The following is a 115,343-nucleotide window of genomic DNA, read 5'->3' as shown; positions in this document are numbered from 1 at the left end:
TTCAGCAAAAAGTGTTGAAGCGGCGAGTCTTTTAATAAATGAGGTGTCTAAATTATCAGAAAAAGATTTGTTTGTATTCTTATTGTCTGGTGGAGCTTCGGCGATGATTGAAAAACCAATCGAGGGACTAACATTAGAAGATTTTACAAAAATATCTTCTTCTTTGTTGACTTCTGGAATAGACATCAAAGCCTTAAATACGGTGAGAAAATCAATTTCACAAATCAAAGGAGGAAAGTTGGCTAATCATATAAAAGCCAAAGGAGAAGTGTTGGTATTGAGTGATGTAATTGGAGATGATTTACATATTATTGGTTCTGCACCCATGAACAATGGAAAGTTTCCACATCATATTATAGGGAATAATAGCATCGCTTTACAAGAAGCAGCAGCTTATGTAAAACCCAAGGTTGAGTTTACAAAAATTGTGACCACTACTTTAGAAATGAGTTCAGAAGAGGCCACCCAATTCATTTCTGATGAAATCAAAAAATATGACGAGCAGTATGATAGCTTTTGTTTGTTGTTTGGGGGTGAAACCACTACGGTGGTCAAAGGAAATGGTTATGGAGGTAGAAATCAAGAATTGGCTTTAAGGTTGTTGATGACCGATTGTATCACCAAAAATATTTCTATACTAAGTGCAGGAAGTGATGGAATTGATGGAAGATCAGAAGCTACAGGTGCTTTTGTTGATAAAAATATAGATGAATTAATAACTAACAAGAATATAAATCCAAAAACCTATTTGGAAAACAGCGATAGCAATACGTTTTTTAAAGCCCTAGGTTATGATTTTGTCACAGGAATTTCTGGAACAAATGTGATGGATTTTATAATCGTATTAAAAAAATAAGAAGAGTATGGCAGATTTTTTTCAAAATGGAGTAATTACAACGTTGCAGAATTTAGGAGATAGGTCTTTGGAAGATTTAGAGACTGAATTAGAAGAGTTTAGTGAAAGAAGAGGAATGTTGTTGATGTTGCCCGCCCTTTATTCTGAGTTTGAAACCCCGGCAATGCATAACATTATAGAGGAATTGAAACATGTAAAATATTTATATAAAATTATTTTAGGTTTAGATCAGGCCACAGAAGAACAGTTTGAAGAAGTAAAAAAATTGATGTCTGTTTTACCTTGTAAAGTAGATGTGTTGTGGAATGATGGACCGAGAATTCAAGAATTGTATCACGAATTAACAGCAGAAGGTTTTCCTGGTTTAGAAACTCCTGGAAAAGGAAGAAATGTTTGGACGATGATTGGTTATGCTTTGGCAGACAAAGATGCTTATGCTTTTGCTTTACACGATTGTGATATTGTAAATTATACTAGAGAAATTCCTGCAAGGTTGTTTTATCCTATTGTGCATCCGGCTTTAGATTTTGAATTTAACAAAGGTTTCTATTCTAGAGTGACCGATAAATTACACGGTAGAGCTACAAGATTGTTATACACTCCGTTAGTGAATTCTTTGGCCAAAGTTTATGGAGAAAGTAAATATTTAGATTACATGGGTAGTTTTAGGTATTCTCTATCTGGAGAGTTTTCATTCATCAGATCTTTGGCAAGAGGTATAGGTATTTCTCCTACTTGGGGTTTAGAAGTATCTACTTTAAGTGAAGTTTATAAAAACACTTCGAACAAAAGAATTTGCCAAACCGAAATCATGGAAAGTTATGAGCACAAGCATCAAATGTTGGGCGATCAACTTTCGGGTTCCGGAATTTATAAAATGTCTAAAGACATTGCCAAAACATTGTTTAGAGTCTTGGCTCAAGAAGGTGTCGTGTTTTCAAGAGCTTCTTTTAAAACGTTACTCGCTACTTATTTTCAAGAATCAAGATTTGAGATTTCTAAATACAATGCTTTAAGTAAGTTAAATGCTTTAGAATATACTAGAGAAAAAGAAATAAAAGCGGTAGAGGCTTTTCAGAATGCCATTCAAGAAGCCTCAGAAGAATTTTACGAAGACCCAATGGGAACTCATTCTCTTTCTTCTTGGATTACGGTAAGGTCGGTGATGCCAGAATTTTCAGAAAAATTTGTTGAATACGTTAAACTAGATAATGAATAGCCATGAGACATATTTCAGATAAAAACCATACAATCAATAAAAGATTACATAAATTATATCCACCAGAAATAGCGGATAGAGCAGTAGATAGTATCATTGATTTAATTTTTAAATACAAATCAAGAATCAAATCAACTCCTTATCAACTAAGTGAAAAAGATGTGATTTTAATTACTTACGGAGATCAAGTAAATAAAGATTATGAACCTTCTTTGCAAACCTTAAAGGGGTTTATAGATAAGCATTTAAAGGGAATTGTTAATTCTGTTCATATTTTACCATTCTACCCATATTCTTCAGATGATGGATTTTCAGTGGTAAATTATGGTGCTGTTGATCCAAAAATGGGATCGTGGAGAGAAATAGAACAAATTAGTGGAGAATATAGGTTAATGGTAGATGGAGTGATCAATCATATTTCTCAATTTTCCGATTGGTTTAGGGCTTATTTATCTGGAGACCCTTATTTTCAAGATTTTTTTATTGAAGTAGATCCTTCTATAGATTTAAGTAAAGTAGTAAGGCCAAGAGCTTTGCCGTTATTGAGTGAATTTGTAGATGATGAAGGAAGAACAAGACATGTATGGACTACGTTTAGTAAAGATCAGGTAGATTTAAATTATAAAAGTCACCGAGTTTTAAGAAATGTGTTAGATGCACTATTTTATTATGTGGAAAAAGGAGCAACGCTGATAAGACTTGATGCCATTGCTTTTATTTGGAAAGAAATTGGGACAGAATGTGTGCATTTAGAACAAACTCATGAATTGATTCAGCTAATGAGAGAAGTGTTGCACGAAGTGGCTCCAGAAGTAATTATTATTACAGAAACCAATGTGCCACATCACGAAAATGTATCTTATTTTGGAAGTGGTGATGATGAAGCACAAATGGTTTACAATTTTGCTTTACCTCCGTTATTGGTGCATTCTATTTTAACAGGAAACACCAAAACTTTAACAGAATGGGGAAAAACATTGACTTTGCCGAGCGACAAAGTTTGTTTCTTTAATTTTACTGCAAGTCACGATGGAATTGGACTAAGACCTATCAAAGGAATTTTAACAGAAGAAGAAGTTCAGAGTTTAGGAAATACTGTAAAATCACACGGAGGATTGGTTTCTTATAAAACAGACCCTGATGGTAATCAAAGTCCGTATGAGTTAAATTGTAGTTATATTGATGCTTTAACACATCCTGATGAAAGAGATGATGTTAGATATAAAAGAATGATTTTAGCACAAGGAACAGTACTGGCGATGCCTGGAGTTCCGGGAATTTATTTCCATTCTTTAGTAGGATCAAGAAACTATAAAGATGGTGTAAAACACACAGGAATTAATAGAACCATTAACAGGGAGAAATACAATATAGATTGGTTAGAAAAAGAGCTTTCTATCCATGGATCATTGCCTAAAAAAATGTTGGCAAGTTATAAAAGATTGATTGCTATTAGAATTAATGAGCCTGCATTTAATCCTTTTGGAAAATTTGAGTTTTTAGAATTAGGAAATCAACTTTTTGCAGTAGATCAACATTGTGTCAATAATAGAGATAGAATTATAGCCATTCATAATTTTTCTGATGAAGAGGTTGATTGTCAATTGCCAGAAAACATATCGCTACCTTTAAGAGATTTGGTGGTTTCATCTACGGTTGTAGATTTGTTAAGTACTTCTATAACATTAAAACCTTATCAAATGATGTGGTTAAAAGGAAAATTATAAAAGTTTTTTTCTAAAAAGAATATTTAATAAAATTAATGGCTCAATCTAAAGTCTTTTATATCTTTAAATAAAATCATAAGATGACTTTATACCCCATAGAATCTGGAAATTTTAAGTTAGATGGAGGAGCCATGTTTGGGGTAGTGCCCAAAGCTATTTGGCAAAAAACCAATCCCGCAGATGCCACCAATAAAATTGATATTGGAATGCGTTGTTTGTTAATAGAAGATGGAGATCGATTGATATTAATTGATACCGGCTTAGGAAATAAACAAGATGATAAGTTTTTTAGCTATTTAAGTCCTTGGGGAAATTTTACTACAGATTTATCGCTAGCAAAACACGGATTTCACAGAGATGATATTACCGATGTTTTTTTAACACATCTACATTTTGATCATGTAGGAGGTGCGATTCAATGGAACAAAGACAAAACTTTTTTAGAACCCGCATTTAAGAATGCAACCTTTTGGTCTAATGCCAATCATTGGCAATGGGCCACAGAACCTAACGCAAGAGAAAAAGCATCTTTTTTAACCGAAAATATCCATCCTATTCAAGAAAGCGGACAGTTAAAATTTGTTCCAATTAACGGAATTGATAAAACACAGGTTTCAGACTTAGGTTTTGGCATCTTTTTTGCCGATGGTCACACCGAAAAACAAATGATTCCTATGATTCAGTACAAAGGAAAAACAGTTGTTTTTATGGCTGATTTGTTGCCAACAGTTGGGCACATTCCATTGCCTTATATAATGGGTTATGATACAAGACCATTGTTGACTTTATCAGAAAAAGAATTATTTTTGAACGAAGCTGCAAAAAACGATTACATTTTGTTTTTGCAACACGATGCCCATAACGAATTATGTACCGTTCAACAAACTGAAAAAGGAGTAAGATTAAAAGAAATATATACATTTAACCAGATATTTAATTCATGAAATTATCAAAAATTATAGTAGCAACCGCAATAGGAACTTTTTTAGTAAGTTGTAATTCAATAAAAAGAATAGCGGTGCCAGAGGGTACAGATACCTCTGTAATTATTCCAAGTAAAACGGTGTTTACCCAAGAAGATATACAAACTTGGTCTCACGCAGATTTGGCAACAGATTCTATTCCGGGAATTAGTTTGGATGAAGCTTATGCGTTTTTAAAAGATAGAAAAAGTGTGCCAGTTATTGTGGCAGTTACAGATTCAGGAAGCGATATTACTCATGAAGATTTAGCTTCTAAGGTATGGACCAATCCTAAAGAAATTGCTGGAAATGGAGTTGATGATGATAAAAATGGATTTATTGATGATATTCACGGATGGAATTTTCTTGGACAAACTTATGATGAGAATTTAGAGTTAACAAGAATGTATCGCATGCAAAAACCTTTGTATGAAGGTAAAACAGGGGCGGATTTTAAGAAGAAAGAAGACTTAAAAAAGTTTGAGGCCTTTAAAGCTTTAGAAGAAGATTTTAAAAGCAATTTAGAACGTGTTAAAAAAGGTCAGGCACAATACATGCAATATGAAGACATGTTAAAAGCAACTGATGCTGCCATGCAAAATTTAACAGGAAAAGAAGATTACACTTTAGAAGATTTAAAAGCAGCAACATCAACTTTTGATTTTGTTAATTCTCAAAAAGAGATGGCTATTAAAATTTTAAGTTCAGGAAGTTCTATTGAGGAGCAACTAGAGCAATTAGAGCCGGCGGTTGATTATTACACCTCTCAAGTAAACTCATATTACAATCTTGAATTTAATGGAAGAGCTAAATTAAATGATGATGGTTACTCTATGAAAACAAAGGTTTATGGAGACAATAACGTAAAAGATCAAGGTGATGATGAAATTCATGGAACTCATGTGTCAGGAATTATCTTGGCAGATAGAAATAATCATTTAGGAGTAAACGGAGTGGTTGACAACGCTTTGTTAATGGCTGTTCGCGTAGTTCCTAATGGAGATGAGTATGATAAAGATGTTGCTTTAGGAATTAGATATGCTGTAGATAATGGAGCAAAAGTAATCAATACTAGTTTTGGAAAAGGATATTCTCCAAATTCAGAGTGGGTGTATGATGCTATTAAATATGCGGCTAAAAAAGATGTGTTAATTGTAAATGCAGCAGGAAATGATGGAGAAAATATTGACGAAAAAGCAAGTTATCCAAAAGATATTGCAGAGGGAGATAAAGAGATTTCTGATAATTTCTTAACCGTGGGAGCAGCGACTCGTTTTTACGATGAAAATTTACCAGCTGACTTTACTAATTACGGAAAAAGTAATGTAGATGTATTTGCTCCTGGGCATGATATTTACAATACAGTTCCTGATAATAAATATAAAAGTTTAAGTGGAACGTCAATGGCATCACCAGCAACAGCAGGAGTTGCAGCATTAATTCGTTCTTACTTTCCTAAATTGTCTGCAAGCCAAGTAAAACATATCATTATGAATTCTGGTACTTTGGTAAACTTAGAAGTTTTACTACCAAACGGAGAGGGTAAATTAGTGCCTTTTACAGAGTTATCTAAGAGTGGTAGACTTGTAAACGCTTATAATGCAGTTAAGATGGCTGCTGAAATGGTGGATAAGAAAAAATAAATAAAAATATAATTAACATAGCCAGTTTGTAAAAATTACAAACTGGCTTTTTTTTGAGAAATATGAAAAAGGTCTTCGTTATTTTAGGGTTGATATCTCTAACAGCTAATGCCCAATATTGGCAACAAAAAACAGATTACACAATGGATATTGACATGGATGTAAAAACCCATCAATATACAGGGAAACAAGAAATTGAATACCGAAACAATTCGCCAGAAACACTTACTAAGGTTTATTATCACTTGTATAACAATGCTTTTCAGCCAGGAAGTGCTATGGATATGAGGGTGCAAAACATTCCAGATCCTAATGGAAGGTTAATTGTCAATACTGGAACTAAAGAATCTCCAGTAAATAAAAGTAAAATTTCATTATTAGCTCCAGAAGAGCAAGGGTATATTAAAGTAAAGTCTTTAACACAAGATGGAAAACCTTTAAAGTATGTGGTTGAAGGAACTATTTTAGAAGTAGAGTTGGCTAAACCTTTAAAGTCTGGTAAAAAGACGGAATTAACAATGGAGTTTGAAGGTCAAATTCCGTTACAAGTTCGAAGATCTGGGAGAGATAATGCAGAAGGAGTGGCTTTGTCTATGACTCAATGGTACCCTAAATTAGCTGCTTATGATGATGAAGGATGGCATGCAAACCCATATATTGGAGCAGAATTTTTTGCAGATTGGGGTGATTACGAAGTAAATATTACCATTGATAAAAATTATACAGTTGGAGGTACAGGATATTTGCAAAATGTGGATGAAGTTGGTCATGGATATGAAAATAAAGGAGATAAAGTAAATCAAAAAGTAGTAGATGGAAAATTAACATGGGAATTTAAAGCTCCTAATGTTCATGATTTTTCTTGGGCTGCAGATCCAGATTTTAAACATTTAAAACACAAAGTTACAAATGGGCCAGAGGTTCACTTTTTGTATAAAAATTCTTTAGCGGATGATAGAAAAGAGTCTTGGGAAAAATTACCAGGAATTATGGATCAATTGTTTGCTTTTTATCAAGAAAATGTTGGTGAATATCCATACAAACAATACAGTGTTATTCAAGGTGGTGATGGAGGAATGGAATATGCCATGTGTACTTTAATTACTGGAGATAGAGATTACAGAAGTTTGGTGGGAGTGGTTGCTCACGAATTAGCACATACTTGGTTTCAATTTTTATTAGCTAGTAACGAAACCAAACACGCTTGGCAAGATGAAGGTTTTACTACATATATTTCTACCTTGATAGAAAATAAGATTTTTGAAGATGAAAACGGGTTCGACAATGTTTATAAATCTTATGCAAGTTTGGTAGGTTACGGAATAGAACAGCCTTTAACTACTAATGGAGATGAGTTTGATTATAGTTATGGGTATGGAGTGTCAACTTATAATAAAGGGGCATTGTTTTTGTGCCAATTGAAATATATTATTGGAGAAGATGCTTTTAAAAACACGTTAAAAAATTACTATAAAGAATATGTTTTTAAACATCCTAAGCCTGAAGATTTTATTAGAATTGCAGAGAAAGCATCAAACATGGAATTAGATTGGTATTTGAATCATTGGACAGAAACCACTAAAACCATAGATTATGAAGTCTTTCCATCTATTACAAATCAGGTAAATCTTCATAATAAAGGAACCATGGAAATGCCTGTTGAAGTAACAGTAACATATGAAGATGATAGCCAAGAATTATTTTATATTCCTTTGGCTAGAATGAGAGGAGAAAAAAAAATAAATGCTACCTTATTAAAGGATTGGAATTGGACAAATCCAGTATATACTTTTCCTGTAACTAAGACCTTAAAAAAAGTTGAAATAGACATACAAAACCAAACAGCTGATATTGATAGAAAAAACAATGTTTGGGTAAAAATGGTAAAGTAAGAATAGAGTTTTACATTCTTTAGCATAATTAATACAAATACCCCCTAGTAGAGTTGAGAAATATAAGTCCCCAGATTTTAAATACAAAACCTCATTTTGAAATATTAGATGGATTACGAGGTTTGGCAGCCATAGTAGTAGTAGTTTTTCATTTTATGGAAATAGCTATTACGGATTATAGTAATAATTTTATTGCTCATGGTTATTTAGCGGTAGATTTCTTTTTTTGTTTGTCGGGTTTTGTAGTTTCATACGCTTATGATAATCGTATGGCAGAAATGAGCTTGATGACTTTTTTAAAAAAAAGACTAATTCGTTTACAGCCGTTGGTTATTGTAGGCTCTGTTTTAGGATTGCTTACATTTATGGTAGATCCCTTTAGTAATTTACCATCGGTATATGGGTTTAAAGATACTGTGTTAATTTTTATAACATCAATATTTATGATTCCTTATCCTGTAATGCCAGAGAGATATTTTAATTTATTTAGCTTAAACGCACCAAGTTGGTCTTTATTTTGGGAATATATAGCCAATTTATTATATGCTGTAGTATTTATTAAAGTTACTAAAAAGGTGTTGATTTTATTGGTTTTGTTAGCATCTATAGGTCTTTGTTATACAGGCTGGGTTTCTGGTAATTTAGCTGGAGGATGGGGTGGTTCAAATTTCTTTGATGGCTTTGCTCGTATTTCCTTTTCTTTTTTAATGGGGATGCTGGTGTATCGTTCTCATTGGATTATTAAAAATAATTTAGGTTTAATAAGCATGAGTGTTTTGTTAATGATTGCGTTTTTAATTCCTTATAATGATGCTTGGAATTGGTTCATAGAACCTATAGTAATAATTTTTTATTTTCCTTTGTTAGTCGCTTTAGGTGCTGGAGCAACTTTAGATGGTAGATATGAAAAAATAAATAAATTTTCAGGAAATATTTCTTATCCGTTATACATGACACATTATCCATTTGTTTGGGTGTTTTTAACGTATGTAATTGTAGAAAAACCAAGTTATGAGCAATTATGGTTAGTTATTCCTGTTTCTGTTATATTATTAATAGGTTTATCTTATCTAGTGTTTAGGTTTGTAGATTTTCCTGCAAGACGTTTTTTAACAGATAAAATAAATTTATATTAAACTTTAATAGTGATTTAAAAGTATATATTTAAGCTAATAAAAACCTTTTTATGCCACAATCTAAAAAACTACAAGAGTTACTAGGAATAGATTTACCGTTTTTGGTAGCTCCTATGTTTTTAGTTTCAAACACAGCCATGGTTGTTGCAGCCATGAAAAGAGGAGGAGCAGGTTGTATTCCAGCATTAAATTATAGAAAAATATCTGAACTAAAAGCAGCAATTAAAGAAATGAAAGCTGCAAAACCCCCAAATGGAGCGTTTGGAATTAATATTATTGTCAATCCATCAAACTTAAAATATAGAGAACAACTAAAAGCTTGTTGCGAAGAAGGAGTAGACTTTATTATTACTTCTTTAGGAAGTCCTAGAGAAGTGATTGTAAAAGCTCGTAGAGCGGGTATCAAAGTTTTTTGTGATGTAGTGAATTTAGATCACGCCCAAAAAGCAGAAAAATTAGGTTGTGATGCATTAATTGCAGTCAACAATAGAGCGGGTGGTCATAGAGGGACATATCCTCCAGATGTTTTGATTAAAGAATTGGTAGAAAATACAAATTTACCAGTGATTTCAGCAGGAGGAATTGGAACCAAAGAAGACTTAGATATGGTATTGTCTTATGGAGCTGCAGGAGCTTCAATCGGTAGTCCTTTTATTGCTTCAGAAGAATCATTGGTGTCAAAAGAATACAAACAAGCTTGTGTAGATTATGGAGCTGATGACATTGTAATGACTAAAAAAATATCAGGTACTCCCTGTACGGTTATCAATACTCCTTATGTAAAAAAAGTAGGTTTAGATGAAACTTGGCTAGAAAAAAAACTACACAAATACGCTTTTTTAAAAAAGTGGATTAAGCTGTTGAGGTATATAAAAGGAACACAGGATGTGGTGAATTCAGCACAAAAAGTAACCTATAAAAATGTTTGGGTGGCAGGCCCTAGTATTCAGTATACTTCTAAAATAGAGCCTATTTCTAAAATAATAGATAGATTTGTAGCTTAAGCACAATGCGATTAAACACAGAACGTTATATTTGTGTTTAGACGAGCAACTATTTATCTAATTATTTTTGTGAAATACTTCATTTTATTCATATCAACACTATTTTTAATTTCGTGTAGTACACGTAAGGATAAGTTCTTAAATAGAAAATTCCATGCCTTGGTAACCAAGTACAATGTTTTGTATAATGGTAAGAATGCTTTTGAAAAAGGATTAGAAAAAGTAGAAAGTACTTATAGTGATGATTTTACAAACGTATTGCCTATTGAGCCTTTTAGCTTTTATGCAGAAGAAAGAGTAGATGATGATGTAAAGCCCATTGGACAATCTGACTTTGAAGAAGCTGAGGAAAAAGCAGTAAAATCTATCCAAAAGCACTCCATGCTAATTGATGGAGAAGAAAAAAACCCACAAATTGATGAAGCGTATTTACTGTTAGGTAAATCTAGATACTATACCAAAAGATTCACACCTGCTTTAGAGTCGTTCGAATATATTATTAAAAACTATCCAAGCGCTAGCTTGATATACGAAACCGTAGTTTGGAGAGCCAAAAGTAATATTCATTCAGGAAATGTGAATTTTGGTAAAAAAGCCTTACTTAGATTGTTAACATCATCAAGATTAACCAATGAAGTGAGACAGCAAGCGGAGTTGGGAGTTGTCATGGCTTACGAGCAAACTCCAGATAGTATAGATCAGAGAATAGCGCATTTAGAAGCTTCTTTAGATGCTGTAGATAAGGGAGTAATGGCTTCAAGAGCAGCTTTTGTTCTAGGTCAATTGTATAGAAATAAAGGTGATATTGAGTCTTCTGACGAAGCTTTTGAAAAGGTTATTAACACTAAAAATGGATTGTATAAATATAAACTACAGTCAAAATTAGAAAAGATCAATAATCATATTGAAGATTATAGTACTCAGGAATTTTTAGAAGAAGTTGATCATTTAATTTTTGTGAGAAAAAACAGACCTTATGTAAATAAATTACTTTTTCAAAAAGGTTTGATTTATGAAAAGGCAGATTCTATTCAACTTGCCAAAAGTTATTATGTGCAATCCATACAAAAATCAGAACAAGACATACATCAGGAAATGATTGCTTATGAGCAGTTGGGGGATATTTCTTATGGTGAAAAGAATTATAAATTTGCAAAATCTTACTACGATAGTTTGATTGATGTTTCTAAAAATGAAAAATCACTTAGAGTGATTCGCATCAAAAGAAAATCTAATAGTTTAGAAAAAATAGTAACTACTATTGAAGCAGCAAATAAGAATGATAGTTTGTTAAAAGTAGCAAGTCTTAGTGAAAGTGAATTGAATACTTTCTTTCAAGCGTATATTGATGGAATAAAACAGGCTGAAAAAAATCAAAGAATTAAAGAGTTAAAAGCATTAGCGGCTCAAAACAGAGCCACAAATAAAGCTGGGGCAAATAGTTGGTATTTTTACAACAGCAAATTGAGAACTGAAGGGAGAGAAGAATTTCAAAAAATATGGAAACCTTCTAGAAAAGATGGTAATTGGTTTGCTTCTTCATTGTTTACTTCTATTGGAAGTGCTAAAACAGAGGAAAAAGGAAAAGACAGTTTACAGACGAATAGCACAACCAAATATGATGTTACTTATTATACTTCTCAAATAAATAGAGATCCTAAGTTTTTAGATAGTATTACAAAAAGCAGAAACTTAAATTATTACGAGTTAGGAAATGCCTATTACAATCAGTTAAAAGAAAAGGATTTAGCTGTTGAGAAATTAAAACAACTTATTGCATTTAATTCTTCTGATGATTTAAAAATGGGAGCATATTATAGGTTGTATAAAATTTATAAAGAAACAGGAGAAGAACAAAATTCTGACTATTACAAACAAAAATTACAAGAAGAGTTTCCTAAATCATCATTTACAAAATTAGCGAATAACGTTGAGGAGTTAGCTGTTGATGAAGAAGAAAATGAATACATAAAATGTTATGAAACTATATATGAGCTGTATTTGTTGAATTCATTTGAGGCGGCTTTAGAAGAAGTTAATCTTGCTAAAATTAAATATGCTGATACAGATTTAGCTCCAAAATATGCGTTACTACATGCATATATTGTGGCTAAAATAGAAGGCAAAGAAGCTTTTAAAAAGTTGTTAGAAGAAATAAAATTAAGGTATCCTAATACAGACGAAGCAAAAAAAGCATTGGAGTTCTTAAATAATAAGTAACTTTGAGAAATAACTATTTAAATACAACAGTCTATGTTTAATTCAGATAAAAAGAAAACATCAGGACAACAAGATGATTTGGCAATGGAGAGAAATAGAATTTCTAAAAAATCTACTTTTAAAGGAGAGATAGTTTCTCAAGGAGATTTTAGAATTGATGGTACTGTTGAAGGACATTTAACAACAACAGGGAAAGTGATTATTGGACCCGATGGAAGAGTTTTTGGGAAAGTTAAATGTGTAAATGCCGATATAGAAGGTTTTTTTGATGGGCATTTAGAAGTAAAAAACTCATTGTGTTTAAAGCCAAGTGCCAAGGTATCAGGTGAAGTTTATATGGAGAGTTTAACTGTTGAGCCAGGAGCTATTTTTAATGCAAATTGTAAAATGCTAAGCTCTATTAAAGAATTAAATACTAAAGCAGTTGAAACCACAAAAGAAACAAAACAAAACATTTCGGAAATTTCTTAGATTTTCTGGAATTGGAGTTCAGTTAGGAGTTATGATGTATTTGGCATCTTTAATTGGACATCATTTAGATGCAAAGTTTTCTTTAGAAAAACCTTGGTTTACATTATTGTTTATAGTAGTTGCACTAATTATTTTTGTGCTGGTGCTTATGAGACAACTAAACAAACTTAATAAAGAATAGATTTTTAATGGTTAAAACTAATATTAAAAACATTATCGTTTTGGTAGTGTTAAATATTGTAGCGTTTATAGTGCATCATCAGTTTATAAATACTTCAATTCAGGCGGAATTAGCACCAGTAGTAGATATAAAATTTTCTTATTTGACAAATGCAATAGCCTCCTTAAGTGTGTGTGTTGCTATCTTATTTTTAAAGAAAAAATACGAAGATCAAATAGGATTTGTGTTTTTAGGATTAAGTGTTGTTAAAATGATTTTGATATTTGTTTTACTAAATCCTACCAACGATATGGGGAATGTAGCGAAGATTGATGCCTTAGCCCTGTTCATCCCTTTTGGGTTGAATTTAGTGATGGAACAAATTTTTATAGTAAAGTTGTTAAAAATTAGTGATTTAGCTAAAGAGTTAAAGAAATCATAAAGTTTTTGAATTTTACATAATTCGCAGTTGAAAACTAATAGTTTTTTTAAATTATTGTTTACATTTGCACAAATTTTGAAAACAATCAATATTCACGAGAGAATGATAGGAAAATTGAACCTAAAAGTTTTGGTGGTCTTAATGCTAGCATTAGTACCGTCGTTTACAATGAATGCAAACGATGATCAGCATCAATCAGGTGCTTATCACGAAGAAGCAACACATCACGAGAATAATGAAAATGCTCATAAAGCACTTCCACATTCTGAAGAAGAAGGGTACAATGATGGGGTAAATACTAAAGATGAAGTTGCTGATTATATTCAACATCACTTAGGAGATTCTCATGATTTTGTGTTTTTTTCAGATGAAGCAGCAGGTCACCACTATGGTTTTCCTTTGCCAATTATTTTAGTAGATAATGGTTTAAAAGTATTTATGTCTTCAGAATTCCATCATGGAGATAAGGTAGTTACAAAAGGAGATGCTCACTACAGATTATATCACGGAAAAATATACAAAACAGATGCTGAAGGAACTATTGAGTATGACGAACATCATCATCCAACCAATGCAAAACCTTTAGATTTATCTATTACTAAAAATGTATTTTCAATTTTAGCAATTTCTATTTTAATGCTTTTATTGTTTAGATCATTGGCTAAAGGATATAAGAACGGACCAATTCCAACAGGATTTGCAAGAGTTTTAGAGCCATTAGTGATTTTTGTTAGAGACGAAATTGCAAGACCTAATATTGGAGAAAAGAAATACCGTAAATTTATGGGATTCTTATTAACTGTATTTTTCTTTATTTGGATTACAAACTTATTAGGATTAACGCCATTAGGAATTAACGTAACTGGAAACATTGCTGTAACCATTTGTTTAGCATTATTTACATTTATAATTGTTCAGTTTAGTGGTAACAAAGATTATTGGAAACACATTTTTTGGATGCCAGGAGTACCAGTTCCAATGAAAATTGTATTAGCTCCAATTGAGGTGTTAGGAATGTTTACAAAGCCTTTCTCATTATTAATTCGTTTATTTGCTAACATTACTGCTGGTCATACAGTTGTAATGGGGATTTTAGCAGTTATCTATATTGGTAAAGAAACGTTAGGTACCGGAGGGAGCATAGGAGTATCGTTGTTTTTAACTTTGTTTATCAACGTTATTGAATTATTAGTTGCGTTTTTACAAGCATACATCTTTACAATGTTATCTTCATTGTTTATTGGTATGGCAGTTGAGGAACACGACCATCATTAAGAATTTTTTTGTTTAATTATTTATAGATCATTATTATGACAACAATTCCAGGATTAGTAGGAGCAGGTTTAATCGTTATCGGTGCAGGTTTAGGTTTAGGTAAAATTGGTGGTTCAGCAATGGACGCTATCGCTAGACAACCAGAAGCTGCTAACAAAATTCAAACAGCAATGATTATCATCGGAGCCTTATTAGAAGGTTTGGCTTTTGGTGCATTAATCTTAGGGAAATAATTCCCTTCCAAAAAAAGCAAATACTATCTACAACGGTTGGTTGTAGATAGTATTTAAACATTAAACAGAATTAAAACAAACTATATATAAAACAAACATCAATGGATAAGTTAATTAACGATTTTTCATTTGGTCTATTTGTCTGGGTATCAATTATATTTGTGGTATTGATCATTTTGATGCGCAAATTTGCTTGGAAACCAATTTTAGAGGCATTAAACTCAAGAGAAGAGGGGATTTCAAATGCATTAAAAGCTGCTGAAAACGCAAAAAAAGAGTTAGAAGCATTAAACGCTGACAACGAAAGAATTTTAAAAGAAGCAAGAGCTGAAAGAGATGTAATGTTAAAAGAGGCTCGTGAAATAAAAGAAAAAATAGTTTCTGAGGCTAAAGGAGAGGCAAGTGCTGAAGCAGAGGCTATCATTACCAATGCAAAAGCAACTATTGAATTAGAAAAGCAAGCTGCATTAACTGAATTAAAAACTCAGGTAGCAGGAATTTCTATTGATATTGCAAAAAAAATAATCAAAAGTGAATTAGCTTCAGAAGAAAGTCAATTGGCTTTGGTAGAGAAATCTTTGAACGAAGTTATTTTAAACTAATAAGAGCATGAGTACAAGAGCAGCATTGCGATATGCAAAAGCGATCTTAAATCTTGCAGAAGACAATAAAAGCGAAGATGCAGTAAATGCAGATATGCAATTAATTGCCGCTACTATTGCTGAAAGTCAAGACTTAGAGGTGATGTTAAAAAGCCCGATTGTAAAAACATCTGAAAAAGTGAATGCTTTGGAGGCTATTTTTGGATCTCAAATTAACACTTACACTTTAGGATTAATTAAGCTTTTAGGAGAGAAAAGACGTTTGGATATTTTGGCATTGGTATCAAAAAGTTACCAAGCCATATATAATCACTTAAAATCAATTAAAGTAGCACAAGTAATTACTGCAGTTCCATTAACAAAAGCTTTAGAATCAAAAGTAATTGATAAAATAAAGGCGTTAACAGGAAGTGTAACAACTATTGAAAACATTATTAATCCTGAGATTATAGGAGGATTTGTGTTGCGTATTGGAGATATTCAGTATGATGCAAGTGTTTCAAGAAGTTTAACATTGTTAGAAAGAAGTTTTGACAACAGTCAATTCATATCAAAAAATTAAAAAATACATCAAATAATAAAAATAAGATGGCAGCAATAAACCCAGCTGAAGTATCAGCAATTTTAAAAGAGCAGCTAACTAGTTTTGAATCTAAAGGTTCTTTAAACGAAGTTGGTACTGTATTACAAATTGGAGATGGTATTGCACGTGTATACGGATTAGCGAATGTGCAGTATGGTGAATTAGTAGAGTTTGAATCAGGTTTACAAGGAATTGTATTGAACTTGGAAGAAGATAATGCAGGAGTTGTATTATTAGGACCTTCTTCAGAAGTATCTGAAGGTTCAACTGTAAAAAGAACTGAAAGAATTGCTTCTATCAATGTAGGTGAAGGAATTGTAGGACGTGTTGTTGATACTTTAGGAAATCCTATTGATGGTAAAGGACCAATTGCAGGAGAAACTTTTGAAATGCCGTTAGAGCGTAAAGCTCCTGGGGTTATTTTCCGTGAGCCAGTAACTGAACCATTACAAACTGGAATTAAATCTGTAGATGCCATGATACCTGTTGGACGTGGACAACGTGAGTTAATCATTGGAGACCGTCAGACTGGTAAATCTACTGTTGCTTTAGATACCATCTTAAATCAAAAAGAGTTTTACGATGCAGGAGAACCAGTTTACTGTATTTATGTTGCTATTGGACAAAAAGCGTCAACCGTTGCATTAATTGTAAACTTGTTAGAAGAAAAAGGTGCATTAGCTTATACTACTGTAGTAGCTGCTAACGCTTCTGAACCTGCTCCAATGCAAGTATATGCTCCGTTTGCAGGTGCTGCAATTGGAGAATATTTCCGTGATACAGGAAGACCAGCTTTAATTGTTTTTGATGATTTATCTAAACAAGCAGTTGCTTACCGTGAGGTTTCATTATTATTAAGAAGACCACCAGGACGTGAGGCTTATCCAGGGGATGTTTTCTTCTTACACTCAAGATTATTAGAACGTGCTGCAAAAGTTATTGGTGATAACAAAATTGCTTCTCAAATGAATGATGTACCACCTTCATTGGTAGGTAAGATAAAAGGAGGAGGATCTTTAACGGCATTGCCAATTATTGAAACTCAAGCAGGAGACGTTTCTGCATATATTCCTACAAACGTAATTTCTATTACCGATGGGCAAATCTTCTTAGATGGAGATTTATTTAACTCTGGAGTTCGTCCAGCTATTAATGTTGGTATTTCTGTATCACGTGTAGGGGGTAATGCTCAGATTAAATCTATGAAAAAAGTATCAGGTACTTTAAAATTAGATCAAGCACAGTTCCGTGAATTAGAAGCGTTTGCTAAGTTTGGATCTGATTTAGATTCTGCTACTTTGTCTGTAATTGAAAAAGGACAACGTAACGTAGAAATTTTGAAGCAATCTCAAAATGATCCTTACACTGTAGAAGATCAAATTGCAATTATTTATGCAGGATCCAAGAACTTATTAAAAGATGTTCCAGTAAATAAAGTTAAAGAGTTTGAGGCTGATTATATCCAGTTCTTAAACACAAAGCACAGAGATGTGTTAGATTCTTTAAAGTCTGGTAAATTAGAGCAATCTTCTTTAGACGTTTTAGAAGCTGTAGCTGCTGAAGTATCTGCAAAATATTAATGAATTAGAGACTAGCATTGAGTACTGAGATGTGAGGCGAACTCATTTTCTCAGTACTTTGTACTCATTACTCAATACTAAAAATAATGGCAAACTTAAAAGAAATTAGAAACAGAATTACCTCTATTGGCTCTACAATGAAAATTACGAGCGCAATGAAAATGGTATCTGCTGCAAAGTTAAAAAAGGCACAAGACGCTATTACTGCCATGCGTCCTTACGCTAATAAATTAACTGAGTTATTACAAAATTTAAGTGCTACTTTAGATGCAGAAGCTGGTGGAGTTTATGCTGAGCAAAGAGAGGTTTCTAAAGTTTTGTTAGTTGTTGTTTCTTCAAATAGAGGTTTGTGTGGAGGTTTTAACTCATCTATAGTTAAAAAAACAGAGCAAGTTATTAAAGAGAAATATCAAGGTAAAGAAGTTACTTTATATACTATTGGTAAAAAAGCAAATGATATTTTGTCTAAAAGGTATAAGGTAGTTGAAAACAATACTCATATATTTGATGATTTAACTTTTAACAACGTTACTGTTATCGCAGAGCAATTAATGCAAATGTATGCAGATAATAAATTTGATAAAATAGAGGTTGTTTATAATGTATTTAAAAATGCAGCAACTCAAATTGCTACTTTAGAGCAATTTTTACCAATTGAACCAGTAGAAATTGAAGGAAACACAACTTCTGATTATATCTTTGAGCCATCAAAAGAAGAAATAGTTGAAACTTTGATTCCAAAGTCTTTAAAAACACAATTGTATAAAGCAATTAGAGATTCTTATGCTGCTGAACATGGTGCTCGTATGACGGCTATGCACAAAGCAACAGACAATGCGAAAGATTTAAGAGATGACTTATTATTAACATATAACAAAGCTCGTCAGGCAGCAATTACAGGGGAAATTTTAGAAATAGTTGGAGGAGCAGAAGCCTTAAACAATTAATAAAAATAAAACTTGTATAAAAGCAAAAACCCATAACATTCGTTATGGGTTTTTGCTTTTAAAATACACTCATAATTTAGTAAAATATTGAGTGTATAAATCTAATAGAATCGTTTTATTTATGAGTTGGTTTTTGTAATTTCTCCTTCGATTTAAAATAAGGCTTTATTGCTGTTAATTTTATCGAACTGCTATGAAAATATTACCTATTATTTGTTTGTTGTTTTTTCAATTGTCATACACACAAAAGTTAGAACAACCAGCTGAAAAACAGTCTTTTTGGACTACTATTTGGGGAGAATCTCCAAAAAATGGATTTAAGTTTTTACCATTTGCTACACATTTTCAAAAATCAAAAAATCCAATAATTCATGGAGCTTTTTATACAGCTGTGAATTATAAATCATGGGAATTATCCGCTTTTAACAATTCTTATAATGATTTTTCGATGTCTCTGTTTTATTTGAGAAAGATTAAAATCACCGAAAAATTTTCTATAGATTATGGAGGTGGATTTTTATATGGTTACAAAGGAAGATTACAAAAAGTAGATGCCATTCCTTTTAACAATACTTTTTTATATTCGGGAAATTTAAATCCAACTTATGGAATAGGCTTAGAGTATAGCTTGTCTAAAAAAATTTCAATTTCTGCTATGACCAATCCAGCAGTTATTATTTACGGAATAAAATACTATTGGTAAAGAATTATTAGCGTATTTTTGAGCATAATTAACTAAGAATTTTGGATTTATCTATTAAATTTAGTTTACTGTTTTGCTTGTTATTTCAATCAATTTATCCTCAAGATAAGTTAATAATAGATCATGAATTTAAATCAAAAGTGTGTACTCATGATTTGTATTATGTCCTAGATACATCAAAAAAATTAGAATTAGAAGAGATTGTAAATGATGCAGAATTTGCAATTAACAAAGAATCCTTTTTCAGGCAAACAGATTTAAGATTATGGTATAAGCTTAAAGTAAAAAATGTTTCTAAAGAAACAAAAAATCTCGTGTTTTCAATCAATGCAGAGTGTTTTAATGATTTAGAAGTATATCAGTACACAAACCATCAAGCTCAACAAATTTATTCTTTAAAAGATATCAAGGAAAAGGATATACAGATATCTACTTCTATTACTAATAACGAATTAGTAGAGTATTATTTTAAAGTCGATTTTACAAAAAGTACATATTTTCCATTGGAAATTTTTGAGAAAGAGGAGTTTTTAAAACATAAAACACAAAATCAATTAGAACTGGGTTTGTTTTATGGAATTTCATTTATTATTCTACTTATTAACATCTTTTTTTATGTTAACACAAAAGATAAGTTTTACATATACTATAGTTTTTTGTTATTAAGTATAATACTAATACTAGCAGAGATTGATGGTTTTTTTGCTGATTTTTTCTTTGTAAGATATATTGATGTTTTTTTACAGCTTATGTTGGTCATTTTTTTGACTTTGTTTACTAATGAAGCTGTTGGAATTAAAAAATTCTATCCGAAGATAATAACTATCATTTTTTTGTTAATCAGCTTAAACACCTTTTTTTATATCGTATTTGCATTGAATGATAATACATTATGGTACTCAGTAGGAAAAGTTTTAAATACTACCATATTGGTAATTTACTTGTTTTTAGGTTTTTTGTTGTTCAACAAGCAGGTCTATGCAAGATTTTTAGTAATAGGTTACCTTATTCTTTTTATTTCCAATATTTTGTACATACTTCCTTTTGATTTTGGAGTATACTATTTTGATTTTTCAAATAGATATCTTAAGATGAGTAGTTTATTTGAAATGGTCGTTTTTTTATATGCAATTTCATATCGTAACGGAGTAATTAAAAATAATTTGATTGAAAATATTAAAAAAAGCGACACATCCAAAAAAAAATCAAATGAAGAAATTTTTGAAAGTTTTATAAAAAAACATAATCTAACGCTAAGGGAAACAGAAATTGTAAATTATATCCTTTTAGGAAAAACCAATAAAGAAATTTCGGAAAAACTCTTTGTTCAAGAAGTAACCGTTAAATATCACATATCAAATATTTTTAGAAAATTAGATATAAAAAAACGTACAGAACTAACACCGATGTTCTTAAAATTTAAATCTGATCAGGAAATATAATGGAACCTAGACCTTAGTATAGGTTCTTTTATACTGTAGTATAGGCAAGTTTTAAAATAGATGATAGAGCTTTGTAGTAAATTCTTTTTATCATGATATTACCTGTTTATAAACATTTGCTAGCTAAAGAAAATTATAATTTTATTTCTAGTTCAGGGAATAAACAATTGTTTAAAACCCCTGACATATCGAATTACGAGTTAGATAAAACTCAAATCATATTAGATAAAATCATCCAGCAATTTATTACTAATTATGATGTTTATTTAGATCTTATGGAAGTTGAAGTTAGTGATGAAACAAAAAAACTTTTAAAGAGCTTAAAGTCATCTCACTATGATGCAAATTTATATAGACTTTCCTTTGAAGAACTCGTGTTGGATTATGATCAACTATTTTACCTTGTGATAAATAATTTGTTCATACAAAAAATATGTTTGTCAAGTGATGAGATTAAATTTTTTAATGATATAAAAAACATTAAAAATGAGATCATCATTAAATAAATTATAGTTACAAAATTAAATTTAAACTAAAAATTTTCATAAAAACCGTTAGTTACCGCTATCGGTTTTTTTATGTTTTATACTTATATTTAAACTCACAAAATTAATTATGGGTAGAACATTAGTTATAGGAGATATACACGGTGGTTTAAAAGCATTAGATCAGGTTTTTGAGAGAGCAAACGTAACTACAGATGATTTGTTAATTTTTTTAGGAGATTATGTTGATGGCTGGAGCCAATCTTTTGAAGTGATAAACAAACTAATTTCACTTAAATCTTCACACGATTGTATTTTCTTAAGAGGCAATCACGATGAATTGTTTTATGATTGGTTAACAAAATCTAAAGACAATCCTAATTGGTTGTTTCATGGAGGACAGGCCACCATAAATTCGTATAAAGACAGACCGTATAATTTTATTAAAATTCATATTCATTTTCTAGAAAATTTAGAGAACTATTATTTAGACAATCAAAATAGGTTGTTTGTTCATGCTGGTTTTACTAATGTAAGAGGTGTAGAGGATGAACATTTTACCAAAATGTTTTATTGGGACAGATCATTATGGGAAACAGCTTTGGCAAGTAGAAACTTACCTTTAGAAGATGATTTTTATCCTGAAAGATTAAAGTTGTACAAAGAAATATTTATAGGTCATACGGCTTTGTCTAAAATCAACATCAATCAACCATACCAAGCTGCCAATGTTTGGAATGTTGATACAGGAGCAGCTTTTATTAATCCTTTAACCATTATGGATGTGGATACTAAAGCATTTTGGCAAAGTGATCCACTACCAAGTTTATATCCTAATGAGAAAGGAAGAAATTAATTGTATTTAGATCTCTTAAAAAACACTTTTTAAGCAATTAAGTAACAATAACTTTTATTACTTTTGCTTTGCACAAAAATATTATCATTATGATCGCATTAAATATCTTTCACGCCATAGACGATTTATTTACAAAAGGATTATTCTTACCATTCAAAGCATTACGTTTTAGTGGTTCTTGGTGGGGATCTAACGCTATTAACTTTGTTTTTGTAATAGTAGCTTTAGTATATTTTGCTTATTGGATGAAAGAATCTAAAAAGTTTAAAGATACAGATACTGAAGATTTACCAAAATAAGAAACTGTATTGGGAAGTAAAAATAAGTTAAAACGTTTTAATGAAAACAAAACGTTTGAAAACGTTATACAGCCAACTAGAGAAGAAGTAATATCTGGATTTAAGTATCAAGGTAAGTGGAATGAATTCTTTGGAAATAACAATCCTATAGTTTTAGAACTAGGTTGTGGTAAAGGAGAATATACTGTTGCTTTGGCACAAAGAAATCCAAATGTAAATTATATAGGTATCGACATTAAAGGAGCTCGTTTTTGGCGTGGTGCTAAAACAGCTACCGAAGAGAATATACCTAATGTAGCTTTTGTTCGTACTCAAATAGAATTGGTTGATTTTATTTTTGCCGAAAACGAAGTAAGTGAAATTTGGATTACTTTTCCAGATCCACAAATTAAATACAAAAGAACCAAGCACCGTATGACCGGTGATGCCTTTTTAAAGAGATACCATAAGGTGTTAAATTCAGAAGGAATCATGCATTTAAAAACAGATAGTGAGTTTATGCATGGGTATACGCTAGGTTTGTTACACGGTCAAGGCCACGATGTTATGTATGCAAATCATGATGTATATAGACAAGAAGGTGCTCCAGAAGAAGTAACAAAGGTGCAAACCTATTACGAAAGTCAATACCTTGAAGTAGGAAAAGCCATTACCTACATAAAGTTTAAACTAAAATATTAAAAAAAGCCTCTGTTATAACAGAGGCTTTTTTTATAGATATATTTTTCCTCCCAAACCGAACATTTTATAGTGTACATTTCCAATGTTATAAAAATTAAACCCCGCTTGTATTGCGTAGTTACGTATATGATAATTAAAATTCAGGTTTGTTTGATAAATTCCGTTCTCAGAAAAAGGAGTTCCTCTATGTTCTAAACTAATACTTAATGGAACATTCATAAAATAGCTAATGCCAGTATTGTAGGTAAAATAAGCTTTATTTACTCCTGAATGAGCATAACTAACACCCAATCCGTAATGTAAACTTAAATGATTGGTTCTTATTCGGTAATAATTAGCCGTTAAATCATGTATGAAAAATTGGCTAGTATATTTTTTTGACTCTAATAAATATAGCTGGTTGTACTCAACACTAGCTCGTTCTAAAAACCTAAATTTTACATTTAAATTATTTCCATAAGTGTTACTCTGGTCTGTTAGAAATTGATTTGAAATGTCAAATCTGGTAAAAGCAACTTCATTTGCTTCAAAGGCATAATCTCCTTTTAAATTATTTAGGTAGGGATAAGGAGTAAGTTCCATATGAGAATGTTTCCCTTCCATTCCTGATTCTACAAAAAGACCATAGGTTAGATAGCCAGCTATAAATACAATTGGTTTTACAATAAGGTCATAAGCTAAATCATTTTTAAATGATGTTTGTTCTTCTTCTTTTTCAGATCCGGCTTCACTATAAGAAACTTCGTATACTAAATCTTTTTTTAAGTTGGTTTTTGCTTTGTCCAATTTCTGGGCATTGAATATCATGGGTAATAATGATAGGCCTAATAGCAGTAAGTTCTTTTTCATTTTTTTAAATTTGAGTTATCACAAAACATACCAAAACAATCTATTGGAAACAGATAAGCAAGATTTTTTTAAAAGAGTGCATCAAGTTGCAAAGTTGATTCCAGAAGGGAGAGTGACTAACTATGGTGCCATTGCTAAATATTTGGGAGCAGCAAAATCCGCTAGAATTGTAGGGTATGCCATGAATGCTTCTCACGGAGATATTAGTATTCCTGCACATAGAGTTGTAAATAGAATTGGAATGTTAAGTGGTAAACATCATTTTGATGGAACCAACCTAATGCAACAACTTTTAGAGAGTGAAGGAGTGCATGTAAAAGACAATCAAGTCCAAAATTTTGATGAAATTTATTGGGATCCGACAAAAGAACTTTAAATAAAAATATTTTTTCAAAATAAAAAAACACTGATATACAGGTGTTTATATATGTTTTTTGTTTTTTATAAAAAAAAAAATTAATTTTTTTAAAACCGTATTGAACATTCTCTCGTAAATAATTGTGTAAACGTTTTATTAACTAAAAAAACACACAATTATGAAAACACGTAAGATTTTATTAGGGCTAGCATCAATAGCGCTTGTGTCTGGAGCTATCATAGCAGCAGACCATATTGATGCACCAGCAGTTAAGGGAGGTACCAGTGACATTACAGACTTTTATGCTTTTCAAGGAGCTAACACAAACAATTTAGTTTTTGTAGCAAATGTTCAAGGATTAATTACTCCAGCAAATTCTGCATCGGCAAAGTTTGACAAAAACGTAATGGTTGAGTTTAACATTGACACGGATGGTGATAATGTTGAAGATTATGTAATTCAGGCAATTCCTGGTACAGATGATAAAATGTATGTATACGGACCTGCCGTGCCAAATGAAACGGGTAAAAACAGTACTTTATTATCAGATAATTACAAAAGTAGTGTTGCAATTACTCCTTATAAAACAGATGCAATTACAGCTACAACAAATGCATCATCAGTAAGTGGTGTTAAAGCTTTTGCAGGATTAAGAGATGATCCTTTCTTTATGGATTTTGCTCAATATTCTGCTATTGTAGGAGGTACAGCACCAGAAGGATTTAACAATCCAGGAACAGATACGTTTGCAGGTACAAATGTATTATCAGTAGTAGTAGAAGTACCAAAAAGTATGATTGGTGGTACGGGAACTATCAATACTTGGGTAACTACAAAAAGAAAACAATAACCTTTAAAACTGAAAAAATTATGATACGCAAAATAACAACAATAGGAATGATGTTATCAGTAGCAGTTATTTCATTTAACTGTTCTAATAACGACGATGATAATGATATGAAAGAGCCAATAGCTATGTATGCTCAAGAAGATCAAATGGGTAGACCAGCAGTAAACACTGTATTTGTTGCTTCGGCAGATAAAGATATGTTTAACACTACTGTTCCATCTAAACAAGGAGCAGCATTTGCCAGTAAGTTTAAAACAAATTTAGAAGCATTAAGTCCTGCATTTAATGAGAGTACAGATACAAATGCATTAGGTCAAACATCAACAGCTTTTACTAATTTGTTAGCTACTGATGTATTAAATGTTTCGTTAGATGGTAAAACTACTTTTTATGATGGAACCAATGTATTAACCGGTAGAGCTTTAGCAGATGATGTAATTACTGTAGAGTTATTATTGATTTTTGGTGGGGAAGACTTTACTGAAAACCCGGCATTATCTGATGATCATGTAGATGTAAATGATAAAGAATTCTTAACAAGTTTTCCATATTTAGCCTCTCCTTGGTAATAGTCAAATAAGCTTATTAAATGCTGGCTAAGCCAGCATTTAATAATTTTTAATCTAAAATCTTCACACTATGAAAACTATAAATTATTTATTTAAAACAACAAGTTGTATCTTTTTGCTGATGTTACTTATTTCTTGTAATCAAGAAAAAAAACAAGTAGTACAACTACAAGATATTCAACAGTATTTAGAGTTGTCTGAAGATGCATCACTTAAAAAATTACAAATTAATTTAAAATTTTGGGAAGATAAGTTAGCAGCTACTCCAACTCAGTTTACATACAATGCAGAAATTGCAGGAATAGAAAATCAATTGTTTTCAAAAACAGGAAATATAGAATATTTAAAGAAAGCAGAAATGCTGCTAAAGAACGCCGTGGAACGTTCAGGTTCTAAACAATCGGGTTATTTAAGAGCATTGGCCAGAAATTATATTTCACAACACCAGTTTAAAAAAGCATTAGATTTATTAGAAACCGCAGAAGCAAATGGAGATAAAAAACAAGAAACCATTAAAATGTTGTTTGATGTTCATTTGGAATTAGGAAACAACGATACAGCGAAGAAATATTTATCAAACATAGAAAATAAAAGGTCTTTTGATTATTTAATTAGAATAGCAAAATGGCAAGATCATGAAGGAAATTTAGATGCTACTATTTCTTATATGGAAGAAGCTTTGCAAGGGGCTAAAGAAAAAGGTTATGAAGAATTGGTTTTGTGGTGCGAAACCAACTTGGCTGATTATTATGGACATCATGGTGATATTGAAAAATCATATCAATATTATTTAAAAGCTTTGGAAAAAAATCCGGCGGATGTTTACGCACTAAAAAAAATTGCTTGGATTGCTTTTTCTCATGATAAAAATATCGATCACGCAAAATATATCATCTCAAAAGTAAAGAAACGTTATGTGGGTGCAGATCTAGATTTATTGGCGTACCAAATCGCATTATATGATAACAACTACATCAAACAAAATTTTGAAAATTATTGGTCTGAAGTTACAAAAGCAGGATACGGGCAGATGTACAATAAATATAATTTTGATATTTTGGAAGCCAATAAAGAGTATAAGCAAGCTTATGAGTTGGCTTTGAAGGAAGTAGAAAATAGACCCACAGCACAGTCGTACTCATTATTAGCTTTAGCAGCAGCACATGTAGAAAATCCATTAAAAGGAATGGAAATTATTGAAAAAAATAAGGTGTTAAAATCTTATGAACCAGAAGTACTGTTAAGAGTGGCAAAAGTATATGCACTTAACAACAAACAAGAATTGGTGAAACCGTTGAAAGAAGAATTATTAGAGGCAGAATTTGAGTTAGGACCTGTAAAAGCTATTGAAATAGAAAAATTATAAAAGTATAGAAAAATGAAAAAATTTAGCTGGGTGTTATTTTTATTAATCTCTGTAACAGGATTTTCGCAAACATTGCAAGGTGTTGTTTCAGATGAAAAGAACAGACCTGTAGAGTTTATGTATGTGATTAATCAAAGAACACAAAATCATGCACATACCAATTTTAAAGGGGTCTTTGAAATGGAACGCTTAAAGGTTGGTGATACGCTTGTTTTTAATAAAATGGGATTTGAAACCAAACAAATTGTTTATAATAAAAACACGAAGTTAAATGTTACTGTTAAAGCAAAAACGATTGATTTAGATCAGATAATGTTATCTCCAGAAATTAATGAAGATAAAATTATTACAAGTATAGATGTTGAACGTAATCCTGTAAAATCATCTCAAGAACTATTAACGAAAGTACCAGGTTTAATTATTGGTCAACACGCTGGAGGTGGAAAAGCAGAGCAAATTTTTTATAGAGGATTTGATATAGATCACGGTACAGATTTACAAGTAAACGTTGATGGAATTCCTGTAAACATGGTTTCTCATGCACATGGACAAGGATATGCAGATTTACATTTTGTAATTCCAGAAACAGTTGATAAAATAGATTTTAAAGCAGGACCATATCATTTTAGTCAAGGAAACTTTGCAACAACTGGAACGGTAAATTTAAAAAGTAAAGAAAATTTAGATCATAACTTAATTAAGCTAGAAGGAGGACAGTTTAATACCAAGCGATTGCTGTTTATGAATACTTTTTTAGATAAAACGGATGAAAGTGCTTATGTGGCTATTGAAAATTTAAACTCTGACGGAGCGTTTGAAAGTCCACAGAATTTTAAAAGATTTAATATTAATAGTAAATATTTTAAAACTTTTAAGAATACAAAGTTAGAGTTCTCATTTTCTCATTTTGTAAGTAGCTGGAATGCCTCAGGTCAAATTCCACAAAGAGCTTTAGATAATGGAACCATTACTCGTTTTGGGGCTATTGATGATACCGAAGGTGGAGAAACATCAAGAACCAATGTTTCTTTAAGAATGATTCAGAAATATGACGATAATTCGCAAATGAAACATTTTGCATATTATTCTAAATACAAATTTGATTTGTATTCTAATTTCACATTTTTCTTAAACAATCCTGTTGATGGAGATCAAATTTACCAGTCTGAAGGAAGAGATGTTTTTGGATACAATTCAGATTATCAAAAAGAAATGATGTGGGGAAATACTGAAGTTGTAATTAACGGAGGAGTTGGTGTAAGAACTGATATGGTAGGAAATAATCAGTTGTCTGAAACTAAAAACAAATCAGAAATATTACAAAGACTTCGATACGGAGATGTAAACGAAACCAATTATTTTGGATATGCTAGCGCAGCTTTTCAATTGAATAAATGGTCGGTAAATCCATCATTAAGATTAGATTATGTGTCTTTTGGATATCAAGATTTTATAGAAAATAATAATACAACAGGTTTTAAATTAAAAGAACAATCAGCAGCCATTCTAAGTCCCAGATTAAGTGTTAGTTATACGCCAAACAATTCTTTTCAGTCTTATTTCAAGGTAGGTCAAGGTTTTCATACCAATGATAGTAGATTGATTATCACTTCTCAGGCAAATGCTATTCCAAAAGCTTATAGTACAGATGCAGGTTTTGTATGGAAAACAACGCCAAAATTATTATTAGGATTAGATTTATGGGCGATGTTATCAGAGCAAGAATTTGTATATGTTGGAGATGCTGGAATTGTAGAGCCTAACGGAGCATCCGTAAGACAAGGAGTTTCTTTTAATACAAGATATCAGCCTATAAAAGCTTTATTTGTAAACTTTGATGTAAATTATACGCATGCAAGATTTAGAGATGAACCAAGTGGGCAAGATTATGTGCCTTTAGCTCCAGATTTTACTTTAAAGGGAGGAGTTTCTTATAAAAAAGATTTAGGATTTTATGCAGGAATAAATGCTTTACATATAAAAGATAGACCAGCCAACGAAGACAACTCTATTGTGGCAGAGGGATATACAGTAACCAATTTAAATATGGGTTACATTTGGGAAAAGTTTGAGTTGGGAGTACAGATTCAAAACTTATTTGATGTAGCATGGAACGAAACGCAGTTTGCTACAGAATCTCGTTTGCAAAATGAGACACAATCTGTGGAAGAAATTCACTTTACTCCAGGAACACCGTTTTTTGTAAAAGGAACCATCGCATATAAATTTTAGGATTTATAGTGAATTATAGTTGTAATGAAAAGCCCATTTGAATAAAATGGGCTTTTATTATTATGATAGATAAAAGCTATTTTTATTTTAAGTAATTTTGTATTTTAGAAAAGTGGAAGAACAAGGATACATAGAATTAAGAGTTAATAATACTGATAATACATTAACTCCTAAAGATATTGATATAAATGAGGTTAAAGACTTTATATCAGATATTGAGTCATTTCTGTATCCAAATCGTAGAGAAAAATTAAATAGACCACAAATATCATACGATATAGAAGAAGGGTCTGCTAAGCATAAGTTTTTTATGCCAATTACTGCTGTTATACTATTCAATGGATTAACAAGTGAAATAAAAAATAGAAATAATCTAGATTTCTTAGATTTCAAAAGACAAGCCATTATTGATAAATTTCAGAAGACAGCAAATAAAAATGGTTATACAATTGAGTTTAATAACTCAATGGCAAAAGAGTCAACTTTAGTAATAAGTGATTCAACTAATTTTGAAATGATTACTCCTGTTTTTTATATAAGTGAGTTTTATTTATATGGTGAAATATATCAGGAAGGTGGTAAAACTCCTAACGTACACATAAGTACTAAAAAATATGGTAATCTCACCATCTCAGCAACGAAAGAACAGATTGTAAATGGTGAGAAAAAAACATATAAAGCATATGGAGTGAAAGTCAGGGGTAAAAAAAGTTTTGAAGATGAGAATAAATTAACAGAACTAGAATTGATTGAGTTTATTAAATATAAACCTGTTTTTAATAGATCTCTCTTAAATAAAGTAATAGAAAAAGCTTCCGTAAACCTAAGTAAGATTTCTAATGTAGATACCTGGATCGATGATTTAAAAGCTGAAGGTATATGAAAGAACTAAACAGTGTATTAGTGGATAATTCTTTTTGTATTAGATTATTAAAAGTTGATGATGAACTACATCAAAATGCTGTTGATTACTTCGAATATTTTTTAGAAAATGATATTGAATTATATTTATCCACAATTGTTGTTAGTGAATATGCTGTTGGTGATAATCCTGATAACTTACTTTCGTTAAATGTATTTAGATTGTTGGAGTTTGACTATTCAGATGCTAAAATTGCAGGTAATTTTCTATCTACATTAAAAAGTTTAGGTAAGTTTGGTGATTATGGAACTAGAAAGGTTGTTATAAATGATATAAAATTATTTGCTCAAGTTCATAACCGAAAAATAGATGCATATATTACAAATGATATAAAATCTTTTAATAAAATGGTTGAGCCTTTGAGTAAGTCTCATAGCTTAAAATTTAAATTTATCGATTTGTCAATACCTCTTAATGTTAGATTAGGAAAGCTTGATTTATAATTACTAGTATAAAAAAGACCATCGCAAAACGATGGTCTTTTTTGTAAATATTTTTTTGTTGTATTAAGATACCTTGGTCAATCCTAAAGTATATAATTGCTCTAAAGTTGGCGATGCACTACCACCAGCAGGTTCTAGTGTAATTCCAAAGGCTTCAGATTTGTTGCCGTTGCTAACTTTTATAAAAGATTCTCCTTTATTATATCCATCTAAAGTTCCTAAACTTGTAGGAGTTAACGGATTTAAAGTTAAAGACCATAATTGATAAACTTTTCCTTCAGGAGCTTTAGGCAAACCACTTAAGTCTACATACATTTCATTGGTTTTTTTATCCCAATAAATAGCTGCATAACTTTCTGGAGATACCGTCTGTCCAGCCAAGTCTACTTTTTCAGTAGTCTCAGATGATATAAAAGCAATCACCTCATTTTTGGTGTTGATTTCAATGTTTTTAGCAATCACCTCACCTTGTAAATTAGCTCTTTGTTCATCTAACTTAATGTTAGATGCAATTTCCTTGGTTAAGTTTTCTTTTAATTCGCTGTTATTGGTGTAAAGACTTATAATTCCTACTGTTAACACAACACTTGCTGCCCACCCCATGTAGCTAACCCAACGAATTGGAACCACTTTGGTATTGTTACTATTAATAGCAGACATTAGTTTGCTAAACGGATAAGCTACAAATCCTTTTTTGTTGCTTAATTCCGCTATGTTAACAACCGTGTGTTCTATTTCTTTGATGTATGCTTTTACTTCTGGATGCTTTTGTATCATGGTATACACTTCGTAGCTTTCCTCTCTACTTAGCGTACCCGCAACATAAAGTTCTAGTATTCCAGATTCGATATATTCTTGTACATTCTCCATAATCCTATCTATTTATACTCAATCTTAAATTTTCCAAACAACTACGGCTTCTTGTTTTTACCGTACCTAAAGGAATGTCTAATTCTTCTGATGTTTCTCTTTGAGTATATCCTTTATAAAAGATTAAATCGATTACTTTTCTACACTTTTCAGACATTTTTTGAATTTTAGCAAATAATGATTTTTCCTCATCACTTACTTCTTTTTCCTCTTGTTCTGATATATTTACGAAAATATCTAAGCTTTGGTTTTGTTTGTGGATGCGATAATCTTTAGACCTTGTTTTATCGATGGCTGCATTTCTAGAAATGTTTAGCAGCCATGTAAAAAACCTACCTTTTTTAGGGGTGTAACTTTCTATGTTATCCCAAACTTTTAAGAAAACTTCTTGTAAAATATCTTTGGAAAGGTCTTCATCTCTAATAATATTGTTGATCACTCCAAGCATGCTTTTGTTATACATTTCGTAGAGTTTTTCATACGCAAGTACATCTTTTTCTTCTTGAAATTTTTGAACCAAATTGTCTACATCCATATAGTTAGTTGTAAAATTGAATCTGAAAATTAGGAAGAAAAAAGCGCTTTAGCTAACAACAAGTGCAAATATGTGTAAGATTTTAATTTAGGGAAGACTATAGATGTGTAAATAGAAACATTTCTGCGGAATAACGTATCTTTGCAACTGAATTTAAATACACTAAAATGAGTATTACAAAATCTGATATAACAGCAATTTTAGAGACGATAACAGCACCTGGTGAAGGAAAAAGTTTGATAGAAAATAAAAATGTAACCAACATCAATATTTTTGGAGATGAGGTGGTGATTGATGTACAAATTAGCAATCCTACTTTACAAGCTAAAAAGAAAACGGAGACGGAAATTGAAAAAGCGATTGTCGCTCAGTTTTCATTAGCTAAGGTAAAAGTAAATTTGTCAGTAGCAATAAAAAAGGAAGAGCCTAAAGCAAATCCAAATTTAATTAAAGGAGAAAAAATCCCTGGAATTCAAAATATTATTGCTGTAGCTTCTGGTAAAGGAGGGGTAGGAAAATCTACCGTAACGGCTAACATGGCGGTTTCTTTGCAAAAAATGGGATTTAAAGTAGGAGTGTTAGATGCCGATGTGTACGGTCCATCAATGCACATTATGTTTGATGTTGCCAAAGCAAAACCTATTTCTGTAAATGTAGATGGTCGTTCTAAAATGAAACCTGTTGAAAATTACGGAATCAAATTATTGTCTTTAGGTTTTTTTACCAATCCTAACGAAGCCGTAATTTGGAGAGGTCCTATGGCTTCTAAAGCATTAAATCAAATGATTTTTGATGCAGATTGGGGAGAATTAGACTTTTTATTAATTGATTTACCTCCCGGAACAGGAGATATTCACTTGTCTATTGTACAAGCATTACCTATTACTGGGGCAGTAGTGGTAAGTACACCGCAAAATATAGCCTTGGCCGATGCTAAAAAAGGGGTAGCCATGTTCCAGCAAAAAAATATTAATGTACCAGTGTTGGGAATTGTAGAAAACATGAGTTATTTTACACCTGCTGAATTGCCAGAAAATAAATACTATATTTTTGGTCAAGATGGGGCAAAACACTTGGCACAAGATTTAGAGACAGCTTTCTTGGGAGAAATTCCTTTGGTGCAAAGTATTCGTGAATCAGGAGATTACGGTCACCCAGTAGCTTTACAAGAAGGAACCCCTCAAGAATTGGCTTTTAAAGAAATTACCAAGAACATGGCAGGAGAGTTGGTAAAACGAAATACAGACTTGCCTCCAACAGAAGCGGTAAAAATTACCAACATGAGTGGTTGTTCAACCAAATAATAATGTTATTTTTAGCAAAGTAAAATATATATTGAAAAAATGAACGCAGAAGAGTTACAAATAAATGTAGAAAAAGCTTTGGATGAAATTCGTCCATTTTTAGAGTCTGATGGTGGAAATATCTCTTTAATTTCTATTGATGATAACATTGTAAAAGTGAAATTGGAAGGGGCTTGTGTAGGATGTAACGTAAATCAAATGACGTTAAAAAACGGAGTAGAAGCGACCATTAAAAAACATGCTCCTCAAATTCAAGAAGTAATTGATGTTAGCTAAAAAGCTACATTTTATATAAAAACAAAACCCCAAACTGAACTCTCTGTTTGGGGTTTTTTATGTTGTAATTTATTGAATATTGTCTAAAATAATAGTTCTCGACCACGCTCGAACACCTAATATTACTATGGATATAGGTTTTTCTAAAATGTCATCGAGTGTTCCAAAATGTTGGAAGCGAATTTTTTGTCTTGATAAGATCATCGAGCGGAGTCGAGATGCAATATGTTTAAAATTTAGATTTATCCTTCCAGTTTTTCACTCAATTCAAACCAACGCATTTCTTTAAATTCTATGTCATCAATAATTTTCTGAAGCTCAATTGATTTTTTGTCAATGGCATCACCTTCTATTTTCCCTTCAGCAAACTCAGCTTCAATGGCTTCTTTTTTTCTGTTTAGTTTAGCAATATCGCTTTCAAGGTTGATGTATTCTTTGTTTTCTGCATAACTTAATTTAGCAGGCGTTTTTTGCTTCTCTTTAACCGTTTCTATTTTGGTAGGAACAATTTCTTGCTCTTCTTGATTGTCAGAATTTTCGTAAGCTCTAAAATCTGAATAGTTTCCAGGGAAGTTTTCAATCACTCCATTTCCTCTAAACACAAATAAAGAATCTACAATCTTATCCATAAAATAACGGTCGTGAGAGACCACAACTAAGTTTCCAGGATAATCTAACATAAAGCTTTCTAACACGTTTAGCGTTACAATATCTAAATCGTTGGTGGGCTCATCTAAAATTAAAAAGTTAGGATTCTGAATTAAAACGGTACATAAATACAAACGTTTACGTTCTCCTCCACTTAATTTTTCTACAAAATCGTATTGTTTCTTTTTATCAAATAAGAAACGCTCTAACAATTGACTTGCTGATATTTTATGTCCTTTGGCTAATGGAATAAATTCCCCAAATTCTTTAATCACTTCAATAACTTTTTGTCCTTCTTTTACTTGAATTCCAGACTGATGATAATATCCAAATTTAATGGTTTCTCCCACCACAACTTTTCCACTATCAACAGGAGTATTTCCTGTTAAAACATTTAAGAAAGATGATTTTCCAGTTCCGTTTTTTCCAATAATTCCAATACGTTCTCCACGACCAAAATTATAATCAAACTGGTCTAACATCACCATGTTTTCCCAAGCTTTAGAAACTTTGTGAAATTCCACAATTTTGTTTCCTAAACGTTCCATGTTTATTTCTAATTGAACTTTGTGTTCTGCACGTCTGGCTCTTGCTTTTTCTTTAATCACAAAAAAGTCATCAATTCTAGATTTAGATTTGGTGGTACGTGCTTTTGGCTGACGTCTCATCCAATCTAATTCTTTTTTAAACAAGTTTTTGGCTTTGGCTTGTACAGTTTGTTCTAGCTCAATACGTTCTTCTTTTTTTTCTAAATAGTAAGAATAGTTTCCTTTGTAGCTGTACAACTGTCCGTTGTCCATTTCTATAATTTCATTACACACACGCTCTAAAAAGTAACGATCGTGAGTAACCATAAATAAGGTGATTTTTTCTTTGGCAAAAAAATCTTCAAGCCATTCAATCATTTCTAAATCTAAATGGTTGGTAGGCTCATCTAAAATTAATAAATCTGGTTTGCTAATTAAAACGGTAGCCAATGCTAAACGTTTACGTTGCCCCCCAGAAAGTCCACTTACTTTTAATTGTAAGTTGTCTAATTTTAATTTGGTTAAAATTTGTTTGTATTGTGTTTCGAAATCCCAAGCGTTGTATTGATCCATCATGTCAAACGCAAGTTGATATCTTTCTGCATCCTCTGGATTTTCAATGGCCTTTTCGTACTCCTGAACAATTTTTAAGACTTTGCTATCAGAGTCAAAAATAACTTCCTCTACTGTTTGATTTTCATCAAAAGCATCTTCCTGTGAAAGATAAGAAACATGTAAATCTTTACGAGTCACTACTTGTCCAGTATCAGGAACATCATTTCCCGCAATAATTTCTAACAAGCGTGTTTTACCCGTTCCATTTTTGGCTACAAAGGCAATTTTTTGGTCTTTGTTAATTCCAAATGATAAGTTTTCAAACAATACACGTTCTCCAAAAGCCTTGGAAACGTTTTCTATAGATAAATAATTCACACAAAAATATTTTGTGCAAAAGTAGGTGTTTAAATCGAGAGTTTAATCGGTTATAAGTTGTTTGTTATAGGTGTGTGAATTTCTATTGAATTCTTACGGTTATGAGAATAATTTTAAATCTAAAACCTAGAACGAATGTTACCAAGCCTGTTCAAAAGTTTTTTTATTGAGGTATAAATCTTTGGTTAGCTTGTTAATTCCTGTGTTTTTATAGATGTTCATCACTTTTTTAGGCCAAGTTTCTCTAAAATTAAAAGAGTTGGGTCTACCCCCAATGGTGTAGATGAATTTTTCATTTAGTTTGGCATCAAATAAAATCTCAATTCCATGTGCTGTTACTTGTTCATCTAACAAAGTTCTTGCTTCATTATAAGCTTTAATACTACTGGTGTGAGAAATAAATCTACTTACAAAATCTTCTACGTTTTTAAGATTCGCCTTGGTCATTTCATCTGGATGATTGATTAAAAAATCTAAATGAGTGGTGGTTCCTGCAATGCTATCTGGGCGATAATCTTTTTTTAAAGAAGGAGGTCTGTTTTCCCAAATAATATTGGCTTTGGGAATTTTAGCCAATTTTCGTTTGTCTAAAATGGTAGTTTGGGTGGTAATGTCTTTGGGCATTTTTAAGGCAGGCAATTCAGCATCGTTACCAAAAGCATTCAAGCTTAAAAAGTTTCCAGTAATTCTTCCAATATATCCTTGTCCCCAACCCGATTCTAAAGAAATTATACTTAATACTGCTCCTGGTGGTACTTTGTGTTTAATACATAATTCCGTTACAGGTAATGCCAAACGTTGGTAAAGTTTAGCAACATGACCATATTTTCGGTATCTGTACCCGGTAGCTGATTTTTTTAAAGGTTTTGTTTCCTTTTTAATTTCAACAGGAGCTTTAGGCTTAGGTAATGCAATCTTTTCCTTTTGTTTAGTTGTAATATTCAAACAGAAAAAGTAAAACAGAGTAAGCGCTCCAAAAATGAAAAAATATTTATTTGTTTTATTCATATAAAATTTAAAGGACTAATAAATCAAATATATACAAATAAAGTAAATAGTACTGAGCATTCTATACTCAGTAATTTTTTCAAAACTAGAAATGTAAGCCAGAATGTTCAACTTTAAGTTTCAAACCAACCTAATATCAACATAGTTTTGTTAATTTTAAAATTCAATTCCACATTAAAATGAAACCAATACTTAGTGTACAAAATTTAAACATTTCCTTTCAAAATCAACAGATAGAGAACAAGGTGGTTCACGATGTGAGTTTTGAAATTATGCCCAATCAAATTGTGGGAGTTGTTGGAGAATCTGGTAGTGGAAAATCGGTGACTTCTATGGCTATGATGGGCTTGTTGCCTAAAAACATTTCAAAAGTTACGGGTCGTATTTTGTATAAGGATGTTTCGTTAACAGATTTGGAACCTAATGAACTTAGAAAAATTGTAGGGAAAGAAATCAGTATGATTTTTCAAGAACCCATGACTTCTTTAAATCCGAGTTTGACCTGTGGAGAACAAGTTGCTGAGGTGTTGGATTTGCATACAGATTTGTCTAATAAAGAAATAGACCAAGCTGTGATGGAATTGTTTGAGAAAGTAAAACTTCCTAGGGCCAAAAAAATGATGACTCAATATCCGCATGAGTTGTCAGGTGGTCAAAAACAAAGAGTGATGATTGCCATGGCCATTGCTTGTAAACCTAAATTGCTAATTGCCGATGAACCTACAACTGCCTTGGATGTTAGGGTGCAAGATGAAATTGTTTTGTTGTTAAAAGAATTACAACAAGAAACAGGGATGAGTATTTTGTTTATTACCCACGATTTGGCTTTGATTGCCGAAATAGCTCAACGAGTAATTGTGATGCAAAAAGGAAAAATTGTTGAGCAAGGAACGGTAGAAAATGTGTTTTTGCATCCGCAAGAAATTTATACCAAAGCATTAATCAATGCAAAACCTAAATTAAATATTAGGTTAAAACAGTTGCCATCGGTGATAAGTTATTTACAAGATGATTTTACGGAAGAAGTATATAGTACAGTTGAAAGAAACGAATTTCATCAGCAATTGTATAACAAACAACCTTTGTTAGAAGTTAAAAATTTAAAAACCTACTATACTTCAAAAAACAATTGGTTTCAAAAACCGAATGTGGTTAAAGGTGTAGATGATGTTTCTTTTAAGGTTTACGAAGGAGAAACGGTTGGTTTGGTAGGTGAGTCAGGAAGTGGAAAATCTACCATTGGAAGAACCATTCTAGGATTAGAAAAAGCAACGGCAGGAGAAATTTGGTACCAAGGTGTAAACTTATTAACCCTTAGTCATTCCGAAAGAAAAAAATACAGACAAGAAATTCAGTTAATTTTTCAAGATCCATATTCTTCTTTAAACCCAAGTATGAAAGTTGGAGAAGCTATTTTGGAGCCTATGGTTAGACATCGTGTTTTGGAATCAAACCAAGAAAGAAAAAAATATATTTATCAATTGTTAGAAAAAGTAGGCCTAGAAAAAGAACATTACAATAGGTATCCTCATGAGTTTTCGGGGGGACAAAGGCAAAGAATTGGAATTGCCAGAGCGTTGGCTTTGCAACCTAAATTAATTATTTGTGATGAATCGGTATCGGCTTTAGATGTTTCGGTTCAAGCTCAGGTGTTGAATTTGTTGAACAAATTAAAAAAGGAATTTGAGTTTACCTACCTTTTTATTTCTCATGATTTGTCCATCGTTAAATTTATGTCAGATCAATTAATTGTATTAAATCAAGGAAAAATAGAGGAAATAGGAGATGCTGATGTCATTTATAACCAACCACAAAAAGCGTATACAAAAGCACTAATTCAAGCCATTCCTAAAGGGATTTGATACTGTGATTCCTAGTAATAAATTGTATATTGCATCAAAATTTAGGTATATGCAATTTAGGTTGTTAGCAGTTATCATGCTGTTTTTTATGGTTTCTTGTGGTGCTAAAAAGAGTGTTGCTCCAGATGTTGAAATTCCTCATCTTAGGTACTCAAAACTGGTAAAAGAATACAAAGCCAACTCTTTTAAAGAGGCAGATTTCAATACAGTAAAGATAGATGCTAAAATGTCTTACAAAATTGGAAATTCTTCTCAAAAACTAGGACTAAATTTTAGAATTTCCAAAGGAGAAAAAATTTGGATTAGCGGAGATTTTTTAGGAATTCCAGTAGTTAAAATGTTGATAGAAAAAGACAGTGTTCATTATTATAATAAATTTGATAAAACTTATTTTGATGGCTCTTTTGATTTTATCAAGCAATTAATTGGAGTAGATGTTTCTTATGCTGTACTTGAAAAATTATTTGTAGGAGATTTGATATTAAACATCGAGAAAAATCGTTTTAAGATGGATATTAGTGATCGCTCTTACTTTCTTTACGACAGTGGAAATAAAAATTATTACATAGAAGCTGCTATTTATCCTTTAACTTTTAAAACAAAATCTCAGGTGATAGAACAAGTTTTTGGGGAAAGTTTATTTGCTACCTATTATAAAAATTATCAAAATGTTGATGGCTTTTTGTTTCCAAAAGAACTAAGTATTAAAGGGAAAAATAACGGAAAAGAATCTATTATTACCATTAAATATAATGATGTAAAATTTAATGAGGATTTAAGTTTTCCTTATAAAGTTCCAAAAGATTGTGACAAGCCAGTAATTTTAAAACCTAAAGAAAATAGTGAAAGCAATGAGTAAAAAATCACTCCTATTACTTTGTGCATTTTTTTTAATGTTTACTGTTTCTTTTTCCCAAACAGCCAAACAAAAAGAATTAGAAAAAAAACGTGCCGAACTACAGCAAGAAATTGCTAGGGTGAATAAACTCTTGTTCCAAAATCAAAAAAAGGAAGAAAATTTATTGGGTTATTTGAATGATTTGAATAAAAAAATTCAAGTAAGATCTGATTTAATCAAAGCTATTACTGCCGAAGCTAATTTTTTACAAGGAGAAATTAAAAAGAACGAAAAGCAAGTAAAAGCGCTTGAAAAAGAGTTAAAGGTTTTAAAGGAAGATTATGCCGAAATGATTTTAAAATCATACAAAAGCAAATCGGAACAAAGTAAATTGATGTTTTTATTGTCATCCGAAGATTTTTTTCAGGGTTACAAACGTTTTCGCTACATGCAACAATATGCAGATTTTAGAAGAAAACAAGGAGATACCATTGTTGCCAAAACAGAAAAAGTTGCCGCATTAACAAGAGAACTTCATTTTCAGAAAAAACAAAAAGATGCACTTGCCAGAAGTAACAAACAAGAAGCCGATAAAATTAAATCTGAAAAAGAAGCTCAGGTGGCTTTGATGAAAAAAATAAAAGCTAAGGAAAAGTTATATTTAGCAGAAATTAAGCGAAAACAAGCTCAGGAAAAAAAGCTTGAAGAAGAAATTGAACGTGTGATTAGAGAAGCGATTGCAGCTTCTAGAGCCTCAACAAAAAAGACGACAACAAAAGTAGATGTTGATGCAAAAACATCAGGCTTTGCATTAACACCAGAAGGAAAAGCATTGGCGAATCGTTTTGAAGAAAATAGAGGTAAATTGCCTTGGCCTGTTGCAGAGGGAATTGTAACAAGAAATTATGGAGTCATTCCTCATCCAACTTTAAAAGGAATTGAAATAGATAGTAAAGGAATTCATATAACAACTAAGAAAAGTGCAACAGCAAGAGCTGTGTTTAAAGGGAAAGTGCTTGCTATACAATCTGTTAGTGGACGTTATGCTGTGTATATACAACATGGGAATTATATCTCTCTATATAATAACTTAGATAAGGTGTATGTAAGTAAAGGTCAGGAAGTGAATTTAAAACAACCCTTGGGAACTGTTTTTACGGATAAAGTAACAGGTAATACAGAGCTTAAATTCCAAATTTGGAAAGATACACAAAGACAAAATCCAATTTACTGGCTGGCTAGAATGTAAATTTGTAATATGACTTAGGTCATATTGTGTTCTCAAAAAATATCTTTATTTTAAGGCAAACTTAAAATTAAAAAACATGAAAGTGATTTCCCTGTTAAAAGATATAGAATATAAGACCAAACCTTCCTTAACTGTTTTATTTGAAACAGAATTTTCTAAAGAAATTAGAATTGTAATGAAGAAAGGGCAGGAGGTTAAAAAGCATCAAACCGAACATCCCATTATTGTTTCTGTTTTTGAAGGAAGTATAGAATTTAGCGTGCAAGATGAAAAGGTAAAGATGAAAAAAGGAGACATGATTTCTTTAGACGCCAATGTTCCTCATAGTCTTTTGTGTACAGCCGATACTATTGTTAGACTTTCTATTTCTAAACAAGATACCATTAAGCGTATAGAAGATTTATTATTCTAAAAATTAGCTAATATTATTTTTGATAGTGCTTTACTCAAACAAAGATTTTAATTCAGTAGCATCTTTAGGTTTCATTTTACCTGCAACTACTAAACTTAGTTGTCTGCGTTGTAATGCGTTTTGATAGCGTTGTTTTTCTAAATCTGTTTCAGGAATTAATTCTGGAACAGGTATAGGTTTTCCGTTGTTGTCTACTGCTACAAAAGTGTAAATAGCTTCGTTTACTTTGGTTTGAATACCAGAATCTCTATCTTCTAAATATACATCTGCAATAACTTCCATAGAGGAAGAAAAAGATCTAGATACTTGTGCTTTGATGGTCATCATGCTTCCTAAAGGGATTACTTTTCCAAAAGACACATTGTTAACCGATACAGTTACACAAATAGCGTTGGCGTGTCTTTGTGCGGCAATACAACAAATTCTGTCAACACGAGCTAGTAACTCCCCTCCAAACAAACCGTGAAGCGCATTGGTGTCACTTGGTAAAATAATATCAGTAGTAATGGCTAAAGAAGCCGATGATGTTTTTGCTTTCATAAAATATCAATAAAACTTATGCTTAAAGATAAGGTTTATTGTTTATTCATTGATGAAAAGCCATGCGTGTTTATTGTCTTTTATACGAATGGCATTCAAAGTATTAATGGCATCTCTTTTATCGTTAAAAGAAGCATAGCTTACTTGTGTTAATCCCCATTTATTTAAACCAATAATACTAGCGTTAAATCCTTTTTCTTTTAATAAATCCACTTTTTTAATAGCGTTTTCAGGTTCTTTAAAAGCTCCTGCTATAATGTGATATTTATAAGAGATTTCTTTAATCGCTTCTTTTTCAATAGTTAAAGTTACCGCTGGTAAAGGTTTTAAAATATTAAAAGAAGCTTGTTGAATTTGGTTGGTAACCGCCTGTTGATCTACAATTTCTTGTTGATTTATTTGCTGTTGCACATATACGCTACTTGCAAAAAACAGACCTGCAATGACTGCTGCAGCAGCAAAATATTTTCCGTAAGACCTTTTTACTTCTGTTTTAGGTGTAACAATGTTATTTCTTAAAATATAATCAGCACTAACATCACTTAATCCAAAAGAACTCGTTAAATAGTTGATTTTGTTTAATGGTTCAAAAATCAATTGTTCATTTTCTAAAGTAAATTGTCCAATGTTGTTTAATAACAAAGGACTTTCTTGCAGATTTTTTTGCCAATTTTCCACAGTGTTTTGCACCATAGAGGCAGCATGATCAAAAGAAATATTCAGTGATTTTGCGATGTGATTAATCAATAAACCATCATTTTTTTGAAGGTTTATGTTAAAAGAAATCGTTTTGGTAGGAGGTGTAAATTGATGATTTTCAACATTTCTCTTACTAGGAATGGTGTGGCTTACAAACCCTCCAAAGTTAGGAACGATCACACACTCGTACCTGTATAATAAATCGCTAATGTATTTTGATAACTGCATATAACAAAAATATTAAAAAAATGAACAGTGTCAATACTTAGCAAGTCTTTTTTAAAAGAAACATTTTTGTATCTTTTTGTAAAAATTGAAAATGAATTTTAAGGAACTCATGTATGCTTTGGCTTTGCAAGAAACCAAAGGAGTGGGTGCTGTTACAGCCAAAAAATTAATTGCTATTTATGGAAGCGCTGTTCAGTTATTTGAAGCCCATCAACAAAAGAGAATTGAAAAGGAGGTAAATATGAACTTGTTTCATCAATTGTTTTCAAAAGCTTCTTTATTAAACGCAGAAAAAGAATTAAATAGAGCCATTTCAAAAGGTTTAAAATGTTTGTATTATCAAGACAAAAATTATCCCAAACATTTGTTGCATTGTGCCGATGCTCCTTTGATTTTGTTTCAAGATGGAGGAAGTGATTTTAATGCTTATCAAAAAATTATTAGCATTGTAGGAACTAGAAATATGTCTAGTTACGGTCGTGGATTTTGTGCTGATTTGATTGCTGCTGTAAAAGAATATCAACCCTTAATTGTGAGTGGTTTTGCTTTTGGAGTAGATATTTGTGCGCATTTAGAAGCTTTAAAAAATGATTTGCCTACGGCTGCAGTTTTGGCCCATGGCTATGGAACGGTGTATCCAAATGAGCATAAAAGATTTTATCAAGAGATGAAAGAAAGTGGTGGTTTTTTGTCAGAATTCACTTATGATGAACAGCCTTTAAGAGAGAATTTTTTAAAAAGGAATAGAATTGTAGCGGGGATCAGTCAAGCGACTATTGTAATAGAATCAGCTTTTAAAGGAGGTTCTTTGGTTACGGCAGATATTGCCAATTCTTATAACAAAGATGTGTTTGCTTTACCGGGAAGAACTACTGATGTGTATAGTAAAGGTTGTAATGAGTTGATTAAAAATCACAAAGCAGCATTATTCACTTCTGGGGAAGATTTAATTGAGCAATTAGGATGGAAAAAATCAACAGTGAAAGAGGTTAAAATTGTACAACCTCAACTGTTTGTTGAGTTGGAAGGGGGCGAAAAAGAAATTTATGATTTATTGGCTGTCAATGCCATGCATGCGGATGAAATAGCAAGAACAAGTGGAATTCCAATATACAAAGTATCAAACTTTATTTTTCAATTAGAAATGAAAGGATTGGTTCAGGTATTGCCGGGAAAATTAATTAAAAGATGTTAGTTTTTTTTGGCAATAAAAGTTTCTAGAACTACTGCAGAAACAATAATAAATCCTCCAGTAACAGTAGAAATGGTAGGGATTTCATTTAGAAAAAGGAAAGCCAATAGGCTTCCATATAATGGCTGTACACAACTTAATAAAGAAGCACTTGTTGCCGAGAAGTTTTTGAAATTACTAACCAAATAAGTGTGACCTAAAGCTGTTGTAAAAACACCTAAAATGACCAAATGAGGTAGTTGAGAAGTGTAGTTTTTGAGATTAAAATCAACAAAAGTAAAAACAGGAGCTAACATTAGAACAATTAATCCAGTTTGATAAAACATTAGTTTTGTAGCATCATGGTTGGTTACTAAGTTTTTCATTAAAATATTTCTGATGGCATAAAAAATAGCAGAAATAACTCCAAAACCAATTCCTAAGGTAGTATCATTTCCAAAACTAAATTCAGGAGTTAAAATGTAAAGCCCTAATAAAACAATAAGGCCAAGAAATAAATGTTTAGGGTTAAACGTAGTTTTTCGGATTAGGGGTTCTAGTAAAGTGGTAAAAATAGGATAGGTAAATAATGAAATAATTCCTAATCCTGCACCAGCTAATTGTAGTGCATAGAAATAAGTAATCCAATGTCCTCCTTGTAAAATGGCAGAAATTAAAAAAGCACGACCGTCTTTAGAAATATCAAACTTAAAGCTAGTTTTTTTAAGTTTCATATAAATAGCAATGGCTATAAAAGCAAACAAACATCTAGACCAAATAGTAATGCTAGGCGGTAAAGAAATATAATTTCCAAAGGGTGCTGCCGTAGCAATAATTAGTAAAGCTAAATTTAGTTCAAGGATGTTTTTAAGTTGATTTTTCATCTGTTTTATTTAGTTCCTGTGCTACCAAATCCACCTGTTCCTCTTTGGGTACTGTCTAATTCTTCAACTTCAATCCACTCCGCTTGTTCGTGTTTTGCAATCACCAATTGTGCAATACGCTCTCCATCGGTAACTTCAAACACGTCGTTTGATATGTTGACTAAAATCACTCCTATTTCTCCACGGTAATCAGCATCAACTGTTCCTGGTGAATTTAATACAGTAATTCCTTTTTTTGCGGCCAAACCACTTCTAGGTCTCACTTGTGCTTCATAACCTTGTGGCAAAGCTATAAACAATCCTGTTTTTATGATTGCACGTTCTAATGGCTTTAAGAAAATACTTTCTTCTATGTTGGCTTTTAAATCTAAACCCGCAGCTCCGCTAGTTTCGTATTGAGGCAGGTTGTGTTTAGACTTGTTGATGATTTGTACTTTCATAAAAATAGAATTTAAGGCAAAAGTAAGGTCTTATTTAGACTTTAAAAATCTTTGTTTGATAAAATCTCTTTCACTAAAAAGAACCAAAGCAAAAGTTGCAATTAATAAAATAGTATTGATCATGATTTGTCCTCTTAGAACATAAAAGGAGATAAAACAAAGAGCGGTAATCAATAAAAACAAACTTAATATTTTAGAAACCTCATAAGGTGTTTTGTAGTGTTTTTGTCCGTATAGATAAGAGGTAATCATCATCATGGCGTATACAAAAAACGTCACCCATGCAGCTCCCATATATCCAAAAAGTGGCACAAAAATTAGCAATCCTATAATGGTTAATATTCCTCCTAAAATAGAAAAATACATCCCGTATTTGGTTTGATTGGTGTTTTTGTACCAAACCGATAAGTTATTGTAAATCCCTAATAAAAGATTGGCTAATAATATGATCGGGACAATGGCTAAAGTTTCAAAGTATTCAGGTTTTTTTAGTAAAAGATGTGCGAAGAAATCAATGTAAGCGACAATGGTTAAGACGATAAAAGCTCCCAATACGGTAAACCATTTTAAAATAATGGCATAAGTTTCACGGGCATTTTCTTTGTGAGATACATTAAAGAAAAAAGGTTCTGCCCCAAGTTTAAATGCCATAATAAATAAAGACATAAATACACCTAGTTTATAGGTTCCTGCATAAGCACCAGCAATGCTTTCGTTTAAAAATCTGGGCAAAATTAGTTTATCCAAATTTTCGTTAGTGATATAGGCGATTCCCGCAATTAAAATAGGCCATCCATATTTCAACATTTTTTTTAATAGAGAAAAATCTATTTTTAATTTAAACTTTAAAAACATGGGTAATACCATCAAAAAAGTAAGCCCGCTTGCAAGTAAATTTGATAGATATACGTACCCACCTTTAGATGAGGTTGGATACCAATTTAAAGAAGTATTAATTTCTTTTTTAGGTAAATACCACAAGAATAGAATGTTAAAAAAAGCAAAAACAGAAACATTTAAAACTTTAAATATAGCGTAGTTTAATGCTTTGTTTTTTACTCTTAAATAAGCGAAAGGAATCACAACCAAAGTATCAAAAAGCAAAACCCCAACTAAAGTTCTAAAATGTAGAGTTTCTTTAATATCAATAAAGGAAGCGATGGTTTCTGAAAAAATAAATAATGGCGTTAATAAACAAAAAGTAACGATGGCTACCGCACAAAAAGAGGTGCTTAATACATTGTTCTTGTCTTTTTCGGAATTAAAAAACCTAAAAAAAGTAGTTTCCATTCCAAAGGTTAATAATACATTAAAATAGGCAGCCCATACGTAAAACTCAGTAATTTCGTTGTATTGACTAGTGTTTTCAAGTGTTTTGGTATGTAGCCCTACTAAAAAAACATTTACTGCTTTGGGTAAAACAGCTGCAATTCCGTAAATAAAGGTGTTTTTTAAAAAGGATTTAAGTGTGCTCAAATTAAATAAGATATAGCGCAAATATATTCTATTTTTGGCGAAGTAAAATCAGACATGAAATAAAGTAAAAGAAGTAATTAACCATCAACTAAAAAATTATGAAGAGCCCAACCACTCTTAAATGCTTATTGTTCCTGTTTTTTGGAATGGGAATTTTAAATCAAACGTATTCACAATCATACAAAGGATATAAAAAATTAAGTTCACATGAAAAGTGCTGGGTGATTTTTCATCCATTTAAAGCCAAAAGAGCTTACAGAGTTTCTAAAGATGTTGAACATACTATAGATTCTATTTTAAATATAGGGGTGATGGGGAATCATCATGTAGGAAATCAATTAGATGCTTTTAAACATGCTTTTTGGATGTGGAGTTTGGCCGAAGAAATTGGTTGGAGATCTGCCAGAAGTTTAGGAAAAGAGCATGAAAAAGGTAATTACGAGTTTTACAAAGAACATAAATTGGAAGATGGAGTGTTGCCAGATAAAATAAGCTCTGAAATGGATTTGTTTAATAATAGTGTCGGATTGGCATTATACAAAGAGCATAAAAAAGAACATTTGTCTAAAGCGGAGAGGATTGAAGTAGTAAGACAAGCGGTAATTGATGGTAAAATGAAAATGATTTATCAAACAAAGAACCAGCAATACATAGATAGTTTAGGGAATATCATTCCAAAAGAAGAATATTATGGCTTGTGGGAAAACAGAAAATGTTTGGTGCCTTCAAGAGCTGAATATTTAATGGCTGATAATAAATCTAAATACTTAAATTTGTCTGACCAAAAAACAGAAAGATGAGAACAGTACATTCAATTTTAGCAGCATTTGCATTAATTGCCATCGCAATGGTTGTGTTTAATGCCGTAATGAGTTTAAAAAGAGAAGAAAAGTTTAAAGCAGGAGATCGTAAATTAGGATTAATCGCTTTGATTTTAACACACACCCAGTTTTTAGTAGGTTTAATTACTTATTATGTTTCTGATTGGTATGCTGAATTAAGAAGATTAGGTATGGGTGGAGCGATGAAAGATAGTGAGATTCGTTTAATGAGTGTAGAGCACCCATTAACCATGGTTATTGCTATTGCATTGATTACTGTGGGATGGTCTCGCCATAAAAAATTAACAGAAGACAAAGCTAAATTTAAGTCCTTCGCTATTTTTTACGGAATAGGATTGCTGTTGATTTTAGCAAGAATTCCATGGTCACAATGGTTTTAATTCAATAATTGCATCTTATGACTAAGCATAAAAAAATGCCTTTAGGGAAGAGCCTATTGGCTTATCCTTTATCGGTATTGTTTTATTTGGTTTACGGATTTTTATTATGTGTTTTTCATCCAATTCAATGGATTTCTTTAAAAGTTGGTGGTTACTCAGCGCATAAAAAAGTTGTAGATATTTTAAATTTGCTATTAACATTATCCCTTTATATTTTAGGGACAAGAGTAAAATTTATCAATAAGTATCAGTTTGATGCTTCTGTCCCTCATATCATTGTTTCTAATCACCAAAGTACCCACGAGATTTCTCCTTTAGGATGGTTTTTTAGAAAATTACATCCAAAATATATTGCTAAAAAGGAATTAGGAAAAGGCTTGCCAAGTGTTTCTTTTAATTTAAAATACGGAGGGTCTGCTTTAATTGATAGAAAAGATGCAAGACAGGCATTGTCTGAAATTGGGAAGTTTGCCAAATATTTAAAAGAGTACAATCGTTCTGGAATTATTTTTCCTGAAGGAACTCGTAGTAGAGATGGACAACCTAAAAGATTTTCTGAAAACGGTTTAAAAATCCTTGCTAAGTTTGCTCCAAATGCTGTGGTCATTCCAGTAAGTATTAATAACTCATGGAAATTGTGGGAATACGGACAATTTCCAATGAATATTGGTATTACGATGACAATTGAAACTCACGAACCTATAAAAGTAGCAGACAAATCTTTTGAGGAATTGTTTGCTGAGGTTGAGCAAGAAGTAAAGAGTAAGATTAATCTTTAAACTTAAACTCATCCTTGTCTTCTAGGAACTTAAACTTATTTCTTACTTTTTCTAAGTGATTTATTTTTAGGTTGATTTGTCTAACTGTTTTAGATTCTTTTAAGTCAATTAAAGTTTCTCCTAAAGGATCAATCACTTTAGAATCTCCTTGGTATTTTAATTCGTTTCCATCTATTCCTATTCTGTTTACTGCCACTACATAGCTCATATTTTCAATAGCTCTAGCAGTCAACAAACTATTCCATGCAAAAGATCTATTGGCTGGCCAATTAGCTACATATAAGGCCAAATCGTAATTGTTGGTGTTACGAGACCAAACAGGAAAACGCAAATCGTAACAAATAAAAGGTTTTATTTTCCATCCTTTGTAATGAATGGTGGTTGATTTTTTTCCAGCGGTATAAACTTCATTTTCTTTTCCATAAGAAAACAAGTGTTTTTTATCATAGCTGACTTCAATTCCATTGGGTGTTACAAATAAAAAACGATTGTAGTATTTGTTTTTCTCTTGAATACTTAACGATCCACAAACAGCACAATTTAATCTTTTGGCAGTTTTTAACATCCATAACACAGAAAGTCCATCCATGGTTTCTGCTATTTTAGAAGGTTCCATGCAAAAACCAGTAGAAAACATTTCCGGCAATACAATTAAATCTGTTTTGATATTGCCTAATTGTTTGTCTAAATTTTCAAGGTTTGTTAGGTTATTCATCCAAATAACATCTGGTTGAACAAGGGTGATGTTTAATGAATCTGACATAATATTTCTGTAGCTTTTTTAATGGTTTCGTCTGTTTTAGCAAAACAAAAACGTAATACTTTTTCGTCTAATTGGTTGGTGTTAAATACTGAAATAGGAATGGTTGCAATTTTAAATTCTTTTACCAATCTTTTTGCAAATTCAACATCGTTTTCTTTAGTAATGGCATCATATTTTAACAACTGAAAATAAGTTCCTTTACTAGGTGTAAAAGTAAATTTACTATTTTTAATTCCATCTAAAAATAAGTCTCTTTTATCTTGATAAAATTTATTTAAATAATTGTAGTTGTTTTCGTCTTGTATAAAGGTCGCAAATGCTTTTTGATAGGGTGTGTTTATGCTAAATACATTAAACTCATGCACTTTTACAAATTCATCCATTAAATGTTTTGGAGCCGCTGCATAACCCATTTTCCATCCAGTATTGTGAAAAGTTTTTCCAAAAGAAGCAATCACAAAACTATGTTCTCTTAAAATAGGATATTTACAAACACTTTCGTGTGTAAATCCATCATATGTCATGTGTTCGTAAACCTCATCACTTATCACAATAATGTCAGTGTTTTTTATGATGTTTTGTAAAGCCAACATATCACTTTTATCAAACAGAGTTCCTGTGGGATTTAGTGGTGTGTTTACAATAATCATTCTTGTTTTAGTACTAATTTTATCGGCTACTTCCTCCCAGTTTACTTTGTAGTCAGGATAGTTTAGTTGAATAAAAACAGGAATACCACCATTTAATCTTACCACAGGTTCATAACTATCAAAAGCAGGTTTAAAAATAATTACTTCATCATCTTTATGAACAAAAGCAGTGATGGCATTAAACAAAGCTTCGGTAGCTCCAGCGGTAATGGTAATTTCGTTTGTAGGGTGGTAGTTGGTTTGGTAACTTTTATATATTTTATCAGCAATCACTTCTCTTAATTCCATGTCACCACGCATAGGTGCATATTGATTGTGTCCTTTTTGCATGGCCTCTGTAACCAATTGCTGTAATTTTTCGGAGGTTTTAAAATTAGGAAAGCCCTGAGATAAATTAATAGCATTATGCTCATTTGCTAAAGCAGACATGGTAGAAAAAATACTTTCTGATAGCTTTGGTAATTTAGAGATTTGCATAAATATATTTTGTTTTAACTAGGTTAAAAATAAGGATTGATTTGTGATTTATATGCATTTAACCTTTTAATTACGTAGATAAATCTTACTTTTGAGTGAATTAAAAATGATGTGTTTTAATGAAGAAAGATACAAAAGTAGTTGTGTTAGGAGGTGGTAGTTGGGCAACAGCTATTGTTAAAATGTTGTGTGAAAAGGTAGATCAGGTTGGTTGGTATATGCGTAATACTACTGCTATTGAGTATATTAAGGAGCATAATCATAATCCTAATTATTTAACTTCGGTTGAATTTAAAACGAATCAACTTTTATTGTCTGATGATATTAACGAATTAGTTGAGTATGCAGAAATCATCATTTTTGCCATTCCATCTGCTTTTTTAAATACAGAACTTTCAAAATTAACGGTTTCTTTAAAAGATAAAATGGTTTTTTCGGCCATTAAAGGAATTGTTCCGGAAACGGGAATGATTGTAGGAGAGCATTTAAACGAAACTTACGGAATTCCTTTTGATAATATTGGAGTGATTACAGGACCCTGTCATGCAGAAGAAGTTGCTTTAGAGAGGTTGTCTTATTTAACCGTTGCTTGTCAAGATGAAGAAAAGGCAAAATGTTTGGCAGATTGCTTAACGTCGGATTATATTTTTTGTAAAACTTCGGATGATATTATTGGAACCGAATATGCGGCCATGTTAAAAAATATTTATGCTATTGCAGCAGGTATTGCACATGGTTTAGGATATGGTGATAATTACCAAGCTGTTTTGATGTCTAACGCAGTTAGAGAAATGAAACGTTACATTAAAAAGGTTCATAAAATGAAACGTAATATTAACGATTCTGCTTATTTAGGAGATTTGTTGGTGACAGGATATTCAACATTTAGTAGAAACCGAATGTTTGGAACTATGATTGGAAAAGGATATACTGTAAAATCTGCCATGATGGAAATGAAAATGGTAGCAGAGGGTTATTACGCTTTAAAATCTGCTTATGAAATCAATCAGGTAAATGGAGCTAAAACACCTATTATCGATACGGTTTATAGTGTGATATACGAAGGAAAAAGCCCTAGAAAACACTTTAAGTTATTGTCTGAAAATTTAGACTAAAATAAAAACCCCATCTTTTAAAGATGGGGTTTTTGTTATATGCTTAGAAAGATTATTTGGCAATAATTCCTTCTTTGTTTAATTGCTTAATTACTCGTAAAGCACCTTCTTTAATGGTGTTTTTTTCAAATACATACTTTTTGTCATACATAGTATTTCCAACAAAGAAAGTAGTGTTAAAAAAGTTTGTCAACTTAAATAAATCTGGCTGTATCAATTCTACTTTTGCAAAAGATTTAGCGGGTAATTTATCAATGGTTTTACGCATTACAGAAGTTTCAATCATTTTGTCTTCATCATATCCTTTAGAAACAATAATAGCCATTTCTAAATCTTCATCCTTGTCATTAACCAAGTAAATGTTCCAGTCTTCACATTTAAATTCATCGTTATATTCTTTTACAACGGCCATAAAAACGTCTTTAATTTCTGGTATTTTAATGTCTTTTTTCATAGGTCTTAATGTATAGATTTCCATTAATATTGTTGATCGATAAGGTATCAACATCACTTAAGTTAATATTCTGAAAATCTATTTTAAATTTTACTTTGTTTAAAGTTTTAACAACAGACATTTTTGCAGTTGGAATATTTTTAACGCTTGTTGTTCCATATTCTTTAATGAGTTTATTAGCGATTTGTTGTATACCTACCTGAATGGTGTCGTTTTCTGATGACAAAATTAATAAATCCTTTTTTCTTTTAAATGTATAATGACTACCATCTATGTCAAAGTGGGTAGATTTTGAGGAGTTTTTGTTGAATAGAAAAGGTAACAGGTAATCATATTCTTTAACATTTAAAATTGTTGTGTTTTGGTTGAATGAAAACCAGGAGTTTGAAGCAAAATTAGATTTGTATTTTTTTCCATTTTTCAGTCCTAAAGATTCCATGTAGATTCTAGATTCGTAGATGTATTTGTTTTGGTTGGAAGCAATATTAATTAATGAATCAATGTTTTGAGTAAATAAAGGTCTTATTGAATAGAATCCATGATAATCATCTAAATAATTAATGATCGATTGTAGTTCATTGTGGATGGAGTCAGGTAGGATATTGGCGTTAGAGAATTTATTTTTACTATATAGTTTAGGAAGACTATCTATTTCCCATAAAACTTCATTTTTTATTTTACCATCTTGAATAAGTTCATATTTATTTAAAAAAGTAATCAGTCTTTTTGTTTGATTTTTTTTACTTACTGAAAACATACCCCATGGTCCAAATGAGGTAATAAATAATATTATAGCTAGTGAAATAGGAATAAACTTGATGTTATTCTTTTTAAAAATAAAATAGATACATACAATACTAATCCAAATGGCCAGTGCAATGGCAGCGTATCTTTTAAGTGTAATTCCATAATCAGCAACTCTCATACTAAGAGCAATAAATAAAACTACAACTAAGGGGATAAGGAGATAATAAAAAGCTTTAGAAAATTTTTGTATCCATTCATTTTCTTGTGTTTTCCCATAGGGATACATTAACAAAATATTGAAAAAACCTAAAATTGAAATTCCTGAAACCAAATAGGAAACTATTCCTTGAGGCCAATCCCAAAGCATCATGATTTTACCTGTATAGATGTATAAAATCACCAAATAAATAATGAGCAGCGGTAGTAGTACATATTGTGTGAAAATTTTTAGGCCTTTAGGGTATTCTGTAATATTTTGTAGTTCATTCAAGTTTTCTGGAACACCTGCTACAAAAAACCAAGTATTAAATAATCCAATAATTACAATGTAAATATCAAAATATAATTTTTCATGTATTTGAACATCAAACAAAGTTTTGACAGCAAAAATTGCTAGAATTAGTCCAATGTATATAAAACTAGCGTATAAAACGGAGGTACATATTCTTAAAAACAATGCTTTGTTGTAATTCCAAAAACCATTTAATTCTTTTGTTTTTATATAAGGAGCAAATGAAACAAGTAGGTGAACAATTACATTATAAACGCCATACCTTATATAAGGAACAGAAGTATTATGAGTGCTTTCTATGGAAGGGAGTGAAATGTAAATAATTCCCAATAAAACAAGACCAGAAATTTGAAGTAAGTTTTGTTGTTTAGTGCTTAGATTGTTTTTTTTATTAAAAATTCTGATACAAAAAAACAGTGGTACCCCCAGATAAAAAGTCAGTAAAGTATTTATATAGGGCAGTTTGTTTATAATCTCATCATCATACTCAACTAGGATGATAGAAATAACCACAGCAATAAAAGAGGATAGGATGACTAATGGAAATCTTAAAAAAGAGGATTTTGCATTGGTTAATAGATACTTTAATGATAAAAACTTCATAGCAATAAGATTTTATCAAATATAGAAAAAGTTACATGGTTTTTTGGAACCATGTAGCTTTTAAAATTATTATTTCAGAATGTGTTTAGTTAATAGATTTAAATTGCTCTAAGAAACGAACATCATTTTCATAAAACATTCTAATATCTGGAATTTGATATAATAACATAGCAATACGTTCTATACCCATTCCAAAAGCGTAACCGCTATATTTTGTAGGATCTATATTGGCGTTTTTTAATACATTAGGATCTACCATTCCACATCCCATAATTTCTAACCAACCTGTTCCTTTGGTAATTTTGTAGTCAGTTTCAGTTTCTAATCCCCAGTAAATATCAACCTCAGCACTAGGCTCTGTAAAAGGGAAGTAAGAAGGACGTAAACGTATTTTAGATTTACCAAACATTTCTTGAGTAAAGTACAAAAGAGTTTGTTTTAAATCGGCAAAAGAAACGTCAGTATCAATATACAAACCTTCTACTTGGTGGAAAATACAGTGAGCACGAGCAGAAATATCTTCATTTCTAAAAACCCTACCCGGAGATAAAGTTCTAATCGGTGGTTCATTGTTTTCCATATATCTTGTTTGTACAGATGAAGTATGTGTACGCAATAAAATATCAGGATTTTGTTCAATAAAAAATGTGTCTTGCATGTCTCTTGCAGGATGATATTCTGGTAAGTTTAAGGCAGTAAAGTTATGCCAGTCATCTTCTATTTCAGGCCCTTCAGAAACCGTAAACCCGATTCTAGAAAACACATCAATAATTTGATTTTTAACAATAGATATTGGATGACGAGAACCTAATGATATAGGTTCTGCAGGTCTTGTTAAATCATTTAAACTACTAGCGTTTAAGTTTGATTCTTCTAAGCTTGCTCTTAATTCGTTTACTTTTCCTTCGGTTGCATTTTTGAAGGTATTTAATGCTTGTCCAAATTCTTTTTTCTGATCGTTAGCTACGTTTTTAAATTCGGCAAAAAGATCATTTAAAATCCCTTTTTTACCCATGTACTTAATTCTAAACGCTTCAAGCTCCTCTTTAGTAGTGGCCTTAAAATCATTTACTTCGCCAATCAGTTCTTTAACTTTATCTAACATAATTGTTATTCAGAAATTAGATTGCAAATTTAACAAACTATTTCAGAGTTTTGAGGTATTTGTATATAGTTTTAAGGCTTTTTTTTAGGGCTTGTTTAAGTCTGCAACTAAAGAAACATTCACTTCTTCGGCAATTTTATAAAACACAACACTTGGAATTTTTATTTTAAAGTCTTCAAGTTGTAATTTAAACTCGCTTTTAAAAGTATAATACTCTTTGGTTTTTATGATTTTTAGGTCTATGTTTTTCTTTTTACTTACGCCGTGAATTTTAAAAGTACCCACTACTTTTAAGGTTTTTTCTGAGGAAAAATCAGTAGCAGCAAAATTTTCAATCACACCAACAAATGTTGCTTTAGGGTATTTGTCACTTTCAATATAATTCTCATTAAAATGCTCTTGCATTAATTTATTTGGAAACTCAAAATCAGTCATACTCATTACAGAAGCCACTTCTCCTGTTTTGGTGTTGATGATTATTTTTGCCTGATTGTTTTTAGCGCTAATAGGTTCAATATTGTTTTTAGCAGCATCAAAAGTAATAATTGCTTTATCAGTTTTATAAATACTTTCTTGTGCGTAAAAAAAAGTTGTGCTTAGCAGAACTGATAAGTAAAAAAATGTCTTTTTCATCATTATTCTAGTTTTCCATCCGTAATCCATTGATCAAATAGAGCCAATTCTGCAGTACTTAATTTACTTCTACCTTCAGGCATAAAACCTCCGCTACCTTGGGTACGGTTTATTCTGTTTACTATTGTTGAAGCTGAATTTCTTGCAGTATTGTAAACGGTATAGTTGCTTTCTGAACCTCCTGATACATGACAAGAACTACATTTGCTTTGTATTAAAGGTAAAATATCTTTGGTAAAAGTAACTTTTCCACTAGTGTCTATTGGATTTTCGTTGTTGTCAGGAGCTTTTTCCATAAGATCAGATTCACTGTCATTAGAACAACTAACTAAGAATAAAGTGAAAATTGAAAGAGCAAATATTTTTTTCATAATATAAATGAGTTTAAATTTAAGTATTAGTAGATTAATGCGACAAATGTTTACAAATTAAGATAAAAAATTATGATAAAATTAACAGGATTGTTTTTTAGTCTGTTGCTTTCAGGCTCACTTTTTGCTCAAAATAGTTTATTAGATCAATTAAATGAAACGGATAGTGATGAAAAGGTAGTAGTCACATCCACTTTTAAAGGTTATAAGTTAGTCAATTTTGAAACGCCAAAATTGGTTCCTAAAAATCATCTTAATTTTATTGTTGCACATAGGTTTGGAACCATAAAAAATGGAATTGATGATTTGTTTGGGTTGGACTATGCTTCCACAAGATTGCAATTTGTTTATGGGTTAACCGATAAAATAAATCTTAGTTTTTCTAGGAGTAAGTTCAGAAAAACATACGATTTTGGAGCGAAATATCATATCATCAACCAAAAAAAGGACGGTTTTCCGTTTACCATTGCAGGACATCATCTATTAGGAATAGACACATCTTTAGATAAAGATTTACTGCCAGGCTTAGAGTTTTCTAATCGATTAAGAAGTACACATCAATTAATTATGGCTAGTAAAATTAATGAGAAACTTTCTGTTGAATTTGTACCAACTATTTTGCATGATGGTTTGGTAGAAGTTGATGAACAAGATAATTTACAATATGCTTTAGGTTTTGGAGGTAGATATTTATTTACCAAAAGAATGGGAATTGTGGTAGATTATGGCTTACATTTAAATAGAGCAAGCACAAGTCCGTATAGAAATGTTTTTTCTATTGGGTATGAAATAGAAACTGGAGGACATGTTTTTCAATTACATTTTAGCAATGCACAAGGAATGTACGAGAATGCATTTATCACTCAAGCAGGAGGAAATTGGTCTAAAAGAGACGTTTTTTTTGGATTTAATATTAGTAGAATATTTAATTTAAAATCAAAAAAATAAAATACTGAGTTGGTATGTTTATTGTTTTTGATTGTTATAGATAACAAGAAAATAAAAGAAAAAAATGGATAAAAGAGTAAAAGAGTTTATGGACGATATAAAAATTCGAAATGGGCATGAGCCCGAATTTTTACAAGCAGTTCAAGAAGTTGCAGAAACGGTTGTTCCTTATATATCTGAGCATGATATTTATGCAGGGAAAAAAATATTATCAAGAATAGCAGAGCCAGAAAGATTAATATCATTTAGGGTTTGTTGGGTAGATGACAGTGGTGAAGTTCAAATAAACAGGGGGTATAGAGTTCAAATGAATTCAGCTATAGGTCCTTACAAAGGAGGGTTAAGATTTCATCCTACCGTGAACCAAAGTGTATTAAAGTTTTTGGCATTTGAGCAAGTGTTTAAAAATTCCTTAACCACATTGCCAATGGGTGGTGGTAAAGGTGGTTCAGATTTTGACCCTAAAGGAAAATCAGATGATGAAATTATGCGTTTTTGTCACGCGTTTATGTCAGAGTTATTTAGACATATTGGTCATGATACAGATGTTCCTGCTGGTGATATTGGTGTAGGAGCTCGTGAAGTTGGATTCTTGTTTGGAATGTATAAAAAACTAAGAAATGAATTCACAGGAGTGTTAACTGGAAAAGGATTGTCTTGGGGAGGTTCTCAAATTAGACCTGAAGCGACAGGTTATGGAGCCGTTTATTTTGCGGATTCTATGTTAAAAACTAAGAATCAAACTATTCAAGGGAAAACAATTTTAATTTCAGGGTCAGGAAATGTGGCCGAATATGCTGCCGAAAAATGTATTCAGCTAGGGGGTAAAGTAGTTACGATGTCAGATTCTTCAGGATATATTTATGATAAAGACGGAATTACTCAAGAAAAGTTAGATTACATCAAAGACTTAAAGAATGTAAAAAGAGGGAGAATATCTGAATATGTAGATGTTTATCCATCAGCCGTATTCCATAAAGGTAAAACGCCTTGGGTAGAAAAATGTGACATGGCTTTTCCTTGTGCCACTCAAAATGAATTGCATGAAGAAGATGCAAAAACCTTGGTTGCAAATGGGTGTATTTGTGTAACCGAAGGAGCTAATATGCCATCAACCATAGAAGCTGTAGCAGTTTTCCATAAGGCAAAAATATTATTTGCACCAGGAAAGGCATCTAATGCTGGTGGAGTAGCAACTTCTGGATTAGAGATGACACAAAATGCTTTGCGTTACAAATGGACACGTACCGAAGTAGATGAGAAATTAAAAGAAATTATGAGAGATATTCATGCTTCTTGTGAACAATACGGTGTAGAAGCAGATGGTTATGTTAACTATGTAAAAGGAGCTAACATTGCGGGCTTTGTAAAAGTTGCAGATGCAATGCTCGCTCAAGGAGTTATTTAAAAAATAGAAAATATAATAAAAGCCTCATCATTTTTTTGATGAGGCTTTTTTAGTTTTAAGATGTTTATTTTTGTTTTACTTATTTTAATTATAATTGGAAGAATCATTTTTTATCGTTCGTAAAATTATTCATGTGGATATGGATGCTTTTTTTGCTTCGGTAGCTCAGTTAGATGCTCCTGAATTAAGAGGAAAAGCAATTGCGGTTGGAGGTGATGGAAGGCGTGGAGTAATTGCTGCAGCCAGTTACGAAGCTAGGAAGTTTGGAGTAAAATCTGCTATGGCAGGTTCATTGGCTAAAAAAATGTGTCCTGATTTAATTTTTGTTCCTTCTGATTTTGCTCGTTATAAAGAAGTGTCAAATCAAATAAGAAAAATATTTTATGAGTATACAGATTTGGTAGAACCTCTGTCTTTAGATGAAGCTTATTTAGATGTTACTATTAATAAAAAAGGAATGCAATCAGCTACAATGATTGCACAAGAAATAAGAGAAGAAATATTTAAACGTACGGGTTTGTATGCATCGGCAGGAATTGCTCCTAATAAATTTGTGGCAAAAATTGCTTCTGATATAAACAAACCTAATGGACAAAAAACCATTACGCCAGATGAGGTGATTCCTTTTTTGGAAAAATTACAAATCAGAAAATTCTATGGAGTAGGAAAAGTAACAACACAAAAAATGTATCAATTAGGAATTTTTACCGGGGCTGATTTAAAGAGTAAAAGTTTGGCGTTTTTAGAACAGCATTTTAAAAGTTCGGCAAAGCATTATTACAATATTGTAAGAGGTATTCATAACAGTCCTGTAAGACCCTCAAGAACAAGAAAATCTGTAGGAGCAGAACATACTTATTTAGAAAATTTAACATCAGAGGTTTTTATTATAGAAAAGTTAGAAGCTTTGACTAATGAAATAGAAAACAGGTTGTTAAAAAGCAATGTAAAAGGGCGAACGGTTACGTTAAAAATAAAATATAGCGATTTTAATCAAACCACTAGGAGTAAAACTTTGGATAAATTTATCCATTTGAAAACGGATATTTTTCCTGTAGTGAAAGAACTTTTATACCAAGAAGAATTAAAAGAATCAGTTAGATTGTTGGGGATTTCCATCAGTAATTTAAATAACGAAGAACCCAAAACAGTAAAACAATACATTCAATTAAAATTAGATTTATGAAGGTAAATAAAGAGGAGTTGTTGACTAAGTGTATTCGGATTATTGATGAAAAATTGGAAAATATTCAGCAAGCCATCAATGGTTATCAACAAGATTTAAATTCAGAAACCAAGAGTTCTGCTGGTGATAAGCATGAAACGGGTAGGGCAATGTTACAGTTAGAAATGGAAAAATTGGGGCAACAATATCAAACGGTTTTGTCTCAAAAAAACAGTTTACGTAAAATAGAAACATCTGCTAAAAACAAAGCTCAAATTGGGAGCTTGGTTGTAGCAAATGGAGGTTATTATTTTTTAGCTACAAGTATTGGACAAGTAAAATATGAGGGAAAAACTTTTATGGTCATTTCTATCAACTCGCCCATAGGTCAATTACTATTAGGGAAGCAAAAAGATGATTGTTTTACGTTTAACGGAAAACAATTAAAAATTGATGAAGTGTTGTAAATCAAAAAGATACTTTTACCATCAACCATCAACCATCAACCATCAACCATCAACCATCAACCATCAACCATCAACCATCAACCATCAACCATCAACCATCAACCATTAACCATTAACCATTAACTACTTCTTAGGTCTTCTACGTTGAGGTTTTTTGTATTTTTTGGCAATCATTCTACGGTAACTACCTCCTAAATTAACTTTCTGATTCTTTTCAGATTTTTCGTGAAAAGCAGGTCCAGGAGCAAATTCTTTAGATCCTAATTTTTGATAAGGAGTGATATCTTCAACTTCAATTTCCTCTTCTAATAATTTACTTTCAACAAAAATTTCTTCTGGTAAATCATATTTAGGAATTTCATAATCCATTAAAGATTCAATAGCTTCAACCATTTCACTATCTTTTTCTGTAATAAAAGACAAAGCAAAACCTTCGTTACTAGCACGACCAGTTCTACCAATACGGTGCATATAAGCTTCAGGTTCTTTAGGTAAATCAAAATTGATTACATGTGTTACATCAGGAATGTCCATTCCTCTGGATAAAACATCGGTAGTAATTAAGACCCTGTGTTTTCCTGATTTAAAATTTTCTACAGAACGCAAACGGTAATTTTGTGTTTTGTTAGAGTGAATCAAAGCAAAAGAATCTTCTGGATATTCTGCCATTCCCTGAATTTCGTTAAAAACTAGATCGGCCAAATATTTGTGCTTGATGAAAACCAAAACACGTGTCATGTCTTCATCATCTTGTAATAAATAGTTTAATAGGTTTATTTTAGTATAGAAGTTTGGCACTACAAAGGCCATTTGATCTATGTTTTCTAAACGAGTTCCCGATGCTGCAGACTCTACATTAATAGGATTGTTAAAAAATTCTTCAATCAATTCAGAAACTTCATCTGTCATGGTTGCAGAAAATAAAATGGCTTGTTTCTTTTTAGGAACCAAATCAATAATATCAATCAACTGTAATCTAAAACCAAGGTTAAAAATTTCATCAACTTCATCAATCACTAATTTTTGAATAAACTTAAGTTTTAAAGCTCCAGCCATTCCTAAATCAATCACACGTCTTGGTGTAGATACTAAAATATCTAAGCCGTTGTGAATCATTTCTTTTTGTTTGTTGATGTTGGCTCCTCCGTAAATTCCACCATAACGAACGTTAAGGTAGGGAGTTAACTTGTCTAAAGCTTCTATCACTTGTACAACTAATTCACGAGTAGGCACTACAATTAAAACTCTAGGATGCTTTTGTTCAGAATAGGGTAACATGCGCAAAATAGGCATTAGGTAAGCAAAAGTTTTACCGGTTCCTGTTTGTGCAATACCAACAACATCTCTACCAGACATAATACAAGGAAAAGCATCTTCTTGTATTTTTGTAGGTTCGGTGTATCCCAAATCGCTAATAGCGTTGCGAAGTTGGTTGTTAAGGTTTAAATTTTCAAAAGACATAATTCCTAAATTTCTAGCTGCAAAGATAGGCAAACAAGAATAAGGAAATAACTTAAAAAGAAGAGGTTATTTTTCCTTCTTCCATTTTTTATTCAATTCGTCTTGTAATTTTCGACTAATTTCTTGGAAACGTTTTAAGGAATTCTTTTTGTGTTTTTCAAACTCAACCTCTAGATTATTTAAATCGGCAACGGCTTTATTGGTTATTCCTAGGTTTTGTTTGTATTTAAAAATGAAAAATCCAAGTAAAACAAACAAGGTAATGTAGGTAATGGCAAGAACTGTTGAAAAAACGGTTTTACTAGATGAAACTCCTAAAATAGATCTACTTTCTTTAAGAGAGATTGCTTTTTCTAGTTTGTTTTGTGTGTCAGTTAGTTTTTCTTGTAACGATGCTATTTGTTGTTTGTTATCTGTAATAAAGCCATTTTTTTCTGCAATAATATTTTTTTGTGACTGAATAGAATCCAAAACACTACTTTTTAAAGTATTGTATAAAGAAATACTAATGACTTTATATTCTTGATAAGTGGTCGATTTTTTATACAAATAATCAAATTGAAGACCAATATTTTCTTTCGCTTCAAAAGGATTTTCTAGTTTGTTATTTGTTTGTTGTGGAGTATTGGTTTGAGTTATCTTGCTGATAATATTGATTTTATGCTCTTTCGCAAAACTTGTCGTAAAAATAAATAGTAAAAAAAGCGCTAATATATGTTTCATAAAAAATAGATTCAAATGTTAATGAAACGCTAAAGTACTAAAATCATTGTTTATAATAAATAATGAAGGATTTCTCAGACTATTTAATTCAACTTTACTTTAGTATATTTACCTTTGTAACCCTTAAGAAAAGAACATATGGATTTCGGAAAAGAATTTGAAAAATACGCTACTAAGCATCACGGTATTAGTAGTACACATTACGATAAAATAGTAAGCTCAGTAACGCCATATATTATGGAAGAACGTCAGTTAAACATTACGCAAATGGATGTTTTCTCTCGTTTAATGATGGATAGAATTATTTTTTTAGGAACAGGAATTAACGATCAGGTAGCTAATATCATTCAAGCACAATTGCTGTTTTTAGAATCTGTAGATGCCACAAAAGATATTTCAATTTACATCAATTCTCCAGGAGGAGGTGTTTATGCAGGTTTAGGTATTTATGATACTATGCAATTCATCAAACCAGACGTAGCAACTATTTGTACTGGTATGGCAGCAAGTATGGGAGCGGTATTAATGTGTGCAGGAGCAGCAGGAAAGCGTTCTGCGTTGCCACATTCACGTGTCATGATTCACCAACCACTAGGAGGTGCACAAGGACAAGCAACTGATATGGAGATTACTGTTAGAGAAATCAACAAATTAAAGCAAGAATTATATACTATTATTGCGAATCACTCAGGACAACCTTTTGACAAAGTTTCTCAAGATTCTGATAGAGATTACTGGATGAAAGCAGACGAAGCGAAAGCTTATGGAATGGTAGATGAAATTCTTACAAGAAGTAAATAGTCAAAAGCAAATTGTTTGAGGCAAAAAGCATAGAAAATGTCAAAAGAAGGAATGGAGTGCTCGTTTTGTGGGCGTAAGAAGGAAGAAACAAACTTATTAATTGCGGGAGTGGATGCACACATTTGCGATAGTTGTGTGTCTCAGGCTTATGGAATTTTATCAGAGGAAACAGCAGAAGAAACTGTTGGTAAAAATGCTGATTTAGTGGTAAAAAAGCCAAGGGAAATTAAGGCGTTTTTAGATCAATATATTATTGGTCAAGATCAGACTAAAAAGACCATGGCCGTAGCGGTTTATAACCATTACAAGAGGTTAACACAACCAGATACTTCTGAAGAAGAAGTAGAAATAGAAAAAAGCAACATGGTTTTGGTAGGAGATACTGGAACTGGAAAAACATTAATTGCAAAAACCATTGCAAAAATGTTAAATGTACCTTTTTCTATTGTAGATGCTACTGTGTTAACACAAGCAGGTTATGTAGGGGAAGATGTAGAAAGTATTTTAAGTCGTTTGTTGCAAGCAGCAGATTACGATGTTGAAAGTGCTGAACGTGGGATTGTTTTTATTGATGAAATTGATAAAATTGCTCGTAAAGGAGATAATCCATCTATTACTCGTGATGTTTCTGGGGAAGGAGTGCAGCAAGCTTTGTTAAAGTTATTAGAAGGAACGGTGGTAAACGTGGCTCCAAAAGGAGGACGTAAACATCCAGACCAAAAATTTATTGAAGTTGATACTAAGAATATTTTGTTTATTGCTGGAGGTGCTTTTGCAGGAATTCAACGTAACATCAGTAAGCGTTTAAACAGACAAGCGGTTGGTTTTGGAGCTTCTTTAAGTGAAGACAGAGTTGATGACAAAAATTTGTTACAGTATATCATTCCAACAGATTTAAAAAACTTTGGATTAATTCCTGAAATCATTGGTCGTTTACCAGTGTTGAGTTATATGAATCCTTTAGATGCTACAGCTTTACGCGCTATTTTAACAGAGCCTAAAAACTCATTAATTAAACAATATACCAAGCTATTCCAAATGGATGGAATTGAATTTACGGTAGATGATGAAGCTTTAGATTATATTGTAGAAAAAGCAATTGAATATAAACTCGGAGCAAGAGGATTAAGATCTTTATGTGAAGCTATTTTTACTGATGCTATGTTTGATATGCCTAGTACCGATGAGACTTCTTTTGAAGTAACAAGAGAATATGCTGAAAGTAAATTAAGCAGCACGATGCTAAAACAATTGAAGCAAGCTTCGTAATTAAAATCATGAATTAGGAAGTATGAATTAACAATTTAGGCGATGAAAAAGGATAATATCATTCAGGAAAAAAGTTATGCCTTTGCTATTAAAATTGTTAGTTTGTACAAGTCATTAATTCATGAAAAGAAAGAGTTTATATTAAGTAAACAATTATTGAAGTCAGGAACTTCAATAGGAGCTAATGTTGAAGAGGCTATAGAAGGGCAAAGTAGAAAAGACTTTTATGCCAAATTAACCATAGCTTACAAAGAAGCAAGAGAAACTCATTACTGGCTTAGGTTGTTAAGAGATACAGGGTATCTAGACCAATCAAGTTAGTGATGAGTTTTTGTCTGATGTAGATGAATTGTTGAGGATTATTGGAAGTATTCAAAAAACAATCCGTAATTCTTAACATATAATTATTAATTCATAATTCGTAATTGCCTTGATTTCAAGAGAAACCATAGATCGTGTTTTTGAAACTGCTCGAGTAGAGGAGGTAATAGGGGAATTTGTGACTTTAAAAAAATCTGGAAGTAGTTACAAAGGACTTTCTCCCTTTGTAGATGAAAAATCACCTTCTTTTATGGTGTCTCCAGTAAAAGGAATTTGGAAAGATTTTAGTACAGGTAAAGGAGGAAATGCTATTTCATTTTTAATGGAACATGAGCATTATTCTTACCCCGAAGCCATTCGTTATTTAGCGAATAAATACAATATTATTATAGAAGAAACCGAACAATCTGACGAGCAAAAAGAAGCAGCAGATGAACGAGAAAGCATGTATTTGGTTTCTAAATATGCACAAGATTATTTTCATAAAACCATGCTCAATACCCAAAAAGGAAAGGCTATTGGGTTAAGTTATTTTAAAGAACGTGGTTTTACCAATGAAATGATTGAGACATTTCAGCTTGGATATTGTTTGGATGAATGGACTGCTTTTACAGATTCGGCTTTAAAAGATGGGTACGATTTACAATATCTTGAACGAACAGGTGTGACTATTGTAAAAGAAGGTGGAAAACAATTTGACCGTTTTAAAGGTCGTGTCATGTTTCCTATTCACAGTATGAGTGGTCGTGTGTTAGGTTTTGGTGGTAGAATTTTAACCAACGATAAAAAAGCAGCTAAATATTTAAACTCTCCAGAGAGTGAAATTTATCACAAGAGTAAAATCTTATACGGAATTTACCAAGCCAAAAAAACAATATCAAAAGAAGATAATTGTTACTTGGTAGAAGGATACACGGATGTAATTTCCATGTATCAAAGTGGAATTACCAACGTGGTGGCTTCTTCAGGAACAGCTTTAACACCAGATCAAATTCGTTTGGTAAAAAGGTTAACGCCCAATATGACTGTGCTTTTTGATGGTGATGCGGCGGGATTAAGAGCATCTGTTCGTGGTATTGATTTGATTTTGGAGCAAGGAATGAACGTAAAGGTGGTAACTTTTCCTGATGGAGATGATCCAGATTCTTTTGCTAAGAAAAAAACAACGGAGGAATTAAAAGAATATTTAGAAAACAATCAACAAGATTTTATCAGCTTTAAAGTTTCTTTATTGTTAGAAGAAGCAAAGAATGATCCTATTAAAAAAGCAGGGTTGATTCGTGATATTGTGATGAGTATTTCTAAGATTCCAGATAGTATTAAACAAGAAGTTTATATTCAGGAGTGTTCAAGAATGATGGAGATTTCCGAAACGGTTTTGTTTAATGAGCTAGCTCAAATGCTAGATAGACAGGCTAGAGATACCGAAAGAAAACCAAGTCCTTCATCACCTAGAATGACAATTGCTTCTTCAAATAGAGCCAAACCTGTTCAAAATACTGCTTCGGGAAATGACATGCCCGATGATGCTGCTTTTCATGAAATGATGATGGCTCAAGAAGGTGAAATGACGGCTACGCAAGGCGGGAAAACTAAGTCGGGTGGTATACAGGTTCCTAAAGGAATTAATACTTTAGAGTTGTATGAGCGTGAAATTATTCAGATTTTATTATTGTACGGAAATCATGAAGTAAATTTTATTGATTGGGTTGAAGATCATGATAATAGAGGAAAAGTTATTATGGTAAAAGAAGAGTATACTAATACAGTTGCACATGAGTTGTATTTACAATTACAAGATGATGAAATCGAATTTACCAATCCTTTATTTCAAAAAATTTACAAAGAAATTAGTTACCAAATCAACCAAGAAGAAAAGTTAGCTGTAGAGCGTTTAACAAGTCATGAAGATCAAGAAATTGCTAGTGAAGTCACAAATATTTTAATGGACGATGAGCGATATGTGTTAAGTGATTGGGCATCAAAAGAAATAGAAGTTGCTCAAAAAACAGATGTATTGCAAAAATTGGTTCAAGATGCAATCTTAAATTTAAGAAGGGTTTTAATTGAGTTGAAAGTGAAAGAGTTAATGCAAGAAGTTGCTGATGAAGAAAAGAGAGTAGAAGCCTTGCAAGATGTGATGAATTACACTCAATTAAAAACGTTGTTGTTCGATAAATTACATCGAGTTCTTTAGCTTATTTATACAGAAGTAGTCAATGAATGTTCCTTTTTTGACGTATCTTTACCTTGGTAAAAAACATAAAAATGGATTCTCACATTATTCTTAAAAAAGAGATATTATTAAGTATTATTGCTGTTGTTATCATGATGGTAGTTATTTTTTTCATAAAAAACGCCATTCATAAATTTAGTTTTGTAAAATCGATAGATGCCAATAGACGAAAAATTATTATCGTTTTAAGTTATTTAATCATTTATGCAATTTTCGGTACCATTTTAGCCGTTATTTGGGGAGTAGATTCTAATCAGCTTTCAATTTTTGTATCTTCTACATTAGCTGTTTTGGGAGTTGGATTTTTTGCTCAATGGTCTTTGTTATCAAATTTAACAGCTAGTGTTATTTTATTTTTCAATCATCCTGTAAGAATAGGAAGTAGGATTAGGATTTTAGACAAAGATTTTGATTTAACAGGAGAGGTAAAAGACATTACAGGATTCTATTTTTTTATAGAAACTGACAAAGGTGAAACGATTACCTTTCCAAATTCTTTAATCATGCAAAAAGGGATTGAAATTTTAGGTTATAAAAAAGAACCGCTTTAGTCCTTTAAACACAGGTGCTAGTCTATTAATTTTAGTATATTTCGCTAAAATATTTTTTTGAAAACAATTGTCGTTTCTGTTACCAATGATTTAGTTGTAGACCAGCGTGTGCATAAAGTTTGCACTACGTTGCAAGAAATGGGTTTTAGTATTCACCTGGTAGGTAGAAAACTAAAAAACAGTTTATCCATTCATAGAAATTATAAAACAACCAGAATAAAACTTTTGTTTAATAAAGGACCATTGTTTTACGCTGAGTATAATTTTAGATTGTTTTGTTTTTTGCTTTTTACTAAAAAAGATATTTTATTATCTAATGATTTAGATACTTTATTGCCAAATTTTTTAGTTTCAAAAATATGTCATAAACCTATTGTTTATGATAGTCATGAATTGTTTACAGAAGTACCAGAATTAATTCACAGACCCAGAATTCAAAAGACTTGGTTAACCATTGAGCAGTTTATTTTTCCCAAATTAAAAGATATTTTTACGGTGTGTTTTTCTATTGCTGATTACTATGAAAAAAAATATCATGTTGCTTTAAACATTTTAAGAAATGTACCTGTGTCAGTAAATGAAACAAACACAGTAGATCATGAAATTCTAAGTTTTATAGAAAATAAACAAGCTGTTATTTATCAAGGAGCTGTTAATATAGGAAGAGGTATTGAGTTGATGATTGATGTGGTTTCTCAGATGGAAAATACAGTATTGTGTGTTTTTGGTGATGGGGATATATATGATAAAATAGCGGTAAAAATTAAAGAAGCTGATATGGAGGACAAAGTGCTTTTATATGGAAAGGTACCTCCAAAAGATCTGAAAAGTATTACTCCTTTGTTTGATGTTGGATTGTCGTTAGAAGAGAACTTAGGAATGAATTATAAGTATGCTTTGCCTAATAAATTGTTTGACTATATACATGCTGAAATTCCATGCTTGGTTTCTAATTTGCCAGAAATGAAGCATTTGGTTAAAGCCTATAACGTTGGAGAGGTTGTTGATACTAAATCTATAAAAAGTATTGTTGTGACCTTGCAGAAACTTATAACCAACAAAAATGATTATAAGGAAAGTTTTATTTTAGCCAAACAAGATTTGAATTGGGAAAAAGAATCAGAAGTGATTAAGCAGGTTTATAGCAAGTTTTTATGATGATTATTTATTCAGATATTATTTCATCTAGATTGATTTACACTTTAAATGTGATATTTAAATATGTGATTGGGATTGATTATGAGTTGACAAATCATCAAACTGATTTTGAAACCTCTTTTAAACATAAAATAAATTACTCGGTAAAAAATATTGATAATTCTTTACAAATCATTCCGTCAAATTTATTGTTTCAGAAAGGTGTTGTAGAGCAGGATATTCAAGTAGATTGGATAGATGAAATTCCTTTTTTATTTAAAACTAACGGAGAACTGCCTTACGATATTTTTGCAGCTACTTTTTATATGATTACCAGATATGAAGAGTATTTACCTTTTGAGTCAGATATTCATGGACGTTTTTCCGCCGAAAACAGCTTGGCTTTTAAAAATGGATTTTTAAAAAAGCCTGTAGTGAATTTATGGGTAATGTTCTTGCAAAAGAAATTACTAGAACTATCTCCAAACTTATGTTTTCCTATAAAGAAAATAAGTTTTTTAAACACTTTAGATATTGATATTGCTTATGCTTATAAAGCAAAAGGGATTATAAGGTTTTGGGGTGGTTTTGCAAAAGCGATTTTAAAAAGAAATCAAGAAGAAATTGGATTGAGAAAAAATTACATAACTTCTAAAAAAGATCCATTTGATACCTATAATTTTATTGAAAAACATTCAGAAAATGTGAATACCCAATATTTCTTTTTGTTAGGAAACAGGGCTGAATTTGATAACAATATCCATCCTTCAAAAAGAGGATTAAAAAAATTGATTTTAAAATTGAGTCAACAACACAAAATAGGAATTCATCCTTCTTATCAGTCTAATCAAAAACCAGAAAAAGTTGCCAAGGAAATAAAAAGATTAGAGAAGATATTAGGTGATAAAATAACAATTAGTCGTCAACATTTTTTAAAAATGAGCTTTCCATCTACCTATGAAAATCTAATCAACAACGGAGTTAAAGTAGATTATACCATGGGCTTTGCTTCTCAAGTTGGTTTTAGAGCTGGAATTTGTAATGTTTATCCATTTTACAATTTAGAAAAAGAAGCAGCAAGACCTTTGTGGATTGTACCTTTTCAGGTGATGGATGGAACTTTAAATCAATATCTAAAATTAAATCCAGAACAAGGAATTCAAGAAATAAAAAGTTTAATTGATGAGGTAAACAGCGTTAACGGTTTGTTTGTTTCTCTTTGGCATAATTCTTCTTTATCGGAAACAGATATTTGGAAAGGTTGGCGAAAAGTGTATAAGGAAATGTTAACTTTAATGAAATAATTCCATAGGTAAAATGATTTCAATTTGTATTCCTGTATATAATTATGACATTACAAAACTTGTAAAAGCATTAACAGACCAAATGGATTTGTTAGATGAAAAATTGGAATTGATTGTTATTGACGATGGTTCTGAAACATTTAAAACAACAAACAGGAATTGTTTAAAAGAGCATGTTTATGTTGAGTTACCAAAGAATGTAGGTCGTTCAAAAATTAGAAACTTGTTTAAAGATTATGCTAAAAATCAATTTTTACTTTTTTTAGATTGTGATTCTATGGCTATTAATAATTGTTTTATAACAAATTATTTAAAGGTTTTAAAAGAGAAAATAGTTGTTTATGGAGGGAGAGTTTATCTTAGTGAGCTTTCTAGGAAAGAAGAAAAGTTAAGTTGGATGTATGGAAGAAATATAGAGGCTAAGCCTCTTAAAGAGAGGTTGAAACATCCTTACTTAACCTTTATGACTAATAACTTTTTAATAGATAAAAACATATTTAATACTTTGTCTTTTAATGAAGAAATTATTGGTTATGGACATGAAGATACTTTGTTTGGATATGAATTAATGAAGTCTAAAATTGAAATAAAACATATTGATAATCCGGTTTTAAATATGGATTTAGAATCTAATAAGATATTTATTGAAAAAATGGAAGAGGCTCTTCATAGTCTAAAAAAAATATCATTAAAATTAGAAAATGATGTCATGTTTTATGAGCATGTAAGGTTGTTATGCTTTTATAAAAAATTGAACTTTATACAGAGAGAGTCTATAGGATTCATTTTCTTGTTAACTAATAAGCTTCTTAAGTATTTTCTGTTACAAGGATATTACGCTAATAAACTCATTGGTTTTTATAAAATAGGTTATTTTATAAAAATTAGAAAAATATCATAACTATTTACTGCTGATGCACTACTTCAAAAACTTCTCCATTTTCAACCTTAAAAGTACGTTGAGGATATTTTAAAATTAAAGAATAATCGTGTGTGGCCATTAAAATAGTTTTCCCACTTTGATGGATTTGATTTAGCAATTCCATCACCTCCATGGAAGTTTTAGGATCTAAATTACCTGTAGGTTCATCGGCAATAATTAATTCAGGATCATTCAATAAAGCTCTTGCAATGGCAATTCTTTGCTGTTCCCCACCAGAAAGTTGAAAAGGCATTTTGTAGCCTTTTTCTTGCAAACCAACTTTGGTTAAGACTTCGTTTATTTTGCTGTGCATTTTATCTTTGTCTTTCCAACCTGTAGCTTTTAAAACAAATAGTAAGTTTTCATTAATGCTTCTATCATTTAGTAATTTAAAATCTTGAAATACAATTCCAATTTTACGTCTTAAATAAGGAATTTGTTTTTCTTTTAAACTAGGCAAATCATACTCAACTACCTCTCCAATTCCGTCAACTAATGGTAAATCACCATAAAGTATTTTTAACAAACTACTTTTTCCACTTCCTGTTTTTCCAATTAAATAAAAGAATTCTCCCTTGTTGATTTCAAAATCTAAATTCTTAAGGATTAAAATATTGTCTTGAAAAATATTGGCGTTTTTTAAGTATAAAACAGGCTGAGACATATGGTAGTTGTTTTATACAAACATATTTAAAAATTAGGGAATCTTAAAATAAACAAGCGTTTTACAGTGGCTTAATTTAGTTTTGTGTTTTTTCAAATAAATACGGTTGGATACCGTTAATTAAGAGGTAGATTATTTAATTTTAATCTTTGAATAAATAGAAAGAATTTATGAAGAAACAATTTGTGAGAATCGTTAGTGTTGTGCTCTTTAGCTCGGGGACATTAATGGCTCAAAATAGTTACAAAGAAACCCCATCAGTTAAGTGGTATTCTAAAGCAGTTTTGGCTTTTGATAAAGAAGAATACTCGTTGGCAAAAGAATATTTACAGAAAGTTGTGTTAGAAGACTATAAAGAATCTTCTGTTCAAGTATATCAAATGCTAACCAATTTAGCGTTGAATGAATCTAATGCTGGAAGTGAAACAGAAAAATATTTAGCTTCAAATCCGTTTACGAGTCAGAAAACAGATTTGATTTTGGCTTTGTCTAATTACTATTTTCAAAGAAAAAATCATCAAAAAGCTTTGGATTGGTTTCAGAAATTAGATGTTAAATTGTTGACAGATGAGCAAGAAAACAATTACAATTACAAATTGGCCTTTGCCAATTATACCCAGAAAAATTACACCAAGGCAAAACAATATTTAATTCCAATATCAAAAAGTGGAGCTTACCAAAAAGAAGCACATTATTATTTAGGGAATATAGCCATGGAAAATAAAGATTATGATACGGCTTTGTATCATTTTAATCAAATTCAAGACGAAGCAAAATATCACAAAGAAATTGCTTATCAAAAATTGGTGATTTTATACCATCAAAAACAATATCAGCAAGTGGTAGACTTAGGGGAAGCTTATTATCCTGAAGTAAATGGCTTGTTAGAGCAGTCTGAAATGGCTAAAATTATTGGAGAAAGTTATTTTTATTTACAGAATTATAAAAAAGCAATTCCTTATTTGGTTAAATATAGAGGTAGACATAGAAAATTGTCAGAGGTAGATTATTACTTTCTAGGATACGCTTATTATCAACTAAAAGATTACCATTCGGCAATTGAAAATTTCAATAAAATTACTGATGAAAAAAGTGCTGTTTCTCAAAATGCACATTATCATTTAGGAGATTGTTACTTGAAATTAAATCAGAAAACACCGGCTTTAAATGCATTTAAAAATGCATCAGAAATGACTTTTGATGCTGGAATTCAACAAGATGCTTTTTTAAATTATGCAAAGTTGAGTTATGAAATAGGGAATCCTTATCAAAGTAGTTCTGAGGTTTTACAAAGTTTTGTAGATCAATATCCAAACGCACCATCTTCTGAGTTGATTGAAGGATTAATTGTGAGTGCTTATTTGCAATTTAAAGATTACGAAGGAGCTCTTAATTATTATGATACTCAAAAACTAGTCAAGGATACACAGTATCAAGAAATTTTGTTGCAAAGAGGTTTTGAATTGTTTACGGCTCGTAAATACAAAGAAGCATTATCGGTTTTTGGTAAAGCGGCAAATATGTATAACAATAAACAAACCAAGCAAAGAGCGTTGTTTTGGATGGCCGAAAGTTTATCAGAAATGTACAATTTTAAAGATGCTGCTTACGAATATGAAATGTTTGTGAACAATCCAGTATCAGAATCTTTAAAAGAATATCCTGATGGATTGTATGGTCTGGCTTATAGTTTATTTCAACAAAAAAAGTACAACAATGCTTTAACCTACTTTGAAAAATATCTTACTGTAGCCAATGATGATGCAAAGAAAAGAAATGCTGAATTGCGTATAGCGGATTGTCATTTTGTGAATAAAACTTATTGGAGTGCTTTAGAGAATTATAATAAAATCATCAAAGAAAATAAAAATCAGGTAGATTATGCCATGTATCAAAAAGCATTGTCTTACGGGTTTTTAGGAAAAGACGATCAGAAAAAAGAAACGTTAAAGACTTTACAAAGTCAGTTTAAAACCTCTCCATATTTAGATAAATCTTACTATGAATTAGGGAATTTATATGCGAATAAAAGTCAGAATAAAGAGGCTTTGACAGCCTATGATGATTTAATTTATAAGTTTCCAAAAAGTCCTTTGGTGAGTAAAGCCAAATTAAAAACCGGAATTATTTTATTCAACTCTAACAACAACGAAGGTGCTGTTAAAGTGTTAAGACAATTGGTTGCAGATTATCCTGGAACTGCCGAAGCCGTACAAGCGGTAAAAATGGCGGAACAGGTTTATAAAGACATGGATCAAGTAGAGGTATATGCAAAATGGGCTACTCAGTTAGAATTTATAAACATTTCTGATGCAGATATTGATAAATCTATGTTTGAGGTTGCAGAAAGTAAATATTTTGCCAATGAATTAAAAGAAGCCATTTCTAGTTGCAAAAAATATTTAATCAATTTCCCGAATGGAATTCATGCCTTAACCGCACATTTTTATTTGGCCCAAGCTTATTTTAATACCGATGCTAAAGAAAATGCCATTCCAGAATATAAAGAAGTATTAAAGGTAAATACCAACGAATATACAGAGGTTGCATTAAGCAAATTGTCTCAAATTTATTTAGAAAAAGAAGAGTGGGATTTGGCTAGTGAATTGTTGTTAAGAATAGAAAAAGAAGCAACAAATGCCCAAAGTAAAGTGTATGCCCAAAGCAATTTGATGAAGTATTATTATCAAAAAGAAAATTACAAACAAGCATTGGCTTATACTGATGTTGTTCTAAAAAACAATAAAAGTTCTGAAGATGCTGTGGCAGATGCCTATGTATACGGAGCAAGAAGTTCGGTTCAATTGAAACAATATGCAACGGCCAAAACCTATTACCAAAAATTAGAAACCATTGGAAAAGGAAATGTAAAAGCAGAAGCAAATTATTACAAAGCTTTATGGTTAAATCAAGACAAAGCCTTTGTAAAATCTAATGAGCAAGTACAATTGTTGGCTAGTAAATTCCAAGGGTACAAATATTGGGGAGTAAAAGGATTGTTGTTAATGGCTAAAAACTTTCATGCGCTTAATGATGATTTTCAGGCAAACTTTATTTTAAACAACGTGCTTAAAAATGCTACTGAGTTTAAAGATGTAATAGAAGAAGCCAACACTTTGTTAAAAGAATATAAAGGAGAAGAAGCCAAAGAAAAAGAACCAACAAGTACAGTTGAAAATAAGAAAGTAAAAGAAGACGAACTGATTTTAGAAGCTGTAAACGAAATGTAAGATGAAGAAACAATTAATAATACTAAGTTTGTTTGCTACTGTGTTTACTACTTATGCACAGGAAGAACAAGAAGAAATAAAAAAAGAAGATGTAGTGGTGGAGTTTTCATTCAACCCAACACTTTCCGATGTTTTTAAGCTTAAAACTTCTCCAAATGAAACAGAGAGTTTTCCAAAAAAACAATTAACCTATCAAATAAATTCTAAAGGTGTGCCTTCAGATTTTGTGCCCATTGCTAAAAAAGTGGTGTATGTAAATATTGATGATCCTAAGCCGACGAATTATTACAATTATATTTATGGTGCTGCTGGTTTTTATGGAAATGGAGAGTTTGAGTTGTTGTTACAACCACAAAAAACCAAAAAAGATTATGAGTATGGTATAAGTTTAACAAGCTATAATTCACAAAACGGAATTGACAATAAAAGAGTTGACAATGGTCAGTGGAAAGTAGATTTAGGTTTGTTCTTAACCAAAAAAGGGAAAAAGTTAGACTGGAGAGCTGATGTGGATTATCAGAATAACTTAGTCCATTGGTATGGATTGGATGCTAATATTCCATCAACAACATATCAAGATCAAAATGTGAAACAATCATATAAGAATTTAAAGTTTTCGGGAGTTTTAGATTATAAAGATACTTTTGTAAAGACTTTAACACCATCGCTTCAGTTTTTTTCTGATGATTTTAGCAGTTCGGAAGTCAATCTAAAATTAGGAACAGAATTGAGTCCAAGTTTGTTTGCCGACATCATTAAAGCTAAGATTGATTTTCAGTATTTAAACGGAAGTTTTAATCAAAGTTATGGAAGTGAAGACAACATCAATTATAGTTTTTTAAACATTGGAGTAACGCCATCTTATACCTATAAAACAGATGTTTTTAGATTAACTACGGAGTTAGGTTTGTTTATTAATAATAATAAAGAAGTTTCTAAAACAGATTTTTTGTTTTTGCCAAAAGTACAAGCAGATGTTATTTTGGTACAAGATATTATGAATTTACATGGAGGAATTAGAAGTCAAATGACTCAAAATTCTTATGCTAGTTTGGCTTCAGAAAATCCATTTGTATCACCAACGTTAAATATCGAAACCAGTCATACTCCAGTTGATTTATTTGTAGGGTTAGATGGGGCTTTGTCAAAAAACATTAGATATGGTGTTGAGGGAAGCTATAAAGCAATGAAAAATCAAGCTTTGTTTGTTCATAATAATCAACCTTTTACTGTAAATCAGGTTTTTACTATGGGAAATAGTTTTGGTGTTGTGTATGATGATGTAAATGTTTTATCTGCCAAAGCAAATGTAGAAGTAGATTTTTCTAAATATGTAAAAGCCGGGGGAAATGTAATTTTTAATTCTTATGATCCAAAAGAGCAAACAAAAGCGTGGAATTTATCAGAAATAGAAATGGAGACTTATTTAAATTATCATCAAGATAAGTTTTTCTCTCAATTGGGAATCAATATTGTTGATGGAAGATATTCAGTATCACCAGCAAATCAACCAAAAAAATTAGATGGTTTTTTAGATATGAACCTTAAAATGGGCTATGAAATCAACCAAAAATTAAATGCACACGTGAATTTATACAACATGTTAAGTAATAAATATGAGCTATATAGAAATTATGGAGTTCAAGGAGTACAGGCTGTTGTAGGATTTTCATATAAATTTTAAATATGCACTGGGAACAATTATTATCTCTTAAAAGAGCAGGCGATAAAGATGGTCGTTTTAGAAAAGATCAAGATGAAACCAGATTAGGTTTTGAGGTAGATTTTGATAGAATTGTATTCTCATCCGCATTTAGAAGTTTACAAGACAAAACACAAGTAATTCCCTTGTCTGACACCGATTTTGTGCACACAAGGTTAACGCATAGTATGGAAGTTTCTGTAGTAGGGCGTTCTTTGGGTAGAATTGTAGGAAAACAATTGTTAGAAAAACATCCTTATTTAAAAGAACTAGGATACACTTTTAATGATTTTGGGGCTATTGTGGCGGCTGCGGCTTTATCTCACGATATTGGAAATCCTCCTTTTGGTCATAGTGGAGAAAAGTCTATTGGAGAATATTTTAATTCGGGAAATGGACAAAAATTCAAAGCTGAGTTAACAGATAAAGAATGGCAAGATTTAATTGATTTTGAAGGAAATGCCAACGGATTTAAAATTTTAACTCAAGACGGTTTAGGGGTAAAAGACGGATTAAGATTGTCATACGCTACTTTGGGTGCGTTTATGAAATATCCTAAAGAATCTTTGCCTAAAAAAGCCACTAAACATATTGTAGATAAAAAGTTTGGTTTCTTTCAGTCTGAAAAAGACAAGTTCGTTGATGTTGCAGAGACCTTGGGTTTAAAAACCATGCGTACCGGAAATGATGTTGCTTATCACCGTCATCCTTTGGCTTATTTAGTAGAGGCTGCTGATGATATTTGTTATACCATTATTGATTTTGAAGACGGAATTAATCTTGGTTTGATTGATGAAGAATTTGCTTTAGAATATATGATTAAGTTGGTGCAGGATAAAATAGATATCCATAAATATCATTCTTTACAACTTAAAAAAGATAGGGTAAGTTATTTGCGTGCCCTAGCAATTAGTACTTTAATTAACGAGGCAGTTAAGATTTTTATAGAAAATGAAGAAAGTATTTTAGAGGGTACTTTTGATAAATCTTTGTTAGATAGATGTAAATACGAAGCGCAGATTAATGACATCATTAAACTTAGTGTTGAAAAAATTTATCATAGTAGAAGTGTGGTAGAAAAAGAAGTAGCGGGGTACAAAATTATTTCAGATTTGTTAGAGGTTTTTATCAATGCAGTGAACAATTCTTACTTAGGAAAAGCCTCTAATTACGATCAATTAACTTTAATGATGTTGCCACAGGAGTTTAAAAACCAATCAGAAAGTTTGTACGTACGTATTATGAGCGTTTGTTCTTACGTGGCAGGAATGTCTGATAGTTATGCTATTTTGGTTCACAAAAAAATTAGTGGAGTCATGATGTCATAAGGATACAATGTTTATCTTCATCAAAATCTTCATTGATTATGAGTAAAAAAATACTTTACAGTTCTCTTATTAGCCTTGTTTTCATTGTTGCTATTGTCATTGTTTATGATGATAATCATGTCACTCGTGCCGAATATGCAAAAATGATTGCGGAGTATGGGAGTGAAAAAGAACATGATTTTTTTGAAACAGAAGAAGCTGAACACGGAGGAGAGGAAGAAGGTGAAGAGGGGGAATTACCACCAAACGAATATTTTAAAAGACAATATTTGTTGGAAATGAATCCTAAAACAGGAAAAACGTCTCCAGAAAATATTGAGCAACTTAAACAAAAGAAAAAAGCACAAGTTAAATTTTTTAAAGTTCCAGGTGAAAGCAACGAAATTGCTTGGGTAGAAAGAGGTCCTGATAATATTGGAGGAAGAACCAGAGTATTGTTTTTTGACCCCAATGATGTTAGTGGAAAAAGGGTTTTTGCGGGTGGTGTTTCTGGTGGATTATGGGTGAATAATGACATTACAAATCAAAACTCATTGTGGATACAAGTTGGTATTGATGAAAATTTATCTATTTCTTGTTATGCTATTGATCCAAACAATTCAAATATTTGGTATGTAGGAACGGGAGAATCTTATACTTCAAATGATGGTACTGGTAATGGATTGTGGAAAACTATCAATGGTGGAGTTACTTGGAGTCAAATCGCATCCGTAGATTTTAACCAAGATGAAACCGCAAGGCTTTATTTTATCAATAAAATAATAGCTCGGGATAATCAAGGAGTTACTGAATTATTTTTATCTATCGATGGTGCTTTTGATAATGATTTTGTAGGGTATGGCTTATCTGGATGGTGGAAATCAACCGATCAAGGATTTAATAAAATCTCTTTTAATACTCCTGAAAATACTCCTTATGTTTTTAGTGATCTTGAAGTTGCTACAGATAATACTATGTGGTTTGCTACAAAAAAGAATGTTTATGGTCATGGAGGTGGGAAAATTTTCAGAAGTGTTGATGGAAATAATTTTGTAGAAAAATATGCTTTTACCAATGGCGACAGGGTTGAATTGTCTGTTTCAAAACAGAACAGTAATGTGGTTTATGCGGTTGCAGAAGTTGATGGAGGTGTTGAATTGATTAAAACGGTTAACGGTACAGGTTTTATAGAAATTGCAAAACCCAATGATGCAGATAACGATATTGATGCCAATGATTTTACCAGAGGTCAAGCTTTTTATGATTTAATGTTAGAGGTAGATCCTAATAATGATGATATTTTATATGCGGGAGGAATAGATTTATTTAGATCTTTTAATGCGGGGCTTAGTTGGAGTCAAATTTCTAAATGGTCTAATAATAACAATTTAAATAGTCTTAATGTTTCTTTGGTACATGCTGATCAGCATACCATGAGCTTTAGTCCTTTAAGTAGTAATTCTGGAGTTTTTGGAAACGATGGTGGAGTTTATTACAGTAATAATTTAAGTGCTACAGGAGTAAGTAATATAGTTAATACCAATAAAAATTATAATGTAACTCAGCTATATTCTGCTGCTATAGGACAAAATATAAATAATGATACGTTTTTAGGAGGGTCTCAAGACAATGGTTCTTTGTTTGTTTCGGGGGCTGGATTAGGAATTAATTCTTTTAGCGATTTGTATGGTGGCGATGGTGCCCAGGTTTTTATTGATGAGGATGATGCGTATGCAATTGTTTCTTATGTCTATAATACTTATGCTACTCAGCCTTTGCCTTTTGTAAGTCGTAATGATCAAATAGAAATTGAAGATGATCAAGACAGTGGTTCTTTTATTAATATTGCAGATTTAGATGATAACTTAGATATTCTTTTTACTGATGGAACCACAGGCTATGGAACCAATAATGTTGTAGAGAAAATATCAAGATATACTAATTTAACAACTGTCCCTGTAAGAAGGAACTTTACCAATGCTTTGCTTTTTGAATCTCCAACGGCTATTAAAGTATCTCCATTTACAACTACTTCTTCAACCGTTTTTATTGGAACAGAAACAGGAACAATATTAAAAGTAACAAATTTTAATACAGATAATCCAAATTGGACTGAGATAGATTTGCTAGATGCAATTAATACAGGAGCTATTTCTGATATTTCTTTTGGAAAAAATGAAAATGAAATAGTTGTAACTCTTCATAATTATGGTGTTAATAATATCTATTACACAAGTGATGGAGGCTTAACTTGGACTGAAAAAGACGGCAATCTACCTGATATTCCAACAAAAACTATTTTAATAAATCCATTGGATGTAAATGAGGCAATTGTAGGAACTAATTTTGGGGTTTGGAAAACAGCAAACTTTACTGATGAGAATCCTAATTGGGTACAATCACAAAATGGAATGTCTAGTGTTAAAGTTACTCAATTTCAATTGAGAACAGCTGATAATACTGTTATCGCATCTACTTATGGTAGAGGTTTTTTTACGGGGCAATTTCTAGGGAATAATTTAGCAATACCAAACAATACAAAAGTTAGTGAAGAGTTAGAAATAACTTCAGTTGTAAGTAATCAAACTTTAGAGGTTAAAGCATTGGTAAGCATCAGTAAACTTGTCAATATCTCTATTTATAAGTCAGATGGAGCTTTGGTATTCACAAAAGATTTGGACTTTAAATTACAGCCTAATTATCGTATAAATGTACCTTTTCAAGCAGGGGTTTATATTGTGAATATGTCTTATGGAAACAAGCGAATTTCTAAAAAAATAATTGTGATAAATTAAAAAACATAAGTAACACCAACTCCTAAAATTTGTTTTAGCTGCACCTTAGGTCCCGTTTGAGTTCCGTCTGATTCTAATATTTTAGAGTCATCATCATATAACAGGTGTGAACCAATTTTAGCTTGAATGTATTGATTTACTTTCATGTCCACATTCAATTCAATCTCGGTATCCACATTTCCAAATTTGTGTATGTAATCCGAGTAGAAAGAGCTTTTAAGATTAAAGTTGATATTCTCCATAATGGTGGTTTGATATTCTAAACGAATCAAAGCCCCAAGTTCAGAATATATGTTTTCTCCTTTTTTAATAATGTTTCCATCAGCATCTTTAACGGCAGGAGTAACCCCAAAAGCTCCTTTATTGGCTAAGTTTTGGTTCAGTACAAAAGTGACCTGATTTGTCAAAGGAGAAATGTTTAATTTAAAAAGATTATCATTGTCTGTATAAAGTCCCCCAACCCCTACACGCATACGTGCTGGTGCAAAAAAGTTAGAAATTATTGTAGACCTGTCATTACCTTTATAACCTTTAAAGAACTGAGTTGTTAAGTTAAAATCTCCAGAGTAATACCACTTAGATTCTATGCTAGATTTATAACTAAAAGAAGATTTTAAATCGATGACATCATCGGTTTTTTTAGAATACTCATTTCCGTTTTCTTTGCTTAAACCATACTTTAGCGTTACATCGTTAGCCCAATATAATCTCCCTTTTTTATAATCATAGTCTCCTTTAAAAGAGGTGATTCCTGCAACACTATTATTTCCCCCTTTGGTCCAGTTGATAAACGATGTTTGCGTTAGTAAAAGTCCAGGTTTGTTGGTAAAAGTCCAGTATTTTGGTTTGGCATTTTCTATTAAAATAGTATTGATACTGTCTTTTCTTACAGAAGCTCTATTTGAAATAGTATCGCTTTCAGTTTTATGAAACACTCTATTGATTTTTGCTTTTAGCCTAGCGATACTTTCTGGCGTAGGAATAGTGTCCATGTGAGTTACCGATGCATGGCTGTAATTGCTATAAATACAGAAGATTAGAATCATTAATAAACGACCCATATATTTTTTTTTATCATATGAATGTGTCAAAAAATATGCCATTATAAAGTTGATAAAATTGTATTAAATATTGACTTTTCATCAATATTTGCAACTGCTCTTAATTCTTTTGTATTTCCGTGTTCTATAAAGTTATCAGGAACTCCTTTAATAATTATTTTTGGATGGTATTCATGTTTTGCTGCAAATTCTAGAATAGCAGAACCAAAACCTCCTTGAACACTTCCATCTTCGTATGTAATGATTGTGTTATAGTTTGAAAAAATTTCATGGAGTAGTTTATTGTCTAACGGTTTTATAAACTGCATATTGTAATGCCCAACTTTATCTCTTTCTTTTTCATCAAACTTATTAACGGCAAAGTTAACAATATTCCCTATGGTACCAATGCTTAAAATAGCAGTACTATTTCCCTCTTTTATCACTCGGCCTTTTCCTATAGAAATATTTTTAAAAGGCTTTTTCCAATGAATACTCTCACTTAATCCCCTTGGATAACGAATGGCAATAGGTGCATTTAAACCTTTTTGAGCGGTGTACATAATATTTCTTAAGTCCACTTCATTCATAGGAGCATATAGAATCATGTTTGGAATGCAACGCAAATAAGCAATGTCAAACACTCCATGATGTGTTGCCCCGTCATTTCCTACCAATCCAGCCCTGTCTAAACAGAAAATTACTGGGAGTTTTTGAATGGCAACATCGTGAATTACTTGATCGTAAGCTCTTTGTAAAAAAGTTGAATAAATATTACAGAAAGGAATCAATCCTTGTTTGGCCATTCCAGCAGCCAAAGTTACAGCATGTTGTTCTGCAATTCCTACATCAAAAGCTCTTTCGGGCATTTCTGCAATCATATATTTTAAAGAGCTTCCTGTAGGCATGGCTGGAGTAATTCCAACAATTTTAGGGTTCTTTTTAGCAAGTTCTATAATGGTATATCCAAAAACATCTTGATATTTTGGAGGGGTAATATTATTAGTTGATGTAATTCTATCTCCTGTTTTAGCATTAAATTTCCCTGGAGCATGATAGGTAATTTGATCTTCTTCTGCTTTTTTTAACCCTTTTCCTTTGGTGGTTACAATATGCAAAAACTTGGGCCCTTCTACATTTTGTAATCTTTTTAATTCGTGAATTAATTTTGGCAAATCATGTCCGTCAATCGGACCAGAATAATCAAAATTTAAGGCTTCAAAAATATTGTCTCTGTTGAGTTCTTTTCCATTTTTGGCATGGGTAAGATAATCTTTTAAAGCACCAATACTTGGATCGATTCCAATGGCATTATCGTTTAAAATTACCAATAAATTAGCATTGGTTACTCCAGCATGATTCAAGGCTTCAAAAGCCATTCCTGAAGCGATAGAAGCATCACCAATTACCGCAATGTGTTGTTGTTTTGTGTCTCCCTGAATTTGGGCTGCCATGGCCATTCCCAAAGCTGCAGAAATAGAAGTAGAGGAGTGTCCTGTTCCAAAAGCATCATATTCACTTTCAAAAATATTTGGGAAACCAGATATTCCGTTTAATCTTCTGTTTGTGTCAAAAATAGTTCGTCTTCCGGTTAAAATTTTATGTCCATAGGCTTGATGACCAACATCCCAAATTAATTTGTCTTTAGGGGTGTTGAAGATATAGTGAATGGCAATAGTCAATTCTACCACACCAAGACTGGCCCCTAAATGTCCCTCTTTGGTAGCTACTATGTTAATAATAAAGGCTCTTAATTCATGAGCTAGCTGTTGCAGTTCATCAATAGAAAGATTTTTTAGGTCTTTGGGAGCGTTAATCGTATTAAGAATATTTTTCACGGCACAAAATTACAATTTTGAGGTTTGTCCTTGCAAATTATCATTCAATAAAGTAGCTTTAGTTTTTATAAAAACACTTCCCTAGCAATGATAGATCCTTTTGATGATGATTATTACATGAAAAAAGCTTTAGATGAAGCTCATGAAGCTTTTGATAAAGGAGAAGTTCCTGTGGGAGCCATTATTGTTATGAACAATCAAATTATTGCAAGAGGACATAATTTAACGGAACAATTAAATGATGTCACTGCACACGCAGAAATGCAAGCATTTACTGCTGCGGCTAACTTTTTAGGGGGGAAATATTTACAAGATTGTACTTTATATGTAACCTTAGAGCCTTGTCAAATGTGTGCAGGGGCTAGTTATTGGACACAAATAGGGAAAATTGTTTATGGAGCTTCAGACCATCAGAGAGGTTATTCTGCACTAAATACTTTACTTCATCCAAAAACAACTGTGATTTCTGGAGTAAGAGAAGAAGAATGTAGTAAGTTATTAAAGGATTTCTTTTTGTCTAGGAGAGATTTAAATTAATCTTCAATCCTACTCGCATCAGGGTCGTTGTGTTTTAAAGAATATTTGGTCAAATCTTTTCCTTTGTATCTGTGATAAATAAATAAAGGCATCAATACAAAGGTTAAGGTAATCACTCCAAATCCCATAAATTTTGCACTCCTGTCATCGTTTAAGGCATAAAAATATCCTCCAAGAGCCCATGAAGCCAATACCAATACCAATAAAATTTTTAATAATATCTTCATATTCATTCTTTAATGAGTGTATCAAAATTAGCTAATTTGGTTGGAAATCTAATCATAGTTTTCATGAAGTTTAATATTAGGATTCCCGCTGTTTTTTTTGTTCTTTTATGTCTATTGATGTCTTGTCACTCTAAATCAAACAAATCAAAAATGTTAGTCATTGCTCATAGAGGTGCCTCAGGTTATTTGCCAGAACATACGTTGCCAGCCAAAGCTTTGGCTTATGGTATGCATCCAGATTTTTTAGAGCAAGATGTAGTGTTAACCAAAGATGATGTTCCTGTGGTGATTCATGACATTCATTTAGAAACTACTACCGATGTTGCTGAGATTTTTCCAAACAGAAAAAGAGCTGATGGAAAATATTATGTGATTGATTTTACTTGGAATGAGTTACAGCAATTAAAGGTTACAGAAAGATTTGATACGGATACTCAAAAAGCAGTGTATGCTTATAGGTTCCCAATTCACAAATCTATTTTTAAACTTCATACGTTGTCTCAAGAAATAGAAATGATTCAAGGATTGAATACCTCTATGAAACAAAATATTGGTATTTATGTTGAAATTAAAGAACCAAAATTTCATAGAAACGAAGGGAAAGATATTTCTAAAATTGTGTTAGAGTTGCTTTCTAATTACGGATACAAAACTTTGAAAGACAATTGTATTTTACAATGTTTTGATGCGGTTGAACTCAAAAAAATTAGACAAGAATATCAATGTGATTTGTTTTTGGTTCAATTGTTAGAAATTGGATATTCTGATGAGGTTTTTAAAGATATGAGTCCTAAAAAGATAGTAGATGAAATTGCGTTGTATGCAAATGGAATTGGACCTTGGTACAAACAAATCATTGCAGGTGATGATCATATTGATGGTTTTGAAAATTTGGTCACATTAGCGCACCAGAAAGATTTAAAAGTACATGCTTTTACTTATAGAGCAGATGATTTAGGAACATTTTCATCTTTTAATGATTTGTTAGCATCTGCAAAAACCGATTTAAAACTAGATGGAATTTTTACAGACTTTCCCGATAAAGCAGTTACTTATTTTAAGCAATAGTATCACTCGCTTGAATTAATTTTCGTCGGTAAGCGTTTAGCAACCTAGATTTTGAAATGAATCCGTAATATTTATTATCTCTTATGACTGGCAAATTCCAGGCTCCAGTAGTTTTAAATTTTTCCATAATCACTTCCATAGAATCGTTGGCATAGTCAATAATATCCTCAGGAGCAATCATTAAATCTCTTACAAAAGTAGTGTCGTGTAAATCGGTATTAAACATAATAGATCTAATATCATCCATATGCAATAAGCCAATTAATTCTTTGTCTTTGTTTACAACAGGAAAATTGTTTCTCTTAGATTTTACGATGACATTATGAGCCAATTCACCAAGTGTCATGCCTGGTTTGATAACGATAAAATCCTTTTCAATTACCTTGTTAATATTCATCAACATTAAAACACTTTTGTCTTTATCGTGGGTTAATAACTGACCTTTTTTAGCCAATGCAGCAGTATAAATATTATGAGGAATAAACTGTTTGGTCATTAAAAATGAGATGGAAGCAACGGTCATTAAAGGTAAAAATAATTCATATCCTCCTGTAATTTCGGCAATTAAAAAGATTGCTGTTAAAGGAGCCTGTAATACTCCGGCTAACAATCCGGCCATTCCTACCATGGCAAAATTACTTAACGAAAGACTGCTAGAGGCTAGTTTTAAATGATTTACCACCGTAGCCACTACATAACCTGATACACTACCGATAAATAAGGAAGGAGCAAAAACACCACCAATACCACCAGCACCAAAAGTTAAAGCCATGGCAATTACTTTAAAGATAATTAATCCTACAAGAAGTCCAACAATCATCCAGATATTTTCAGCTTCAGAATTAAAAATATTATTTTCTAATATAGAAGAGGCGTCTCCCATTAAAACACTGTTCATGGTATCAAAACCTTCTCCGAATAATGGTGGAATAAAATAAACAATAACACCAATTAATGTTCCTCCAAATAATAATTTATAGATAGGATTTTCAATTTTTTTGAAAAGATCCTGCATCCAAAAATAGACTTTGGTAAAATAGATAGAAACAAAAGAACATCCTATTCCTAAAATGATGTAAAATGTAATATCAGCAAGTTCAAATTTATCTTGAATTTCAAAGTGTAAAAGCACTTCATTTCCCAAGAAGAAATAAGAAGTTATCACCGCAGAAATAGAAGCCAACAACAATGGTATCATAGAAATCATGGTCAATTCTAAACTAAAAATTTCTACAGCAAATACAATCGCTGTTATGGGAGCTTTAAAGATGCAGGATACTGCTCCTGCTGCTGCACAGGCAACCAAAACTGTTCTAGATCTTTGGTCTAAGTGAAAAAGTCTTGATACATTGGAACCTATGGCTGCTCCAGTTGTTACAGTTGGTCCCTCAAGTCCAACAGAACCTCCAAAACCAACAGTTAGAGGAGAAGTAATTAAGGAAGCCCACATTTGATATCTATCAATGATGGCTTCTCTTTTAGAAATAGAATGCAGAACCGAAGGGATTCCGTGACTCATTTTTTTTCTAACAATAAATTTAATCACCAAAAGGGTTAAACCGATACCAATAATTGGAAAAATAAAATAAAACCCTTTGTGTACATCTTTAATAAACCCAGTTTCTAGGGCAACAAAAATATAATGTGTTAAATTTTTAAGCGTTACAGCAGAAATACCTGCTAATAAACCTATAAGGACACTTAAAATATAAAGAAAATTTTCTGCAGAAATATGTTTGTATTTCCAGATCAAAAACTGATTTAATAAACTCCTTTTTCTCTGAGGCATGCCTATGATTTTTTCGGATGGCTAAGATAGTGTTTATTAGTAGAATATGCTTAAACTACTTTAGGCTTGTATTGGACATTTTTTACAATGATTCTTACCTTTCTTAGTGTACTTTTTACAGCACTTTTTCTTCTTATCTTTTGCTAAATACGCAAAGCAACATCCCGTATATTCAGGGGTTACAATTTCTTCAAGTATTGTTTTTAACATTATTTGCACTGATTAAGTCACTAAAAATCAGTGCAAATATAATGTTTATTTTAAATAAATCTAAATTAACTACTCGTTTTTGGCGTTAATTTCTGTTTGAGCAACAATTCCTTCAATGTCCTTATCAAATAAATAAGTACCGCTTTTATCGTTCCCAATGATTTTTAATTTATCTAAAATGGTTCTTGCTAAAGATTCTTCCTCAGCTTGTTCTGCCACGTACCATTGTAAAAAGTTATGAACAGTATAGTTTTTTTCTTCTAAGGTTTGAAAAACCAAATGATTAATACTTTCTGTAACTTGTTCTTCACTTTCTAAAAACATAGTAAAAAGTTCATGTAAATCTTTAAAAGTATCTTTAGGAGCGTCTAAGCTAGGGATGCTAGCTTTTCCACCACGTTCGTTTACAAATTTCACCAGTTTAAGCATGTGTATTCTTTCTTCATCTGCTTGGTTATAAAAGAACCCTGCTACTCCATTATACCCAATTACTTCTGCCCAAGTAGCCATGGCTAAATATTTCATGGATGCATTGGCTTCCAAGTGTATTTGAGTATTTAATGCTTTTTCTATTGTTTCTGATAACATATTTTCTTTTTTTAAAATGATATAAAAAAACTCTTTAAAACAATGAAAATCATATATGAAAACGGAAAATCATTTGTTTTTAAAGAGCTATGTAAATTTAATGAACTCAAATGCTTATTACAACTTATTCATTGGGAAGTGTAATATTTATATTTAATTCAGATAAAACTTCTTGAGAGACTGCTGCTGGAGCGTTGATCATAACATCTCTACCAGAGTTGTTTTTAGGAAATGCAATAAAATCTCTAATGGTTTCTTGCCCTCCTAAAATAGCTACCAATCTGTCTAATCCAAAAGCCAAACCTCCATGTGGTGGTGCACCATATTCAAAAGCATTCATTAAGAAACCAAATTGTTCTTTAGCTTCTTCTGGTGTAAATCCTAAATGTTTAAACATGAGTTCTTGAGTAGTTCTATCATATATTCTAATAGATCCTCCACCAATTTCGTTTCCGTTTAAAACCAAGTCATAAGCGTTGGCTCTTACTTTACCAGGATCGGTATCTAGTAAAGGTATATCTTCTGGTTTTGGACTTGTAAATGGGTGATGCATGGCATGGAATCTTTCTGTTTCTTCATCCCATTCTAACAATGGAAAATCTACCACCCATAAAGGAGCAAATTCATTTGATTTACGCAATCCTAAACGTGTAGCCAATTCCATACGTAAAGCAGAAAGTTGTGCTCTTGTTTTGTTAGCTGGTCCTGATAACACACAAATTAAATCTCCTGGTTTTGCATTGGTTGCTTTTGCCCAGGCAGCCAAATCTTCTTGATTGTAGAATTTATCTACAGATGATTTAAAAGTACCATCTTGGTTACATTTTACATACACCATTCCCAAAGCTCCTACCTGTGGACGCTTTACCCATTCTATCAACTTGTCAATTTCTTTTCTTGTGTAACTTTCTCCTCCAGGAACGGCAATACCCACCACTAATTCGGCATCGTTAAATACTTTAAATTCTTTGTGTTGAGCTACAGCGTTTAATTCTCCAAACTCCATTCCAAAACGAATATCTGGTTTGTCGTTACCATAAGTTTTCATGGCATGTTCATAAGTCATTCTTGGGAAATCACCAATTTCGACATTGTTTACTTTTTTAAGTAAATGACGAGTCATTCCTTCAAAAATATTTAAAATATCTTCTTGCTCAACAAATGCCAACTCACAGTCAATTTGCGTAAATTCGGGTTGTCTGTCAGCACGTAAATCTTCATCACGGAAACATTTAACAATCTGGAAATATTTATCCATTCCACCCACCATTAACAATTGCTTAAAGGTTTGTGGCGATTGTGGTAAAGCATAAAATTCTCCTTCATTCATTCTAGAAGGCACAATAAAATCACGAGCACCTTCTGGTGTAGATTTAATTAAATAAGGTGTTTCTACTTCTATAAAATCTTGATTAGATAAATAGTTACGAACTTCTTGTGCTACTTTGCTTCTGAAAATTAAGTTGTTTTTTACTGGATTTCTTCTGATGTCTAAGTATCTGTATTTCATACGGATGTCTTCTCCACCATCTGTGTCATCTTCGATAGTAAAAGGAGGAAGTTTTGCTTCGTTTAACACGGTTAATTCTTTTACCAATACTTCAATCTCTCCGGTATCAATGTTTTTGTTTTTTGCTTCACGTTCAATTACAGTTCCTTGTACTTGAATCACAAATTCTCTACCTAAAGTTTTGGCTTTATCAAGAATTTCTTTTGGAGTTCTGTCTTCATCAAAAATAAGTTGAGTAATTCCGTATCGATCACGTAAATCTACCCAAACCATAAATCCTTTATCTCTAGATTTTTGAACCCATCCTGATAAAGTAACCTCTTGGTTTACATTTTCAATTCTTAATTCTCCGTTGGTGTGACTTCTGTACATGTTATTGTGCTTGAATTTAAAGGTGCAAAGTTACTTTTTTAATTCGATGTCTGAAAGGTAAAATTAGCTTTGTATATCCTCTTTAAAATCAGAAAATCCACTCAGAATTTATAAGTGGATTTTTATTTTTTATTTATGTAGCCTCTTATTTATTAGCCAATAAATCTCTTATTTCTATTAATAGTTCTTCTTGAGTAGGTCCTTTTGGAGCTTCAGGTTTAGGTTCTTCTTTTTTCTTTGTTTTTTCGTAGGCTTTTAAAAACATAAAAATTACAAAACCAATAATTACAAAGTCAATAACAGATTGCACAAAGTTTCCATAAGTCATAATAGGAGCACCAGCTTCTTTGGCTTCAGCTAAGGTTTCATAGCTTCCTTTTCCTAGTACAAAAAATAAATCATTTACATTTTTGTTGCCTAAAAACAAACCTACAAAAGGCATAATAATGTCTTTTGCTAATGAGCTTACAATGGTTTTAAATGCTCCACCAATAATTACTGCAGTTGCTAAACTTACAATATCACCTTTCATTAAAAAGGTTTTAAAATCTTTTAAAAATCCCATAGTTGTGCTTTTAGTTAATCCTATGGAAGATAATGATTTTTTCATTTTAGATAAATGTTTTTTTGATTCGCTGAGAAATAGCGGTTAATATTTCATAAGAAATGGTGTGACAAATAGTGGCGAATTCTTCTACAGTTTGTTGATTGTTAAAAATAACGACTTCATCACCTTCTTTGCAATCTATGTTGGTTACGTTAACCAAAATCATATCCATACAGATGTTTCCAGAAGTATAAGCTTTTTGTCCGTGAATGGTTACATATCCATTTCCACAACCTAAAGGTCTAGAAAAACCATCAGCATGACCAATGGGAATAATAGCAATTTTTTCCTCTTTTTGAGCAGTAAAAGCCATGTTATAACTAATACTATCTCCTTTTTTTACTGTTCTGATTTGAGAAATTACAGACTTTAAACTCGCCACATTTTTTAATTTGGCAGTTTCCTCGGTATCGTTCCCAAAACCGTATAAACCAATTCCCAGCCTAACCATATCAAAATGAGCATTTGGATAATTAATCACACCAGAAGTATTACTCATATGCACTACAAAGTGGTGTTTTAGTTTTGAGCGTAGGACTGTAATAATACTATTAAAAGTAGAGATTTGCTTTTCTGTAAATTCTTTTTCATTCAAATCTTCACTGGCTGCAATGTGAGAAAATGCAGAAACGATTTTGATATTTTTATTGTGTTGAACTAATTGAATCAATTCTTCAACTTCATCAATGTTAAATCCTAATCTGTTTAATCCTGAATTGAATTTTAAATGAATAGGATAGTCTTCTAAATGATTTTCTTTAGCAAAAGCAATAAATTGTTTTAAGGTGTAAAGAGAATAAATATTAGGTTCTAAGTTGTGTTTGATTAACAAATCATAGTTTGACACTTGAGCATGTAAAACCAAAATAGGGGTTTTAATTCCATTTTCTCTTAGTTTAATTCCTTCATCAGCATAGGCAACACCAAAATAATCAACGCCTTCTTTTTCTAAAGTTTTGGCAATATTTACAGGTTCTAAACCGTAAGCAAAAGCTTTCACCACCGCCAAAGTTTTGGTTCCTGGCTTGGTTTTATTTTTTAAATAGTGATAATTGTGCTTTAGGGCAGATAAGCTAATTTCTAGCTTTGTAACATGATGGTTTTCCATGCTAATTTTTTTTGATATTCGCTTTGTAAAAAGCCGCTCTACTTAGAGGTTCGTAATTTTCGTTTTCACCTAACATTACCAATTTTTCACTATCATTTTTTCGATGACTGTAATGTGCTAAATTTCCTGTTTTGGTACAAATGGCGTGTACTTTGGTTACATATTCAGCTGTAGCCATTAAATTTGGCATCGGCCCAAAAGGCTTTCCTTTAAAGTCCATATCTAATCCAGCCACAATAACTCTAATCCCTTTGTTGGCCAAATCGTTACAAACACTTACAATTTCATCATCAAAAAATTGAGCTTCATCAATTCCAACCACATCTACATCATTGGCTAACAATCTAATATTGGCAGCTGCGGGAACGGGAGTGGAGCGAATGTATTTTTCATCATGAGAAACTACATTTTCTTCATCGTAGCGAGTATCAACAGAAGGTTTAAAAATCTCAATACGCTGTTTGGCAATTTGTGCACGTCTTAATCTGCGAATTAATTCTTCGGTTTTTCCGGAGAACATAGATCCACAGATGACTTCAATCCATCCAAATTGTTCTTTATGGTTTACGGTGTTTTCAAGAAACATTTTGTATTTTTATCAATGTTAGTAACTATCTAAAATTGCGAATCACAACAAAAGATAAGTGTACAAATTTATCAAATAAAGTCTTACGCGCTAACCTAAATTGATCAAAGTATTTATGCAAAAAAAATTAGAGGCAGAATTAATGAGCATTGCTCACAGCATTTTGCAAATGAAAAATAGAGATGATTTAAAAGCCTTGAAACAAAAGGCTTATGAAACATATGAGAAACTTGCAGTTTTATCTTACATTGAAGACTTTGTTAAAGAAACGCCTCAAAATACTAAAACAATTGAGGAATTGGTAGAAGAAACTTTTTCCGAATCCAGAAAAGAGGTTGAAGAAATTCAAGACATTCCAAAAGATGATGTTGAAAAAGTAGAAGAATTTACTAATGAAACAGGAGAACCAACAAAAGTGGTAAATGTTGAATTGGTTGATGAAACTTTAGAAGTTGTAGAAGATGATGTAGAGGAGGTGGTTGATGAAATTGAGACTGAAGAAAATAAAGAAGAACCTTCGTTGGATTTATTTACCAAAGTAGAAGAAAAGAAAGAAGAAAAGTCTACTCATTTACAATCATCTTTAGCGAAAGAATTTGGAAGTACTGTTTCCTTAGATGTGGCTACTGATTTGTTTGAAAACGCAACACGTGTAGCTCCTAAAAAATCTTTGAATGATGTGGCTATGGGACAAAAGAATTTACAAATTGACTTGAATGATAGAATTGCTTTTGTAAAGCATTTGTTTGATGAGAGTCAGGAAGATTTTAATAGAGTGATTTCTCAATTAAATACCATGACCTCAGAAAAAGAAGCTTTATCTTTCTTAAAAATGGTAAAAAAGGAGTATAATTGGGCCGGAAAAGAAATCTATGAAGATAGATTGATTTTGTTAATAGAAAGAAAATTTAATTAGAGATGAGTTTAAAAGCAGAAGATTTTAACAAAATATTTGATGCTGTGATAGCAAAATATCACGTGATTGATGATGTAGATCAACCTTTTGAAAATGTATATGATGCCAGTACTTTAGAGCATTTGTTATATAGAAAATGTTGGATAGATACCGTGCAATGGCATTACGAAGATATTATTCGTTTGCCAGATATTGATCCAATTGAAGCCTTGGCTTTAAAAAGAAGAATTGATGCTTCTAACCAAGACAGGACAGATATGGTGGAATATGTGGATAGTTATTTTCTACAAAAATACACTGATGTAACACCAAAACCAACGGCGAAAATAAACTCAGAAAGTCCAGCTTGGGCTATTGATAGATTGTCTATTTTGGCGTTAAAAATTTATCACATGAACGAGGAAGTAATTCGTGAATCTGCCTCAGCTAGTCATAAAGAAGCTTGTCAAAAAAAGTTAAATATTTTGTTAGAGCAAAGAGTGGATTTGTCTACAGCCATTGATGATTTAATTACTGATATTGAAAATGGTGATAAGTATATGAAAGTATACAAACAAATGAAAATGTACAACGACGATGAATTAAATCCGATGTTGTATAAACAAAAATAAAGCAATAAAAAAACCGAGACATTTGTCTCGGTTTTTTTATTGTGTTTTGGCTATCAATGCTTCAACTGTTTTTTTGCTATTTCCTACAAAAATCTCATTCTCTATAATAGCTACCGGTCTTTTTAAAAAAGTGTATTCGCTTAAAATATAATTTTTGTAATCTTCTTCACTTAGGTTTTTATCTTTTAAACCTTGTTCTTTATAAAGCCTTGCTCTTTTGTTAAACAACTCCTCGTAAGAATTTGTTAAGGCATACATTTCTTGTAGTTGTTCTGCATTTACAGGATTGCTTTTTATTTCTTGAATTTCAAAACCATCTAGGTTTAATTGGTTTAGAATTCTTTTACAGGTATCGCAAGTTTTTAAGTAGTATATTTTTTTCATAAGTCTGAAGTCTCTTCTATCTTTACAGCTATCAAAAGTATAAAAATAGAAATAATGGATATTACAAAACAAGCAGATATTTTAGTAAAAGGGAGAGCTTTAATATTAAAATTAATAGGGGATTTTTCTTTAGAGCAAATCAATACAATTCCAGCTGATTTTAATAATAACATAGGTTGGAATGTAGCGCATTTGGTGGTGACACAACAATTGTTGTGTTATAAATTATCTGGGTTAGAAACAGTTTTGTCTGATGAAATGATTGAGAGATATAGAAAAGGAACTGCTCCGAATGGTCATGTCATCAATCAACAAGAGTGGGATTTGATATTAAAACTGTTTATAGAGTTGCCAGAAAAATTGTTAGCAGATTACAATAACAATTTATTTAAATCATATAGCGAATATACCACAAGTGTAAATGTTACTTTAGATGGTATTGAAAAAGCGATTGATTTTAATAATTTTCATGAAGGAATACATCTAGGCGTAATTCTAGCATTGAGAAAATTGGTGTAAATCAACTTTTTTAAAACATGTGATATATAAAACCGACACAAATGACTGAATTAAAGTCGTTAGACAGATTTGAAGATATATCTGGATTTACTCCATCCATCCAATCAGATAAGTAGTATTTAAGGTTTATCTGTGCCATAAGATCGTAATAAGGACTCGCTTTGTACCTTGCTCCCAAAGCAATGTTTCCAGAAATTGTAACGTTATTTGTTTTGGTAATGTAGCTAGCTTTATAGTTGTCTGGATACCCTGGATCACCGCCTCCGTTGTTTGCACCTGGCGTTTGGTTCCATCCAGCTTGATTGTCTATAGCTTCTTGGTCATAACTAGGGGTTGCACTAAAATAATGAATACCTAAACCAACTGAAACATAAGGGTTTACTTTGCTCTTATTTCTGTATCTGTTGTACTTGTGTAAAAACCTAATGATATCTCTGTAATAAAATTGTAGTTCGTTGTCCAAGCTAATAGTGGTGGTTCTTGAACTTAACCTTGCTAATAATATTTTATTAGGAGTGTTTGCATAGGTATATCTTGGAGGATCATTAAGTGGTTTGGTTCCTGTTCCGTAAGATGTATTGTCAAAAGTTGAGTAATTTACACCCAAGCTTGTTTTTAAGATAGTATGTCTATATATTGCACTTGCACCATATCTTATTGGTAAAATGTGAAGATAGTGTGTAGCATTTACAGCAAATCCATTAATGGTTGCTTTTCCATCCATAGGACCTTTGGTAACAAAATCAGATTGAAAGTTAGAAATACCAGCTTCAGCTCCTAATTCATGTTGATAAATAAAGCGTCGTTGTGCATTACTTTTGGTTGTAAGTAACAAGGCAAATAATATAAATAAAACTAACTTTTTGATCATGTTGATTTTGTTAAAAGTTGAACCCCAAAAGTATAAAAAAACCTAACATTTGTTATTTAATCGTGATAGTTTCATTGATTTCAGAATTGGCTCTAAGTGTGAGTTTTTTATTAAGATTATTGATAGGTTCTGGTTGAATTCTTAATTCAAAATTACCATTATCAAATTTGTTGTTTTTGTTAAGATCTTGAATAACTCTAGCGTGATATTCACCAGGGGGTAATTGCTTAAAAGAGACTTCTTGAGAGTCATCAATAATTTGAACAGTTTTGGTTTTAAAACTATCGTTAGATATTTCTATTAGTAATCTTAAGTTATTAGGGTTTTTAACATCTAGAATAATATCACCATACTCTTCTAAATCAACTGTTTTTAGTTTTACAATTTGTTTTCCAGTGTATTGGTGTAAAATATCAGTAAAGGCCAACTCTTTTAAAACCAAAGAATAATATTTGTTAGGCTGTCTTTTAAAATCAACCAACAGGCTTTGTTTCCATGCATTGTTGGTAATGGTATAGTCAATAGGAATTGAATCTTGCTCTAAAACTTGAATACTATCTTTATTAATAAAATCTATAGGAATGTTACTTGACAATATTAAAGAATCATTAGGGTGTAAAGTTCCTTTAATAGTGCTTTTAACAATTAAAGAATCCATTTTTAAATCTCTAGGCATTCTGGTAAAACTTTCAAAGAGAGTATCTTGTTTTATATTTATTGTAATAGAATCTTTTGGGAATTCTTTAAACCAAAAATAAAGCGAATCTTTGCTAGAGGGTTTGCTTACAAAATAATTATTTTTAGCAATTCCTGAAGCAGAAACCTCTGGGATGTCTTTACCTTGATAACCGAGAATTATTACGTGACCACTGGTTTGTGTTGGTCTCATAATTTTATTATCTCTAGGTTCTTTAAATAAAATAAAATCATCTATGGTGTCTGCTGCTTTTAAATCAATATCTTGATTTAAAAAAGCTATTCTCTCTAAACCTTTGTCGTATTTGTAATTGTTGTTTTTATCTTCAAGAGCAATTAACTTATAGTTCGCTTCAGATAAGTTTTCTAAGCTGTAATATGTACTGTCTAAGGTGTTTGATAAATAGTTAGGTGTATAGTGTCCAACCAAAGTATCGTTGGCATTTTTATAGGCCATTACACTGATGTTTTCAATTTTTTTATCGGTTAAAGGATCTATCACATTACCTGAAATACTAAGAGAGTCTAACAGAGGGCCTGTACTAAAAACGTATGAAAATTTACCAAGTTTATTTCCTTCATTATTGTCAATAATGCTATTTCCAAAATTAATGGTATATGTGGTGTTTGGAGTTAACGGTTCTAAAAACTCTATACTAATTTTTTTAGAAACTCCAACTTCGGGCTTTATAATAGGTTTTTTCTCCATTGGTGGAGAAATAATTAATTGAGAATTCAGTTTTTCGAACTTGATATACTCATCAAAAACAATGACTATTTTTTCTGCATTAAAAGAGGTGGTTTTGTTTGCGGGTTTGGCAATTGCCATAACTGGGGGAATACTATCTTTAGGTCCTCCCGTGGGGCTACCCATTCTAGCACAACTTCCTAGAAAAAGTGTGACGATAACTATTAAAATTGCGAGTATATTCTTCATAAAATTATTTTGCAAAGAAACTGAATTTTTGTGATAACTAAACCACGCATGCGATGGTAATAATTGAGATTTTAACATTATTTAATTCTCTAAGTGCTTTGGCACAAGAAATTAAGGTGGCTCCGGTGGTTAAAACATCATCAATTAGCAAAATGTTTTTTTGATGAAACGAATGTTTAGGATTTGCTTTAAACAAACTCTGGACACTTTTATGTCGTTCTTCTTTGTTTTGTTTGGTTTGAGATTTGTTGTTTTCCGTTTTAATCAAGCCATCTTTTACATATTTAGCTTGTATATTTTTTGCAATACTTTTAGCCAATACATCAACTTGATTGTATCCTCTCTTTTTTTCTTTTTTGGGATGCAGAGGAACAGGAATCACAATATCGATATTTTTAAATCTTAAACTTATTTCTAGTTCATCAACGATTGCTTTGGCAGCATATTGTCCAAAATCTTGTAAGCCATGATATTTTAATGCTTTTAAAAGGGTTTGAATGGGGCTGTTTTTTTGATAAAAATACAGGGCAGCGGCATCAACAATAACTACTTTTCCTAAAAAGAGTTTTTCTAGTGGATTGTTTTGATAGTTGATAAAATTAGTGAATTCTAATTGTTGGTGACATTCTACACATAAAAAAGAATTTTTTTGTGGAATAATGGATTTACAGTGTAAACATCTGTAAGGAACAAATAGATCTCTTAAATCTTTCAGAGGATTCATAGCTTTTATGTTAAAAATAAACAATATTTTTAGACTAGTTTGCGACTAACAAAAATTTACGATTTATGAAAAACACAAAAAATATATTAATCGCAGTTTTGGGATTAATTATTATTGGTTTTGTGGTGTATAACTATAAAATCACCAATGAAAACAGTGCTTATAAACAAGCAATTATAGAGGAAAAAGAAGCTTTAGCAAAAGAGTTAGACATCACATTAAAAGATTTAAATGTTAATCAAGAACAAAATATTGCTATTACAAAAGATTTTAACAATGCCAATGAAAAATTAAAAGGGATTAGAAATCAACTAAACAAATCTAAGGCAGAAGTAGAAAAGTTAAAAACCAAATTAAGTAATTCGGAAGAAAATAGTTTTAAAGCTTTACAAACTTTAAGAGCCTCTTTAGAAGGTGTAAAAATGAATAATCAAATTTTATTTAAAAGTTTAGATTCTATCAAAACCCTGAATGATAGCTTGATGGTGACTATTGCCGTTACAAAATCAGAATTAAATGCAGAAAAACTACAAAGTCAAGAATTGTCTTTAAAATTGTCTGAAGCGACAAAGGTGCAAATTTCAAGAGTAGAAGTTTTTGCTATTGAAGAAAAAAAATCAGGAGAAATTAAAGAAACCAATCGTTACAAAAATGTTAACGGAATTCAGGTAAAATACAATGTTTTAAATAACAAGGCTTTAACCAATACAGAATGTGATATTTTTTATGTCTTAAAAAATTCGGAGGGTTTAATTGTAGCATCAAACGGAGAGTTTTTGCATAAAGGAGCGCTTAAAAAATTTACAGATGGTACTCGTTTAATTTTAAATGGAGAAACCATGCCTGTAAGTGATATTATATCATTACAGGATGTTGAATTAAGTAAGGGAACTTATACTATTGATTTTTATAGTCTCGATGGCTTATTGGCTAGTGAATCATTTGTCTTAAAAAATAGTTTTTTAGGGGTTTTTTAAATAAAACAAACAGTTTTTAGAACAGAATAATTATAATATCAAAAGCTTTTATATTTTTGCGCAATGGCAAAACAAGAAGATCAATTTAAAAATGTAATTTCTCATGCTAAAGAATACGGATACGTATTTCAATCTAGTGAGATTTATGATGGGTTGAGTGCAGTATATGACTATGCACAAAACGGAGTAGAATTAAAGAAAAATTTACGTGAGTACTGGTGGAAAGCCATGGTACAAATGCATGATAATATTGTAGGATTAGATGCTGCAATTTTTATGCATCCTACCACTTGGAAGGCTTCTGGCCATGTAGATGCTTTTAATGATCCTTTAATAGACAATAAAGATTCTAAAAAAAGATACAGAGCAGATGTTTTAATTGAAGATTACGTTGCTAAATACGATGATAAAATAGATAAAGAAGTTGCCAAAGCAAGCAAACGTTTTGGAGATTCTTTCGATAAAGAACAATTCTTAGCAACCAATCCTCGTGTGATAGAGTATAAGGAAAAAGGAGCTGCTATTTTAGCAAGAATGGGAAAATCTTTGGAAAACGAAGATTTGGCTGATGTAAAAGCATTGATAGAAGAATTAGGAATTGCTTGTCCCTTGTCAGGTTCTAAAAACTGGACAGATGTTAAACAGTTTAACTTAATGTTTGGAACCAAACTTGGAGCTTCTGCAGAGCATGCAACAGATTTATACTTACGTCCAGAAACGGCTCAAGGTATTTTTGTAAACTTTTTAAATGTGCAAAAAACAGGAAGAATGAAAATTCCTTTTGGTATTGCACAAACAGGAAAAGCTTTCCGTAATGAGATCGTAGCTCGTCAGTTTATTTTCCGTCAACGTGAATTTGAACAAATGGAAATGCAATTTTTTGTACGTCCTGGAACTCAAAAAGAATGGTATGAGACTTGGAAAGAATCTCGTTTAAAATGGCATTTATCTTTAGGTTTAGGAATGGATAATTACCGTTTCCACGATCATGATAAATTGGCTCATTATGCAGATGCTGCGGCGGATATTGAATTTAAATTCCCATTTGGATTTAAAGAACTAGAGGGAATTCACTCAAGAACTGATTTCGATTTAAAAGCACATCAAGAATATTCTGGAAAGAAAATTCAATATTTTGATAATGAAATCAATGAAAATTATATCCCTTATGTGGTAGAAACATCTGTTGGTTTAGATAGATTGTTTTTAGCGGTATTCTCTAATTCGTTACAAGAAGAGGAGTTAGAAGATGGAACTTCTAGAACGGTATTGAAATTACCATCGGTAGTAGCACCAGTGAAAGCAGCTATCTTACCATTGGTTAAAAAAGATGGATTACCAGAAATTGCCAAAGATATTTTTGATCAATTAAAATTTGATTTCAACGTTGCCTACGATGAAAAAGATGCTATCGGACGTAGATATCGTCGTCAAGATGCCAATGGAACACCATTTTGTATCGCTGTAGATTACGAGACTAAAGATGATAACATGGTAACCATTCGTCATAGAGATACCATGGAACAGAAACGTGTCGCGATTGCTGATTTAAGATCAATTATTGATGCAGAAGTAAACATGGGAGTTTGGCTAAACAAAGCCAAATAATCTTCATGATAAAATATAAAAAAGGTGAGCATTTGCTCACCTTTTTTATGCTTAATATTTTCTTTACAAAGAATAATATATTTAATCGTAATTTTACGATTGATTAAATAAAACCATGAAAAAATACATAGCAGAATTTATAGGAACATTTACCTTGGTGTTTTGTGGTTGTGGAGCCATGACGATTAATGAAGTTACTGGTGGAGCAGTAGGACATGTCGGAATAGGAATTACTTGGGGGTTTGTGGTAATAGCCATGATTTATGCCTTAGGAGATACTTCAGGAGCTCATTTAAACCCTGCGGTTTCCATTGCTTTTGCATGTGCCAAAAAATTTATTTGGAAAGAAGTTCCCAAATATATCATGTCTCAGTTTTTGGGTGGTCTATTAGCAAGTGCTTTGTTGGTTTACTTGTTTCCGATGAGTGAATTTTTGGGAGGGACACATATTTCAGAAATAATAGATCCTACAAGAGGATTTGTGATTGAGTTTTTGTTGACATTCTTTTTAATGTTTGTCATCATAAATGTGTCAACAGGATCAAAAGAAGTTGGAATCATGGCTGGTTTTGCCATTGGTGGTGTGGTGATGCTAGAAGCTTTATTTGCTGGACCAATCACCAACGCTTCTATGAATCCAGTTCGTTCTTTAGCACCCGCAATTATGTCTTTAAAGTTTGATAATCTTTGGTTGTATATACTTGCTCCAATTTTAGGAGCTATTACAGCTGTTATGAGTTGTAAGTTGATTAAAGATGAGAATTGTTGTCAAGAAGGATGATGTTAATCAAATAAAAAAAACCGCTCTACATTAGAACGGTTTTATGATGATTTATAGGTAAACTATTGAAAGTCTATTTTTTGGGAAAAATGGTTTTACTAAAAATTAATAAAATCATCACACCAATTGTAATAGCACTATCGGCAACGTTAAAAATGGCATTGAAAAAAGTAAAATAATTTCCTCCTATGCTTGGTATCCATTTAGGAAGTGTTCCTTGCCAAATAGGAAAATAAAGCATGTCTACCACTTTTCCGTGAAATATAGCTCCAGTAGCTTCAGAAGGGTTAAAAGTAGCTAATTGACCGTAAGAATCTGTAAATAGGACTCCGTAAAAAACAGAGTCTATAATGTTTCCTAAAGCTCCACAAAAAATTAAAGAAATAGAAACGATTAATAAGTTATGTGCGTTCTCTTTAATGCTTTTTCTTAGCCAATATCCAATTCCAACAATGGCACATAAACGGAATAAGGTTAAAATTAATTTCCCTGTTTTACCACCAATTTCAGTTCCCCAAGCAGCTCCGTTGTTTTCTATAAAGTGAATTCTAAACCAATCAAAAACATAAATTTCTTCACCTAATTGAAAATTTGTTTTGATGTATATTTTACTAATTTGATCAATCAATAAAACAATAATAATAAGTAGAATAGATTTTTTAGTATTCATATCAATAGTAAAAAGAAAAGTTTGTAACCGAAATCACAAACTTTTTATATGGCAATTTTAAAAGGAAAATTCCTTTTTTATTATTTGTTTTCTGCATTCTTAGCATCAATGCTTAAAGTAGCATGTGGCACCAATCTTAAACGTTCTTTTCTGATTAATTTACCAGTTGCACGACAAATTCCGTAAGTTTTATTTTCTATACGTAACAAAGCATTTTTTAAATCGCGAATAAATTTTTCTTGACGAATAGCTAGCTGCACGTTTGCCTCTTTAGACATAGTTTCAGAACCTTCTTCAAAAGCTTTAAACTGCGGAGAGGTATCATCTGTGTTGTTAGAACTTCCGTTTTTATAAGAGCTTTGTAGAATTTCTAAATCCTTTTTAGCACGATCAATTTTTTTTAAGATAATTTCTTTAAACTCAGCTAAATCTTTATCGCTGTATACTACTTTTTCATCTGCCGTTGCCATAATATTTAGATTTTATGAATGAATATTTTACTTTTTATGTCGTCGAATTCAATATCTAAACCATCATTTAGTTCGTTTACAAATTCTAATTGATTGGTTAAGGTTTCGCTCTTGATATATGCTTGGTTTGTATTTACAGCTTTCTCTAAAACTTCGTTTACAAGGATAGATAATTTAATCTTATCTGTTACTTCTAAACCTGAATCTTTTCTCAAGTTTTGCACCCTGTTAACCAATTCTCTAGCCACTCCTTCGTTTTTTAACTCATCAGAAATGGTTACGTCTAAAGCAACTGTTAATCCTCCTTGGTTTACCACTAACCAACCTTCAATATCTTGTGAACTTATCTCAACTTCTTCTAGCGTTAAATCTACTAAATTTTCTCCAATGTTAACAGAAATTTTACCATCACGCTCTAATTTTGCAATGTCATCTTGTGTAAATTTTTGAATTTCAGCACCTATCAACTTCATATCTTTACCAAAACGAGGTCCTAAAACTTTAAAATTAGGTTTGATATTCTTTACCAATACTCCCGAAGCATCGTCTAATAAATCAATTTCTTTAACGTTTACTTCTGATAATATTAAATCTTGAACCGCTAAAATATCTTCTCTTTGCTGGTTGTCTAACACAGGAATCATGATTTTTTGTAACGGTTGACGTACTTTAATCATTTCCTTTTTACGTAAAGACAATACCATAGATGATATTTGTTGAGCCTTTTGCATTTTACGTTCTAAGCTTTCATCAATGGCAGAAACATCTGCTTTTGGAAACTCGGCCAAATGTACTGATTCATAAGATTCTGTATGTGTTGCAGAGGTTAAGTCTTTGTAAAGATTATCCATGAAGAATGGGGCAACCGGAGCACTTAATTTTGCCACGGTTAACATACACGTATAAAGCGTTTGGTATGCTGATATTTTATCAGTTCCGTAATCACCTTTCCAAAATCGTCTTCTGCTTAAACGCACAAACCAGTTTGATAAGTTCTCGGTTACAAAATTCTGTATTTCACGTGTAGCTTTTGTTGCCTCGTATTCGTTATAGAATTTTTCTGTTTTTAGAATTAAGGTATTCAATTCAGATAAAATCCAACGATCTATTTCTGGTCTGTCCTCTAAGTTGATGTCTGCTTCAGCATATTTAAATCCATCAATATTAGCATACAAAGTAAAGAATGAATAGGTGTTGTATAAAGTTCCGAAGAATTTACGTCTTACTTCATCAACTCCTTCTAAATCAAACTTTAAGTTGTCCCAAGGATTTGCGTTAGAAATCATGTACCAACGTGTAGCATCGGGTCCGTATTGATCCATGGTTGCAAAAGGATCAATACCGTTTCCTAAACGCTTAGACATTTTTTTACCGTGTTTGTCTAAAACCAATCCGTTAGAAACTACATTTTTATAAGCAACATTGTCAAAAACCATGGTACTAATGGCGTGTAAAGTATAAAACCATCCACGAGTTTGATCTACTCCTTCTGCAATAAAATCAGCTGGGTAAAATTCTCTATTATCTATCAACTCCTTGTTTTCAAAAGGATAGTGCTGTTGTGCGTATGGCATAGAACCAGAATCAAACCAAACATCAATAAGGTCTGCTTCACGTTTCATTGGTTGTCCTTTAGGAGAAACCAAAGTGATTTCATCAACAATATTTTTGTGTAAGTCGATTTGATCATAGTTGTCGTCAGACATATTTCCGACTTCAAAAGCATCAAAATAAGTAGGATTTGCAATTCCTGCTTCACGAGCTTTTTCAATTTCAGCTTTTAATTCTGCTACTGAACTGATTAAGATTTCTTCTGTTCCGTCCTCGGTTCTCCAAATAGGTAATGGAATTCCCCAGTAACGAGAACGAGATAAGTTCCAATCGTTGGCATTTTTTAACCAGTTTCCAAAACGACCTGTTCCAGTAGATTCGGGTTTCCAATTAATGGTGTCGTTTAATTCATGCATACGGTCTTTAACTTCCGTAACTTTTATAAACCAAGAATCTAATGGGTAATATAAAATAGGCTTATCTGTTCTCCAACAATGTGGATAACTGTGCTTGTATTTTTCTACATTAAATGCTTTATTTTCTTCTTTTAACTGAATGGCAATTTCTACATCTACAGATTTCTCTGGTGCTTCCCCATCGTTGTAATACTCGTTTTTAACATATTTACCAGCATGTGGACCTACTCCGTTTCTAAACTTACCTTGTAAGTCTACCAAAGGAACTGGATTTTCATGATCATCTAAAACCAACATAGGCGGCACAGAAGGGGTAGCATTTTTAGCTACAAAAGCATCATCTGCACCAAAAGTAGGAGCCGTGTGTACAATACCTGTTCCATCCTCGGTAGTAACAAAATCTCCTGTAATCACTCTAAAAGCGTTTTCAGGATGTTCATAAGGCAATGCCCATGGTAATAGTTGTTCGTATTTAATTCCTTCTAAATCTTTTCCAACAAAAGTTTCTCCAACTAAGAATGGAATTTTTTTATCAGCTTTTGTATAAGTCTCTAATTCTTCTTGTGTGCTAACTGAAACAAACTTTTTACCAAATTGTTTAGATACTAAGTTTTTAGCTAAAATAACTGTAATAGGTTCAAACGTATATTGATTGTATGATTGTACAACTACGTATTCAATTTTAGGACCAACAGTTAAAGCGGTGTTGCTTGGCAGTGTCCAAGGAGTGGTAGTCCATGCTAAGAAATGAATATCTCCATCTATCACTTGTAAACTTTTTGGCAAAGTAGCTTTAATAGCTTTAAACTGAGCAACAATAGTCGTGTCTGTTACATCTTGATACGCTCCAGGTTGATTGATTTCGTGAGAACTTAACCCTGTTCCTGCCTTTGGTGAATAAGGCTGAATGGTATATCCTTTATAGATCAAATTCTTTTTGTAAATCTGACCTAGCAACCACCAAACCGTTTCCATGTATTTTGGTTTGTAAGTTACATACGGATCTTCCATATCTACCCAATAACCAATACGTTCGGTTAAATCATTCCAGATGTCTGTATATTTCATCACCGCTTTTTTACAAGCAATGTTGTATTCTTCAATAGAAATTTTAGTACCAATATCTTCTTTGGTAATTCCCAATTCTTTTTCAACGCCCAATTCTACAGGTAAACCATGTGTATCCCATCCTGCTTTACGCTGAACTTTAAAACCTTTCATGGTTTTAAAACGAGGATAAACATCTTTTATGGTTCTTCCTAAAACATGGTGAATTCCTGGCAATCCATTGGCAGAAGGAGGTCCTTCAAAAAACACATATGGTTCTTTTCCTTCTCTAGCATCAATACTTTTTTGAAAGATGTTATTTTCTTGCCAAAACTTAAGCGTTTCTGATGCAATGTTGGTTAAACTTAATCCTTTATGTTCTTTGAAATTTGCACTCATTTTATTGGGTATTCAATTTGGATTGCGAAATTACGGTTTTAATTGATGATTAACAATAGAGTGGCAGTTTTTAGAAATGTTTGATGAATATTCATATATTGTGCACCAAAAAACTAAAAAACTATGAAAAAAATTACGACATTATTGTTAATGATATGTACAATTGTTTGCCTTGCAAACGATGATTTAACACCTAAAGAGTGAGAATACTTAAAGATGTTAGATAGTGTTCAGGCTCATTTTAAATATCAAACAGGCTCACTTAAGTTAAATTCTGATTTAGCTGTTTTAAACTTGCCTGAAGGTTTTACTTTTTTAAATAAAAAAGAAGGAGAGTTTGTGTTGGAAAAATTATGGGGAAATCCTCATTCAGATATTATTGGGTTAATGTTCCCAAATGGTGTTTCTGCAACAAGTGATACTTTTTCATATGCAGTTGAAATAACTTATACGGAAGATGGGTTTGTAAGTGATGAGGATGCTAAGGAGATTGATTATGATGATTTGTTAAAGCAAATGAAGTCAGATGCAGATTTGGAGAACAAGGATAGATTGAAAAATGGTTATCCAAGTATTGAATTGATAGGATGGGCAACACCTCCGTATTATGATGATGTTCATAAAAAATTACATTGGGCAAAGGAATTGAGATTTGATGAGAGTGAGATTAATACCTTAAATTATAATGTTAGAGTTTTAGGAAGAAAAGGATATTTAAATTTAAATATAATTGGAGATATAAATCAGTTAGAAAATGTAAATAAGGATATAGATAAAATATTAAATAGTGTTCATTTTTCTAAAGGATTTACTTACAGTGAGTTTAACCCAGATGTTGATGAAATTGCGGCTTATGGAATAGGGGGATTAATTGCTGGTAAGATATTAGCCAAAGCAGGTTTTTTTGCTGTATTGCTTAAGTTTTGGAAAGTTATAGCTGTTGCAGTTGCTGGAGCTTTTGGAATTTTTAAAAAGAAATTGTTGGGAGGCAAAAGTGACGATTAAAAAAGAAAGAGGGTTGTAATTACAACCCTCTTTCTTTTTTAATCGTTTCGTAAGCTTCCTGAATTTTTTGAAACTTTTCTTGAGCTCCTTTTAAATGTTCTTCTCCTAAGTGCGCTAATTTATCTGGGTGATGTTCTTTAACGAGTCTTCTGTATGCCTTTTTAATAGTATCATTGTCATCAGATTTAGAAACTTCTAATATTTGATAAGCAGATTCACTATTGTCATAAAACATCGCTTTGATAGAGTTAAAACTAGCTTGGTTGATGTATAAGTAATTGGCAATAGACTGAATGGTTTGTACTTCTACATCGGCTACATGTCCATCAGATTTTGCAATGGCAAACAAGAAATGAATCAATTGAGCACGAGACTCAGCAGACATATGACTTCTAATTTGTGTACAAACTTCTTGAGTAGATAAAGAGGTGTCGTTAATAATTCCTTTAAACAATTTAAAAGCATTATTGGCTCTATCTTTTCCATACATCTGCACAAAATAATTGCGAACGTAGTCTAATTCTTTTTGTAATATTTTTCCATCAGCCTTAATTACTACAGCAGATAAAAACAGTAAACTAATTTCAAAATCTCCTGCTTGTGTCGTTCTACTAGTATAGCTACTATTGTCTGATTGGAATTCAGAATAATCAGAAGTAGCACCTTTTAGCGCAGCTCCAATCAAATATCCCAAGGCAGCACCAATAGGTCCCCCTGCAGCCCATCCTATTCCAGCTCCAATCCAATTTGCAAATTTTTTCATGATTTGTGTGTTTGTTTTATCAGGTTGATGTGTTATCAACAAAATATTTAAAGTTTTTATTGAAACAAGAATCTTGCCTTAATTGTATTCGGAAAAAATGTCAGTAAATAAAATATGCTCAACATATAAATAATATTGAGCACATAATAATATAGAAGGTTTATTTTTTATGATTTAGCTAGTTCTGTATACATTTTTGCAGTAACGTTTGCTTTGTATAAAATTCTGTTACACACTTTGTAGAGTTTAATAGGATTTATTTTTTTAGCTTCAAAATCTATTTTTTCGTCTTTGTAAATACCTTTTTTAAGCTTCATCCAGTCTATTCTGATGTCGTTAATTTCTTCTTCTATTTTTAAGGTATTAATGTCTAAAGCAGTTAGGTAATTAATGTTTTTGTCTAGAGTTTTAATGATTTTATCTATTTCTGAAGGAGAAATATTTTTTATATGATAATTATTGATAGCATAGTATAATGTTAATCGTTGAGTTAGGTATCTTAATTCACCGGCAATATTTGTTGCTTCTGGTATTTTTAACTCAAGGTTTTTGTTAGGAATGTTTATGTTGTTTAAAGGCTGTTGTTTTGCGTATTCTAATATTTCAATAACTAAATTGTCGCAAATTTTAAGAAAGATTGTATTTGTGTTAACAACTATTTGCATTGCTTTTTTTGAGTCGTCTAAAATGTATGTTTTATATACGTTAAATGTTTTTTCTTCTTCTTCTACTCTAGATTTTATAAGATCTGTAGGAGCAAAATCCTTTAATATTTTTAATCCATTTTGAAAGATAGAAATGGTATATTCTAGTTCTTTTTTAGCTTCTGTGCTGTTTACATCAGCTGCTAAATAAACTTTATCTTTTGCCATTCTTTGGCCTAACATTCTTTGTCTTCCAGCTATATTTATAGCGTCCGAAATAGAGATTTTTGCTTGGGAAAAAGATTTGTGAAATGATAGGAGAACGATTGTAATTAGAAATAGGTTTTTCATTTTAATAAAATTTGGGGTTAAACTTTCTTGAAACTGTCGTTTTTGTTTTTTTAACTTGAATTCGATTGTAAAATTAAATCTTAAGAGTCAGTTTTTGAGTGTTTTAGGTCGGTTTTTGGAGGTTTCGTTATAAAAACAAATTTCATCCTGTCATATGTTTGTTTTTATCATGACATATGGTTGTCTTTATAAAAATTGCTTGTTGAAGGGGAGGTTTTTTGAAGGAAAGCATTAAAGATTAAATAGATTTGAAATCAATTATTAGTTGTTAACTGATAATATGTCACTCTGTAAGGTTTTGGAATATTAATTGTCTAAATTTGCATATTGGTTCAAAGGATTTGAATTATTATTTATTGAATTTAAAAGTATATACATATGTATCCACAAGAATTAACGGCTCCAATGGAAGCACAATTAGTACAAGCAGGAGTAACAGCCTTAAAATCTCCAGCTGATGTAGAATCATTCATTGCAAAAGAAGGAACTGCTTTAGTAGTAGTAAATTCAGTTTGTGGTTGTGCTGCAGGAACGGCAAGACCAGGAGTAATTGCTTCTTTACAAAATGCAAAATTACCAACTAGCTTAGGGACTGTATTTGCAGGAGTTGATGGGCCAGCGGTTCAAAAAGCACGTGAATTTATGATTCCTTTTCCTCCATCATCACCAGCGGTTGCGTTGTTTAAAGATGGACAATTGGTGCACATGTTAGAGCGTCATCATATTGAAGGGCATTCTGCTGAAGCAATTGCAGCAAACTTGTCTGGAGCTTATGATGAGTACTGTTCGTAATAAGTTTACCATATAGAAGTTTAAAAAAAGCCTGATTTGATCAGGCTTTTTTATTTTTGTTGAAAAAAGAATATGAAAAAGATTATTAGTGTTGTGGTGCTGTTGTTTGGTATTGTGAGTTTTTCTCAGAGTATTAAGGTTGATGAAAGTTTAACGTTTTCAAATGTTGGATCCTATAAAGTAGATGGTACTTTTTTTAGTATACTAAATGTTAAAAATCATAAAACAAAGAAATACGAGTGTTTGATATACACGTTAAAAGATTCTGTTTCTTATTATATAGGAAAGTTTGATTCAGATGCTCCTCAAAATTTAGAGCTATATCATAGAGCAGAAAACAATTTGGTACTTGTTTTTTCAACAAAAGAAAGATTTTATAATAGTACTCCTGCCTATAACGATGAGCAAAAAGATTACACATTGTTTTCAATTAATTTAACTAGCAAAGAGGCTAATACAGAAAAATTATATCTGGCTACTCCAACTCTGAAATTTTCATCTAAAGATTATTCTTGTTTCGTTTATATTGATAAAGAAAAATTTGAGATAGTAACTATTAAAGATTATAAAAAGAAGGAGAAATCTGAGACAGTATTGCCAAATGAAATTGTAAAATCCTACGCAAAAACCAAATTTAAAGCATTAACAGTAGTTTCTGGTATTGGCTATTCTGAAAATATTGGGGCTCCGGGAGATAGGCTTTTTTATGATGAGGATAACATATATATGACTTATTTAAATCCAAAAATTCGTCATTCATTAATTCTTAAGTTTACCAGAAATGAGAATAAATTCATGTGGTCAGGTTATAATGAGCTGCCATTTGGATTTGATAAAAAAGTTAAAGGCTATAACTCCTTTTTAACGAGAGATAGGTTTTATTTTATAGCAGAAAATGAAAATCAAGTCTCTTTTAGCAATGTTGATTTAAAAAGTAATGTTATCAAAAATTATAATTTAAATGATTTGGCTAGAAAAGATACTATAGATAAAATAATGCTTACTAAAGTTATATTAGGAATAGGATCTAAAAACAAAGTACCATCACTAACCGTTTATAAACAAAAAGGTACTGATAATGAAATTGTAAGTGTTTCATGTATTTCTAGGGAAACATATTATAATGATTTATTTCAGATGCAATTTCACCAACAAATGATGATGCAGCAACAACAAATGATGCAGCAACAAATGCAAAACATTAAGGCTTCTATTCCAGGTGGTTTTAATGTTATTTCAATCCCGTATCCTTTTATTAATGATAAAACTGTTGATAAAAAAATATTAAAATTTGTGATTGATTCTAATCAACAAATCATGAAGTATAGAGGTGAAGAGTTTGAATTAAAAAAAATAGATTATGCTAAAGACGTTGATTTGTTAGAGAGTTATTTAGATAATAAAATAGATAAGTTTAAAATAAAATATATGTCATTCATAAGACTTAAGAATGAAGGTTTATATTATGCTTATTATGATAAACGCAAAGATGAAATTGTTTTTGGAATTTTAAAAATAGATGAATCTAATTAGCTTTCACAAGCTTGCCAAATAGCATCATTAGGAACTGGAGCTGTTAAAGTGATTGGTTCTTTTTTTACAGGATGGATAAATGTTATTTTACGAGCGTGTAAATGAATACTTCCATCTTTATTACTTCTTTTTGCACCGTATTTTAAATCTCCTTTAATAGTACAGCCTAAAGTAGAAAGTTGTACCCTAATTTGGTGATGTCTCCCTGTTTCAAGTTCAATTTCTAACAACTGAAAATTATCTAATATTTTAATCACTTCATAATGAAGTATCGCATGCTTTGCTCCTTGAGTGGTTGGTAAGCAAACGTTAGATTTGTTGTTTTTTGGATTTTTAACTAGGTGATGAGATAGGGTTTGTTTTTTTGGAATATCTTGTTTGTTCACAACAGCCCAATAAGTTTTGTGAATTTTTTGGTCTCTTAAAGCTTTGTTTAATCGTTCTAAAGCTTTTGATGTTTTAGCAAAAATAACGATTCCAGAAGTAGGCCTGTCTAGTCTGTGTACAACTCCTAAATAAACATTCCCAGGTTTGTTTTCGTTGTGTTTAATATATTCTTTAACAACATCGCTTAAGGGTTTATCTCCAGTTTTATCTCCTTGAGTTATGTCTCCAGAACGTTTGTTAACCACAATGATGTGATTGTCTTCAAAAAGGATTTGTAAGTTGTTTTTGGTAGAATGCATTGCAAACTTTTTTACAAATTACCAGTGTTAAAGTCTTTATTGATGGTCTCAATAAAGTTCAAAATATCGTCTCTACCATTTTTATTTGCAGATGATGAGGTGAAATAAGTAGGAAAATATTCAAATTTTTCTTTCAACATCTCAGCTTCGTACTTGGCAATGTTCTGAGTAATGGCTCTAGGTTTTAGTTTGTCCGTTTTTGTAAAAATAATAGCAAAAGGTATTTCGTTTTCTGCTAAGAATTCCATGAACTCAACATCTATTTTTTGTGGCGTATGACGAGAGTCTACCAACACAAAAGTACAAACCAGTGCTTTACGTTGTTTAAAATAATCGGTAATAAAACTTTGGAATTCCTTTTTAGTGCTTTTAGATACTTTAGCATATCCATAACCAGGTAAATCTACCAAAAACCAATTTTTGTTGATTTTAAAGTGATTGATTAGTTGCGTTTTACCAGGAGTTCCCGATGTTTTTGCAAGTTTGTTTCTTCCGGTAATCATATTGATTAATGAAGACTTTCCAACATTAGACCTACCAATAAAAGCGTATTCAGGTAGGTTTTCAGAAGGGCATTTTGATACCTCTGAATTACTTACGATGAATTCTGCAGATTTAATCTGCATTACTTTATGTTGTTTTTTTCAAACCAAGCAGCAACTATTTCGTTAAATTGATCTGGGTGTTCCATCATTGGAGCATGTCCACATTTATCAACCCAAAACAATTCAGAGTTTGGTAGTAATTTATTAAATTCTTCGGCTACTTCTGGCGGGGTTACATCATCTTGTTTACCCCAAACCAAACAAGTAGGGATTTTCATATGAGGTAAATCATTTGCCATATTGTGTCTAATAGCACTTTTAGCCATTGCTAAAATTCTAATGGCACAATTTCTATCATTTACAGTTTCAAACAAATCATCTACCATTTTTTTAGTAGCAGTTTTAGGATCGTAAAAAACAGCTTCGGCTTTTGTTTTTATGTATTGATAATCACCACGTTTTGGGTAAGTGTCACCCATCGCTTTTTCATATAAGCCAGAGCTTCCTGTTAATACCATTGAGTCAACAAGTTCGGGAAATGCTTTGGTAATGTATAAAGAAACATGCCCACCAGCTGAGTTGCCTAAAAGAGTAGCTTGTGGAATGTTTTTGTATTCCATAAATTTTTTAACAAACTTAGCTAAATTCTTAATGTTTGTTTTAATTATAGGTAGGGTATAAATAGGTAATTCGGGTACTAAAACCTTGTATCCATTCTTAGAAAAGTGCTTTACAACCCCAGCAAAATCATCAAGTGTCCCCATTAAGCCATGTAAAACAATAATCGTTTTACCTTCTCCAGCTTCAATGTATTTAAACTCTCCTTCCGTTTTAACGTTATATTCCATGCTTATTATCTAGGCTTAGGTTTAGCTGCAAATGTAAACTTTTTTTGATAAAAAACCACGTATTCATAAATATAGCCTATAGCTTGAAAGCTAACTTCTTAACTGATTGATATTTAAAATATAAGCAATCTATGGTGTTGTGGTAAAACTTATCAACAATGTGGTAGAAAGTGGTAGAAAGTGGTGAAATATTTTATATTTTTGAAAAGTAAACTAAAAAAGTGGATTCATTAATAGGAACATACGAATGTAAAACAGACACCAAAGGACGTGTAATGCTTTCGGCTGGATTAAAAAAACAGTTAGAAGGTGTTGTGCATGAGGGGTTTGTGTTAAAACGTTCTGTGTTTCAGCCTTGCTTAGAATTGTACCCAATGGCAGAGTGGAACAAGGTAATGGGGCAAGTGGGAAAGCTGAATCGCTTTGTAAAAAAGAACAATGATTTCATAAGATTGTTTACTGCTGGCGTTAAAAACATAGAATTAGATGCTTCTGGAAGATTATTGTTGCCAAAAGATTTATTGGCATATTCCAAAATATCAAAAGAAGTAGTGTTGTCATCAGCGGTGTCAATTATAGAAATATGGGATAAAGAATTGTATGAAAAAGCAATTGATGGTGCAATGGATGATTTTGCTGAATTGGCAGAACAAGTAATGGGAGGTTTAAATACAGAAGAAGATGAGTTATCATAATCCAGTGTTGTTAAAAGAAAGTGTAGATGCATTAAATATAAAACCAAACGGTATTTATGTAGATGTAACCTTTGGGGGCGGTGGTCATTCAAAAGAAATTTTATCAAGATTGGGAGAGGGTGGTAAATTGTTTGCTTTTGATCAAGATCCTGATGCGCACGAAAACGCTTTAGACGATGAGCGTTTTACCTTGATTCCACAAAACTTTAGATACATAGAAAGGTTTTTAAGGTTTTATGGAGCAAAAAAAGTAGATGGAGTTTTAGGTGATTTTGGTGTTTCGTCTCATCAATTTGATCAAGCAGAAAGAGGGTTTTCTACTCGTTTTGATGCGCAGTTAGATATGCGTATGGATCAAAAAGCAGAAGTAAGTGCTGCACATATCATTAATTATTATACTCAAGAGGATATTGCGAATATTTTGTTTCAGTACGGGGAGTTAAGAAATGGTAGAGCGATGGCTAAAGTAATTGTAGCGGCTCGTGAAGAAAATAAAATAGAAACTAGTTTTCAATTAAAACAAGTGTTATCTCAGTTTTTGCCAAAAGCAAAAGAGCATAAAATATTAGCACAAATTTTTCAGGCGTTAAGAATTGAGGTAAATCAGGAATTAGAAGTGTTAAAAGAATTCTTAACTCAGATTCCAAACATTTTAAATGAAGAGGGAAGGTTGAGTGTGATTTCTTATCATTCTTTAGAAGATAGATTGGTAAAAAGATTCATTCAGAAAGGAATGTTTGAAGGGGAACCTGAAAAAGACTTTTATGGAAACTTTAGTGTTCCATTGCAAAAAGTTGGAGGATTGATATTGCCAAGCAAAGAGGAAATCAAAATAAACAATAGAGCGAGAAGTGCCAAGTTGAGAATTGCAAAATTAAAAAGCTAATGGTAGGAGTTGGTGAATTTATTTCTGGTGTTTTAAAAGGAGACTTCTTAATAAAGAGTGATTCTGTTAAAAACTGGAAAGTCATCTTTGTGGTTTTAGGAATGTCAATTATCATGATTACTTGCGCACACCAAACCGATGAAAAAAATATAAAGATATCAGTTCTTAATAAAGAAATAAGAGCGCTAAAAGCGGAGTATATAGATAGCGCAACCAAAGTGGTTCATTTAAAATTAGAATCCACGGTTAAAGATCAAGTAGCACAAGAAGGGTTAAAATCATCTGTAGAACCCCCAATAAAAATAGTAGTTAAAAAACCAAAATAGAAAAAATTGAGCACCACAGAAAAAAGCATCGTAGACAAATTAGGTTGGTTAGTGTTAGTGCTAGCTGTGCTTTTTGTTGTTTTAATTGTGCGTGTGGGTTTTATACAATCTGTTGAAGGAGAGTATTATAGGAGGATATCTGTTCAAAGAACTATTAAAACAGATACCATTTTTGCTAATAGAGGGAACATATATGCAACAGGCGGAAACCTTTTAGCTACCACGATGTCTAAATACACGGTTAGGCTAGATATGGTAACTATTGATAATAATGTTTTTGAAGAAAATATCAATGCTTTGTCAGATTCTCTATCGGTCTTGTTTAAAAAGCCATCTTCTTATTACAGAAATTATTTAAGATCAGGAAAAAGACGTAGAAATAGGTATTTATTTCTTGCAAAAGATTTAGGTTACATAGACTATGCTAGATTAAAAACTTTTCCAATTTTAAAATTAGGACAATA

General features: G+C 31.6%; 114 protein-coding genes and 1 pseudogene (2 of these 115 cut by a window edge). 74 read left to right on the top strand and 41 right to left on the bottom strand.

All coding sequences use genetic code 11. The features are described from left to right. From QVZ41_RS03475 to trmB, 24 genes are all read left to right on the top strand, one after another. Positions 1-856, top strand: partial view of a glycerate kinase type-2 family protein gene (locus tag QVZ41_RS03475; RefSeq protein ID WP_302883154.1) — the 3' portion only. The gene continues 296 nt to the left of window position 1, outside the view; 856 of the gene's 1,152 nt are visible here — the last part of the coding sequence; the start codon falls outside the window, past its left edge; its stop codon occupies positions 854-856. A gap of 7 nt (positions 857-863) precedes the next feature. After that, positions 864-2,075 (top strand): glycosyltransferase family protein, encoded by a 1,212-nt coding sequence (locus QVZ41_RS03470; protein WP_302883153.1) that lies wholly within the window; start codon positions 864-866, stop codon positions 2,073-2,075. 2 nt (positions 2,076-2,077) lie between these two features. Next, the gene (locus QVZ41_RS03465; protein WP_302883152.1) at positions 2,078-3,802 is read left to right on the top strand and encodes a sugar phosphorylase; all 1,725 of its coding nucleotides are present in this window, start codon (positions 2,078-2,080) and stop codon (positions 3,800-3,802) included. Between the two features lie 80 nt (positions 3,803-3,882). Next, the gene (locus tag QVZ41_RS03460) at positions 3,883-4,746 is read left to right on the top strand and encodes an MBL fold metallo-hydrolase (RefSeq protein WP_302883151.1); all 864 of its coding nucleotides are present in this window, start codon (positions 3,883-3,885) and stop codon (positions 4,744-4,746) included. Next, positions 4,743-6,407 (top strand): S8 family peptidase, encoded by a 1,665-nt coding sequence (locus tag QVZ41_RS03455; RefSeq protein ID WP_302883150.1) that lies wholly within the window; start codon positions 4,743-4,745, stop codon positions 6,405-6,407. The genes QVZ41_RS03460 and QVZ41_RS03455 overlap by 4 nt, the downstream gene beginning before the upstream one ends. 62 nt (positions 6,408-6,469) lie before the next feature. Further along, the gene (locus QVZ41_RS03450; RefSeq protein ID WP_302883149.1) at positions 6,470-8,299 is read left to right on the top strand and encodes a M1 family metallopeptidase; all 1,830 of its coding nucleotides are present in this window, start codon (positions 6,470-6,472) and stop codon (positions 8,297-8,299) included. 53 nt (positions 8,300-8,352) lie between these two features. After that, positions 8,353-9,435: an acyltransferase family protein gene (locus QVZ41_RS03445; RefSeq protein ID WP_302883148.1), complete on the top strand. Its 1,083-nt coding sequence runs from the start codon at positions 8,353-8,355 to the stop codon at positions 9,433-9,435. Positions 9,436-9,485: 50 nt separating this feature from the next. Then, the gene (locus tag QVZ41_RS03440; protein ID WP_302883147.1) at positions 9,486-10,439 is read left to right on the top strand and encodes an NAD(P)H-dependent flavin oxidoreductase; all 954 of its coding nucleotides are present in this window, start codon (positions 9,486-9,488) and stop codon (positions 10,437-10,439) included. Positions 10,440-10,508: 69 nt separating this feature from the next. Beyond that, positions 10,509-12,659 (top strand): type IX secretion system periplasmic lipoprotein PorW/SprE, encoded by a 2,151-nt coding sequence (gene porW / locus QVZ41_RS03435; RefSeq protein WP_302883146.1) that lies wholly within the window; start codon positions 10,509-10,511, stop codon positions 12,657-12,659. Between the two features lie 33 nt (positions 12,660-12,692). Continuing rightward, entirely contained in the window at positions 12,693-13,130 is a 438-nt protein-coding gene (locus QVZ41_RS03430; RefSeq protein WP_302883145.1) for a bactofilin family protein, read from the top strand. Between the two features lie 31 nt (positions 13,131-13,161). Then, the gene (locus tag QVZ41_RS14580; protein WP_420896119.1) at positions 13,162-13,311 is read left to right on the top strand and encodes a hypothetical protein; all 150 of its coding nucleotides are present in this window, start codon (positions 13,162-13,164) and stop codon (positions 13,309-13,311) included. Positions 13,312-13,318: 7 nt separating this feature from the next. Next, positions 13,319-13,732, top strand: a complete 414-nt coding sequence (locus QVZ41_RS03425; protein ID WP_302883144.1) for a DUF6168 family protein — start codon at positions 13,319-13,321, stop codon at positions 13,730-13,732. Positions 13,733-13,834: 102 nt separating this feature from the next. Continuing rightward, on the top strand, positions 13,835-15,007 hold the full coding sequence (gene atpB / locus QVZ41_RS03420) for a F0F1 ATP synthase subunit A (protein ID WP_420896118.1): 1,173 nt from the start codon (positions 13,835-13,837) through the stop codon (positions 15,005-15,007). Between the two features lie 35 nt (positions 15,008-15,042). Beyond that, positions 15,043-15,240, top strand: coding sequence for an ATP synthase F0 subunit C (locus tag QVZ41_RS03415; RefSeq protein ID WP_073118003.1), 198 nt, complete (start codon positions 15,043-15,045; stop codon positions 15,238-15,240). A 101-nt stretch (positions 15,241-15,341) separates the two neighbouring features. Beyond that, positions 15,342-15,842, top strand: coding sequence for a F0F1 ATP synthase subunit B (locus QVZ41_RS03410; protein WP_302883142.1), 501 nt, complete (start codon positions 15,342-15,344; stop codon positions 15,840-15,842). Positions 15,843-15,849: 7 nt separating this feature from the next. Next, entirely contained in the window at positions 15,850-16,404 is a 555-nt protein-coding gene (gene atpH / locus QVZ41_RS03405; RefSeq protein ID WP_302883141.1) for an ATP synthase F1 subunit delta, read from the top strand. A gap of 26 nt (positions 16,405-16,430) precedes the next feature. Beyond that, positions 16,431-18,005 carry a F0F1 ATP synthase subunit alpha gene (gene atpA, locus QVZ41_RS03400; protein ID WP_302883140.1) on the top strand — a complete coding sequence of 525 codons (1,575 nt, stop codon included), beginning with the start codon at positions 16,431-16,433 and terminating at the stop codon, positions 18,003-18,005. A gap of 86 nt (positions 18,006-18,091) precedes the next feature. Then, on the top strand, positions 18,092-18,952 hold the full coding sequence (gene atpG / locus QVZ41_RS03395; protein ID WP_302883139.1) for an ATP synthase F1 subunit gamma: 861 nt from the start codon (positions 18,092-18,094) through the stop codon (positions 18,950-18,952). 193 nt (positions 18,953-19,145) lie between these two features. Then, positions 19,146-19,655: a hypothetical protein gene (locus QVZ41_RS03390; protein ID WP_302883138.1), complete on the top strand. Its 510-nt coding sequence runs from the start codon at positions 19,146-19,148 to the stop codon at positions 19,653-19,655. A gap of 41 nt (positions 19,656-19,696) precedes the next feature. Beyond that, a complete protein-coding gene (locus QVZ41_RS03385; RefSeq protein WP_302883137.1) occupies positions 19,697-21,097 on the top strand; it encodes a 7TM diverse intracellular signaling domain-containing protein in 1,401 nt (466 codons plus the stop codon). Between the two features lie 92 nt (positions 21,098-21,189). Next, entirely contained in the window at positions 21,190-21,603 is a 414-nt protein-coding gene (locus QVZ41_RS03380; RefSeq protein WP_302883136.1) for a hypothetical protein, read from the top strand. 109 nt (positions 21,604-21,712) lie between these two features. Further along, a complete protein-coding gene (locus tag QVZ41_RS03375; protein ID WP_302883135.1) occupies positions 21,713-22,438 on the top strand; it encodes a metallophosphoesterase family protein in 726 nt (241 codons plus the stop codon). Positions 22,439-22,527: 89 nt separating this feature from the next. Next, positions 22,528-22,737 (top strand): DUF6341 family protein, encoded by a 210-nt coding sequence (locus QVZ41_RS03370; RefSeq protein WP_073117994.1) that lies wholly within the window; start codon positions 22,528-22,530, stop codon positions 22,735-22,737. 9 nt (positions 22,738-22,746) lie between these two features. After that, the gene (gene trmB, locus QVZ41_RS03365) at positions 22,747-23,418 is read left to right on the top strand and encodes a tRNA (guanosine(46)-N7)-methyltransferase TrmB (RefSeq protein WP_302883134.1); all 672 of its coding nucleotides are present in this window, start codon (positions 22,747-22,749) and stop codon (positions 23,416-23,418) included. Positions 23,419-23,448: 30 nt separating this feature from the next. Here the strand turns inward: trmB and QVZ41_RS03360 are convergent, their stop codons facing one another. Continuing rightward, complete coding sequence (locus tag QVZ41_RS03360; protein WP_302883133.1) at positions 23,449-24,267, bottom strand: hypothetical protein; 819 nt, start codon at positions 24,265-24,267, stop codon at positions 23,449-23,451. A 43-nt stretch (positions 24,268-24,310) separates the two neighbouring features. On the opposite strand from QVZ41_RS03360, the gene QVZ41_RS03355 reads away from it, so the two are divergent. The 7 genes from QVZ41_RS03355 to QVZ41_RS03325 all read left to right on the top strand — a co-directional run bounded on the left by QVZ41_RS03355 (position 24,311) and on the right by QVZ41_RS03325 (position 31,007). Continuing rightward, positions 24,311-24,643, top strand: a complete 333-nt coding sequence (locus QVZ41_RS03355; protein WP_302883132.1) for an MGMT family protein — start codon at positions 24,311-24,313, stop codon at positions 24,641-24,643. Positions 24,644-24,803: 160 nt separating this feature from the next. Then, positions 24,804-25,475: a DUF4331 family protein gene (locus tag QVZ41_RS03350; RefSeq protein ID WP_302883131.1), complete on the top strand. Its 672-nt coding sequence runs from the start codon at positions 24,804-24,806 to the stop codon at positions 25,473-25,475. Positions 25,476-25,495: 20 nt separating this feature from the next. Continuing rightward, on the top strand, positions 25,496-26,044 hold the full coding sequence (locus QVZ41_RS03345) for a DUF4331 family protein (protein WP_302883130.1): 549 nt from the start codon (positions 25,496-25,498) through the stop codon (positions 26,042-26,044). A gap of 70 nt (positions 26,045-26,114) precedes the next feature. Then, positions 26,115-27,410: a tetratricopeptide repeat protein gene (locus QVZ41_RS03340; protein ID WP_302883129.1), complete on the top strand. Its 1,296-nt coding sequence runs from the start codon at positions 26,115-26,117 to the stop codon at positions 27,408-27,410. A 12-nt stretch (positions 27,411-27,422) separates the two neighbouring features. Beyond that, complete coding sequence (locus QVZ41_RS03335; RefSeq protein WP_302883128.1) at positions 27,423-29,642, top strand: TonB-dependent receptor; 2,220 nt, start codon at positions 27,423-27,425, stop codon at positions 29,640-29,642. Positions 29,643-29,754: 112 nt separating this feature from the next. Next, entirely contained in the window at positions 29,755-30,525 is a 771-nt protein-coding gene (locus QVZ41_RS03330; RefSeq protein ID WP_302883127.1) for a hypothetical protein, read from the top strand. Beyond that, positions 30,522-31,007, top strand: a complete 486-nt coding sequence (locus tag QVZ41_RS03325; RefSeq protein ID WP_302883126.1) for a PIN domain-containing protein — start codon at positions 30,522-30,524, stop codon at positions 31,005-31,007. The genes QVZ41_RS03330 and QVZ41_RS03325 overlap by 4 nt, the downstream gene beginning before the upstream one ends. A gap of 63 nt (positions 31,008-31,070) precedes the next feature. Here QVZ41_RS03325 and QVZ41_RS03320 read toward each other — a convergent pair whose 3' ends face one another. Together QVZ41_RS03320 and QVZ41_RS03315 are read right to left on the bottom strand one after the other, a co-directional pair. Then, a complete protein-coding gene (locus QVZ41_RS03320; protein WP_302883125.1) occupies positions 31,071-31,877 on the bottom strand; it encodes an anti-sigma factor in 807 nt (268 codons plus the stop codon). Positions 31,878-31,881: 4 nt separating this feature from the next. Continuing rightward, complete coding sequence (locus QVZ41_RS03315; RefSeq protein ID WP_302883124.1) at positions 31,882-32,412, bottom strand: RNA polymerase sigma factor; 531 nt, start codon at positions 32,410-32,412, stop codon at positions 31,882-31,884. A 167-nt stretch (positions 32,413-32,579) separates the two neighbouring features. On the opposite strand from QVZ41_RS03315, the gene QVZ41_RS03310 reads away from it, so the two are divergent. Continuing rightward, positions 32,580-33,716 carry an Mrp/NBP35 family ATP-binding protein gene (locus QVZ41_RS03310; protein ID WP_302883123.1) on the top strand — a complete coding sequence of 379 codons (1,137 nt, stop codon included), beginning with the start codon at positions 32,580-32,582 and terminating at the stop codon, positions 33,714-33,716. 39 nt (positions 33,717-33,755) lie between these two features. Then, on the top strand, positions 33,756-33,992 hold the full coding sequence (locus tag QVZ41_RS03305; RefSeq protein WP_073117979.1) for a NifU family protein: 237 nt from the start codon (positions 33,756-33,758) through the stop codon (positions 33,990-33,992). Positions 33,993-34,234: 242 nt separating this feature from the next. On the opposite strand, the gene QVZ41_RS03300 is transcribed toward QVZ41_RS03305, so the two are convergent. Beyond that, positions 34,235-36,100: an ABC-F family ATP-binding cassette domain-containing protein gene (locus QVZ41_RS03300; RefSeq protein ID WP_302883122.1), complete on the bottom strand. Its 1,866-nt coding sequence runs from the start codon at positions 36,098-36,100 to the stop codon at positions 34,235-34,237. A gap of 138 nt (positions 36,101-36,238) precedes the next feature. Continuing rightward, positions 36,239-37,045, bottom strand: coding sequence for a hypothetical protein (locus QVZ41_RS03295; protein ID WP_302883121.1), 807 nt, complete (start codon positions 37,043-37,045; stop codon positions 36,239-36,241). Between the two features lie 242 nt (positions 37,046-37,287). On the opposite strand from QVZ41_RS03295, the gene QVZ41_RS03290 reads away from it, so the two are divergent. The 4 genes from QVZ41_RS03290 (at position 37,288) to QVZ41_RS03275 (ending at position 41,469) form a co-directional block, all read left to right on the top strand. After that, complete coding sequence (locus tag QVZ41_RS03290) at positions 37,288-38,970, top strand: ABC transporter ATP-binding protein (protein WP_302883120.1); 1,683 nt, start codon at positions 37,288-37,290, stop codon at positions 38,968-38,970. A gap of 49 nt (positions 38,971-39,019) precedes the next feature. Next, entirely contained in the window at positions 39,020-39,829 is an 810-nt protein-coding gene (gene lolB1 / locus QVZ41_RS03285; RefSeq protein ID WP_302883119.1) for a lipoprotein insertase outer membrane protein LolB1, read from the top strand. Then, positions 39,822-41,057: a murein hydrolase activator EnvC family protein gene (locus QVZ41_RS03280; protein ID WP_302883118.1), complete on the top strand. Its 1,236-nt coding sequence runs from the start codon at positions 39,822-39,824 to the stop codon at positions 41,055-41,057. The genes lolB1 and QVZ41_RS03280 overlap by 8 nt, the downstream gene beginning before the upstream one ends. Positions 41,058-41,133: 76 nt before the next feature. Continuing rightward, complete coding sequence (locus tag QVZ41_RS03275; RefSeq protein WP_302883117.1) at positions 41,134-41,469, top strand: cupin domain-containing protein; 336 nt, start codon at positions 41,134-41,136, stop codon at positions 41,467-41,469. A 30-nt stretch (positions 41,470-41,499) separates the two neighbouring features. On the opposite strand, the gene QVZ41_RS03270 is transcribed toward QVZ41_RS03275, so the two are convergent. Further along, positions 41,500-42,009, bottom strand: a complete 510-nt coding sequence (locus QVZ41_RS03270) for an acyl-CoA thioesterase (RefSeq protein ID WP_302883116.1) — start codon at positions 42,007-42,009, stop codon at positions 41,500-41,502. Between the two features lie 42 nt (positions 42,010-42,051). Continuing rightward, positions 42,052-42,936: an HU domain-containing protein gene (locus tag QVZ41_RS03265; protein WP_302883115.1), complete on the bottom strand. Its 885-nt coding sequence runs from the start codon at positions 42,934-42,936 to the stop codon at positions 42,052-42,054. Positions 42,937-43,027: 91 nt separating this feature from the next. Between QVZ41_RS03265 and dprA the strand changes: the two genes are divergently transcribed. Then, complete coding sequence (gene dprA, locus QVZ41_RS03260) at positions 43,028-44,131, top strand: DNA-processing protein DprA (RefSeq protein WP_302883114.1); 1,104 nt, start codon at positions 43,028-43,030, stop codon at positions 44,129-44,131. On the opposite strand, the gene QVZ41_RS03255 is transcribed toward dprA, so the two are convergent. From QVZ41_RS03255 to QVZ41_RS03245, 3 genes are read right to left on the bottom strand one after another with little or no spacing between them, the layout of a single operon-like run. Further along, positions 44,128-44,991: a DMT family transporter gene (locus QVZ41_RS03255; protein ID WP_302883113.1), complete on the bottom strand. Its 864-nt coding sequence runs from the start codon at positions 44,989-44,991 to the stop codon at positions 44,128-44,130. The genes dprA and QVZ41_RS03255 overlap by 4 nt on opposite strands. Positions 44,992-44,996: 5 nt before the next feature. Continuing rightward, positions 44,997-45,431: a dUTP diphosphatase gene (dut, locus tag QVZ41_RS03250; protein ID WP_302883112.1), complete on the bottom strand. Its 435-nt coding sequence runs from the start codon at positions 45,429-45,431 to the stop codon at positions 44,997-44,999. 30 nt (positions 45,432-45,461) lie between these two features. Then, on the bottom strand, positions 45,462-46,907 hold the full coding sequence (locus QVZ41_RS03245; RefSeq protein ID WP_302883111.1) for an oligosaccharide flippase family protein: 1,446 nt from the start codon (positions 46,905-46,907) through the stop codon (positions 45,462-45,464). Between the two features lie 98 nt (positions 46,908-47,005). Between QVZ41_RS03245 and QVZ41_RS03240 the strand changes: the two genes are divergently transcribed. From QVZ41_RS03240 to QVZ41_RS03230, 3 genes are read left to right on the top strand one after another with little or no spacing between them, the layout of a single operon-like run. Then, a complete protein-coding gene (locus QVZ41_RS03240) occupies positions 47,006-47,707 on the top strand; it encodes a DUF6973 domain-containing protein (protein ID WP_302883110.1) in 702 nt (233 codons plus the stop codon). Continuing rightward, positions 47,704-48,129 (top strand): hypothetical protein, encoded by a 426-nt coding sequence (locus QVZ41_RS03235; RefSeq protein WP_302883109.1) that lies wholly within the window; start codon positions 47,704-47,706, stop codon positions 48,127-48,129. Before QVZ41_RS03240 ends, QVZ41_RS03235 begins: the two co-directional genes overlap by 4 nt. Before the next feature lie 17 nt (positions 48,130-48,146). Next, positions 48,147-48,908, top strand: a complete 762-nt coding sequence (locus QVZ41_RS03230; protein WP_302883108.1) for a lysophospholipid acyltransferase family protein — start codon at positions 48,147-48,149, stop codon at positions 48,906-48,908. On the opposite strand, the gene QVZ41_RS03225 is transcribed toward QVZ41_RS03230, so the two are convergent. Continuing rightward, positions 48,898-49,671 (bottom strand): amidohydrolase, encoded by a 774-nt coding sequence (locus QVZ41_RS03225; RefSeq protein WP_302883107.1) that lies wholly within the window; start codon positions 49,669-49,671, stop codon positions 48,898-48,900. The two genes, QVZ41_RS03230 and QVZ41_RS03225, sit on opposite strands and share 11 nt — an antisense overlap. Beyond that, on the bottom strand, positions 49,656-50,798 hold the full coding sequence (locus QVZ41_RS03220; RefSeq protein ID WP_302883106.1) for a methionine aminotransferase: 1,143 nt from the start codon (positions 50,796-50,798) through the stop codon (positions 49,656-49,658). The genes QVZ41_RS03225 and QVZ41_RS03220 overlap by 16 nt, the downstream gene beginning before the upstream one ends. A 119-nt stretch (positions 50,799-50,917) precedes the next feature. On the opposite strand from QVZ41_RS03220, the gene QVZ41_RS03215 reads away from it, so the two are divergent. After that, positions 50,918-51,913 (top strand): NAD(P)H-dependent glycerol-3-phosphate dehydrogenase, encoded by a 996-nt coding sequence (locus tag QVZ41_RS03215; protein ID WP_302883105.1) that lies wholly within the window; start codon positions 50,918-50,920, stop codon positions 51,911-51,913. A gap of 52 nt (positions 51,914-51,965) precedes the next feature. Here QVZ41_RS03215 and QVZ41_RS03210 read toward each other — a convergent pair whose 3' ends face one another. The 5 genes from QVZ41_RS03210 to QVZ41_RS03190 form a co-directional block, all read right to left on the bottom strand. After that, the gene (locus QVZ41_RS03210; protein ID WP_302883104.1) at positions 51,966-52,367 is read right to left on the bottom strand and encodes a hypothetical protein; all 402 of its coding nucleotides are present in this window, start codon (positions 52,365-52,367) and stop codon (positions 51,966-51,968) included. Then, positions 52,351-54,228: a DUF4153 domain-containing protein gene (locus QVZ41_RS03205; protein WP_302883103.1), complete on the bottom strand. Its 1,878-nt coding sequence runs from the start codon at positions 54,226-54,228 to the stop codon at positions 52,351-52,353. Before QVZ41_RS03205 ends, QVZ41_RS03210 begins: the two co-directional genes overlap by 17 nt. Before the next feature lie 85 nt (positions 54,229-54,313). Continuing rightward, positions 54,314-55,333, bottom strand: coding sequence for a phenylalanine--tRNA ligase subunit alpha (gene pheS / locus QVZ41_RS03200; RefSeq protein WP_302883102.1), 1,020 nt, complete (start codon positions 55,331-55,333; stop codon positions 54,314-54,316). An 84-nt stretch (positions 55,334-55,417) separates the two neighbouring features. Beyond that, positions 55,418-55,966, bottom strand: a complete 549-nt coding sequence (locus QVZ41_RS03195; protein WP_302883101.1) for a YceI family protein — start codon at positions 55,964-55,966, stop codon at positions 55,418-55,420. A gap of 2 nt (positions 55,967-55,968) precedes the next feature. Next, entirely contained in the window at positions 55,969-56,337 is a 369-nt protein-coding gene (locus tag QVZ41_RS03190; RefSeq protein ID WP_302883100.1) for a hypothetical protein, read from the bottom strand. A 72-nt stretch (positions 56,338-56,409) separates the two neighbouring features. Here QVZ41_RS03190 and QVZ41_RS03185 point away from each other — a divergent pair, with 72 nt between their 5' ends. The 5 genes from QVZ41_RS03185 to QVZ41_RS03165 all read left to right on the top strand — a co-directional run bounded on the left by QVZ41_RS03185 (position 56,410) and on the right by QVZ41_RS03165 (position 60,434). Beyond that, positions 56,410-57,285, top strand: a complete 876-nt coding sequence (locus tag QVZ41_RS03185; protein WP_302883099.1) for a DUF5777 family beta-barrel protein — start codon at positions 56,410-56,412, stop codon at positions 57,283-57,285. Positions 57,286-57,349: 64 nt separating this feature from the next. Beyond that, positions 57,350-58,693: an NADP-specific glutamate dehydrogenase gene (gene gdhA / locus QVZ41_RS03180; RefSeq protein WP_302883098.1), complete on the top strand. Its 1,344-nt coding sequence runs from the start codon at positions 57,350-57,352 to the stop codon at positions 58,691-58,693. Positions 58,694-58,787: 94 nt separating this feature from the next. Next, complete coding sequence (gene dinB / locus QVZ41_RS03175; protein WP_302883097.1) at positions 58,788-59,879, top strand: DNA polymerase IV; 1,092 nt, start codon at positions 58,788-58,790, stop codon at positions 59,877-59,879. Beyond that, the gene (locus tag QVZ41_RS03170) at positions 59,876-60,325 is read left to right on the top strand and encodes a 3-oxoacyl-ACP synthase (RefSeq protein WP_302883096.1); all 450 of its coding nucleotides are present in this window, start codon (positions 59,876-59,878) and stop codon (positions 60,323-60,325) included. The genes dinB and QVZ41_RS03170 overlap by 4 nt, the downstream gene beginning before the upstream one ends. Beyond that, positions 60,312-60,434 carry a hypothetical protein gene (locus QVZ41_RS03165; protein ID WP_302883095.1) on the top strand — a complete coding sequence of 41 codons (123 nt, stop codon included), beginning with the start codon at positions 60,312-60,314 and terminating at the stop codon, positions 60,432-60,434. Before QVZ41_RS03170 ends, QVZ41_RS03165 begins: the two co-directional genes overlap by 14 nt. Before the next feature lie 14 nt (positions 60,435-60,448). On the opposite strand, the gene QVZ41_RS03160 is transcribed toward QVZ41_RS03165, so the two are convergent. Continuing rightward, entirely contained in the window at positions 60,449-61,786 is a 1,338-nt protein-coding gene (locus QVZ41_RS03160) for a DEAD/DEAH box helicase (RefSeq protein ID WP_302883094.1), read from the bottom strand. A gap of 66 nt (positions 61,787-61,852) precedes the next feature. Then, a complete protein-coding gene (locus QVZ41_RS03155; RefSeq protein ID WP_302883093.1) occupies positions 61,853-62,509 on the bottom strand; it encodes a hypothetical protein in 657 nt (218 codons plus the stop codon). Positions 62,510-62,647: 138 nt separating this feature from the next. On the opposite strand from QVZ41_RS03155, the gene clpP reads away from it, so the two are divergent. The 8 genes and pseudogenes from clpP (at position 62,648) to QVZ41_RS03115 (ending at position 71,029) form a co-directional block, all read left to right on the top strand. Next, a complete protein-coding gene (gene clpP, locus QVZ41_RS03150; RefSeq protein WP_302883092.1) occupies positions 62,648-63,310 on the top strand; it encodes an ATP-dependent Clp endopeptidase proteolytic subunit ClpP in 663 nt (220 codons plus the stop codon). 36 nt (positions 63,311-63,346) lie between these two features. Next, entirely contained in the window at positions 63,347-64,579 is a 1,233-nt protein-coding gene (gene clpX, locus QVZ41_RS03145; RefSeq protein WP_302883091.1) for an ATP-dependent Clp protease ATP-binding subunit ClpX, read from the top strand. A 42-nt stretch (positions 64,580-64,621) separates the two neighbouring features. After that, positions 64,622-64,976, top strand: a pseudogene (locus QVZ41_RS03140) (four helix bundle protein). A gap of 33 nt (positions 64,977-65,009) precedes the next feature. Beyond that, a complete protein-coding gene (gene dnaG, locus QVZ41_RS03135; RefSeq protein WP_302883090.1) occupies positions 65,010-67,097 on the top strand; it encodes a DNA primase in 2,088 nt (695 codons plus the stop codon). A 71-nt stretch (positions 67,098-67,168) separates the two neighbouring features. After that, positions 67,169-67,687, top strand: a complete 519-nt coding sequence (locus QVZ41_RS03130) for a mechanosensitive ion channel domain-containing protein (protein ID WP_302883089.1) — start codon at positions 67,169-67,171, stop codon at positions 67,685-67,687. Positions 67,688-67,744: 57 nt separating this feature from the next. Then, entirely contained in the window at positions 67,745-68,845 is a 1,101-nt protein-coding gene (locus QVZ41_RS03125; protein ID WP_302883088.1) for a glycosyltransferase, read from the top strand. After that, positions 68,845-70,128 carry a polysaccharide deacetylase family protein gene (locus tag QVZ41_RS03120; protein ID WP_302883087.1) on the top strand — a complete coding sequence of 428 codons (1,284 nt, stop codon included), beginning with the start codon at positions 68,845-68,847 and terminating at the stop codon, positions 70,126-70,128. The genes QVZ41_RS03125 and QVZ41_RS03120 overlap by 1 nt, the downstream gene beginning before the upstream one ends. A 13-nt stretch (positions 70,129-70,141) precedes the next feature. Continuing rightward, positions 70,142-71,029 (top strand): glycosyltransferase, encoded by an 888-nt coding sequence (locus QVZ41_RS03115; protein ID WP_302883086.1) that lies wholly within the window; start codon positions 70,142-70,144, stop codon positions 71,027-71,029. Between the two features lie 4 nt (positions 71,030-71,033). Here the strand turns inward: QVZ41_RS03115 and QVZ41_RS03110 are convergent, their stop codons facing one another. Continuing rightward, positions 71,034-71,714, bottom strand: a complete 681-nt coding sequence (locus QVZ41_RS03110; RefSeq protein WP_302883085.1) for a cell division ATP-binding protein FtsE — start codon at positions 71,712-71,714, stop codon at positions 71,034-71,036. 170 nt (positions 71,715-71,884) lie between these two features. On the opposite strand from QVZ41_RS03110, the gene QVZ41_RS03105 reads away from it, so the two are divergent. The 4 genes from QVZ41_RS03105 to QVZ41_RS03090 are packed head-to-tail and all read left to right on the top strand — an operon-like array spanning position 71,885 to position 80,748. Next, a complete protein-coding gene (locus tag QVZ41_RS03105) occupies positions 71,885-74,944 on the top strand; it encodes a tetratricopeptide repeat protein (protein WP_302883084.1) in 3,060 nt (1,019 codons plus the stop codon). Between the two features lies 1 nt (position 74,945). After that, the gene (locus QVZ41_RS03100; RefSeq protein ID WP_302883083.1) at positions 74,946-76,628 is read left to right on the top strand and encodes a TonB-dependent receptor; all 1,683 of its coding nucleotides are present in this window, start codon (positions 74,946-74,948) and stop codon (positions 76,626-76,628) included. Positions 76,629-76,630: 2 nt separating this feature from the next. Further along, complete coding sequence (locus tag QVZ41_RS03095) at positions 76,631-77,974, top strand: deoxyguanosinetriphosphate triphosphohydrolase (protein WP_302883082.1); 1,344 nt, start codon at positions 76,631-76,633, stop codon at positions 77,972-77,974. Between the two features lie 38 nt (positions 77,975-78,012). Continuing rightward, positions 78,013-80,748: a T9SS type A sorting domain-containing protein gene (locus tag QVZ41_RS03090; RefSeq protein ID WP_302883081.1), complete on the top strand. Its 2,736-nt coding sequence runs from the start codon at positions 78,013-78,015 to the stop codon at positions 80,746-80,748. Here QVZ41_RS03090 and QVZ41_RS03085 read toward each other — a convergent pair. Continuing rightward, positions 80,745-81,809: a DUF3078 domain-containing protein gene (locus QVZ41_RS03085; protein ID WP_302883080.1), complete on the bottom strand. Its 1,065-nt coding sequence runs from the start codon at positions 81,807-81,809 to the stop codon at positions 80,745-80,747. The two genes, QVZ41_RS03090 and QVZ41_RS03085, sit on opposite strands and share 4 nt — an antisense overlap. 41 nt (positions 81,810-81,850) lie before the next feature. After that, on the bottom strand, positions 81,851-83,626 hold the full coding sequence (locus tag QVZ41_RS03080) for a 1-deoxy-D-xylulose-5-phosphate synthase (RefSeq protein ID WP_302883079.1): 1,776 nt from the start codon (positions 83,624-83,626) through the stop codon (positions 81,851-81,853). Positions 83,627-83,713: 87 nt separating this feature from the next. Between QVZ41_RS03080 and QVZ41_RS03075 the strand changes: the two genes are divergently transcribed. After that, positions 83,714-84,163, top strand: a complete 450-nt coding sequence (locus QVZ41_RS03075) for a nucleoside deaminase (protein ID WP_302883078.1) — start codon at positions 83,714-83,716, stop codon at positions 84,161-84,163. On the opposite strand, the gene QVZ41_RS03070 is transcribed toward QVZ41_RS03075, so the two are convergent. Further along, entirely contained in the window at positions 84,160-84,390 is a 231-nt protein-coding gene (locus QVZ41_RS03070; protein WP_302883077.1) for a hypothetical protein, read from the bottom strand. The two genes, QVZ41_RS03075 and QVZ41_RS03070, sit on opposite strands and share 4 nt — an antisense overlap. A 12-nt stretch (positions 84,391-84,402) precedes the next feature. Here QVZ41_RS03070 and glpQ point away from each other — a divergent pair, with 12 nt between their 5' ends. Continuing rightward, positions 84,403-85,458: a glycerophosphodiester phosphodiesterase gene (glpQ, locus tag QVZ41_RS03065; protein ID WP_302883076.1), complete on the top strand. Its 1,056-nt coding sequence runs from the start codon at positions 84,403-84,405 to the stop codon at positions 85,456-85,458. Here glpQ and QVZ41_RS03060 read toward each other — a convergent pair. From QVZ41_RS03060 to QVZ41_RS03035, 6 genes are all read right to left on the bottom strand, one after another. Beyond that, on the bottom strand, positions 85,448-87,247 hold the full coding sequence (locus QVZ41_RS03060; RefSeq protein WP_302883075.1) for a chloride channel protein: 1,800 nt from the start codon (positions 87,245-87,247) through the stop codon (positions 85,448-85,450). The two genes, glpQ and QVZ41_RS03060, sit on opposite strands and share 11 nt — an antisense overlap. Before the next feature lie 279 nt (positions 87,248-87,526). After that, complete coding sequence (locus tag QVZ41_RS03055; RefSeq protein WP_302883074.1) at positions 87,527-88,045, bottom strand: ferritin; 519 nt, start codon at positions 88,043-88,045, stop codon at positions 87,527-87,529. A 124-nt stretch (positions 88,046-88,169) separates the two neighbouring features. Next, complete coding sequence (gene aspS, locus QVZ41_RS03050; RefSeq protein WP_302883073.1) at positions 88,170-89,927, bottom strand: aspartate--tRNA ligase; 1,758 nt, start codon at positions 89,925-89,927, stop codon at positions 88,170-88,172. Positions 89,928-90,072: 145 nt separating this feature from the next. Further along, on the bottom strand, positions 90,073-90,492 hold the full coding sequence (mscL, locus tag QVZ41_RS03045; protein ID WP_302883472.1) for a large conductance mechanosensitive channel protein MscL: 420 nt from the start codon (positions 90,490-90,492) through the stop codon (positions 90,073-90,075). 46 nt (positions 90,493-90,538) lie between these two features. Further along, positions 90,539-91,642, bottom strand: a complete 1,104-nt coding sequence (alr, locus tag QVZ41_RS03040) for an alanine racemase (RefSeq protein WP_302883072.1) — start codon at positions 91,640-91,642, stop codon at positions 90,539-90,541. Position 91,643: 1 nt separating this feature from the next. Further along, on the bottom strand, positions 91,644-92,228 hold the full coding sequence (locus QVZ41_RS03035; protein ID WP_302883071.1) for a thymidine kinase: 585 nt from the start codon (positions 92,226-92,228) through the stop codon (positions 91,644-91,646). A 115-nt stretch (positions 92,229-92,343) separates the two neighbouring features. On the opposite strand from QVZ41_RS03035, the gene QVZ41_RS03030 reads away from it, so the two are divergent. Then, entirely contained in the window at positions 92,344-93,144 is an 801-nt protein-coding gene (locus QVZ41_RS03030; RefSeq protein WP_302883070.1) for a hypothetical protein, read from the top strand. A 2-nt stretch (positions 93,145-93,146) separates the two neighbouring features. After that, entirely contained in the window at positions 93,147-93,755 is a 609-nt protein-coding gene (locus QVZ41_RS03025; protein ID WP_302883069.1) for a DUF4254 domain-containing protein, read from the top strand. Positions 93,756-93,791: 36 nt separating this feature from the next. Here the strand turns inward: QVZ41_RS03025 and QVZ41_RS03020 are convergent, their stop codons facing one another. Then, positions 93,792-94,139, bottom strand: a complete 348-nt coding sequence (locus tag QVZ41_RS03020; protein WP_302883068.1) for an arsenate reductase family protein — start codon at positions 94,137-94,139, stop codon at positions 93,792-93,794. Positions 94,140-94,193: 54 nt separating this feature from the next. Here QVZ41_RS03020 and QVZ41_RS03015 point away from each other — a divergent pair, with 54 nt between their 5' ends. Further along, positions 94,194-94,658: a DinB family protein gene (locus QVZ41_RS03015; RefSeq protein WP_302883067.1), complete on the top strand. Its 465-nt coding sequence runs from the start codon at positions 94,194-94,196 to the stop codon at positions 94,656-94,658. A 10-nt stretch (positions 94,659-94,668) separates the two neighbouring features. Here the strand turns inward: QVZ41_RS03015 and QVZ41_RS03010 are convergent, their stop codons facing one another. Genes QVZ41_RS03010 through QVZ41_RS03000 form a run of 3 tightly spaced genes read right to left on the bottom strand, consistent with a single transcriptional unit; the run spans position 94,669 to position 97,886 of the window. Beyond that, positions 94,669-95,529, bottom strand: a complete 861-nt coding sequence (locus tag QVZ41_RS03010) for a hypothetical protein (protein ID WP_302883066.1) — start codon at positions 95,527-95,529, stop codon at positions 94,669-94,671. Between the two features lie 52 nt (positions 95,530-95,581). Further along, complete coding sequence (locus tag QVZ41_RS03005) at positions 95,582-97,162, bottom strand: Ig-like domain-containing protein (RefSeq protein WP_302883065.1); 1,581 nt, start codon at positions 97,160-97,162, stop codon at positions 95,582-95,584. A gap of 37 nt (positions 97,163-97,199) precedes the next feature. After that, complete coding sequence (locus QVZ41_RS03000) at positions 97,200-97,886, bottom strand: ComF family protein (RefSeq protein WP_302883064.1); 687 nt, start codon at positions 97,884-97,886, stop codon at positions 97,200-97,202. Between the two features lie 65 nt (positions 97,887-97,951). Here QVZ41_RS03000 and QVZ41_RS02995 point away from each other — a divergent pair, with 65 nt between their 5' ends. The 3 genes from QVZ41_RS02995 to QVZ41_RS02985 all read left to right on the top strand — a co-directional run bounded on the left by QVZ41_RS02995 (position 97,952) and on the right by QVZ41_RS02985 (position 101,252). Further along, positions 97,952-98,863: a hypothetical protein gene (locus tag QVZ41_RS02995; protein ID WP_302883063.1), complete on the top strand. Its 912-nt coding sequence runs from the start codon at positions 97,952-97,954 to the stop codon at positions 98,861-98,863. Positions 98,864-98,926: 63 nt separating this feature from the next. Beyond that, a complete protein-coding gene (locus QVZ41_RS02990; RefSeq protein ID WP_302883062.1) occupies positions 98,927-100,471 on the top strand; it encodes a glycine--tRNA ligase in 1,545 nt (514 codons plus the stop codon). A gap of 115 nt (positions 100,472-100,586) precedes the next feature. Continuing rightward, a complete protein-coding gene (locus QVZ41_RS02985) occupies positions 100,587-101,252 on the top strand; it encodes an MIP/aquaporin family protein (RefSeq protein ID WP_302883061.1) in 666 nt (221 codons plus the stop codon). A gap of 73 nt (positions 101,253-101,325) precedes the next feature. Here the strand turns inward: QVZ41_RS02985 and QVZ41_RS02980 are convergent, their stop codons facing one another. The 3 genes from QVZ41_RS02980 to ileS all read right to left on the bottom strand — a co-directional run bounded on the left by QVZ41_RS02980 (position 101,326) and on the right by ileS (position 105,805). Beyond that, on the bottom strand, positions 101,326-101,922 hold the full coding sequence (locus tag QVZ41_RS02980; protein ID WP_302883060.1) for a lipoprotein signal peptidase: 597 nt from the start codon (positions 101,920-101,922) through the stop codon (positions 101,326-101,328). Between the two features lie 80 nt (positions 101,923-102,002). Continuing rightward, on the bottom strand, positions 102,003-102,392 hold the full coding sequence (locus tag QVZ41_RS02975) for a TraR/DksA family transcriptional regulator (RefSeq protein ID WP_302883059.1): 390 nt from the start codon (positions 102,390-102,392) through the stop codon (positions 102,003-102,005). 5 nt (positions 102,393-102,397) lie between these two features. Beyond that, complete coding sequence (gene ileS, locus QVZ41_RS02970) at positions 102,398-105,805, bottom strand: isoleucine--tRNA ligase (protein ID WP_302883058.1); 3,408 nt, start codon at positions 105,803-105,805, stop codon at positions 102,398-102,400. Positions 105,806-106,021: 216 nt separating this feature from the next. Here ileS and QVZ41_RS02965 point away from each other — a divergent pair, with 216 nt between their 5' ends. Further along, positions 106,022-106,810 carry a DUF2167 domain-containing protein gene (locus QVZ41_RS02965; RefSeq protein ID WP_302883057.1) on the top strand — a complete coding sequence of 263 codons (789 nt, stop codon included), beginning with the start codon at positions 106,022-106,024 and terminating at the stop codon, positions 106,808-106,810. A gap of 19 nt (positions 106,811-106,829) precedes the next feature. On the opposite strand, the gene QVZ41_RS02960 is transcribed toward QVZ41_RS02965, so the two are convergent. Beyond that, positions 106,830-107,573 carry a TerB family tellurite resistance protein gene (locus QVZ41_RS02960; protein WP_302883056.1) on the bottom strand — a complete coding sequence of 248 codons (744 nt, stop codon included), beginning with the start codon at positions 107,571-107,573 and terminating at the stop codon, positions 106,830-106,832. Between the two features lie 167 nt (positions 107,574-107,740). Continuing rightward, on the bottom strand, positions 107,741-108,568 hold the full coding sequence (locus QVZ41_RS02955) for a type IV pili methyl-accepting chemotaxis transducer N-terminal domain-containing protein (protein WP_302883055.1): 828 nt from the start codon (positions 108,566-108,568) through the stop codon (positions 107,741-107,743). A gap of 378 nt (positions 108,569-108,946) precedes the next feature. On the opposite strand from QVZ41_RS02955, the gene QVZ41_RS02950 reads away from it, so the two are divergent. Both QVZ41_RS02950 and QVZ41_RS02945 read left to right on the top strand, forming a co-directional pair. Then, positions 108,947-109,360: a BrxA/BrxB family bacilliredoxin gene (locus QVZ41_RS02950; RefSeq protein WP_302883054.1), complete on the top strand. Its 414-nt coding sequence runs from the start codon at positions 108,947-108,949 to the stop codon at positions 109,358-109,360. Positions 109,361-109,432: 72 nt separating this feature from the next. Continuing rightward, positions 109,433-110,893, top strand: coding sequence for a hypothetical protein (locus QVZ41_RS02945; protein ID WP_302883053.1), 1,461 nt, complete (start codon positions 109,433-109,435; stop codon positions 110,891-110,893). Here QVZ41_RS02945 and QVZ41_RS02940 read toward each other — a convergent pair. Genes QVZ41_RS02940 through QVZ41_RS02930 form a run of 3 tightly spaced genes read right to left on the bottom strand, consistent with a single transcriptional unit; the run spans position 110,890 to position 112,972 of the window. After that, on the bottom strand, positions 110,890-111,579 hold the full coding sequence (locus tag QVZ41_RS02940; protein WP_302883052.1) for an RluA family pseudouridine synthase: 690 nt from the start codon (positions 111,577-111,579) through the stop codon (positions 110,890-110,892). The two genes, QVZ41_RS02945 and QVZ41_RS02940, sit on opposite strands and share 4 nt — an antisense overlap. An 11-nt stretch (positions 111,580-111,590) precedes the next feature. Next, positions 111,591-112,205 (bottom strand): ribosome biogenesis GTP-binding protein YihA/YsxC, encoded by a 615-nt coding sequence (gene yihA / locus QVZ41_RS02935; protein WP_302883051.1) that lies wholly within the window; start codon positions 112,203-112,205, stop codon positions 111,591-111,593. Then, the gene (locus tag QVZ41_RS02930; RefSeq protein ID WP_302883050.1) at positions 112,205-112,972 is read right to left on the bottom strand and encodes an alpha/beta fold hydrolase; all 768 of its coding nucleotides are present in this window, start codon (positions 112,970-112,972) and stop codon (positions 112,205-112,207) included. The genes yihA and QVZ41_RS02930 overlap by 1 nt, the downstream gene beginning before the upstream one ends. Positions 112,973-113,193: 221 nt before the next feature. Between QVZ41_RS02930 and mraZ the strand changes: the two genes are divergently transcribed. The 4 genes in view from mraZ to QVZ41_RS02910 are tightly spaced (at most 6 nt apart) and all read left to right on the top strand, a layout consistent with a single transcriptional unit that may run on beyond the window. After that, entirely contained in the window at positions 113,194-113,667 is a 474-nt protein-coding gene (gene mraZ, locus QVZ41_RS02925; protein ID WP_302883049.1) for a division/cell wall cluster transcriptional repressor MraZ, read from the top strand. Continuing rightward, positions 113,654-114,553 carry a 16S rRNA (cytosine(1402)-N(4))-methyltransferase RsmH gene (gene rsmH / locus QVZ41_RS02920; protein ID WP_302883048.1) on the top strand — a complete coding sequence of 300 codons (900 nt, stop codon included), beginning with the start codon at positions 113,654-113,656 and terminating at the stop codon, positions 114,551-114,553. The genes mraZ and rsmH overlap by 14 nt, the downstream gene beginning before the upstream one ends. Further along, positions 114,553-114,879, top strand: coding sequence for an FtsL-like putative cell division protein (locus QVZ41_RS02915; RefSeq protein WP_302883047.1), 327 nt, complete (start codon positions 114,553-114,555; stop codon positions 114,877-114,879). The genes rsmH and QVZ41_RS02915 overlap by 1 nt, the downstream gene beginning before the upstream one ends. A gap of 6 nt (positions 114,880-114,885) precedes the next feature. Then, positions 114,886-115,343, top strand: the beginning of a protein-coding gene (locus tag QVZ41_RS02910) for a penicillin-binding protein (RefSeq protein ID WP_302883046.1). Its footprint extends 1,534 nt past the window's final position; 458 of the gene's 1,992 nt are visible here — the first part of the coding sequence; its start codon is at positions 114,886-114,888; its stop codon lies beyond the right edge, outside the window.

Origin of the sequence: Wenyingzhuangia gilva (assembly GCF_030519655.1) — a bacterium.
Lineage (GTDB): Bacteria > Bacteroidota > Bacteroidia > Flavobacteriales > Flavobacteriaceae > Wenyingzhuangia > Wenyingzhuangia gilva.
Note: the sequence above shows the minus strand (reverse complement) of the source record. Positions and strands in the feature narration are given on the sequence as shown.

What these genes read in the sequence shown, in the direction of transcription:
- QVZ41_RS03470 (WP_302883153.1), top strand. Translation starts at nt 864, where the DNA reads ATGGCAGATTTTTTTCAAAATGGAGTAATTACAACGTTGCAGAATTTA.
- QVZ41_RS03465 (WP_302883152.1), top strand. Translation starts at nt 2,078, where the DNA reads ATGAGACATATTTCAGATAAAAACCATACAATCAATAAAAGATTACAT.
- QVZ41_RS03460 (WP_302883151.1), top strand. Translation starts at nt 3,883, where the DNA reads ATGACTTTATACCCCATAGAATCTGGAAATTTTAAGTTAGATGGAGGA.
- QVZ41_RS03455 (WP_302883150.1), top strand. Translation starts at nt 4,743, where the DNA reads ATGAAATTATCAAAAATTATAGTAGCAACCGCAATAGGAACTTTTTTA.
- QVZ41_RS03450 (WP_302883149.1), top strand. Translation starts at nt 6,470, where the DNA reads ATGAAAAAGGTCTTCGTTATTTTAGGGTTGATATCTCTAACAGCTAAT.
- QVZ41_RS03440 (WP_302883147.1), top strand. Translation starts at nt 9,486, where the DNA reads ATGCCACAATCTAAAAAACTACAAGAGTTACTAGGAATAGATTTACCG.
- QVZ41_RS03430 (WP_302883145.1), top strand. Translation starts at nt 12,693, where the DNA reads ATGTTTAATTCAGATAAAAAGAAAACATCAGGACAACAAGATGATTTG.
- QVZ41_RS14580 (WP_420896119.1), top strand. Translation starts at nt 13,162, where the DNA reads ATGATGTATTTGGCATCTTTAATTGGACATCATTTAGATGCAAAGTTT.
- QVZ41_RS03425 (WP_302883144.1), top strand. Translation starts at nt 13,319, where the DNA reads ATGGTTAAAACTAATATTAAAAACATTATCGTTTTGGTAGTGTTAAAT.
- atpB (WP_420896118.1), top strand. Translation starts at nt 13,835, where the DNA reads ATGATAGGAAAATTGAACCTAAAAGTTTTGGTGGTCTTAATGCTAGCA.
- QVZ41_RS03415 (WP_073118003.1), top strand. Translation starts at nt 15,043, where the DNA reads ATGACAACAATTCCAGGATTAGTAGGAGCAGGTTTAATCGTTATCGGT.
- QVZ41_RS03410 (WP_302883142.1), top strand. Translation starts at nt 15,342, where the DNA reads ATGGATAAGTTAATTAACGATTTTTCATTTGGTCTATTTGTCTGGGTA.
- atpH (WP_302883141.1), top strand. Translation starts at nt 15,850, where the DNA reads ATGAGTACAAGAGCAGCATTGCGATATGCAAAAGCGATCTTAAATCTT.
- atpA (WP_302883140.1), top strand. Translation starts at nt 16,431, where the DNA reads ATGGCAGCAATAAACCCAGCTGAAGTATCAGCAATTTTAAAAGAGCAG.
- atpG (WP_302883139.1), top strand. Translation starts at nt 18,092, where the DNA reads ATGGCAAACTTAAAAGAAATTAGAAACAGAATTACCTCTATTGGCTCT.
- QVZ41_RS03390 (WP_302883138.1), top strand. Translation starts at nt 19,146, where the DNA reads ATGAAAATATTACCTATTATTTGTTTGTTGTTTTTTCAATTGTCATAC.
- QVZ41_RS03380 (WP_302883136.1), top strand. Translation starts at nt 21,190, where the DNA reads ATGATATTACCTGTTTATAAACATTTGCTAGCTAAAGAAAATTATAAT.
- QVZ41_RS03375 (WP_302883135.1), top strand. Translation starts at nt 21,713, where the DNA reads ATGGGTAGAACATTAGTTATAGGAGATATACACGGTGGTTTAAAAGCA.
- QVZ41_RS03370 (WP_073117994.1), top strand. Translation starts at nt 22,528, where the DNA reads ATGATCGCATTAAATATCTTTCACGCCATAGACGATTTATTTACAAAA.
- QVZ41_RS03360 (WP_302883133.1), bottom strand. Translation starts at nt 24,267, where the DNA reads ATGAAAAAGAACTTACTGCTATTAGGCCTATCATTATTACCCATGATA.
- QVZ41_RS03350 (WP_302883131.1), top strand. Translation starts at nt 24,804, where the DNA reads ATGAAAACACGTAAGATTTTATTAGGGCTAGCATCAATAGCGCTTGTG.
- QVZ41_RS03345 (WP_302883130.1), top strand. Translation starts at nt 25,496, where the DNA reads ATGATACGCAAAATAACAACAATAGGAATGATGTTATCAGTAGCAGTT.
- QVZ41_RS03340 (WP_302883129.1), top strand. Translation starts at nt 26,115, where the DNA reads ATGAAAACTATAAATTATTTATTTAAAACAACAAGTTGTATCTTTTTG.
- QVZ41_RS03335 (WP_302883128.1), top strand. Translation starts at nt 27,423, where the DNA reads ATGAAAAAATTTAGCTGGGTGTTATTTTTATTAATCTCTGTAACAGGA.
- QVZ41_RS03325 (WP_302883126.1), top strand. Translation starts at nt 30,522, where the DNA reads ATGAAAGAACTAAACAGTGTATTAGTGGATAATTCTTTTTGTATTAGA.
- QVZ41_RS03320 (WP_302883125.1), bottom strand. Translation starts at nt 31,877, where the DNA reads ATGGAGAATGTACAAGAATATATCGAATCTGGAATACTAGAACTTTAT.
- QVZ41_RS03315 (WP_302883124.1), bottom strand. Translation starts at nt 32,412, where the DNA reads ATGGATGTAGACAATTTGGTTCAAAAATTTCAAGAAGAAAAAGATGTA.
- QVZ41_RS03310 (WP_302883123.1), top strand. Translation starts at nt 32,580, where the DNA reads ATGAGTATTACAAAATCTGATATAACAGCAATTTTAGAGACGATAACA.
- QVZ41_RS03305 (WP_073117979.1), top strand. Translation starts at nt 33,756, where the DNA reads ATGAACGCAGAAGAGTTACAAATAAATGTAGAAAAAGCTTTGGATGAA.
- QVZ41_RS03290 (WP_302883120.1), top strand. Translation starts at nt 37,288, where the DNA reads ATGAAACCAATACTTAGTGTACAAAATTTAAACATTTCCTTTCAAAAT.
- lolB1 (WP_302883119.1), top strand. Translation starts at nt 39,020, where the DNA reads ATGCAATTTAGGTTGTTAGCAGTTATCATGCTGTTTTTTATGGTTTCT.
- QVZ41_RS03280 (WP_302883118.1), top strand. Translation starts at nt 39,822, where the DNA reads ATGAGTAAAAAATCACTCCTATTACTTTGTGCATTTTTTTTAATGTTT.
- QVZ41_RS03275 (WP_302883117.1), top strand. Translation starts at nt 41,134, where the DNA reads ATGAAAGTGATTTCCCTGTTAAAAGATATAGAATATAAGACCAAACCT.
- QVZ41_RS03270 (WP_302883116.1), bottom strand. Translation starts at nt 42,009, where the DNA reads ATGAAAGCAAAAACATCATCGGCTTCTTTAGCCATTACTACTGATATT.
- QVZ41_RS03265 (WP_302883115.1), bottom strand. Translation starts at nt 42,936, where the DNA reads ATGCAGTTATCAAAATACATTAGCGATTTATTATACAGGTACGAGTGT.
- dprA (WP_302883114.1), top strand. Translation starts at nt 43,028, where the DNA reads ATGAATTTTAAGGAACTCATGTATGCTTTGGCTTTGCAAGAAACCAAA.
- QVZ41_RS03255 (WP_302883113.1), bottom strand. Translation starts at nt 44,991, where the DNA reads ATGAAAAATCAACTTAAAAACATCCTTGAACTAAATTTAGCTTTACTA.
- dut (WP_302883112.1), bottom strand. Translation starts at nt 45,431, where the DNA reads ATGAAAGTACAAATCATCAACAAGTCTAAACACAACCTGCCTCAATAC.
- QVZ41_RS03240 (WP_302883110.1), top strand. Translation starts at nt 47,006, where the DNA reads ATGAAGAGCCCAACCACTCTTAAATGCTTATTGTTCCTGTTTTTTGGA.
- QVZ41_RS03235 (WP_302883109.1), top strand. Translation starts at nt 47,704, where the DNA reads ATGAGAACAGTACATTCAATTTTAGCAGCATTTGCATTAATTGCCATC.
- QVZ41_RS03230 (WP_302883108.1), top strand. Translation starts at nt 48,147, where the DNA reads ATGACTAAGCATAAAAAAATGCCTTTAGGGAAGAGCCTATTGGCTTAT.
- QVZ41_RS03225 (WP_302883107.1), bottom strand. Translation starts at nt 49,671, where the DNA reads ATGTCAGATTCATTAAACATCACCCTTGTTCAACCAGATGTTATTTGG.
- QVZ41_RS03220 (WP_302883106.1), bottom strand. Translation starts at nt 50,798, where the DNA reads ATGCAAATCTCTAAATTACCAAAGCTATCAGAAAGTATTTTTTCTACC.
- QVZ41_RS03215 (WP_302883105.1), top strand. Translation starts at nt 50,918, where the DNA reads ATGAAGAAAGATACAAAAGTAGTTGTGTTAGGAGGTGGTAGTTGGGCA.
- QVZ41_RS03210 (WP_302883104.1), bottom strand. Translation starts at nt 52,367, where the DNA reads ATGAAAAAAGACATTAAAATACCAGAAATTAAAGACGTTTTTATGGCC.
- QVZ41_RS03205 (WP_302883103.1), bottom strand. Translation starts at nt 54,228, where the DNA reads ATGAAGTTTTTATCATTAAAGTATCTATTAACCAATGCAAAATCCTCT.
- pheS (WP_302883102.1), bottom strand. Translation starts at nt 55,333, where the DNA reads ATGTTAGATAAAGTTAAAGAACTGATTGGCGAAGTAAATGATTTTAAG.
- QVZ41_RS03195 (WP_302883101.1), bottom strand. Translation starts at nt 55,966, where the DNA reads ATGAAAAAGACATTTTTTTACTTATCAGTTCTGCTAAGCACAACTTTT.
- QVZ41_RS03190 (WP_302883100.1), bottom strand. Translation starts at nt 56,337, where the DNA reads ATGAAAAAAATATTTGCTCTTTCAATTTTCACTTTATTCTTAGTTAGT.
- QVZ41_RS03185 (WP_302883099.1), top strand. Translation starts at nt 56,410, where the DNA reads ATGATAAAATTAACAGGATTGTTTTTTAGTCTGTTGCTTTCAGGCTCA.
- gdhA (WP_302883098.1), top strand. Translation starts at nt 57,350, where the DNA reads ATGGATAAAAGAGTAAAAGAGTTTATGGACGATATAAAAATTCGAAAT.
- QVZ41_RS03170 (WP_302883096.1), top strand. Translation starts at nt 59,876, where the DNA reads ATGAAGGTAAATAAAGAGGAGTTGTTGACTAAGTGTATTCGGATTATT.
- QVZ41_RS03165 (WP_302883095.1), top strand. Translation starts at nt 60,312, where the DNA reads ATGAAGTGTTGTAAATCAAAAAGATACTTTTACCATCAACCATCAACC.
- QVZ41_RS03160 (WP_302883094.1), bottom strand. Translation starts at nt 61,786, where the DNA reads ATGTCTTTTGAAAATTTAAACCTTAACAACCAACTTCGCAACGCTATT.
- QVZ41_RS03155 (WP_302883093.1), bottom strand. Translation starts at nt 62,509, where the DNA reads ATGAAACATATATTAGCGCTTTTTTTACTATTTATTTTTACGACAAGT.
- clpP (WP_302883092.1), top strand. Translation starts at nt 62,648, where the DNA reads ATGGATTTCGGAAAAGAATTTGAAAAATACGCTACTAAGCATCACGGT.
- clpX (WP_302883091.1), top strand. Translation starts at nt 63,347, where the DNA reads ATGTCAAAAGAAGGAATGGAGTGCTCGTTTTGTGGGCGTAAGAAGGAA.
- QVZ41_RS03130 (WP_302883089.1), top strand. Translation starts at nt 67,169, where the DNA reads ATGGATTCTCACATTATTCTTAAAAAAGAGATATTATTAAGTATTATT.
- QVZ41_RS03120 (WP_302883087.1), top strand. Translation starts at nt 68,845, where the DNA reads ATGATTATTTATTCAGATATTATTTCATCTAGATTGATTTACACTTTA.
- QVZ41_RS03115 (WP_302883086.1), top strand. Translation starts at nt 70,142, where the DNA reads ATGATTTCAATTTGTATTCCTGTATATAATTATGACATTACAAAACTT.
- QVZ41_RS03110 (WP_302883085.1), bottom strand. Translation starts at nt 71,714, where the DNA reads ATGTCTCAGCCTGTTTTATACTTAAAAAACGCCAATATTTTTCAAGAC.
- QVZ41_RS03105 (WP_302883084.1), top strand. Translation starts at nt 71,885, where the DNA reads ATGAAGAAACAATTTGTGAGAATCGTTAGTGTTGTGCTCTTTAGCTCG.
- QVZ41_RS03100 (WP_302883083.1), top strand. Translation starts at nt 74,946, where the DNA reads ATGAAGAAACAATTAATAATACTAAGTTTGTTTGCTACTGTGTTTACT.
- QVZ41_RS03095 (WP_302883082.1), top strand. Translation starts at nt 76,631, where the DNA reads ATGCACTGGGAACAATTATTATCTCTTAAAAGAGCAGGCGATAAAGAT.
- QVZ41_RS03090 (WP_302883081.1), top strand. Translation starts at nt 78,013, where the DNA reads ATGAGTAAAAAAATACTTTACAGTTCTCTTATTAGCCTTGTTTTCATT.
- QVZ41_RS03085 (WP_302883080.1), bottom strand. Translation starts at nt 81,809, where the DNA reads ATGGGTCGTTTATTAATGATTCTAATCTTCTGTATTTATAGCAATTAC.
- QVZ41_RS03075 (WP_302883078.1), top strand. Translation starts at nt 83,714, where the DNA reads ATGATAGATCCTTTTGATGATGATTATTACATGAAAAAAGCTTTAGAT.
- QVZ41_RS03070 (WP_302883077.1), bottom strand. Translation starts at nt 84,390, where the DNA reads ATGAAGATATTATTAAAAATTTTATTGGTATTGGTATTGGCTTCATGG.
- glpQ (WP_302883076.1), top strand. Translation starts at nt 84,403, where the DNA reads ATGAGTGTATCAAAATTAGCTAATTTGGTTGGAAATCTAATCATAGTT.
- QVZ41_RS03060 (WP_302883075.1), bottom strand. Translation starts at nt 87,247, where the DNA reads ATGCCTCAGAGAAAAAGGAGTTTATTAAATCAGTTTTTGATCTGGAAA.
- QVZ41_RS03055 (WP_302883074.1), bottom strand. Translation starts at nt 88,045, where the DNA reads ATGTTATCAGAAACAATAGAAAAAGCATTAAATACTCAAATACACTTG.
- aspS (WP_302883073.1), bottom strand. Translation starts at nt 89,927, where the DNA reads ATGTACAGAAGTCACACCAACGGAGAATTAAGAATTGAAAATGTAAAC.
- mscL (WP_302883472.1), bottom strand. Translation starts at nt 90,492, where the DNA reads ATGGGATTTTTAAAAGATTTTAAAACCTTTTTAATGAAAGGTGATATT.
- alr (WP_302883072.1), bottom strand. Translation starts at nt 91,642, where the DNA reads ATGGAAAACCATCATGTTACAAAGCTAGAAATTAGCTTATCTGCCCTA.
- QVZ41_RS03035 (WP_302883071.1), bottom strand. Translation starts at nt 92,228, where the DNA reads ATGTTTCTTGAAAACACCGTAAACCATAAAGAACAATTTGGATGGATT.
- QVZ41_RS03030 (WP_302883070.1), top strand. Translation starts at nt 92,344, where the DNA reads ATGCAAAAAAAATTAGAGGCAGAATTAATGAGCATTGCTCACAGCATT.
- QVZ41_RS03025 (WP_302883069.1), top strand. Translation starts at nt 93,147, where the DNA reads ATGAGTTTAAAAGCAGAAGATTTTAACAAAATATTTGATGCTGTGATA.
- QVZ41_RS03020 (WP_302883068.1), bottom strand. Translation starts at nt 94,139, where the DNA reads ATGAAAAAAATATACTACTTAAAAACTTGCGATACCTGTAAAAGAATT.
- QVZ41_RS03015 (WP_302883067.1), top strand. Translation starts at nt 94,194, where the DNA reads ATGGATATTACAAAACAAGCAGATATTTTAGTAAAAGGGAGAGCTTTA.
- QVZ41_RS03010 (WP_302883066.1), bottom strand. Translation starts at nt 95,529, where the DNA reads ATGATCAAAAAGTTAGTTTTATTTATATTATTTGCCTTGTTACTTACA.
- QVZ41_RS03005 (WP_302883065.1), bottom strand. Translation starts at nt 97,162, where the DNA reads ATGAAGAATATACTCGCAATTTTAATAGTTATCGTCACACTTTTTCTA.
- QVZ41_RS03000 (WP_302883064.1), bottom strand. Translation starts at nt 97,886, where the DNA reads ATGAATCCTCTGAAAGATTTAAGAGATCTATTTGTTCCTTACAGATGT.
- QVZ41_RS02995 (WP_302883063.1), top strand. Translation starts at nt 97,952, where the DNA reads ATGAAAAACACAAAAAATATATTAATCGCAGTTTTGGGATTAATTATT.
- QVZ41_RS02990 (WP_302883062.1), top strand. Translation starts at nt 98,927, where the DNA reads ATGGCAAAACAAGAAGATCAATTTAAAAATGTAATTTCTCATGCTAAA.
- QVZ41_RS02985 (WP_302883061.1), top strand. Translation starts at nt 100,587, where the DNA reads ATGAAAAAATACATAGCAGAATTTATAGGAACATTTACCTTGGTGTTT.
- QVZ41_RS02980 (WP_302883060.1), bottom strand. Translation starts at nt 101,922, where the DNA reads ATGAATACTAAAAAATCTATTCTACTTATTATTATTGTTTTATTGATT.
- QVZ41_RS02975 (WP_302883059.1), bottom strand. Translation starts at nt 102,392, where the DNA reads ATGGCAACGGCAGATGAAAAAGTAGTATACAGCGATAAAGATTTAGCT.
- ileS (WP_302883058.1), bottom strand. Translation starts at nt 105,805, where the DNA reads ATGAGTGCAAATTTCAAAGAACATAAAGGATTAAGTTTAACCAACATT.
- QVZ41_RS02965 (WP_302883057.1), top strand. Translation starts at nt 106,022, where the DNA reads ATGTTAGATAGTGTTCAGGCTCATTTTAAATATCAAACAGGCTCACTT.
- QVZ41_RS02960 (WP_302883056.1), bottom strand. Translation starts at nt 107,573, where the DNA reads ATGAAAAAATTTGCAAATTGGATTGGAGCTGGAATAGGATGGGCTGCA.
- QVZ41_RS02955 (WP_302883055.1), bottom strand. Translation starts at nt 108,568, where the DNA reads ATGAAAAACCTATTTCTAATTACAATCGTTCTCCTATCATTTCACAAA.
- QVZ41_RS02950 (WP_302883054.1), top strand. Translation starts at nt 108,947, where the DNA reads ATGTATCCACAAGAATTAACGGCTCCAATGGAAGCACAATTAGTACAA.
- QVZ41_RS02945 (WP_302883053.1), top strand. Translation starts at nt 109,433, where the DNA reads ATGAAAAAGATTATTAGTGTTGTGGTGCTGTTGTTTGGTATTGTGAGT.
- QVZ41_RS02940 (WP_302883052.1), bottom strand. Translation starts at nt 111,579, where the DNA reads ATGCATTCTACCAAAAACAACTTACAAATCCTTTTTGAAGACAATCAC.
- yihA (WP_302883051.1), bottom strand. Translation starts at nt 112,205, where the DNA reads ATGCAGATTAAATCTGCAGAATTCATCGTAAGTAATTCAGAGGTATCA.
- QVZ41_RS02930 (WP_302883050.1), bottom strand. Translation starts at nt 112,972, where the DNA reads ATGGAATATAACGTTAAAACGGAAGGAGAGTTTAAATACATTGAAGCT.
- rsmH (WP_302883048.1), top strand. Translation starts at nt 113,654, where the DNA reads ATGAGTTATCATAATCCAGTGTTGTTAAAAGAAAGTGTAGATGCATTA.
- QVZ41_RS02915 (WP_302883047.1), top strand. Translation starts at nt 114,553, where the DNA reads ATGGTAGGAGTTGGTGAATTTATTTCTGGTGTTTTAAAAGGAGACTTC.